Source organism: Shewanella sp. YLB-07, assembly GCF_009377275.1.
Map to the genome: position 1 here is coordinate 1 of NZ_VOQB01000018.1, position 115343 is coordinate 115343.

Annotated in this window: 96 protein-coding genes (1 of these 96 running past the window's edge); 50 read left to right on the top strand and 46 right to left on the bottom strand. The window is 44.9% G+C overall.

The annotated features are described in order from the left end of the window. Positions 1-200: 200 nt before the first annotated feature. The 3 genes from FS373_RS27350 to FS373_RS27360 form a co-directional block, all read right to left on the bottom strand. On the bottom strand, positions 201-767 hold the full coding sequence (locus tag FS373_RS27350; RefSeq protein ID WP_152831037.1) for a hypothetical protein: 567 nt from the start codon (positions 765-767) through the stop codon (positions 201-203). A gap of 98 nt (positions 768-865) precedes the next feature. Continuing rightward, complete coding sequence (locus FS373_RS27355; protein ID WP_152831038.1) at positions 866-1216, bottom strand: ribonuclease E inhibitor RraB; 351 nt, start codon at positions 1214-1216, stop codon at positions 866-868. Between the two features lie 111 nt (positions 1217-1327). Further along, positions 1328-1675 (bottom strand): hypothetical protein, encoded by a 348-nt coding sequence (locus FS373_RS27360; RefSeq protein WP_152831039.1) that lies wholly within the window; start codon positions 1673-1675, stop codon positions 1328-1330. A 599-nt stretch (positions 1676-2274) separates the two neighbouring features. Here FS373_RS27360 and ltrA point away from each other — a divergent pair. Then, positions 2275-3624: a group II intron reverse transcriptase/maturase gene (gene ltrA / locus FS373_RS27365; protein WP_152831040.1), complete on the top strand. Its 1350-nt coding sequence runs from the start codon at positions 2275-2277 to the stop codon at positions 3622-3624. An 88-nt stretch (positions 3625-3712) separates the two neighbouring features. Here the strand turns inward: ltrA and FS373_RS27370 are convergent, their stop codons facing one another. Both FS373_RS27370 and FS373_RS27375 read right to left on the bottom strand, forming a co-directional pair. Beyond that, on the bottom strand, positions 3713-4126 hold the full coding sequence (locus tag FS373_RS27370; protein WP_152831041.1) for a hypothetical protein: 414 nt from the start codon (positions 4124-4126) through the stop codon (positions 3713-3715). 109 nt (positions 4127-4235) lie between these two features. After that, a complete protein-coding gene (locus FS373_RS27375; RefSeq protein ID WP_152831042.1) occupies positions 4236-4622 on the bottom strand; it encodes a hypothetical protein in 387 nt (128 codons plus the stop codon). Positions 4623-4966: 344 nt separating this feature from the next. On the opposite strand from FS373_RS27375, the gene FS373_RS27380 reads away from it, so the two are divergent. Further along, positions 4967-5926, top strand: coding sequence for an integron integrase (locus tag FS373_RS27380; protein WP_144046990.1), 960 nt, complete (start codon positions 4967-4969; stop codon positions 5924-5926). Between the two features lie 973 nt (positions 5927-6899). Here the strand turns inward: FS373_RS27380 and FS373_RS27385 are convergent. Then, positions 6900-8201, bottom strand: coding sequence for an anaerobic C4-dicarboxylate transporter (locus FS373_RS27385; protein ID WP_144046989.1), 1302 nt, complete (start codon positions 8199-8201; stop codon positions 6900-6902). A 565-nt stretch (positions 8202-8766) separates the two neighbouring features. On the opposite strand from FS373_RS27385, the gene FS373_RS27390 reads away from it, so the two are divergent. Continuing rightward, positions 8767-11607: an ExeM/NucH family extracellular endonuclease gene (locus FS373_RS27390; RefSeq protein ID WP_152831043.1), complete on the top strand. Its 2841-nt coding sequence runs from the start codon at positions 8767-8769 to the stop codon at positions 11605-11607. Between the two features lie 166 nt (positions 11608-11773). On the opposite strand, the gene FS373_RS27395 is transcribed toward FS373_RS27390, so the two are convergent. From FS373_RS27395 to FS373_RS27410, 4 genes are all read right to left on the bottom strand, one after another. Continuing rightward, positions 11774-12094, bottom strand: a complete 321-nt coding sequence (locus FS373_RS27395; protein WP_152831044.1) for a YdbL family protein — start codon at positions 12092-12094, stop codon at positions 11774-11776. 29 nt (positions 12095-12123) lie between these two features. Then, positions 12124-12285: a YnbE family lipoprotein gene (locus FS373_RS27400; RefSeq protein ID WP_152831096.1), complete on the bottom strand. Its 162-nt coding sequence runs from the start codon at positions 12283-12285 to the stop codon at positions 12124-12126. A gap of 135 nt (positions 12286-12420) precedes the next feature. Then, entirely contained in the window at positions 12421-15936 is a 3516-nt protein-coding gene (locus FS373_RS27405; protein WP_144046985.1) for a YdbH domain-containing protein, read from the bottom strand. Between the two features lie 359 nt (positions 15937-16295). Continuing rightward, on the bottom strand, positions 16296-17144 hold the full coding sequence (locus tag FS373_RS27410) for a D-hexose-6-phosphate mutarotase (RefSeq protein ID WP_144046984.1): 849 nt from the start codon (positions 17142-17144) through the stop codon (positions 16296-16298). A gap of 391 nt (positions 17145-17535) precedes the next feature. Here FS373_RS27410 and FS373_RS27415 point away from each other — a divergent pair, with 391 nt between their 5' ends. From FS373_RS27415 to FS373_RS27430, 4 genes are all read left to right on the top strand, one after another. Next, positions 17536-19332, top strand: a complete 1797-nt coding sequence (locus FS373_RS27415) for an acyl-CoA dehydrogenase C-terminal domain-containing protein (protein ID WP_144046983.1) — start codon at positions 17536-17538, stop codon at positions 19330-19332. Between the two features lie 257 nt (positions 19333-19589). After that, entirely contained in the window at positions 19590-20120 is a 531-nt protein-coding gene (locus tag FS373_RS27420; protein ID WP_152831045.1) for a YbhB/YbcL family Raf kinase inhibitor-like protein, read from the top strand. A 49-nt stretch (positions 20121-20169) separates the two neighbouring features. Next, positions 20170-21033: an AraC family transcriptional regulator gene (locus FS373_RS27425; RefSeq protein WP_152831046.1), complete on the top strand. Its 864-nt coding sequence runs from the start codon at positions 20170-20172 to the stop codon at positions 21031-21033. Between the two features lie 188 nt (positions 21034-21221). Further along, positions 21222-23234 carry a methyl-accepting chemotaxis protein gene (locus tag FS373_RS27430; RefSeq protein ID WP_152831047.1) on the top strand — a complete coding sequence of 671 codons (2013 nt, stop codon included), beginning with the start codon at positions 21222-21224 and terminating at the stop codon, positions 23232-23234. A 183-nt stretch (positions 23235-23417) separates the two neighbouring features. Here FS373_RS27430 and FS373_RS27435 read toward each other — a convergent pair whose 3' ends face one another. From FS373_RS27435 to FS373_RS27445, 3 genes are all read right to left on the bottom strand, one after another. Beyond that, positions 23418-25358, bottom strand: coding sequence for an alpha/beta hydrolase family protein (locus FS373_RS27435; RefSeq protein ID WP_144046979.1), 1941 nt, complete (start codon positions 25356-25358; stop codon positions 23418-23420). A 248-nt stretch (positions 25359-25606) separates the two neighbouring features. After that, the gene (locus FS373_RS27440) at positions 25607-25819 is read right to left on the bottom strand and encodes a DUF2798 domain-containing protein (RefSeq protein ID WP_152831048.1); all 213 of its coding nucleotides are present in this window, start codon (positions 25817-25819) and stop codon (positions 25607-25609) included. A 25-nt stretch (positions 25820-25844) separates the two neighbouring features. Then, on the bottom strand, positions 25845-26117 hold the full coding sequence (locus FS373_RS27445) for a putative quinol monooxygenase (protein WP_227993336.1): 273 nt from the start codon (positions 26115-26117) through the stop codon (positions 25845-25847). Between the two features lie 152 nt (positions 26118-26269). Between FS373_RS27445 and FS373_RS27450 the strand changes: the two genes are divergently transcribed. The 5 genes from FS373_RS27450 to FS373_RS27470 all read left to right on the top strand — a co-directional run bounded on the left by FS373_RS27450 (position 26270) and on the right by FS373_RS27470 (position 32350). After that, positions 26270-27190, top strand: a complete 921-nt coding sequence (locus FS373_RS27450) for a LysR family transcriptional regulator (protein ID WP_227993337.1) — start codon at positions 26270-26272, stop codon at positions 27188-27190. A gap of 119 nt (positions 27191-27309) precedes the next feature. Further along, positions 27310-29910 (top strand): reprolysin-like metallopeptidase, encoded by a 2601-nt coding sequence (locus FS373_RS27455; protein ID WP_152831050.1) that lies wholly within the window; start codon positions 27310-27312, stop codon positions 29908-29910. Then, a complete protein-coding gene (locus FS373_RS27460; RefSeq protein WP_144046976.1) occupies positions 29907-30293 on the top strand; it encodes a hypothetical protein in 387 nt (128 codons plus the stop codon). The genes FS373_RS27455 and FS373_RS27460 overlap by 4 nt, the downstream gene beginning before the upstream one ends. Before the next feature lie 84 nt (positions 30294-30377). Next, a complete protein-coding gene (locus tag FS373_RS27465; RefSeq protein ID WP_144046975.1) occupies positions 30378-31076 on the top strand; it encodes a response regulator transcription factor in 699 nt (232 codons plus the stop codon). A 2-nt stretch (positions 31077-31078) separates the two neighbouring features. Next, positions 31079-32350, top strand: a complete 1272-nt coding sequence (locus FS373_RS27470; protein WP_144046974.1) for an ATP-binding protein — start codon at positions 31079-31081, stop codon at positions 32348-32350. Between the two features lie 136 nt (positions 32351-32486). Here the strand turns inward: FS373_RS27470 and FS373_RS27475 are convergent, their stop codons facing one another. The 4 genes from FS373_RS27475 to FS373_RS27490 all read right to left on the bottom strand — a co-directional run bounded on the left by FS373_RS27475 (position 32487) and on the right by FS373_RS27490 (position 37532). Then, a complete protein-coding gene (locus FS373_RS27475; protein ID WP_152831051.1) occupies positions 32487-33674 on the bottom strand; it encodes a carbohydrate porin in 1188 nt (395 codons plus the stop codon). Positions 33675-33678: 4 nt separating this feature from the next. Then, a complete protein-coding gene (locus tag FS373_RS27480; RefSeq protein ID WP_152831052.1) occupies positions 33679-34953 on the bottom strand; it encodes an aromatic amino acid transport family protein in 1275 nt (424 codons plus the stop codon). Positions 34954-35087: 134 nt separating this feature from the next. After that, positions 35088-36485: a tryptophanase gene (locus FS373_RS27485; RefSeq protein WP_152831053.1), complete on the bottom strand. Its 1398-nt coding sequence runs from the start codon at positions 36483-36485 to the stop codon at positions 35088-35090. Positions 36486-36896: 411 nt separating this feature from the next. Next, positions 36897-37532, bottom strand: a complete 636-nt coding sequence (locus FS373_RS27490) for a DUF938 domain-containing protein (RefSeq protein WP_144046970.1) — start codon at positions 37530-37532, stop codon at positions 36897-36899. Positions 37533-37763: 231 nt separating this feature from the next. Between FS373_RS27490 and FS373_RS27495 the strand changes: the two genes are divergently transcribed. The 3 genes from FS373_RS27495 to FS373_RS27505 all read left to right on the top strand — a co-directional run bounded on the left by FS373_RS27495 (position 37764) and on the right by FS373_RS27505 (position 40705). Continuing rightward, positions 37764-38261, top strand: a complete 498-nt coding sequence (locus tag FS373_RS27495) for a GNAT family N-acetyltransferase (protein ID WP_144046969.1) — start codon at positions 37764-37766, stop codon at positions 38259-38261. Positions 38262-38449: 188 nt separating this feature from the next. Beyond that, entirely contained in the window at positions 38450-39367 is a 918-nt protein-coding gene (locus FS373_RS27500) for a PhzF family phenazine biosynthesis protein (protein WP_144046968.1), read from the top strand. A 489-nt stretch (positions 39368-39856) separates the two neighbouring features. Next, entirely contained in the window at positions 39857-40705 is an 849-nt protein-coding gene (locus FS373_RS27505) for a 2',3'-cyclic-nucleotide 2'-phosphodiesterase (RefSeq protein WP_144046967.1), read from the top strand. Positions 40706-40783: 78 nt separating this feature from the next. On the opposite strand, the gene FS373_RS27510 is transcribed toward FS373_RS27505, so the two are convergent. The 4 genes from FS373_RS27510 to ggt form a co-directional block, all read right to left on the bottom strand. Then, on the bottom strand, positions 40784-42838 hold the full coding sequence (locus FS373_RS27510) for a bifunctional 2',3'-cyclic-nucleotide 2'-phosphodiesterase/3'-nucleotidase (RefSeq protein ID WP_185976844.1): 2055 nt from the start codon (positions 42836-42838) through the stop codon (positions 40784-40786). 376 nt (positions 42839-43214) lie between these two features. Next, positions 43215-45230 carry an alpha-amylase gene (locus tag FS373_RS27515; protein ID WP_416221776.1) on the bottom strand — a complete coding sequence of 672 codons (2016 nt, stop codon included), beginning with the start codon at positions 45228-45230 and terminating at the stop codon, positions 43215-43217. Between the two features lie 291 nt (positions 45231-45521). After that, complete coding sequence (locus FS373_RS27520) at positions 45522-47702, bottom strand: M3 family metallopeptidase (RefSeq protein WP_144046965.1); 2181 nt, start codon at positions 47700-47702, stop codon at positions 45522-45524. 477 nt (positions 47703-48179) lie between these two features. Beyond that, the gene (gene ggt, locus FS373_RS27525) at positions 48180-49928 is read right to left on the bottom strand and encodes a gamma-glutamyltransferase (protein WP_152831054.1); all 1749 of its coding nucleotides are present in this window, start codon (positions 49926-49928) and stop codon (positions 48180-48182) included. A 93-nt stretch (positions 49929-50021) separates the two neighbouring features. Here ggt and FS373_RS27530 point away from each other — a divergent pair, with 93 nt between their 5' ends. Further along, the gene (locus tag FS373_RS27530; protein ID WP_152831055.1) at positions 50022-51365 is read left to right on the top strand and encodes a GNAT family N-acetyltransferase; all 1344 of its coding nucleotides are present in this window, start codon (positions 50022-50024) and stop codon (positions 51363-51365) included. Between the two features lie 49 nt (positions 51366-51414). Here the strand turns inward: FS373_RS27530 and FS373_RS27535 are convergent, their stop codons facing one another. Both FS373_RS27535 and hppD read right to left on the bottom strand, forming a co-directional pair. Further along, positions 51415-52032 (bottom strand): LysE family translocator, encoded by a 618-nt coding sequence (locus FS373_RS27535; RefSeq protein ID WP_152831056.1) that lies wholly within the window; start codon positions 52030-52032, stop codon positions 51415-51417. Positions 52033-52218: 186 nt separating this feature from the next. Beyond that, the gene (gene hppD / locus FS373_RS27540; protein WP_144046961.1) at positions 52219-53259 is read right to left on the bottom strand and encodes a 4-hydroxyphenylpyruvate dioxygenase; all 1041 of its coding nucleotides are present in this window, start codon (positions 53257-53259) and stop codon (positions 52219-52221) included. Between the two features lie 222 nt (positions 53260-53481). Here hppD and FS373_RS27545 point away from each other — a divergent pair, with 222 nt between their 5' ends. Both FS373_RS27545 and FS373_RS27550 read left to right on the top strand, forming a co-directional pair. Beyond that, positions 53482-54375, top strand: a complete 894-nt coding sequence (locus FS373_RS27545) for a LysR family transcriptional regulator (protein WP_152831057.1) — start codon at positions 53482-53484, stop codon at positions 54373-54375. A gap of 375 nt (positions 54376-54750) precedes the next feature. Beyond that, positions 54751-55107, top strand: coding sequence for a DUF6508 domain-containing protein (locus FS373_RS27550; RefSeq protein WP_144046959.1), 357 nt, complete (start codon positions 54751-54753; stop codon positions 55105-55107). 150 nt (positions 55108-55257) lie between these two features. Here the strand turns inward: FS373_RS27550 and FS373_RS27555 are convergent, their stop codons facing one another. Continuing rightward, complete coding sequence (locus FS373_RS27555; protein ID WP_144046958.1) at positions 55258-56247, bottom strand: cytochrome-c peroxidase; 990 nt, start codon at positions 56245-56247, stop codon at positions 55258-55260. 247 nt (positions 56248-56494) lie between these two features. Continuing rightward, the gene (locus FS373_RS27560; RefSeq protein ID WP_152831058.1) at positions 56495-56722 is read right to left on the bottom strand and encodes a PGPGW domain-containing protein; all 228 of its coding nucleotides are present in this window, start codon (positions 56720-56722) and stop codon (positions 56495-56497) included. A 285-nt stretch (positions 56723-57007) separates the two neighbouring features. Between FS373_RS27560 and FS373_RS27565 the strand changes: the two genes are divergently transcribed. Continuing rightward, on the top strand, positions 57008-57685 hold the full coding sequence (locus tag FS373_RS27565; protein WP_227993340.1) for a substrate-binding periplasmic protein: 678 nt from the start codon (positions 57008-57010) through the stop codon (positions 57683-57685). Between the two features lie 57 nt (positions 57686-57742). On the opposite strand, the gene FS373_RS27570 is transcribed toward FS373_RS27565, so the two are convergent. Beyond that, a complete protein-coding gene (locus tag FS373_RS27570) occupies positions 57743-58150 on the bottom strand; it encodes a YccF domain-containing protein (protein ID WP_144046955.1) in 408 nt (135 codons plus the stop codon). A gap of 215 nt (positions 58151-58365) precedes the next feature. Between FS373_RS27570 and FS373_RS27575 the strand changes: the two genes are divergently transcribed. Further along, positions 58366-59286 (top strand): pyridoxal-phosphate dependent enzyme, encoded by a 921-nt coding sequence (locus FS373_RS27575; protein ID WP_152831060.1) that lies wholly within the window; start codon positions 58366-58368, stop codon positions 59284-59286. A gap of 309 nt (positions 59287-59595) precedes the next feature. Here the strand turns inward: FS373_RS27575 and FS373_RS27580 are convergent, their stop codons facing one another. Next, positions 59596-59769: a hypothetical protein gene (locus tag FS373_RS27580; protein WP_144046954.1), complete on the bottom strand. Its 174-nt coding sequence runs from the start codon at positions 59767-59769 to the stop codon at positions 59596-59598. 488 nt (positions 59770-60257) lie between these two features. On the opposite strand from FS373_RS27580, the gene FS373_RS27585 reads away from it, so the two are divergent. Together FS373_RS27585 and FS373_RS27590 are read left to right on the top strand one after the other, a co-directional pair. Then, the gene (locus FS373_RS27585; protein ID WP_144046953.1) at positions 60258-61871 is read left to right on the top strand and encodes a mechanosensitive ion channel family protein; all 1614 of its coding nucleotides are present in this window, start codon (positions 60258-60260) and stop codon (positions 61869-61871) included. A 157-nt stretch (positions 61872-62028) separates the two neighbouring features. After that, on the top strand, positions 62029-62970 hold the full coding sequence (locus FS373_RS27590; protein WP_144046952.1) for a chemotaxis protein CheV: 942 nt from the start codon (positions 62029-62031) through the stop codon (positions 62968-62970). 30 nt (positions 62971-63000) lie between these two features. Here the strand turns inward: FS373_RS27590 and FS373_RS27595 are convergent, their stop codons facing one another. Continuing rightward, complete coding sequence (locus FS373_RS27595; RefSeq protein WP_144046951.1) at positions 63001-63669, bottom strand: hypothetical protein; 669 nt, start codon at positions 63667-63669, stop codon at positions 63001-63003. A 90-nt stretch (positions 63670-63759) separates the two neighbouring features. Further along, positions 63760-64119 (bottom strand): DUF2750 domain-containing protein, encoded by a 360-nt coding sequence (locus FS373_RS27600; protein ID WP_144046950.1) that lies wholly within the window; start codon positions 64117-64119, stop codon positions 63760-63762. 262 nt (positions 64120-64381) lie between these two features. On the opposite strand from FS373_RS27600, the gene FS373_RS27605 reads away from it, so the two are divergent. The 4 genes from FS373_RS27605 to FS373_RS27620 all read left to right on the top strand — a co-directional run bounded on the left by FS373_RS27605 (position 64382) and on the right by FS373_RS27620 (position 67554). Beyond that, positions 64382-65569: a lytic murein transglycosylase gene (locus tag FS373_RS27605; RefSeq protein WP_152831061.1), complete on the top strand. Its 1188-nt coding sequence runs from the start codon at positions 64382-64384 to the stop codon at positions 65567-65569. Between the two features lie 202 nt (positions 65570-65771). Beyond that, the gene (locus FS373_RS27610; protein ID WP_144046948.1) at positions 65772-66647 is read left to right on the top strand and encodes a WYL domain-containing protein; all 876 of its coding nucleotides are present in this window, start codon (positions 65772-65774) and stop codon (positions 66645-66647) included. 81 nt (positions 66648-66728) lie between these two features. Beyond that, on the top strand, positions 66729-67211 hold the full coding sequence (locus FS373_RS27615; RefSeq protein ID WP_144046947.1) for an FKBP-type peptidyl-prolyl cis-trans isomerase: 483 nt from the start codon (positions 66729-66731) through the stop codon (positions 67209-67211). Between the two features lie 124 nt (positions 67212-67335). Continuing rightward, positions 67336-67554, top strand: a complete 219-nt coding sequence (locus FS373_RS27620; RefSeq protein ID WP_144046946.1) for a DUF3389 domain-containing protein — start codon at positions 67336-67338, stop codon at positions 67552-67554. A gap of 33 nt (positions 67555-67587) precedes the next feature. On the opposite strand, the gene FS373_RS27625 is transcribed toward FS373_RS27620, so the two are convergent. After that, on the bottom strand, positions 67588-68598 hold the full coding sequence (locus FS373_RS27625) for a glutathione S-transferase family protein (RefSeq protein WP_144046945.1): 1011 nt from the start codon (positions 68596-68598) through the stop codon (positions 67588-67590). A gap of 202 nt (positions 68599-68800) precedes the next feature. On the opposite strand from FS373_RS27625, the gene FS373_RS27630 reads away from it, so the two are divergent. The 4 genes from FS373_RS27630 to FS373_RS27645 all read left to right on the top strand — a co-directional run bounded on the left by FS373_RS27630 (position 68801) and on the right by FS373_RS27645 (position 74607). After that, the gene (locus FS373_RS27630; protein WP_152831062.1) at positions 68801-69472 is read left to right on the top strand and encodes an alpha/beta hydrolase; all 672 of its coding nucleotides are present in this window, start codon (positions 68801-68803) and stop codon (positions 69470-69472) included. A 349-nt stretch (positions 69473-69821) separates the two neighbouring features. Continuing rightward, positions 69822-71558 (top strand): bifunctional UDP-sugar hydrolase/5'-nucleotidase UshA, encoded by a 1737-nt coding sequence (gene ushA / locus FS373_RS27635; protein WP_144046943.1) that lies wholly within the window; start codon positions 69822-69824, stop codon positions 71556-71558. 593 nt (positions 71559-72151) lie between these two features. Continuing rightward, positions 72152-73864 carry a bifunctional UDP-sugar hydrolase/5'-nucleotidase UshA gene (gene ushA / locus FS373_RS27640; RefSeq protein ID WP_144046942.1) on the top strand — a complete coding sequence of 571 codons (1713 nt, stop codon included), beginning with the start codon at positions 72152-72154 and terminating at the stop codon, positions 73862-73864. Positions 73865-74166: 302 nt separating this feature from the next. Then, entirely contained in the window at positions 74167-74607 is a 441-nt protein-coding gene (locus FS373_RS27645; protein ID WP_144046941.1) for an Hsp20 family protein, read from the top strand. Between the two features lie 180 nt (positions 74608-74787). Here the strand turns inward: FS373_RS27645 and ilvN are convergent, their stop codons facing one another. The 4 genes from ilvN to FS373_RS27665 form a co-directional block, all read right to left on the bottom strand. Next, on the bottom strand, positions 74788-75282 hold the full coding sequence (gene ilvN, locus FS373_RS27650; RefSeq protein ID WP_144046940.1) for an acetolactate synthase small subunit: 495 nt from the start codon (positions 75280-75282) through the stop codon (positions 74788-74790). Beyond that, a complete protein-coding gene (locus FS373_RS27655) occupies positions 75282-77003 on the bottom strand; it encodes an acetolactate synthase 3 large subunit (protein WP_144046939.1) in 1722 nt (573 codons plus the stop codon). The genes ilvN and FS373_RS27655 overlap by 1 nt, the downstream gene beginning before the upstream one ends. Before the next feature lie 456 nt (positions 77004-77459). Next, positions 77460-78698, bottom strand: coding sequence for a multidrug effflux MFS transporter (locus FS373_RS27660; protein ID WP_144046938.1), 1239 nt, complete (start codon positions 78696-78698; stop codon positions 77460-77462). 436 nt (positions 78699-79134) lie between these two features. Next, positions 79135-80505 (bottom strand): PLP-dependent aminotransferase family protein, encoded by a 1371-nt coding sequence (locus FS373_RS27665; protein WP_144046937.1) that lies wholly within the window; start codon positions 80503-80505, stop codon positions 79135-79137. A gap of 178 nt (positions 80506-80683) precedes the next feature. Here FS373_RS27665 and FS373_RS27670 point away from each other — a divergent pair, with 178 nt between their 5' ends. Next, positions 80684-81292, top strand: a complete 609-nt coding sequence (locus FS373_RS27670) for a LysE family translocator (protein ID WP_152831063.1) — start codon at positions 80684-80686, stop codon at positions 81290-81292. A 119-nt stretch (positions 81293-81411) separates the two neighbouring features. Here FS373_RS27670 and FS373_RS27675 read toward each other — a convergent pair whose 3' ends face one another. Together FS373_RS27675 and FS373_RS27680 are read right to left on the bottom strand one after the other, a co-directional pair. Next, the gene (locus tag FS373_RS27675; RefSeq protein ID WP_152831064.1) at positions 81412-81861 is read right to left on the bottom strand and encodes a GNAT family N-acetyltransferase; all 450 of its coding nucleotides are present in this window, start codon (positions 81859-81861) and stop codon (positions 81412-81414) included. Positions 81862-81912: 51 nt separating this feature from the next. After that, positions 81913-82563: a glutathione S-transferase gene (locus tag FS373_RS27680; protein WP_152831066.1), complete on the bottom strand. Its 651-nt coding sequence runs from the start codon at positions 82561-82563 to the stop codon at positions 81913-81915. Between the two features lie 251 nt (positions 82564-82814). Here FS373_RS27680 and FS373_RS27685 point away from each other — a divergent pair, with 251 nt between their 5' ends. After that, a complete protein-coding gene (locus FS373_RS27685) occupies positions 82815-83801 on the top strand; it encodes a rhodanese-related sulfurtransferase (RefSeq protein ID WP_144046933.1) in 987 nt (328 codons plus the stop codon). A gap of 158 nt (positions 83802-83959) precedes the next feature. Here FS373_RS27685 and FS373_RS27690 read toward each other — a convergent pair whose 3' ends face one another. Both FS373_RS27690 and FS373_RS27695 read right to left on the bottom strand, forming a co-directional pair. Then, positions 83960-84763 (bottom strand): slipin family protein, encoded by an 804-nt coding sequence (locus FS373_RS27690; protein ID WP_152831068.1) that lies wholly within the window; start codon positions 84761-84763, stop codon positions 83960-83962. Beyond that, positions 84763-86205 carry an NfeD family protein gene (locus FS373_RS27695; RefSeq protein WP_144046932.1) on the bottom strand — a complete coding sequence of 481 codons (1443 nt, stop codon included), beginning with the start codon at positions 86203-86205 and terminating at the stop codon, positions 84763-84765. The genes FS373_RS27690 and FS373_RS27695 overlap by 1 nt, the downstream gene beginning before the upstream one ends. A gap of 205 nt (positions 86206-86410) precedes the next feature. Here FS373_RS27695 and FS373_RS27700 point away from each other — a divergent pair, with 205 nt between their 5' ends. The 6 genes from FS373_RS27700 to FS373_RS27725 all read left to right on the top strand — a co-directional run bounded on the left by FS373_RS27700 (position 86411) and on the right by FS373_RS27725 (position 91442). Further along, positions 86411-86947: an aminoacyl-tRNA deacylase gene (locus FS373_RS27700; protein WP_144046931.1), complete on the top strand. Its 537-nt coding sequence runs from the start codon at positions 86411-86413 to the stop codon at positions 86945-86947. A gap of 463 nt (positions 86948-87410) precedes the next feature. Next, positions 87411-88796, top strand: a complete 1386-nt coding sequence (gene yegD, locus FS373_RS27705) for a molecular chaperone (RefSeq protein WP_152831070.1) — start codon at positions 87411-87413, stop codon at positions 88794-88796. 35 nt (positions 88797-88831) lie between these two features. Continuing rightward, positions 88832-89305 carry a CreA family protein gene (locus FS373_RS27710; RefSeq protein WP_144049007.1) on the top strand — a complete coding sequence of 158 codons (474 nt, stop codon included), beginning with the start codon at positions 88832-88834 and terminating at the stop codon, positions 89303-89305. Positions 89306-89675: 370 nt separating this feature from the next. After that, positions 89676-89993 (top strand): hypothetical protein, encoded by a 318-nt coding sequence (locus tag FS373_RS27715; RefSeq protein WP_152831072.1) that lies wholly within the window; start codon positions 89676-89678, stop codon positions 89991-89993. Between the two features lie 41 nt (positions 89994-90034). Next, the gene (locus FS373_RS27720) at positions 90035-90487 is read left to right on the top strand and encodes a GNAT family N-acetyltransferase (protein WP_144046928.1); all 453 of its coding nucleotides are present in this window, start codon (positions 90035-90037) and stop codon (positions 90485-90487) included. An 85-nt stretch (positions 90488-90572) separates the two neighbouring features. Further along, positions 90573-91442, top strand: a complete 870-nt coding sequence (locus FS373_RS27725; RefSeq protein WP_322619578.1) for a sulfurtransferase — start codon at positions 90573-90575, stop codon at positions 91440-91442. An 83-nt stretch (positions 91443-91525) separates the two neighbouring features. Here the strand turns inward: FS373_RS27725 and metG are convergent, their stop codons facing one another. Then, entirely contained in the window at positions 91526-93610 is a 2085-nt protein-coding gene (metG, locus tag FS373_RS27730) for a methionine--tRNA ligase (protein ID WP_144046926.1), read from the bottom strand. 161 nt (positions 93611-93771) lie between these two features. On the opposite strand from metG, the gene apbC reads away from it, so the two are divergent. The 9 genes from apbC (at position 93772) to FS373_RS27775 (ending at position 100906) form a co-directional block, all read left to right on the top strand. Beyond that, complete coding sequence (apbC, locus tag FS373_RS27735) at positions 93772-94887, top strand: iron-sulfur cluster carrier protein ApbC (protein ID WP_144046925.1); 1116 nt, start codon at positions 93772-93774, stop codon at positions 94885-94887. A gap of 9 nt (positions 94888-94896) precedes the next feature. Continuing rightward, entirely contained in the window at positions 94897-95532 is a 636-nt protein-coding gene (udk, locus tag FS373_RS27740; RefSeq protein ID WP_144046924.1) for a uridine kinase, read from the top strand. 104 nt (positions 95533-95636) lie between these two features. Beyond that, the gene (gene dcd, locus FS373_RS27745; RefSeq protein WP_152831075.1) at positions 95637-96221 is read left to right on the top strand and encodes a dCTP deaminase; all 585 of its coding nucleotides are present in this window, start codon (positions 95637-95639) and stop codon (positions 96219-96221) included. A gap of 35 nt (positions 96222-96256) precedes the next feature. Then, positions 96257-97084 (top strand): aminodeoxychorismate lyase, encoded by an 828-nt coding sequence (pabC, locus tag FS373_RS27750; protein WP_144046922.1) that lies wholly within the window; start codon positions 96257-96259, stop codon positions 97082-97084. Continuing rightward, complete coding sequence (gene mltG, locus FS373_RS27755; RefSeq protein WP_144046921.1) at positions 97081-98088, top strand: endolytic transglycosylase MltG; 1008 nt, start codon at positions 97081-97083, stop codon at positions 98086-98088. The genes pabC and mltG overlap by 4 nt, the downstream gene beginning before the upstream one ends. Continuing rightward, on the top strand, positions 98085-98717 hold the full coding sequence (tmk, locus tag FS373_RS27760) for a dTMP kinase (RefSeq protein ID WP_144046920.1): 633 nt from the start codon (positions 98085-98087) through the stop codon (positions 98715-98717). The genes mltG and tmk overlap by 4 nt, the downstream gene beginning before the upstream one ends. Continuing rightward, positions 98717-99631 carry a DNA polymerase III subunit delta' gene (gene holB / locus FS373_RS27765; protein ID WP_144046919.1) on the top strand — a complete coding sequence of 305 codons (915 nt, stop codon included), beginning with the start codon at positions 98717-98719 and terminating at the stop codon, positions 99629-99631. The genes tmk and holB overlap by 1 nt, the downstream gene beginning before the upstream one ends. A 7-nt stretch (positions 99632-99638) precedes the next feature. Next, positions 99639-99965 (top strand): PilZ domain-containing protein, encoded by a 327-nt coding sequence (locus FS373_RS27770; RefSeq protein WP_144046918.1) that lies wholly within the window; start codon positions 99639-99641, stop codon positions 99963-99965. Positions 99966-100117: 152 nt separating this feature from the next. Further along, positions 100118-100906 carry a TatD family hydrolase gene (locus FS373_RS27775; RefSeq protein ID WP_144046917.1) on the top strand — a complete coding sequence of 263 codons (789 nt, stop codon included), beginning with the start codon at positions 100118-100120 and terminating at the stop codon, positions 100904-100906. A 227-nt stretch (positions 100907-101133) separates the two neighbouring features. Here FS373_RS27775 and rsmF read toward each other — a convergent pair whose 3' ends face one another. Further along, positions 101134-102570, bottom strand: coding sequence for a 16S rRNA (cytosine(1407)-C(5))-methyltransferase RsmF (gene rsmF, locus FS373_RS27780; protein ID WP_144046916.1), 1437 nt, complete (start codon positions 102568-102570; stop codon positions 101134-101136). 201 nt (positions 102571-102771) lie between these two features. On the opposite strand from rsmF, the gene FS373_RS27785 reads away from it, so the two are divergent. After that, positions 102772-103998 carry a nucleoside recognition domain-containing protein gene (locus FS373_RS27785; RefSeq protein ID WP_144046915.1) on the top strand — a complete coding sequence of 409 codons (1227 nt, stop codon included), beginning with the start codon at positions 102772-102774 and terminating at the stop codon, positions 103996-103998. Positions 103999-104059: 61 nt separating this feature from the next. Here the strand turns inward: FS373_RS27785 and FS373_RS27790 are convergent, their stop codons facing one another. Further along, on the bottom strand, positions 104060-104893 hold the full coding sequence (locus FS373_RS27790) for a DUF481 domain-containing protein (RefSeq protein ID WP_227993344.1): 834 nt from the start codon (positions 104891-104893) through the stop codon (positions 104060-104062). 494 nt (positions 104894-105387) lie between these two features. Continuing rightward, on the bottom strand, positions 105388-105759 hold the full coding sequence (locus tag FS373_RS27795; RefSeq protein WP_144046914.1) for a diacylglycerol kinase: 372 nt from the start codon (positions 105757-105759) through the stop codon (positions 105388-105390). 251 nt (positions 105760-106010) lie between these two features. Here FS373_RS27795 and FS373_RS27800 point away from each other — a divergent pair, with 251 nt between their 5' ends. Beyond that, on the top strand, positions 106011-106868 hold the full coding sequence (locus FS373_RS27800; protein ID WP_144046913.1) for a DNA ligase: 858 nt from the start codon (positions 106011-106013) through the stop codon (positions 106866-106868). Between the two features lie 437 nt (positions 106869-107305). On the opposite strand, the gene ylqF is transcribed toward FS373_RS27800, so the two are convergent. Further along, entirely contained in the window at positions 107306-108244 is a 939-nt protein-coding gene (gene ylqF, locus FS373_RS27805) for a ribosome biogenesis GTPase YlqF (protein ID WP_144046912.1), read from the bottom strand. A gap of 109 nt (positions 108245-108353) precedes the next feature. After that, positions 108354-109193 carry an isopenicillin N synthase family dioxygenase gene (locus FS373_RS27810; protein WP_144046911.1) on the bottom strand — a complete coding sequence of 280 codons (840 nt, stop codon included), beginning with the start codon at positions 109191-109193 and terminating at the stop codon, positions 108354-108356. 302 nt (positions 109194-109495) lie between these two features. Between FS373_RS27810 and FS373_RS27815 the strand changes: the two genes are divergently transcribed. Beyond that, positions 109496-110398, top strand: a complete 903-nt coding sequence (locus tag FS373_RS27815) for a bifunctional methionine sulfoxide reductase B/A protein (protein WP_152831080.1) — start codon at positions 109496-109498, stop codon at positions 110396-110398. Between the two features lie 75 nt (positions 110399-110473). Here the strand turns inward: FS373_RS27815 and FS373_RS27820 are convergent, their stop codons facing one another. Both FS373_RS27820 and rne read right to left on the bottom strand, forming a co-directional pair. Then, on the bottom strand, positions 110474-112030 hold the full coding sequence (locus tag FS373_RS27820; protein ID WP_152831082.1) for a SulP family inorganic anion transporter: 1557 nt from the start codon (positions 112028-112030) through the stop codon (positions 110474-110476). Positions 112031-112159: 129 nt separating this feature from the next. Beyond that, positions 112160-115343 carry the 3' portion of a ribonuclease E gene (gene rne, locus FS373_RS27825; protein WP_144046910.1) on the bottom strand. Its footprint extends 227 nt past the window's final position, so only the last 3184 of its 3411 coding nucleotides appear in the window; the start codon falls outside the window, past its right edge; it ends in the stop codon at positions 112160-112162.

A 115343-nucleotide genomic window follows, 5' to 3' on the forward strand; every position in this document is an offset into this window, starting at 1 on the left:
AACTACAAGATCACAGAGCAACATTTACACTGGGCAATGATTGAATATATTAAGAAAATTCACTGTGCTGGGATGCCTCAATTATGAGGGGATCCCCCAGCGCCCTGCTAATAAGTGAACCATGTGCTGGCGGGCGATTTTCTCAGCAAATGGCGTGACAGCCTTGGTGCATCTGAATTTAGCAGCTTGTTATGCTATTTCTAATATTCAAATGGGTTCCTTTGCTCAATCTCTTTAAAAAATTTCGCCATCAAGAGCATTGCTGCATCGGAGTCACTTGATTGAACATCAACAAAAACGGAGTTTATTTCGTCAACCAACTGAATATATTCGTATTCTTTAACAATCACCCCTTTGTAAAGAATCTGAATATAAGCTTCGTATTCATGCTTTGCTGTGGTTGGAACAACTCCAAGGGTTAAGGCCATAGCCGCTAAGGTTGCCCCACCGCTTCCCTCTACGAATCTCTTAGACACCCCTAAATTGACATCAACAATCCAATCTAGTTCTGAGTTATCTAAAAATAATCCATTGAAATTTTTGGATTTACTGAACTCTCTGGAAACATACTCTGGCGTTCTATCATGGAGGTCATAACAAGTATTTGCATAACAGCCACTATCAATATGATGCCCGCCATTAACCAACAGGCCAATAGCAGGATATTTATTATCGATATCAATTTGATATGATTCAGGGGTTAATTTTGTTGTACTAGTACATGCACTCAATAAAAAAACGAGTACTAGCATATGTATAAATTTCATGAAATATCCTTGAGTGGCATAACGCTTAAGCTAAACGACGCACATTAGTGCGTCCAGTGGAGGCCGTCTTTTTGGCCAGAACGCGTTTAAGCGTATTGTTATAAGTCTTCTGCAGTAATAATTGTGCTTCCCCAACCGGAAAACTCGCAGCGAAAAATTGCTGCTATTGAGACCATATTTGCAGATAGCGAGCTAATAATTTCTTGCGTGACAGGAGTGTTAGTTATTGTAATTACTCTAAAGTTGCCATCTGCTTCTTCGACATGTGCATTCCCATATCGATTATCATTAATAAATGAGCAAACAGTTTCTGCCTTCTCCTTGTCAGGAGCTTCTATACAAAAATCTACATCATGAAATGCAGAAAAGACATCGCCCATTTCGTCACGCTTCTTCAGTAACTCTGAATCTTGATACGCGGAATCTAATAACTTTTCTACAATGTGCATTTTACTACCTTTGACTTATAACGCCGCCAACAACCGTGGAGTAGTTGGCGCGATTTGTTGCGACCTTTGCAAGAAACGCGACAGCTGACGGAGTCGGCTTGCTTGGCCTTGTTATGTTGGCGGTTGATAACTAGGTAAAAATATCATCAAGGTAACGCTAACCACCATCACATTCACGATATATAAACCAAAAATTAGAGTAAACACTTTTGCTTTGGTTATGTCTAAATAGTACTTGATGATGAAGAAGGTTATACAAACGGCTATGATAATGGCTAATTCATTCAAATACTGCGCACCTATAGCAGCCACTACAGAAACTCCAACCATAAGGGTACTTAAAATTGAGCTTCTTTGGCCTAATGCTTGATTTACACCTAACTTGGGCAAATAAAAGTATAGGCAAGCTGTAGTAGCTAAAAAGCAGGTAACTGTGCAAACGACATATAGAGCTACCATTGGCTCCCTCCTAAAACATAACGCCTACCAGCAGGGGCGCAGTTTACTGCGTCCTTCTGGCTGGTTTTGTGTACGCCCAGCATGGGCATGAACTAATGAGGTGAAAGTCCTCTGTAGGAAGGTCACCGTTTATTAACATGCTGTTATTAAACGTTAACTACTAGCGAATGGCAAGGGCTTATCCGTGAGGATTGGTCTGGAGGAAGCCGCTAGCAAATTTGCGAGCTGATGAACAAGAATATCATATGAGGCGTAGGCTAGAGATGAGTTGGCTAGAGATGAGTTGGCACAAGACGACGAAATCACGTGATCTAATGGCCACCGTAAATGATGCAGCAGTGCAAAGAAAGTTCATGTTCTTATCTGGGGAGATCTATTTAACACGCGATCGGTCATTAACCAGTGAGGCTCTGGTTTATAAGTGCCTTGGTTTTTCAGTGTCATCGACTGAAAAGAGCGAATCAGATGAAACCGATAGCGCATGACGGGGTAACTCGGCGTGTGATTAAGCAGAAGTCAGCAGACGGCATAGTAGCCCAACGCCCATCGTAACGGATGGGACATGGTGAAGGCCTGAACATTTAGAAGAAGGAGGAGTCTTGTCACACTTGTCGATACCCACTACGTCGCCAGACGATTACTATCAGCAGCGTATTGATCTGCAACCGGCCTTCAACAGCGATTTATTCCAGCAACTACTCGAACCTGAGAATTTACACCGAGCGTGGCGGCAAGTAAAAGCCAATAAAGGCGCGGCAGGTATCGATGGCATGACCATCGACGCCTTCCCACTTTGGATGCAACAAGGCGGTTGGCAACAGTGTAAAGCTCAATTTGAGAAAAGCGAATATCAACCCTCAGCGGTCAGGCGCGTAGAGATCGACAAACCCGATGGCGGTAAATGCAAATTGGGGATCCCTAACGTTATTGATCGCGTAATACAGCAAGCGATAGCTCAAATACTCACACCACTGTTTGACCCATTCTTCTCGACTAATAGCTTTGGCTTTAGGCCGAATAGAAATGCCAAACAAGCAGTACTGCAAGTTAGGGATATCATCAAACAGAAACGCAAATTTGCCGTCGATGTTGATCTGTCCAAATTCTTCGACCGAGTTAATCATGATCTGTTGATGACTCAGTTAAAGAGCAAGGTGCTGGATAAGCGTCTGTTGGCGCTTATTGGTAAATACCTACGTGCAGGTGTGATGGTTAATGACCAATTTGAAGCAAGCTTCGAAGGTGTACCTCAAGGCGGCCCACTCTCGCCATTACTATCAAACATTATGTTGGATAGTTTAGATAAAGAGCTGGAAAGCCGAGGGCATCAGTTCGCCCGCTACGCGGACGACTTCATCATCTTGATAAAGTCACTTCGCGCGGGTGAACGGGTACTCAAGAGCATTACTCATTACCTTGCCATTAAGCTAAAACTGGTTGTTAATAAACAGAAAAGCCAAGTGGTTAAGGTAGGTCAAAGCAAGTTCCTAGGTTTCACATTTAACCGTGGCAAGATCCAGTGGCATGCTAGAACATTACACATTTTCAAGCAAAAGATGAGACGACTGACGAACCGAAATTGGGGCGTGAGTATGGGTTATCAATTGTTTAAAGTGCGGCAATATATACAAGGCTGGATCAACTACTTTGGCATAGCCAATGCTTACCAAGGAAGTGTCGATTTAGACCATTGGATCCGTCGTCGGGTACGTATGTGCTACTGGCGTCAGTGGCGAAAACCACGGACTAAGGTGCAGAATTTACTTAAGCGTGGTGTCCAGATTCAAGTGGCCGTTGGTTGTGGTATCACAAGCAAAGGTCCATGGAGAAGTTCGAAAACACCAGGGATACAGCAAGCGCTGAGTAATGATTATCTTAAGAAAGCGGGTTTATGTTCACTACGAGATGGATGGATCGCAGTTCACTACTCTAACCAGAAATCCAGTTAGGCGTTCTAAATGAACCGCCCTGTGCGGAGCCGCATGCAGGGTGGTGTGGGGGCTGGAGGCTGGAGGCTAGATACCTCCGGCTACCCGATTAGCGCAACTTGGACCATGCGCTATTTTTACCACCTTTGAAAAGTAAGAAAAATAAAATAACAGCACCTATTAAACCGGTAAGAGCTGCTTTAATACCCAGCGTATAAAAATTAATGCCAAATGCAAGCACCACTACTGCACAGACACCAAAGACGCCCCACTTTTTGTTTTTAATGATTGCAAAGACAGATACAGCACTGACAACAGAGGCAACCATTAAAGTATAAATTATTGGCATTGTCATTTTTTGAGCCTGAGCGACAATGGCATCAGACATTAAATATGAGGTGGGAATATTTATAAGGGTCATCACAAACATAAACCAAAGCCATCCAGTCAGCCACTTGGAACGTTTCCACTCCCCATCTTCCATAATAAGATCAGACGTTGGTGAGTTATATGGATTAGTCATAATTTATCCTTGTGCGCTAACGCCCCTCTAATAAGTGAACCATGTGCTGGCGGGCGATTTGCTCAGCAAATGGCATGACAGCCTTGGAGAGTCTGAATTCAGAGGCTTGTTAAGTCACGAACCTGATGCCTAACAAAGATCCGATGTATGCAACTACGTTACAAAGTAAAATAAACAAAATAATTTTGACTACCAATAACCAAGCAAAAGAGCTTTTTCTGCTTTTGAATGCGTACAATAAAACACCTACAGGAGCTAGGAAAAGGACTAATACTTTATACATCGTCGATAGCTCAAACTTACGGAACCTTGCATCAACTAATGCCCACCAAAAGATTCCAAAAGCCAGCATTATGCTAGAGAACACACCAAACGTACTCCGAAAGGAAGCATCAACATATGGATTTACTTCAATTAATCCCACAAAAAAGAACACGGTTAATAAAAATACCAGAGGTGCATTGAGTGTAGGTAAAAATACTTGTTTTAATGACATAGCCTTCCTTAGCGACTTAACATTTTAATATACGGCAAGCGTGTTTCGCCAATGCCTCTTGGGAAAGTGTGCGTTATTAACTGTCAAAATATCCCAATGCAAACATGCTTTTATCTTAATCCATGGCAAATAGTATCCAATACACTTTCGGATAAAACTTAGTTGCACACTTTGCTTTCCGGTTATCTAGGCTGTTCAAGTTTGAACACTTTCATCTTACTGAATTTACACAACTTCTTTTCATATCACAATGGCAAAGCGTGAATAGACTCTTAAAATCTATCTTGATTTTTTTAAAACTTGATAATACTGTATAAGTGTACAGTGTTTTGTGGGTGCAACAAATGAAAACTTCAAGTCCATTTTTAGAGTCGGTTCGACAAGAGCTCCGTTTGCGAGGGTATAGTCTAAGAACGGAGAAAGCCTATCTGTATTGGATTAAACGTTACATACTATTTCATAAAAAAGCTCATCCAGAGACACTCTCTTCCGGTGATGTTAAGAGCTTTCTGAGCGGGTTAGCAAACAATCAAAATGTGGCTGTTAATACTCAAAAGGTAGCTCTAAATTCATTGGCCTTTCTATACCAACAGTACCTTAGAATTGAACTGGGGGATTTAGGTTTTAGCTTAGCGACAAAGCAACGGACTTTACCTACAGTCTTATCACCTAAAGAGGTGTCTCAGATACTGTCAAATATGGATGGAACTGCAAAATTGGTCGTAGAGATGCTCTACGGTAGCGGTATGAGGGTCAACGAGTGTTTAAGGTTAAGACTGCAAGATATCAATATAGATAATCTATCGTTAACAATCCGGGATGGGAAAGGAAATAAGGACAGGCAGACATTATTGAGCCAATTATGTTGTAGCAAACTATCTGCTTATATTGATAAATCCATTAAATTACAGAAAAAAGACAACAAAAATGGCTTTGGCCCATCGCTACCTTATTCTTTAGGGAAAAAGTACCCCAATGCTTTTCGTCAATCTGCTTGGATGTTTGTGTTTCCATCAACCCATATCTGTGAACACCCAGTGACAAAAATCCCTTGCAGACATCACCGTCATGACAGTAGCATAAGAAAATCACTTCAAAACGCAGTGAAAATGACCCACATAATGAAAAAAGTTAACTGTCATACTTTTAGGCACTCATTTGCCACTCACTTATTACAAACGGGAACTGACATAAGAACCGTACAAGAGTTACTTGGTCATAATGACATTAATACCACCCAGATCTATACCCATGTATTAGGTCAACATTATGCGGGAACCGTTAGCCCATTAGATGCTTTGTAATAGGCTATTAATCCCCCTAAACAAAAAAGCCACCAGCACTCTAGATTCAATCTAGAACTGCTCGATGGCTTTTGATTTTTCAGCTCAAGGCAGTCCTAAGCCACTCTCTGAGTCAGCTTCCAGCGCAATAACTGAGTTGGTAACTTTACGCCTTGTGAAGTCATGTTGTTTACTCCTCGGTTAAGGGAACAAATGGAGTCAGTGTAAACTAAAAATATTTAGCCATACGAGAGAGAAAAGTGCATAAAAGGTCGTACCTAGGCTGTGATACTCTAGGCATACAAGACCATGCACTGCACCCGCTGCAAGTGCCCCTGCGTTAGATAACAATGAAGTTATGACCTTCAATGACATATTCCAACAGCAAAGGTCACTGGATTCAGGCTCAAAAGCTCTGCCGGAATGACGAAATGTAATGACCAAAACAAAATGAACCAAGGTAAAAATGTAATCAGCCTTCATTTGAAGGCTTGGCCACTTTAGATCCGAAAGTGATTAGAGTAGGGCTCCATCTATTAGAACCCCAAAGCTACCGAGGTCGTTAATCGATAGCCATCAAACCTAGATGGTTAAACACTAAATTTATAAAACCAGTCCACCTATTAAGAAGCCCAAAGCTACAGAGGTGGATATGGTCACTAAACCTGCAATGAAGAACAAGCATGGTTAAACACTAAATTTATAAAACCAGTCCACCTATTAAGAAGCCCAAAGCTACAGAGGTGGATATGGTCACTAAACCTGCAATGAAGAACAAAGCATGGTTAAACACTAAATTTATAAAACCAGTCCACCTATTAAGAAGCCCAAAGCTACAGAGGTGGATATGGTCACTAAACCTGCAATGGAGAACAAAGCATGGTTAAACACTAAATTTATAAAACCAGTCCACCTATTAAGAAGCCCAAAGCTACAGAGGTGGATATGGTCACTAAACCTGCAATGGAGAACAAAGCATGGTTAAACACTAAATTTATAAAACCAGTCCACCTATTAAGAAGCCCAAAGCTACAGAGGTGGATATGGTCACTAAACCTGGAATGAAGAAAGGATGGTTAAACACTAAATTTCCGATGCGGGTTGAGCCGGTATCGTCCATCTCCACGGCTGCGAGTAGAGTCGGGTAGGTTGGTAGCACGAACAGGGCGCTGACCGCTGCAAATGAAGCGATGGCGGTGAGTGGGGCTACGCCTATTGCCAGAGCGGCTGGCATCAATGCCGTTGTGGTTGCACCTTGTGAGTAGAGCAACATGGAGGCGAAGAATAGCGTTACTGCCAGCATCCAGGGGTATTGATTAAGGATATCTGCGGAAAACTCTTTTATCTGGTCGATATGACTGGATACGAACGTATCACCCAGCCAAGCCACACCGAGTACACAGATACAGGCGCTCATGCCTGACTTGAAGGTCGCGGCATTGGCTATCTTAGATGCATCTATCTTAGTGAAGGTCACTATAGCTGTCGCTGCGGTAAGCATAAACACCATGATGGCATCGTTGCGGCCCAAGGTGGGGTTTTCTATGATATTGACCGCATCGGAAATCAGTGTGGCATAAACGATCACACAAACAATAGCAGTGATGAATATTCCGGTGGCCAACTTGGCCGTAGGCAGAATCTCTCTTTGAGTTTGCCCCTTAATCTTGATCAGGCCTTTGGCCAGTCTTTCCTGATAGATTTTGTCATCTTTTAGCTCACAGCCTAAGAAGTTTGCGACGAACGCGCCCACCATACAGGCGGTAAATGTCGTCGGAATACAGATGGCGAGTAAGGTTAAGTAACCCACACCTAAGGGTTCCAATAATCCGGAGAAGAAGACGACAGCCGCCGAGATAGGTGATGCCGTGATCGCAATTTGTGAGGCGACAACAGAGATACTCAAGGGACGTGAAGGGCGAATGCCTTGCTCCTTGGCGACTTCGGCTATGACGGGCAAGGTAGAGAATGCCGTGTGTCCTGTGCCTGCTAGCAAGGTCATGAAATACGTGACAATGGGCGCGTAGAAGGTGATGCGTTTGGGGTTTTTACGCAGAAAACGCTCGGACAAGTCGACTAGCCAATCCAGGCCCCCAGCCACTTGCATGGCCGCAATTGCCGCTATTACTGACATGATGATCAAGATGACATCTACGGGGATATGTCCAGTATCGACGCCCATAAACAGGGTCAGCACTAAGACGCCAGCGCCGCCGGCCAGTCCTATTCCTATTCCACCAATTCGCGCGCCAAGATAGATAAAAGCAAGCACAACAAAAAATTCTATAGCGATCATAAGTAACCTTAATTTGAAGCCAATTAGCGAAAATCCGGATGTCGAAGATATGTTAGACAAGTTAAACAAATTAGATTTTACTCCTGTTAATCCTTAAGTAGACGGGAGTAATTCACTATTTGTTTAAGCTGTGATGGGGCTCACGTGCTGTTTTGTCATAACTTGGTCTAGCGCACAAGTGAGATGCTGACAGGATAAAGATATGGGTTGCTTTGATAACTTGATCAGGTGTTATGCGAATTAAATATGATGTTTTTAACAAGATGATGTCTGTTGAGGCTGTAGACCAGTCATTCTTGATTTTTAAAGAATCAGCTTTAAGACTGATAGCCCGCAAGCACATTGATGTTGAAGCTTACCTGTAAAGATATTTGCACGCCCCTGATGTTTTAATCGATATAAAAAGTCATGCCAGCAACCTAAATACAACTTAAGTGCAACCTATTTGAAGCAAAACTCCTTTATAGTATCGACTGGTTTTTTGGAAAAATCCGGAGCAATTTGAACAAAAGAGTCAAATGCTCGAACAATAACTAGGTTAAATGGATAATATTAAGGGGTTAATATGTTTACCAAAGCAAGTTTACTTGCCTTGGCGATAGGTGGTGTTTCCACGTTCGCTCAGGCAGCCGATCATCTAATCATTTCTGAATATGTCGAAGGCAGTAGTAACAATAAGGCCATCGAGTTCTACAATCCTACTAATACTGATATCGATCTCAGCCAATACCAAGTCGAATACTATTTTAACGGTAAAACTGATGTGGGGTCGACCATAGTTCTGACTGGAACTTTGGCCGCGGGTCAGACTTATGTTCTTGCCGATAATGATGCTAATGCCGAAATTTTGGCTCTTGCTAATCAAGTGAGTAACTCGAGCTTTTTTAACGGCGATGATGCTATCGTCCTCAGAAAGTCGGGTGCGGTAGTCGATAGCTTGGGTCAGGTTGGCGTAGATCCTGGTAGTCAGTGGGGCAGCGGTGATTTGTCGACTCAAGACAACACGCTGCGCCGCGATCCCGCTCAGCTTATCGGCGATAGAGTTATCGACGATGAGGTGACCTTAGATACCTGGCAGGGTTTTGCCAAGGATGATTTTTCAGATCTTGGACAGTTTAATGCTGAGCCCACAGATCCCACCGACCCAACTGAGCCCACAGAACCTGTGACACTTGTGTGTAATGACCCATCCACGGCTATTCATGCCATTCAAGGTCAGACCGATACCAGCCCACTCAATGGTCAGCTTGTCGAAGTCGAAGTTATAGTCACCAGTAATCAGGAAGCGGGTCTTAAGGGGTTGTTTGTGCAGATGGCCGACAATGAAGTCGACGGCGATCCCTTGACCTCAGAAGGTGTGTTCGTCTATACGGGCAGCGCGACAGGTTATCTTGCCGGTGACCGTATTCGTTTTCAGGCTAAGGTGAAGGAATACAATGGCTTGACTGAGTTGACCGATGTGGCTGCTCATATACTCTGTGAGTCGGCTCAGGCGATGCCAACAGCCGCCATAGTGACCTTGCCAATCGATGAGACAAGTGATCTAGAAGCGTTCGAAGGGATGCGCGTCAGTTTCAGCCATAACTTAACGGTCAATGAAGTCTATAACTTAGGCCGTTATGGTGAGTTACTGTTAGGTAGCCAACGTCATTATATAGGTACTCAAGTTGCCGCCCCAGGCAGTGATGCACTGGCGGTAACTGCTGCTAATGCTAAAGATGCCATAGTGTTAGACGATGGACTGACATCGCAAAACCCAGATCCTGTGCGTTATCCGGCGCCAGGGCTAAGTGCATCAAATACGGTGCGTGTCGGTGATACCATCACAGGACTCGATGCGGTAATGCATTATGGTTTTGGTAAGTATCGTCTGATGCCTATGGATACGGTTAATTTCGTCGCCGAAAATACCAGAACTCCGGCGCCAATGCTCGCCGAAGGCGGCAATCTAATCCTTGCCAGCTTCAATGTGCTTAACTATTTCAATGGTGATGGTGCAGGGGCGGGTTTCCCGACGCCACGTGGCGCGGATACCGCTACTGAATTTACCCGTCAAAGAGACAAGATCATTGCCGCTATGGTCGCCATTAATGCCGATGTATTAGGTTTGATGGAGATAGAAAATGATGGCTTTGGCAGTGAATCAGCCATTGCCGATCTCGTCTCCGGCCTTAACCAGGCAATCGGTGAGACTCGCTATGCTTATGTCAGCGCAGAAACCGCTGCTGGCATAGGGACAGATGCTATCACTGTGGGTATGATCTATCGCCTAAACAAGGTGAGCCTGGATGGCGTGGCTAAAGTGCTTTCAAGTACTAATTCACCATTGGATGAAAATAATAACCCACTGTTTAACGACGGTAAGAATCGTCCTATGTTGACTCAAGCCTTCAGACACCTTGATAGTGATGAGGTGATTGTTGTTGCAGTGAATCACTTTAAATCTAAGGGCAGTGATTGTGATAGCTTAGGCGATCCCAATATGAACGATGGTCAAGGTAACTGTAATTTGACCCGCACCAGCGCCGCCGAGGCGGTCAGTCTCTGGCTAGCAGCTGAGTACGGTGAGGCCGATGTGTTAGTGATGGGTGATCTCAATGCCTATGCTCAGGAAAATCCATTAACAGCACTTAAAAACGCAGGGTTTACTGAGTTGTTCGACCATCTTGATAAAGAGAATGCATACTCTTATGTCTATTCGGGAGAGTCGGGTCAGCTGGATCATGCCCTGGCTAATGCTAGCTTGTTGGATAAAGTCATCGACGTAACCGAGTGGCATATCAATACCGATGAGCCAAGATTACTCGACTACAACGAAGAGTTTAAGTCAGATGCGCAGCTCGCTGATTTGTACAATAATGATGCATATCGCTCGTCGGATCACGATCCTGTGGTTATCTCTGTGTTGCTTGGTGAAGATAATATTGCTCCAGTGGCCAGTTTCACTGTGTCTATTGATGGTGCCGTGGTGACGTTTAATGATACCTCAGCAGATGAAGACGGTGAGATTGTGAGTTACTCATGGGAGTTAGGCGACGGCGCTGTCGCTGAGTCTGCTATGGTCAGCCATGAATATGCACAAGATGGCGATTATCTGGTGACATTAACCGTTACCGATAATGACGGCTTAACCCATAATGTCTCGCAAACCATCACCATAGATACACAAGCTGACAAGATTAAGCCTGTTGCCGTGATAAAGCATATCGACCTCTGGTTTATCGACCTGTTTGTGTCTATGAGCTTCGATGACGATGGCTATATCACTAAGCATAAGTGGAAGTTTAACGATGGCAGTCGTGCATCGGGTCCATTGGCGATCAAGTTTGCCAGTCGTGCTAGCAAGGTTAAGTTAGTGGTTAAAGACAACGATGGCCTCAAGGGGAAAACAAGCCTCAAGTTTTGATGCTTATTCTTCGAACTGAAATGCTATTAGATTGAGCCGTTAGAGTGACTTATATCAATCAATATTAACGTCGCTCAAAGCGACATAACAGAAAGCCCGCGTTCGCGGGCTTTCTTATGGCAGTAAATAGCTCAATCGATAGAAGAGATGGCTGTTTTTGAAACCACTATTTCTTAATCCACTTACCACTCTTAGTTTGAATATATAGGCCTTTCTTAGTGGCCCTCATCGCTTTTTCAGCCGCAATTTTAGCGACCTCTGTGATTGAAATACCATTTTTCTTGGCAATATTTTCATAATGGGCCTTACGCTTAGCATTGACCTGTTTAGCTAACGCGCTGGCATCCGGGCTACTTTTTACTATGCCTAAGTAGCCATTTGTTTGCTCACCCACCAAACCTTGAGACTTAGCGTCATGTAGCGATATGGCAAATGCATTTAGGCTCAGCAATAGTCCTGCTGCGAGCACCAATAATTTGGTTTTCATTTTGTACTCCTTAAATTCTATAGCCGAGATTAAAACAGTTCATCGTTGGTCAGCAACTCATCGAGCTCTTTATCGATTTTAATTCTGATCTCATGTTCAATCTTAACATTCAGATTGATCACTATCGGCTTGTCCGGTGGCTCAATCTTGATTGTGGGCGTACAGCCTGTGAGTGCCAGGAGAGCGATCATCGCGCTAATGGTCGTGGGCAGAATAGGCAGTCTCTTCACTGAGTGTTCCTTATTTTATTAATTAAACATTGTAGTAATTAGTATCACTATATCGCTTTGAGATGACTGGAAGCTGAACGTTCAAAAACCGATGAATTAATTCATCGACTGTTCGATTTGAGTCTGCAACTTATCGCCAATCTGTAAACTCTTTAACAGCTGCAGCATGTTTTCCTCTTGAGAGTAGTTCAAGTGAATAGGGCGTTCAATCCCTTTCGCTTTTCCTTTTACACTCACTTTCAATAGTGCGTCCCCATCGGGGGCCATATCGAAGCTACTGGAGAGTTCTGAATATTCGAGATGCTCCATGGTGGAGAAGGCAAAATCTAAGTAGGGCTGGGACAGGCGCATCTGCTCCACCGCCGGATTGCCGCTGACTGATATGAGTCCGCCCGGTGCTCGAGCAGCCAGTTTACCACCGCTTATTGATATCTTGCCTTGGACTAGATCAACAGGCAATACGCCATCGAAGATCCCGTCTGCATAGAGGCCGACCTGAGGCTGGATGGCCAGTAACTGTTCAAGCTCAAGCCCCTGGAGGACCAGATACCCATGGGACTTGTCGTGTAATCTTAAGTTAAACTCGGGTAACAGTAAGTGTCCGCCGAGGAGCTCACCGCTAGCATTAATCTGGATATTTGCCGCACTTAAGGTCTCGGGGAGCATAGGTTTGGGGCGTTTGCCAACATCAGGACTCAGATCTTTCCGATTTTTTGCTTCTTGTTCTGTTACTTTTTTAGTAGCGATTTTATCGTCAAGTGAGACGCTAAAATCTGCCTGAGCCTTGATATCTGTGATCAGTATGCCGGGATTAAATGCAGCGGCAGAGAACTGGATATCCGGGCAAGACAAGGTACTGATATTTGACCCTTGAGACTCAGGGGATGAGGACTGATTTTTCTGCTCCATTTGATAGTGGCAGCTGGCCTGAATTTCGGCTTGCTCGAAGGGAAGCTCATTAATGCTGCCGCTGAGGGAAGTGAGCTCAGGTGTGAAATTGATACTCACTTGAGTCGATTTATCATTTTTATTGAGTTCGTATTTAGTCTGCAGCCTGGCATCACCTGTGATGAACAGGGATTTTGGCAGGGAGTAGTTATTGCTCACAAGGGATAAAATAGTGCCAAGATCACTGTCTAAATTTAACTTTCCAGTTAGCTGCAGCTGTGAGCCTTTAGCCTCTGTAGGTATGTGAGGCCGTAATCTGTGTTCACTGACAAATTCGAGGCCATCGAACTCCCAGTTTTCATGGGTATCTAATTTAACGCCATTCCAGTCTAAGGTTTGGGAAAGACTCGCCGTGTAGAGGCCTAACAGTTTCTCGGTACGTTTTCTGTTGTTCTTTATGTAATGATGAGTCAGCTCGGCGCCATTGAGCTCATAGTGAGCGACATTTTCCCATAGGTTTTCGGTTAATACTCGGCTCATCGCCTCTGCAGTGAGATCGGAGATCGTCAATGAACTGGTTTTTTCTAAAGAGAGATACAGGCCTGATAGCTTAGCCAGATATTCGTTTTGCTCCGTCGATGGCACAGGTTTTAGGGCCAGTTCATTGTCTAGCTGCTCAAAGTTTAATGGAGGGACGCTTATTTGAATCGGCTGTTTGTTTTTGTCTGCTGAGTCAATCATTCGCTTTATCACCAGTGGGTCAAGGCTGGTTAGACGCGTCACTGCCGTTGATACCGTGAGGCGGTCGCCTGAGCTTGTGGACTGAATGAATTGAACGTCTTCGGACTCAAGGGTGAAAGCGGATAAGGCCAATTTGCTATTGCTTGCTTGATTACTGCTGGCTAAGCTCTCATTAATCAGACTCTTCATTATGATGAAGTGGCTCATTGCTAGAGTGCTGAATTTTAGGCTGTTAGCGTCGAAGCTGAGCGCTTTAGTGACAGAGGCTAAATCAGTCTGTATGTCATGCCTGTAGCGCGTTGGGCCTATAGAGAATGTCAGTCTGGGAATATCCAGGCTCACCGGACTGGCTTCACTCGAGGTCATCACCAGTTCATCATGGCTAACTAGCTTGAGATGATTCAGCTCAAATTGAAACCTGGGGTTATCTGCAGTTTTTCTCGCCGAGTCTTGTTTTACTGACTGAGGTACTAGCTCCACACTGTCTATCTGTGCCTGCAGATTTGGATTTATACTGAGCCTGAATTGAGGTGACTCACTTGCAGTAGGAGTTTCAATATTTATTTTTCCTGCCAGAGTGAGGGATGAAGCGCCGAGTCTGATATCGGCTATGGTCTTATTGCCGGCGAAAGGGCTTGGATCGTCAGGCATTAGTGAGCTAAGCGCCAATGCTTGCTCGCGGGACGCTGCAAACTGCCAATCGCTTGTTAACTCGAATGCCTGACTCTGTGTGGGTATTTGCAGTGACAAATTAGTTGCAGATAATGAGGCATCCACCATGGCATCACGGATCATCAGCTGTGCATGGCCCAGATGAATATTTTTTGAGACAAACGAATAGTCTAAAGGTTGGGACAGAGTGAATATCACCTTAATGGCTTGTTTTTCATCTATTCGAGCCTGACTCTTATCGCCCCCCGCAGCTGTACTGGTGCTGGGCTCAAGTAAGGCCGCCACAAGAGGGATGATCCGTTTATCATGCCGTTCATTATAGAGAAGGGGTAATAAGCTGTTTATCTGATGGCGACTCGGGCTAACCTCGAGGGTGAAAGGCTGTAGTGTTAAGGTCAGATCGGCAAGGTGGCCGGCGATGTCAAATTTAACCCTGTCTTGGGCTAAAGGTTCCTCTGCCGAAGAGCTCGGTGAGTGAGGCGTCAAGGTGAGCTCATCAAACTGCATCAATGTCAGGCTTGAGTGTTTTAAGATATGGGATGACTCTAGTTGAGCCGATTTAAGGTCTAGCGTGGCGTTAGATTCAAGAGTGCCACTTAATACCAGTCCAATTCGTTCACTCTCTTGTTTCAGGGCGAGCAGCGGGGCGAGGGCACTCGTATCGAACTCTTGTGCTGCAAGCTCGGTCAGGAATGCGTATAACTCATCGAAGACGAGTCGGCTCGATACTTGCCATTGTTTATCCGTTAAATGGGCATCTAACTGAAAAATGGCATTATCGTTTCGACTGATGGCCGTGCTTAGGTTGCCATCTTCATCTAAGGTTAAATGCTCCACGGTCAAGCTCAAGGCTGAAGCAGAGATGCCCGCCAGGCTCAGCGAAGTCGTGCCAATATTTATCTGAGGGAGTTCATTGAGATCCAGTGCCAGGGTAGGACCTTGGTCGTCGACATTCTTGCCCGCATCAGTTAACACGCCTGGATTGAGCTTGGCATGGATCTCTTTGATAGATATTTGCTTTATTAAGCTCACGACTTGGTTGCTAGATAGCTGCTGAGAATAGAGACTCAAAAGGCTCATATCTGTATCTAAGGTTAACGCTAAATCTGTGATGCTGATTTCACTGTTATGAACCGTCAACTTGATAACCGGGAACTGCCAATGGTGCATCGAGGTGGGCCTGATGCTGAGTTCATTTATCTGAGTGTTATATTCAACAAGATAATCATTGGCGATACTCATAGCCAATCTCTCAAAGCTGTTGACCAAAATGACAACGAGTATGAGTAGACTGACAATCAAGGCTAGCATGAGCCGCTTTACACGGGAGAGACGACTTAACATTTAAGATTATCGGACTAGAGTGGAGAAATATGGTTTGAGTTTAGCATGGAGTGATATTCAATCGTAACAATATCACTCTAGCTTAGCTGGGGTAGGAGCATAAGTGCAACTGACTGAAAGTGTTTGGAGATTTTCTTTATGTCGATGGCTTTCATCCATGAGCCCTTGTACTGTTAATAATTATGATTTTGACCTTGCTGTTGAAAACAACAAGGTCCTATTGATGAACAATATGCCCTTTGTTGAGATGCTGGTAATTAAAAAATTCTTATTTTAAAACCTATTACTTTAAAAACTCTTAATTGAAACTCGTTACTTTAAATGGACTAATCTTTCCAGCCAATCTTAGTGGTCAGCATATGGGTCTCATCGGGTGCAAGCGTGAGCTTATCTTCCAACACATTGGCCGCCTCGAGACAGACCATGGTCTGGTAGTCATCGCTGTTGAAACGAGACAAGCGCTGAGACTTATCAATCCAAGGGTTCCAGAGCACTGCTGAGTGGCTGTTTTCGCGGCTAACTTCAATAATGCCGTCCGGGGTGTGCAGCTCTTGAACGTCAGCCAATTGGGTATATACCCGATCGGTTTCTTTGTCGAATAGCACTTCATCGCCATTTTGCTTGAATGGGCCTTCACCGAACTCTATGTATTTTGAACCTTTAAAGCCTGTGGCTTTAAGCTGATGAATATCTTTGACCGGGAAATAGCTATGTAGTGCCTGAGTCAAACTCACCGGATAACTGGCCAAATTGGTGTTCTTCAGTGATACCGTCAGGGTGTCCGTTAAGGTAAACAGCATTTCGACGCGAGTATCATGGGGCCAGTAGAGCTTGTCTGCTTCACTTATCTTAAGGGTTAGCTTAAGTTCGACGGCCTGATTCTTCATCTGCACGGATTCCAGTGCCCAGATGCGGGTGCGAGCGAATCCATGTTGGGGCCAGTCCGGGTTATCACTCTGGCCAAACCAGGGCCAACACACAGGTATACCGCCTCGGATGCCACTACCTGGCTGATAATCATCGGCGGATGAGACCCAAAGTAACGGCGCTTTACCGACTGGTTGAAACAGGTCTATCTGTGCGCCTTGCAGGAAAATTCTCGCCTTACATAATGGCGTATCGACATCGACATATTCTAAGCCATTGCTGTGCTTTTTTGTGGTGACTGAGCCCATTACTGCTTCCTCATTCCATCAATTCGTGCCGTACATTTAAGAAAGCATATTTGTCTTTTTATGTTCAAGCAGCGGAATTTATTTTAAAAACTGACAATTAGCTTACCCTGTTTCCCCGCCCTTCATAAGGGGTCGTTATGCTGAATTTATGGTAACGCTGTTCTAGCTGTGGAACAAACTTGAACTAATGCTGATTTTTCAAACCAAATTAAGTAAAGTGGTCGGATCTCTGTACTTGTAAAATGATTAAATTAAACGCATGATTGAAACTTGTGTATGAAAAGTTCATTCTAATGACACTATAGAATCTATGCACAAGATACATAAGATAGAAGACCTGATAAATAACACCTGAGCTTTACCATTTAGCATAAAAATAAAGGGAACAGGAATGCCAATATATCAAGCGCCACTTCGTGACTATCAGTTCGTACTTAACGAACTTCTCAATATATATCAGCGCACTGAGCTTAAAGGCTTCGATGAAATCGATGCCGACTTAGGTGATGCAATCTTGCAAGGAGTGGCGGACTTTACCACAGAGGTCATGTTGCCCCTCAATGGCAGTGGCGATGTTGAAGGCTGTAAGTTGGTCGATGGCAAGGTTATCGCCCCCAAAGGCTTTGCTGATGCGTATAAGCAATATGTCGACAATGGTTGGGCGACGCTGACCTGCGATCCTGAGTACGGTGGTCAAGGGCTTCCTGAGTGTATCGGTGTGTTTGCTACCGAGATGAAAACGGCCACTAATATGGCGTTTGCCATGTATCCGGGTCTGACACATGGCGCTTATGCGGCAATTCATGCCCATGGTAGCGATGCACTGAAACAGAAATATTTAGAGAAATTGGTTTCCGGTGAATGGACCGGCACCATGAACCTTACCGAGTCCCATGCGGGAACAGATCTGGCACTATTGCGAACCAAAGCCGTTGAGGCTGGCGAGGGACTGTTTGCTATTTCGGGCGAGAAGATTTTCATCTCGTCGGGAGATCATGACTTGGCGGAGAATATCATTCACCTGGTGCTTGCCAGACTACCCGATGCACCGGAAGGCGTGAAGGGCATATCACTGTTTGCCGTGCCTAAGATTATGGTTAATGCCGATGGCAGCTTAGGCGAAGCAAACAGCTTATGTGCCGCGGCGCTTGAGCATAAGATGGGCATTCACGGTAACTCAACTTGTGTGATGAATTTCGATGCTGCCATAGGCGAGCTTATCGGTGAGCCACATCAGGGCCTGAGAGCCATGTTTACCATGATGAACCAAGCCAGACTCGGTGTGGGCGTTCAAGGTTTAGGGGTATCAGAAATTGCCTACCAAAATGCCTTGGCTTATGCCAAAGACAGAATTCAGGGCCGAGGCTTAAGTGGCGTAAAAGATGCGTCACAGGCCGCCGACCCTATCTTGGTTCATGGCGATGTACGACGTATGCTGATGGCGCAGAAATCCTTCAACGAGGGAGCCAGAGCCTTAATTGGCCAGCAAGCCTTGTGGCTCGACGAAGCCGAGCGTCACCCTGATGCGGATAAGGCAAAAGCGGCTAATAAGCTCGCGGCGCTATTTACCCCGATCGTCAAAGGATTTATCACCGACCGTGGCTTCAATGCCTGTGTCGATGCTCAGCAAGTTTTCGGTGGCCATGGCTATATTCACGAGTGGGGCATGGAGCAGTTCGTGCGCGACATACGTATTGCCATGTTATATGAAGGCACCAATGGCGTGCAGGCATTAGATCTTGTCGGCCGTAAGCTGATGGGGGACAAGGGCGCCACCTTGATGGTTTGGTCAGAGATGGTTAAAACCCTTATCGGTGAAAACATGGCTAATGATGCCATGAAACCTTATCTTGCCGGGCTGATGGATGCGTCAGGGGATCTGGAGAAGGCGACTCAGTTTTTGGCTGCTAATGCTCCTAAGAACCCTGATATCCTGGGGGCGGGCTCAATGCCATATATGCAGATCCTTGGGATCACAGTACTGGCCTGGATGTGGACCCGCAGCGCAGTGACGGCGCTCGCGGCGCTTGAGTCTGGTACTGAAGATAAGGCTTTCTATGAGGGTAAGCTTAAAACGGCTCAGTTTTATATGAGTTATTGGACAGTGCAGACCCGCAGCCTGCGTAAGCAGATTGAGTCCAGCAGTGAACTTTTGACTCAACTTGAAGAGGCCGATTTCGACCTCTAATCTGTCAGGTTTAGTTTGGGTATGAGCCTTGAGTCAGTTTCTTGGTTTTGAGACTTAGCACTTGAACGCCGATGGGAGAAATAAAAGCATAAATGCTGAGGCGTTTATGCTTTTTTTATGGGCGAAAATCTACTTTTGTTATTTTATGACTCAAAGTGTCATGTTGTCGATAATTATGGTAATAAATGAACTTTATGGTTAAGTATTTTCCCGGGTAAGGGCTATTCTATAGCTTCTATTTACTTAAGGGATCAGTTATGAAAGTCATCAATCTATTACCCATCATGGCCGCATTTATCGGCATATCCGCCTCGGCCATGGAGATATCGAGTCAAGATATCAAAGAAGGCCAGCTTATGGGCAAGACGTTTGAATTTTCCGGTATGGGCTGTAATGGCGGTAATCTCTCTCCCCAGCTTTCCTGGACTAAGGTGCCGCCCGGTACTAAGAGCTTCGCTATCACGGCTTATGATCCTGATGCACCAACTGAAAGTGGTTGGTGGCACTGGACGGTATTAAATATTCCCGTGTCCACACTCAGCTTGCCACGGGGCGCATCGGGTAAGGCATCAGTGGGATTAGAGACTCGCACTGATTTTGGTAAACCCGGCTTTGGCGGTGCATGTCCGCCTAAGGGTGATGGCATGCACAGATATCAGTTCACCGTGTGGGCGTTGCCGAAAGCTAAGATAGATCTGCCTGCTGACATTTCGCCCGCGGTAGTGGGTTTCACCCTCAATAGTATGGTGATTGAGAAAGCTGTGTTGACGGCCACTTATGTGCGCTAGTTGCGGTGTTTGTTGTTAACGCCTGTATTTATACTCGAGGGCTGATGTGATGAAAAAAGTGATCTTGGTGAGTCATTATCAGGGCATAGCACCACAGGCACTGCGTAATGTACCTGTGCATAGCCCGAGTATTTTTGCGATCAAACAAGGCCGTAAACTCATGAGCTGGCATGAAGAGTCACTTCATTTTGGTGGCGGCGACTGGTTGATCGCCGCGGCGGGTAGTCAGCTCACTTTTATCAATGAGCCCCATCATCAGCAGTTCAGCTCGGTGCAGGTATCATTTTTACAGCCACCAAGCCAAGAGTTGATGGATGAGATTGAAGTTGGATATAGCAAAGGAAACAGGAAAGAAAATAAGCACAGAGGAAACAAGGGGGAGGCGAGAGCGGTCCTGTCATCGGCATATCATGAATTTTCTCAGGCTCAGTCGCCTAAGTTAAGCGCGAATAGTCAACTCTGCTTTGCCTTAGAGCTGTTATTGAGCATGCAGGGGCAGGATTTAAGCACTCAGGTACAAAGTTACTACCTAAATGGCTTCTATCAGCAACTCATGGAAGCGGGCTGCTTGGACAAGCTGTTTCCCGGCGATCCGCAATCATTGCGGCAGAGACTTAGCCGTTATCTGGCCCAGAGTCCTGGAGCCGAACATCACATTGAGCAAGTCTGTAAGCTTTTTTCCATGAGTAAGTCGACACTGACGCGTCATCTGGCACTGGAGGGCACTTCGTTCAGGGAGGTGCTGGCCGAAGTGCGTATGCTCCATGGTTTGAGTTTGATGCAGAAGAAAAATTACCGACAGGTCGACTTAGCCCTGCTCTGTGGTTATCAGTCGGAGTCGCGTTTCTCCCAACGCTTTCGCCAACAATTTGGTGTTAGCCCAAAACACTATATGAAGACGGTTAGGGGATAGCCCTGTTCCTGCTTCATGACATTGTCGTGCTTTAATTACCATGCTTAGGCCGTTGCTAAGGTAACGAATACCGTTTGGTCTTCGTCGCCTGAGTTGAGCTGAGTTAAGTTGAGTGTTACTTCTTTGTAATAAAATCTTCCCTGTTCTGGTCTAAAATATACTATCACTTTTTGAATGGATTCTTCCCAATGTCTGCACTCCTTTCTTTCGGGATGAGCTTGGCCAATAAACTGAGTTTTAAAAAGAAATTTACTCTATTAGCCATCGCAACCCTGTTACCTCTCTCCATAGGTGCCGCCTATATTGTTCAACTTCAGTTTCAAGAGGTAAAGAGGGTAGAGCGTGAGCTCACTGGCCTGGCCTTTGTTCAAGGGCTGGCGAGTGTGGATGAAAAGCTTAGCCATCTTAGAGCCGGAGGTCGTGGACAGATAAGTGGGCTAACTAGCTTAGCCGAAGGCCTCGAGCAAGTGTCCCGTCAGAGTGATATCTATGCCTCTGTGGCCCCTCAGTCTGTGGGTCTTTTATCACAAAATATACTCGCTATGGGTCAAGCCGCTGGGGAGTCTGATAAGCAACGTGTTTCTTCTACTGATATTGATTTTATTGCCGATCAGCTACAAGATCTCAAAGAGAGTATAGGCGCAGAAACGGGTCTGTCATTGGACGTAGACCCAAGGGGTTTCTATCTTGCTGAGATATATCTTTCACGACTCTCAGAGTTAAGTGATTTCAGCGCCAGAGTCGCAAGCGTATCAAAGCAGGTATTAGCTTCTGCTGGCTTTACTCAAGATACTTATACTCGGCTGGTGGCGCTCAATAACCGCTTGTCAGAGTTGTTACAGAGCAGTGAGAAGACCCTGGGCAGATTAGCCATGCAGGAAAATGATGACAGTATCGGCTCGCTTATCAGGAATATTGAGGAGATGCACCTAGGGATAGAAGAATTTATTCAATTGGTGAACGACAAGCTGATTATTCCGGATAACTTAGAGATAACTGAGCCGGCATTTAAACAGCAAACTCAGGAACAAGCACAACGAATTACCTTAGTGTTGGTGCAAAGCCACCGAGCGCTAGCAGACACCTTAACGAGTCGTGAAAGTGATAAAACGCTGGTGATGTTTTGGTTGATAGCCATAGTAGGCTTAGTGGTGATCGGCAGCCTGTATGCGCTTCTCGTTATTTACCAAGCTATCGTGGTTAATGTGCGGGAGATAGAATCTATCGTTGATCTGGTTTCGAAAGGTGATCTTAGCAAAGAGGTCAGGCTTTCACATACCAGCATATCCGGCAAAGGCGGAGATGAGTTTTCTCATATCGCCAGCGCATTTAATCGTATGCTTGTCAGTATCCGCAGTTTGATCACTGAGGTACAAACCTTGAGTGAGCAGGTGGTTGTTGCCAGTGGTACCATGCTTGAGGTGACTAAAAGTATGGAGGCTACGTTAGCCGCGCAGCAGGAAGAAACCCACCATGTTGCTAGCGCAATTGGTCAGGTATTAGTGTCGGTAAACAGCGTCGAAGCAAGCATGGGGGAGGCGACCAATATCACCGCGAATGCTCAGCAGGCGGTGACACAAGGGCAAGTTGTCATCTTAGACACCGTCGAAGGAATAGATCATATCGCCAAAGAAGTTACCACTGGATCTGAGGTGATCAATCTGTTGGCCGAACATACCAGTGAAATAGGTAATGTGGTGGATGTGATCCGTTCAATTGCCGATCAAACTAACTTGCTGGCACTCAATGCTGCGATTGAAGCAGCCAGAGCCGGAGAGCAGGGCAGGGGCTTTGCCGTGGTGGCCGATGAGGTGCGAACTTTAGCCAGTCGCACTCAAACATCGACCCAAGAGATCCAATCCATGATTGAGCAAGTACAAGCCGGGGTAAAGCAAGCGGTCAGCGCCATGGAGTCAGGCACCAGCCAGGCTGATAAAGGCGTATTACTGGCCAAGGAAGTGAGTCAAAGCATGGCTCAGCTCACCACGAATATGGAGGAAATTGTCGGGGTCACTCAAGAGATCGCCCATGCCGTCGCCGAGCAGCGCATCGCCACCATACAAATAGACACCAAGACTCTCGCTATCGGCCAAGGCGCAGACGAGGCACTCACATCGGCTCAAGGCGCATCTGAGATCTGTATCAGTCTGGCAGAAGATGCCAGAAAGCTAGCCGCGCAGATAGAGGGGTTTAAGCTTTGAAATGGTGATAAGTTAATATGATTTGTATTTCTTCGTTAACTCTATTTATGAGACAGCTCGTCATTTTAGCTGGGAAAATAGTTGGGCTTGATGGCTCTAGAAATTAGTGTCATCAAGCCCAGCGTATAATACTCTTTACTCTTAGCTAGTGATTTTGAATAAGTCAGCTTGGCGATGCTAACGTCATAAATACTTATTCAAGAATGCACTAATTTCACCGTAGGCGACCTTCCTGTTATCTGGATTATCCAGAAAATGGGTACCATTTTTTAACTCGATATATCTAACATTCAATCCCTTACTCTTTGCCTTGCTGTAAAAATCACTGGATTGTTGAAAGTTGACTCGTGTGTCCTTAGTACCATGAATAAGTAAAATAGGGGCTTTTATCTTATCTAGATGGTTGATGGCGGATACGTCGGCGAGGGCTTTCTTAGCGTCGCTGTCAGCCGGGTCGACAATATTGGCAACATAAGTGTCAGCTCTTTCTTCATCATCGATCATCTCTTCGAGGTCGCTTATCCCGGCTATGCTGACGAAGCACTTAAAGGCCTGATTGGTTTGAACGGCGGCGGTGAGGGCCACATAGCCCCCATAACTCCCTCCGACGATACAGGCATCTCCATTAACCAGGTTTTGTTTGTTAAGCCAGTCTACGCCATCCATAACATCTTGCTGCATGCGCCGGCCCCATTGATAATAGCCGGAGGTTTCAAAGTCTGTACCGAAACCGCTCGAGCCTCGAAAATTGATCTGCAGTACTGCGTAACCTTCATGGGCGATAAGTTGTACCAGAGGATCGAAATATCGGTAGTCACGGCTATGGGGGCCGCCATGGGGTAATACCACCAAAGGAGGCTTGCTATTGGGCTGCAAATTAATGGGCATGGTTAGGTATCCAGGAATTTTTTTCCCATCGGATGCCAAAAATTCTATGGCTTGAACCGAGGCCAGTGGCTTATTTTCCAATTTAGGGTATTGCGAGAACCAGATGCCGCCCTTATTAGTACTGAGATCGAACCAGAAGTATTTACCCGGTGAGTTATCTTGGATGGCGTAAGCTAATACCTTGGTATTGTCACGGCTCTTACTGGCAATAAACACCTGATAATCCTCCAGTGATGCCTTCACCGTGTCGAATACTTGCCTATCTTTATCTTTGAAGTAGTAGCGTTGCTGAAAATCATCTGACCAAGTGACGCCGATAAGCTCGCCATCTGAGTCGCTGATCCCGCTATCTAAATCGTATTTTTCATGGCCAAATATTTTCTTTTCAAATTTACCCGATGCAATATCGAATAGCCACAGACTTTGACGTCTGGTCTCACGGTCACTGAGTACGTAGGCTTTAGTGGCATTTTTTGTTAGTCCCAATACGGTAAATGTATCGCCTTTACCGTACTGTTTATGATGTAGTTTTTTAAACTTATCATCGGCAGTTTTTCTATACCAGATGGTAATAAAGTGACCCTTGTCATCAAAGAGTCCTTCTTGTTTTTTTATGCCAATACCCAAGCGAACAGTGCCGTCGTGATCGGCAAACCAGGAGTCAATGTCGTAGGTATTTGCCAAGTATTTGTCGAAACTACCATCGGTCAGATCTACCTTAAAGAGGCTATACCCCTTGTCTCTGGTATCGTATGTGCTGATAAGGATGTGTTGGTGATCATTCTTTAAAGTCGAAACTAAAGAATATGATTGCAGTTTATGCCAGGGATCTTTTCTGAGTCGCCTGTGGGTTAATTCCCTGGCTTTCTTGGTTTCTGTGTCTATGGAGTAGATCCTAGAGACCCTGCTATAGCTTCCGCGATAGTTATCCGGGTAACTGGTGCCAATAATGACATGTTTATTACCGGACCAACGTACAAAGTCGACTCTATCTTTTGCTTTTTTCAGTTGCGCCAACGCGGTGAGCTTATTGCTTGGGAACTGAGATTGCACCACCATAGGCCCCTTAGCCGTGTTGTATATTGACACCATAGATTTACCATCCGGGGAGATCTGAGGTGACTCTAGCAAGGGGAGGGAGCTAAATGACTCTATCGGTATAGAAGCGGCCATTGCAATAGTATTAAGATTTAGCGCGCATGCGAGAGTGATTAGCAGATACTTTATTTTTTTCATGTTCTTACCAAATTAAATCCCTTTATGGATAAAGTATACGATCATGTTTTTTAATGTTCAAGACATGTGAATATTTATATGCTTGGTAACCAAAAGAACCCTTATATTTGGCCTGCTAGTCTGCAATACAAACTAGGCCGTCAGACTAGGAATACTTGATGCGTTGAACATTCATATAAATTCCTTTTTGTGCTGTAAATACAGATGTTCGATTCTGTATTTACAGCCGTTTATCCGGCCGGTTTTAACTATTTTCTGACTATTTTTTCAGATAAATTATGCACCTTAGGGGCAAATAGGAAGGAGATGGTCGCGGCTGCGGGCCATGCCAATATGAAGGCCTTTGCCCATAACCAGAGAAAGTTTGGCGCTAATCCTAAGTTAATCCAGGTTATCCAGAGGGTCATCAGCAGGGACAATACAAAGGACATTAATAGTGAAAATACGATGCGTTGTTTCATCGTGCCTCCTTGTCAGTGACCATGGTTAGTTTTCGATATAGGTCACTTTAGTCAGATTACGAGCAAGATAAGCCAGCGTATGTTCGGCCTCAAAGTGTGCGCTCAGTGCATCACTGTTTACCCAGTGTTCCCAAAGGGTAAAGTGAGACGGATTGTCTTGATGCTGCAGCACTTCAAATTTTAAACAACCAACTTCTTTTGCTGTCGCTTCTGACAATGCGTGCAGTGCCTGCTTGACTTGATCTGTATCTAAGCCAGCTTCTGTAACCAGACCCGCATTTATCCATAATTGACCCATGTTGCCTCCAGATTGACTACTCATTTTTGATTATGAACTAATGACGCTTATGTGATGAGTAGATGTTTATTGAGAAAGTTAGACGAGCTTATATGGTTTCGTTTATTATAAATATACGTAACAATTCAATTATAAATTCCATTTATGAAATCATGTTAGATGACATAGTGCTCTATATCCATATCGTTCAGTCGCGAGGCTTAGCTATCGCGGCGAAGCAGTTACGACTGCCCGCCGCCACAGTGACCCGTCGCCTGCAAAAACTCGAAACTTCTATTGGATGTAAGTTGATACATAGATCCGCCCGTCAGTTTTCTCTGACGGCGGAAGGTGAGGTGTATTACCAGGCATTCTATGAGTTAGTACAGACATTTGAAGCCACACAACGTAGCCTCTCAGCAGACCTACACTTGCTCAGTGGCAAGTTGAAAGTGCTGGCACCGACCAATATATCCACCGGATTACTGCAGCCCATGTGGTCATCGTTTATCAAGTCCTATCCCGATATTCAGCTGGATCTCAGTTTGAATAATGCCAATCAAGATATTTTGGTGGTTCAGGCCGACATCGCTCTGAGGATCGGACCGCAAAAAGATTCTCAGTTGTATCAGAAGGGATTGGGTTTCATTCCAACTGTTCTTGTCGCTTCGACAGACTATCTGAACAATCATGCGGCGCCAGCTCAATTGGACGAACTTTTCAAGCATAGGATCATAGGGGTAAATAGTATTCCCGTATGGACACTGACCCATAGAGTCACCGGCAATGAGGTGGAGCTCACACCTAGTATCAATACTTTTGTTAATGATATTAAGATGGCCAGTCAGTGGGCTTGTGATGGGATAGGTATTGCCTTGTTGCCTATCAGCGAAGTGTACCAAGATTTGCATGATGGCAATTTAGTGCAGGTACTCATAGATTGGTCAGGTCCTAAGCGAGAGCTATACGCCGTCTGGCCTAGTGGCAGACTCTTGAGTGCCAAAGCCAAGTGTTTACGTGATTTTATGCAGGACTATATTGATAAAGATGAGGTGTTGCAGACTCAGGGGATGATTTTAAACAAACCGAATTAGACGGCAAACATGCTTTGTATCCGTTTGTATCTATTTGGGGGTAAACGCTACAATTTGCCAAGGAAGTTAACAAGTGTCTTACATTAAGGTGGTGGCTCTCATTGTTAAAGGGGGTCCCTATGAAAAAAATAATATCGATTTTGAGTCTATGTGCTCTAGCTTCACAATCTGTGATTGCACAAGGACTATCATCGAGCCAGTTTAATGATTGGCACAAGGTAGCAGCTAAGAGTGATGGAGGAAAGATCAATAGCCAGGCACGCTCGAGTCATCAGCTAACAACGAATATTGCTGCATTAAATCAGATTTTGCTGTCAGTGGATGAGAGTGTTGTTGTGACATTACCTCTGCCCGATGGTAGTTTTGCAGACTTTAAGTTAAAGCCTGCAGACATAGTTGCTAGCGAGCTTAGTGAGAAATACCCCAATATAAAAACCTTCAGTGGTTTTGAACTCGGAAATCCGGATAATCATGGTCGTTTCGATATTACTCCTCAGGGATTTCATGGCCTGTTTCGATTCGGAGACGAAACTGTCTATATCGACCCTCAATATCGAGGTAATGATGCCCGCTATATCAGTTACTTTAGAAAAGATGCTATCCCTTTAGATCTTAGCAATATGCCAAGAAGACAAGCGCCTAAACATAGAGGTAAGGGACAAGATACATTATTGAATCATGTTAGAAGGGAGGTGACCAATAATAGCCAAGGTCAGGCGACTCAATTAAAAACCTATCGTATTGCCATCTCGGCTACGGGTGAGTACACCCAATTTCATGGCGGAACGAAAGAGCAAGGCCTTGCCGCTGTTATCACCATGCTCAATCGAGTCAACGATGTTTATCAAGCCGATCTAGCGGTGAAGTTAGAGCTAGTCGCTAATAATGACGCACTTATTTTCGTTGATCCTGAGACCGATCCCTTCGCTAATACAGATGCAGACGGTGAAGCGAATACGGGGATCATAGATCAAGCCATAGGCAGTGGCAGTTATGATGTCGGCCACGTTGTTAATACCGGGGGAGGTGGTTTAGCTGGTTTTGGCGTGATCTGTGATGTGAATTCAAAAGGAGATGGGGTAACAGGTAGTGGTAGTCCGACAGGTGATGCATTTAATATCGATTATGTTGCCCATGAGTTAGGGCATCAATTTGGCGCCGATCATACGTTTAATGGCTTATCGGACTCTTGCGATGGCAATCGTGCCGATACCAGCGCCTATGAACCTGGCAGTGGATCGACTGTGATGGGTTATGCCGGTATTTGCGGGCAACAGAACTTACAGAATAACTCTAATGCTTATTTCCATTCACATTCAATCGATGTCATCAAAACTCATATCACGACAGGGAGTGGAGGAAGTTGTGGCCAGATCACTAGCATAACCAACTCAAGCCCCACAGTGGATGCGGGTAAAGATTATGTCATTCCGGCCAGTACCCCCTTTGTGTTGACTGGTAGTGCAAGCGATGTCGATGGTGACAACTTATCTTATGACTGGCAACAGTATGACTTAGGCCCAGCTAGTGCCAGTCTTTCAGAGCAAATCGATGACGGTAAGCGCCCACTATTTAGGGTATGGAGTCCAAGTAGCCAGCCGAGTCGCACGTTTCCAAGACTCGAAGATATATTGCTCAATAAACTCACCATAGGTGAAACGTATCCCAAGACCACTCGTGAACTTAATTTTCGTTTAGTCGTGAGAGATGGCAAAAAAGGTTTATCGCGAGACTCGATGAAAGTCAGCGTTATCGATACCAATCAGGCATTTTCTGTTATTGAGCCCGCGTCAGGATCCTCTTGGTCTAATAATACCCAAGTAGTCACTTGGAATGTTGCTAACACTCAGGTTGCGCCAATTTCCTGTACTAAAGTGAATATCCAGTTGTCGACCGATGCGGGTATCAGTTTCGAGACCGACCTGGCGCTTGGGGTCGATAATAACGGTAGTTATGAGGTCAAGCTGTCACAAATCAGTTCGGATAAAGCCCGCATAAGACTGAGTTGTGCAGATAACATCTTCTTTGCTATTAACAGCGGAAATTTTTCAATTTCCTCAGGTGCAGCCGATGAAAAAATTACCATCTCTGGACTGAAAGCGCCGCTTTCTATCGATGAAGATGAAAAATTGAAGGTAACGGCGGATATGTTCAATTACCAAGGGCTTGTAGCAAGTAGCATTAGCTTGCAAACGGGGAGTAACTATCAGGTTAACGGCGATACTATCACGCCTAAGGCTGATTTTAATGGTGAGATATCTGTACTTGTGACTGGTCATAAAGGTGATATTAAGAGCGAGGCCTTCTCTGTCATCATCAGTGTCACAGCTGTAAATGATGCCCCCGAAGCCGTGAACGATGTAGCCAGTGTAGCGCAAGATTCGAGCAAAAATATTATCGACCCTTTGAGTAATGATTTAGATGTAGATAAAAACAAGCAACTGAGTCTTGTCAGCGTTAATTATACCGGCAAGGGAAGCGTCACTATTATCAACAACAAGTTAAGTTACACGCCTGCCGCCGGATTCTCTGGGAGCGACACCATAACCTATACAGTGCAAGACTCGGAGAAAGCTTCCGCCGATGGGATTGTGACAATCACAGTAAAGGCCATCGGAGGCGAGAGTGATAAGAAATCATCTGGTGGCAGCCTGGACTTCTGGTTATTGATATTAATGCCCTTATTGGCAGGGCGTAGAATGAAAAGGTGGCTTGGATGAATAAGATAAAGCCTCTTATGTCTATGGTGATATCTTTGATGGCCATGATTCAACTCTGTGGTTGTGAGAACCAGTCTCAGTTGGAGATGGACCCAGTGCAGATTAAGGTGGCTGAGGCTGTCAAGGAAGCTGAGCTTCTCGGTGACTATAGACTCTATGCGACGACAGGGAGAAGAATGACTCTGCCTGGGATTTCAATGAATGATAATCAGCAGGCTAAGGCATTATGTGGAGTTCAGTATATGATCGAAACCGGAGACGTTATTTCCACTGAGGAGCAGAGGGATAAACGTAAATATCTCATAGACTTTATGACATCTTATAATCAGGTTATATTCGAAAAGTGTAAAAAGTTACTGATTGAACAAGACCATAATCAATAACAAGTATTAAGCTTGGTATATTAGCCAATGGCATAAGTCCCGTAGCCGTATAGGACTTATGTCAATATGAGACAAAGTTCTGAAATGAAACAAAAACTATCCGTACTCGTTATCGACGATGATATCGAACTATGCAACCTTATCCGTGATTATCTTGTTCAAAATGGATATAGAGTCAATGTCCTTAATGACGGCCTCAACGCCGCCGCGCAGATACTCGAACAAGCGCCTCATATAGTCATACTGGATCTTATGCTTCCTCATGTTGATGGACTCACCATATGTAAACAGATAAGAGATGACTACCATGGCTCGATTATCATGTTGACTGCACTGGATGATGATATCGATGAAGTGACAGGTCTCGAAGTCGGGGCAGATGACTATCTGGCAAAACCGGTTAAACCTAGAGTCTTGCTGGCACATATTAGAGCTCAACTCAGGCATCTTGAGAAGCATAAGAAACGGCAGGAATTAGAAAGTATCCCGTTTGGTAATCAAAGTTTTGTGCTCAACCCCGGCCACAGAACACTCATGGTTGATAATCAAGTGATCGAGCTTACTGGCGCCGAATACGATGTCTTGCTGCAGCTTGCGATTCATTGCGGAGAGATCGTCAGTCGAGAAGCCTTACATAAGACCATTTTTAATTTTGAATATGACGGTATTGAGCGCTCTATCGATCTACGCATCTCCAGGTTGAGAAATAAGTTAAAACTACATAGTGGAGCCGGAAATATTATCCAGACGATTAGAAATAAAGGGTACTTACTTGCGAGATAAAAATGACTAGAATACTGCGATCGGCGACAGCTTTATTCATCAGTTTCATTATTGCTGCCTTGCTGAGTCAGGCTTTTATTTATGATGCAGTAGATAGACTAGCCCTGAGAACATTTAATAATGATCTGTTGCAATATCGGACTCAGATCAAAAACAGTGTCGATAATACCAAGCCTAAACTATGGCATCACCAAGTGGCGTCTCTTTCTGATGATCTTGGTGTTCCGGTATTTATTGATAAACTAAATGCAGATAATTTCAACGAAGAAACCTTAGAGCAACTTGTTTCTCCTATAGGCACTAACGGCATTATCGATCTTGAGATGGGGCTTGTCTATTACCCTGTGTCGAAACAATATGGGATAACAGCGGGTCCATTTTATGACGTGACTCTGGCCTATGCACCAGAGATATTCACCTGGTTATTTGCCTTATTTATGGCCATCATTACCGTCAGTTTACTTCATTATCAAGATATCAAGGCACTGAGACGTCTCAGTGAATCACTCTTTGGAGATACTTGCCCTTCCAATGAGCCGATTAATATCGACTCATTGATCTCTCAAGCTGAATTGATGTCGAGAACTAATCGGCAAAAATCCAATGAACTCGATCAGCTGCTTATCACACAAAGAGATCTCCTCCATGGGATAGCCCATGAATTCAGAAGCCCGCTAGCTCGAATGGAGTTCGCCTTAGAGTTGCTCGAAGAGGCTGATGTGGATAAGCGCTTGCAACTAAATGGACAACTTGAGCGTTCGATTAAAGAGCTCGATGAGCTGGTCAAACAGGTACTGAGATATTCTCGGCTTCAGCATGATGGGGCCGAAATTGAATTGAGCCTAACGAGTGTTAAAGAGTTAGTGGAAATTTCAATCGATAAAGTACAGAGTTTCTATCCCAACATTCAGTTTATCTTCGATGATGAAACCCATTACCCTGTTAAATGTGACATAAAATTAATGGTTATCGCGCTATCCAATATTCTGAGAAATGCGGGACGCTTCGCTTACTCTAAGTGCCTCATTTCAGTCAAAAGCGACAATACTTATCTTCTGATAAGCATTCAAGATGACGGAACCGGGCTAGCTCCGGGTAAGAAAAATCAAATATTTGAGCCTTTTACCCGTTTAGACCCGAGTCGCTCCAGAGATTCCGGAGGATATGGGCTAGGTCTTGCCATAGTGCAGTCGATTATCCATAAACATAAGGGCAGTATTTCGGTCGAGGATGCGGTGATCGGTGGCGCTGATTTTATTATCAAGTTAGGCTAAATATTGAAAATGTATCCAAATTTATTGATTAATTGTATGGCTGTGATCTCTGTGGTAGTGCTCCATTGATCTCATTGTTACTCTGCCATTTTAAAGGGCAGAATAACAATGAGGGGCTGTAAAATAATACCTGTTTTTATAACGTGAAATGAACTCTTAACCCCCATACCCATGAATTATCTGCCTCAGGGGTCAACGGTAAAGTATGGAGGTATTGAATATTAGGGCTGAACTTGAGGTGAGCATTAAGGCGGTATTTGTAAAAAAGTTCGCCCGTGTATTGGTCATCAAATTGCGTACCGAACAAGGCTTTATTGGGCTTGCCCCAACCAAGGGCAAGATTAAGGGAGTCTTGTCCTGTGCCTAATCCAACGAAACCTACCCCAGCGGTTACAGAGCTTGAGAGCAAACTGGCATCTCCCTCAGCGTAGCCTGCGCGTAAGAAAGGGATCCATCGTTCAATCATATAGGTGGCTGATAAATTGATGCCTTGACTGTCCTGTGTGCTGTGGCGGGTGCCGCCATCGAGTTGCCAAGCAATAAGATGAAGATTACGGGTATAAAATTGATCTAATGATTCAATCCAACCCAGTTCCAGTGAACTAAAAAGCGCCTGCTCATCAAAAATTTTGCTAAAAGCTTCAAAAGGGTGACTGGAATCGGCATTACCATCGGAGAGACTGGCTAAGCCATATAATTCCTCGTTAAACATGTGCCTAACCGATATCCCAAATGTAGCTTCATCGGGCATTGCAATCGTGCCTGCACCTGTGCTGAAGATGAAATTGGAAAATCCATTCCAGGGGTTGCCTAATGCATAGGTGTCAATGTAGTCGGTGGTATCAAGAAAACCGATTAATAACTCGGTATCATTCTGGTTAAACTGCTGCTTCCAATACAGGTTGGTTAAACGCAAGCCTTGATCACTAAGGATGGGCTGTATGAGTCCAACGGCTCCGACATTGTCGATGACAAATGCTTTAGGGCTAGTGTCTGTGTATCTATGACGATGTTCTACTTTTAAGACATATTTACCAGTGTCGTTTTGCTTGTTTTCAATCAGCGTCCAGTCAACCATCAGCCTTATGATGCCTCCGGCAGCATTGGAATTTTTATTTGATTGGGTTTCGGTTGCTCCAGTGACATAAGTCAGGTAATCGGCATCGATATCGACGACAGAATTAGCTTGTGGCGTTACAGGTGTAATGGGCAACTCAATGTCAGGATATTCTTTTGCAATAGGCTGACTTGTTGGAGGAATAATGGCGACAAGTATGGTCAGCCAAGCAAAACAAAAATGTACGGGGATATTAGTACGCTTCATGATATTAATCCTTTAATGTCATCGATTCTTGAAGTTGTGGCATGGTGGGTAACAGCTCAAAAGAGGACAGCAGCATAGAGCAGATGATTAACATGCTGTAGGCCAATGTGAACCAAGGGGTCATCTTGCCGCCGAAGGTGACATATCCATTGCTAGCGTGTTTTTTTCGACTGATCTGCGCGAGTATTGCTGGAAAGATCCCTCCCCAAATCGCCCCAGCTAATCCGGCAAAGCCGATGGCGATAAGAAATCCGTTAGGGAACATTAATGAACATAAAAGTGGGGGCGCCAGCACTAATAATCGTGGATAGCGATCGGATAAGCCCCATTGATTAATCATGATGTCTGACAGGTAATCAAGTAAGCCTTTTGCCACACCGATAAAAGAGGTGATCACCGCCACTTGTACAAAGAAAAACAGCAGGGCATTAAGCTCACCACTGTTATGACCTATCAGCGAAACAATGCCTTCAATATTGGTATTACCAGCATTCACTTTAGCAATCATGTCATTTTGGCTTTGGTTTCCCATAATGACGAACATCCATAAAATATAGAAAACACTCACAATTGATAGTCCAAGAAAAATGCTTTTCATGACACGTTCTGGCTTGTTTTTATATAAGTTTCTTAGCATGGGGATTATTTGTTGGTAACCTGCTGCCGCCATAAAGAAGGGGAGGGTTAATATGACATAGGGCAAGAGTGGGATAGTGCTATCGAATAGTGATTGCTCCTTATCGATAATATTGCTTAATTCTACTGTATTACCAAGGTCTATAAGAAGATAAGCAAAAGTACATAACATAATAAATATTAATGAACATGAAATCTTGCTGATAATAATGGGTTTGCAACAGATTATAACGCCTAAAACAGCAGTGAATAACAAGGCTGATAATGTTGAGTTTATTTCAAACCCAACTAGAGTTTCACTGTAAACTTTGATTGTGTCTGTTCCGGCGGTAATATAAGCATATAATAAAATGAAGCCATTAAATATCATCATGGCATCATTGAAATATGTGGGTTTGTTCCCCATGCAATCTTTTATCATTGAATGAAACCCAGTCCCAACGGGGTAGTTCATATTCACTTCTAGTAACAATGAGCCAGCGGCGAGCATATATATTGCAGTCAGCACCACGACCGCGACACTGAGGAGAAACCACATGCCGATACTGACAATTGGTAGGCTCATCATACCTACACCGACAGCTGTGCTGACGACTACGGCTGCACCGTATATAAGCGAGAGTTTATTATTAGAATATTCCATAACTAAGTAACCTATATTAATTAGTTTATGATGATGACCTCATATTGCGCCGAGATAGACCCGGGTAAACATCATCAATTAAATAGCCATGCCATTCATTATTTAATGAATGGCATGGCTGGTCTTGATAATGTTTAAACGGGAGTGAATTGTGCGAGGAAGTGCCTCAGAACAGGCGGCTCAACAGTGAATGTATAGCCTGAGATCTCTGATTTTTTCTCTATCAACTTAGCGAAGACATTGACCACATACTCTATGTGTTCATTGGTGTAAACTCGCCTAGGGATAGCGAGTCTGAGAAGTTCGGTTGGTGAGTCTTTTTGCTTACCAGTTTCAGGATCTCTTCCAAGTAGTAAGGAGCCGATTTCAGCGCTGCGGATACCCCCTTCCAGATATAGGGCAATAGCGAGTGCGTGCCCAGGAAACTGATGAGCGGGAATGTGAGGCAGGAAGGCTTTGGCATCAATGAACACAGCATGCCCGCCATTGGGGCTTTGAACTGGGATGCCCGCTTCAGCTAGTCTTTCACTGAGTAAGGAGACCTGACTTATCCGCGCTGTTAGGTAGGAATAATCTATTGCTTCATAGAGTCCTACCGCCATGGCTTCCATGTCTCTGCCTGCTAAACCACCATAAGTGGCAAATCCTTCCATCGGAATACAAAGCACCTGAGTTTGCTGGTAGAGATCTATACTATTTTTGAAGCAGCATAGCCCGCCAATGTTGACCATGGCATCTTTCTTGGCAGACATGGTAAACATGTCTCCGTAGCGGAACATGGTTTTAACAATCTCATCGATATCGATATTAAAATATTCTGGATCACGTTCTTTGATAAACCATGCATTTTCAGCAAAGCGTGCAGCATCAATAACAACCGGAATGTTGTTTAATTTGGCTATGGCATAGACTTCGGCCATATTATCCATAGAGACTGGTTGTCCACCCATACTATTGCAAGTGATTGTCATGATGATCGCCGCTATGTTTTCGGCCCCATAATGTTCAATATTATTCTGTAATAAATCGACATCAAAGTTGCCTTTCCATCGGTGAAAAGCACTGGCGTTGTACGCATCTTCGATGACGACATTGATGGCTTTTGCTCCATTAAGTTCAACATGGGCCGCGGTGGTATCAAAGTGGTAATTAGAGATAAACACTGGCTCTTTACCGCCTCGTTTTTCTTTCATTTCTTTGATTAAAACCGGAAAAAGTATTTGTTCGGCGCCTCGTCCCTGGTGCGTTGGAATAGTATATTGATAGTCAAAAATATCCGTGACAGCTGCTTCCAATGCATAATAACTTGAGCTGCCAGCATAGGATTCATCTCCACGCATGATGGCTGCCCATTGCTGGTTGCTCATGGAGCCTGTGCCGGAGTCAGTTAGCAGATCGATAAAAACCTGCTCGCTTCTCAATAGAAAAGGGTTAAAACCTATATCAGTCAGTGCTTGAAATCGCTCTTTTTCAGTGAGCAAACGAATAGGCTCTACAGCCTTAATTTTATAAGGTTGGGGTAAATTAAACATAGTATTAACTCTCTAATTTAATAAAGTAAATATATGGAAAATATTTTTTAAAAATCAGAGAGTGTGTGGGCTGCTGACAAAGTTAAGTTTTATCTTTGGATCTTGGGTAAACCAACAGAATAGAATGGCCGCAGAGATGGGAACGAATATATTTAAATCTTGAGGAGTGAATAATGGTGAATTGAGTATTGTCATATTATCCTCTCCAAATGATTCGGGTGGTCATTAATTATACACATCGTGGTATTTAAGTAAAGGATGTCGTTCTTTGTAAGGTAACCTTATAATATTAAAAATATTTTATTTTTAAACTGTCGTTAAAAAACTGCTAATTTAAATTTCGATTGAATGGAAATTATCTTTAATGTAAAAATAAATACCTCTGAAATGAACCTAGAGATAAGCTATTAGTCATTTATTTTTTTCAAAATGCAGTAATCGATTATTAGCAGGCATTGTATGATCTTCAATTAAGCGTAGTCCTTGAGTTTCTGCAAGTTGAACTATCCATTCAATGTCTCGTATGGCGCTTCTCGGATCCTGCTGCGCTAGCCAGGTATCGAATCTGGCATTACTCTCGCTGGTGTAGTTATCGGCGTAATTGAACGGGCCATAAATACACAGATTACCTTGGGTACGCAGATGTTTACCTACGCCAATAAAGAAGGCTTCGACCATATCCTTTGCCATGATATGCAAGGTGTTAGCGGTAAAAATACCATCAATTTCTGTTTGATGACTCGCAAGTGGCCAGGGCTGAGTCACGTCAAGTATTAACGGACTTTGGATATTTGCGATGGGATCTGTGTTTTGATCGCCTAGCGAGCGTGCCTGCTTAAGTTGTGCGTTAATGCCGTCGAGATAGCAAACCTGATCGCTGGTTTGCCAAGTCAGATGGGGCAGAGCTTGAGCAAAATGCACAGCATGCTGGCCGGTACCTGTGCCTATCTCTAGTACGCACTTAGATGTTGAGAAAACTTGACTTATGACTTCGAGTATCGGGGCCTTGTTATTTTCGCATGCTTGAGAAAATGGTACTAAAGACATAGATATAAACCTTACACAGATAGAGTATTTAGTTACAACTAATTCGTAAATAAATGAAATGTAAACAGAGAAATAGTTTACTTAAATATTAGAGAATACTGTATCTTGGAATGCTAGTTTCGCAAACACTTTTGTGTCTGTTATTTTGTGATAGTGGTTTACGTTTTGGCATTAATACCAATCGGTATAAAGGTGTCAAAGAAGTGTCCAAATGGGTTAAAGGGATTAAAGATGAAGCTGTTCAATGTTGACAGAGATCAGGTGCAGCAGATGATGACCTGGTTTACCGATGAGGCAGCACTGAAAAATTGGGCTGGACCTGGTTTTCGTTTTCCTTTCACCGATGCAAGCTTTATCGAAGATCTTAAGCTAGACGATTTAATCTCATATTCTCTAATCACTCATGATGGTCAGTTAGCCGGGTTTGGCCAGTGTTACCGCCGTAATGACAAATGTCATCTGGGCCGCCTGGTCATAGCGCCAGCCTTTCGCGGTAAGAGATGTTTGTCGGGAAGGTTTGAAAATCAGAAAATCAGCCATATCTTAATAGCGCTCTTGAGTGAGTTAGCTTGCCAGCACTTAGGGATTGCAGCTAAGCCCGGCAACCTATCCTTGTTTGTCCTAAGTCATAACTTACCTGCTCTAAACCTTTATCTGAGCCTTGGCTTTGAGGAAACGCAATATCCAGAGTCGATAGGGCTGGAAGATTGCCTCTATCTGGTTAAATAAAGAGTCGCTAAATAAAGAGGAACAAGATGTCTGAATATTTTGCAAGACACTGAGATAGTGCTTACATAAGTAGTGATGAGAGGTTCTAGCAAGCGTTAGATCTCGTGAGTCTTTAGATAATGAAAAGAGTAATGGCGGCTTATTGTTAGCCTTAGATAAGTCAATGAATAACTAAGGAAAAGTGTTCGATGAAGTCTTACCCCTATTATATTTGTGATGTATTTACCGATAAACGCTTTGGTGGTAACCAATTAGCCGTATTGCCGGATGCACAAGGGTTAACCTCTGAGCAGATGCAACAGATCGCTCGTGAGTTTAACTTTCCTGAGAGCACCTTCGTGTTTCCTGCTGAGCAAGGAAATACGAGGAAAGTGCGCATTTTCACCCCATCTATAGAGGTGCCCTTTGCCGGACATCCCAATGTGGGTACCGCATTTTTATTGGCTAAGACCGGTTTGCTCGATAGGCAAGAGCTGCAAACAATCATCTTCGAGGAGAAGGCTGGGCTGGTGCCCATCTCCATAGCACAGCAAGACGATGGCGCTATCTTCTGTGAACTCAAAGCGCCAGAGGTTGTCTCCTTGGGGCAAAGTATCGATGCGTCTCTCGTTGCCGAGGCTCTGTCGCTCAATCTTGATGATATCCAGCTTAGCACTCATCAGCCTATTGTGGCTTCGGTTGGGTTGCCATTCCTCATGGTTGAGCTTATGAGTTTAGATGCATTAGCAAGCGCGAGAGCTAAGTTGGACGCGTTCGAGAAGATACAAGCCATAGGCGTAACCCCGGATATTCATCTCTATGTAAAACGAGAAGAATCGTCAAAAGCAGAGCAGCAGTTTGATATTCAGGCTCGTATGTTTGCCCCATTCGATGGTGTACCAGAAGATCCGGCTACCGGCAGTGCAAATTGTGCATTAGCCGGCTTGCTAGCACATTATTCTAGTTTGCAAGAGGGCATGCTGTGTTGGACCATAGCCCAAGGCGTCGAAATGGACCGTCCTAGCGTGCTTAAGGCTAGAGCGCTTAAAAAGGCAGGGCAAGTTATTGATACCTGGATTGGCGGTAACAGTGTGCTGGTGAGTAAAGGCGAGATATATCTGGACTGACATTAATAATCATTGATTAACTTTAAGCATAATTTTGTGTCATCGAAATCGAGCTGGAAAGAGCTAGATGTCGCGCTACCCAGATATGATGGTTTCGAGCCTAGCTGTAAGTTATATAGAAGGGCATGGAAGTGACAATGACTGTTTTTGAAAAAGATGAGCTTATAGCCCTTAGCTGGAAAATGCATAACCTAATAGAGTAAGCCTATCTGGATAATCCTGGGGTGCAGGGAGATTAAGCAGGGCTCAAAGAGGCAAAAGATAGAATAGTTTCAGCGCCGTATCCCTTAATATGAATGAGTGAAAAACTTCAATTTACGGTGCTATATTGGTTTTTACTGCTATATTGTTAGTGACAGATAAATTATTAATTGTGAGTTTTCGCTCCAGGAAGGGAGCGGGCAGACGTTATAAGTTTACAGTGTTATATCAGCTAAATTGGTGAATGTAATTCAGTAAAGTTTATGTCGTAATATACAGGGAAGTAGCATGATTAAATATCGTTCTCCAAGCCAACAAAGCCAACATGTTATTTGGGCTCTCACCTTCGCGATTTTCATTTTTACTACTTTTTGGTCGGTATTGATTGTTGAATACTTTGACCCTGGGTCCTATTTGTGGCAACAGTTAGATCAAGCCGCATTTGTAGATACTAATTTGGCTGCCGAAGGGGTGGTAGAGCACTTCTTTAATGCCGTGTTATTCAGCGTGTTTGTGAGTGTTATTGCCTATCTTTTACTAAAATATCTGAGTATTAAAGTCTCACAAGGGAGTCTACCAGAGGGGTTTTACACGCAAAACTCTTGGTTAGATATCGATGATAAATACTTAGTGCTAATACAAGCCGACGAGCTGGTTTTTTTCGAGTTTGAACGTCGGATGGCTAAACGGTTACAAATCAAATATCAGCATGATGCGTCAGTTGATGAGCTCATTGCGTTAGCCGAACCCCAAAAAGTGCGGCGAATTCCCTTTGATGAGATCTCTGAGCTGGTGAGTGATCACAATTCTGATATTTTCTATGTAAAGCATAAAGATAAACGACATAGGGTGGTTTTCATTAACCAGACGGTTAAAGCTCATGCGTTGGAGTTGGTGCAACTGTTATTGCCAGAAGAGTTGGAATATCATAGGAATGAACGGACTAGGTTCAAAGCAACGTTTCCCTTTCTTGCCGTGTTTATTGGCCTCGGCTTATTAGCAATGGCTGTTGATATTATTGTTATTCGTTATATTGTCAGCTTACTCGTCTTATTGTTGGTTATCCCTAAATTGTGCACCAATTACCTGGACCCTAAAATCACTGAAACCTGGCGGGTGAATGAGATAAGAGCCTGATAAAATTTGGGTTGTCATTAAGGTTAAATTGAAAAGGCTCCGTTGGGAGCCTTTGGTTAGTTAAGAACAGCTTAAGTCTTACTTAGCGGTAGCTTCGGTTGTTAAGTCTATATTGTAAATGGCGAAACCAAACTCATCAGTTAAGTCAGCACGTTTGGTTAACGGACGTACTTGATTCTCAAGAATAAACTTGTCAGCGAGCTCACTATCTTGAGTTTCGAAGCGAATATCCAAATTAGTACTTGTGTTGATCGTCACGAAGTCCCAGTTATTATCAGCGCTTGGATTTACTTCACCATTCGCCTCAGTCTCTTCAGTGATGTACTGAGCGAGAGCTTCACGGTTGCTATCCGGTAGCTCCATGATGACGTAATCTGAACCTGTACCCGCAAATTTACCACCGAATGCGCGGTAGTTGTTTGTCGCTATAATGAACTCTTTGTTAGCAAATTCATCGCCAGTGATTAATATTCCGTCCTCGGTATAAGCTAGATCGACGATACGGTTGGCATCGGCATCAAGCAGTTTACAATCACCATCAAACTTAGTCGGTTGAGTCACATCAATCTTGTAGGTGACACCATCGATGACATCGAAGTTGTAGGTTCTGTGTGTGTCCCAATTGATTAAATACTGCGGCTCTGTTGAGGTTGCTGATATTTGGTTAAATTGGTTTGCACTGCACTCTAGCCAATCTTTCACTTCTGCACCTGTGACTTTTACTACAACCATGGTATTTGGATATAGATAAAGATCTGCTGCATTTTTGTAGGTCAAGTCGCCGGCTGGAACTTGCACATAAGAGTCTGCATCGGCGGTAGTGCTGTGACGTCCACCTGCTTTAAAAGGTGCTGCGGCAGACAATACCGGAATATCTTTTAACGCGTCAGTAAGGTTAGCCTTTACTTTGGCTATCTGGGCATCGGAGACAATCTGCACCGATGGATCATCTTGCACTAAGGTAAGGAAGCTGTACATGTCGGCGGATGCTTTACCAATCGGCTGGTTGACATAGTTAAGTGTACCTTGGTGTTCGATTGCAACGGCGTCTCGAATACCATTATCTGCACTGACTAATTCAGGTTCATCAGCATTTTTGTCATAGATAGGAGCAGCTTTTGCAGTGCGATCGATAATGACCCAATTACCGTCTTGCATCTCAAGTTTTAGATCGACAATACCTAAGTTATCACCCCAACGGCCAGGCATGACGGCAGCCACACCATTGATAGTCCCTTTCTCCAGATCGGCATTTTCCAGACCTTCAAATGTTGCCGACGGAAATACTGAATGGCTGTGACCAAAGGTTATCACATCGATACCTTCTACCAGAGATAGCGCGTAAGTGGCATTTTCGTCGTTGACATCGATTGGATTTGAAGGTGTGCCCACGCCTGAGTGTGGGATTGCGACGATAACATCGGCGCCCTCAGCTTTCATTAATGGAACGAATTTTTCAGCAGCTTCGACAATACCCATAACTGAAACTTTGCCGGATAGGTTTTGCTTATCCCAGAGTAATATCTGAGGGGGCACGAAGCCGATATAGCCAATTTTAACCGTTTGCTGATCACCCTTGCTGTCGATGACCGTTTTTTCTTCGATGATGTAAGGGGTGAATAAGTTATCACCCTTTTCTTTGCCTTCCCAGCAATCGGCTTCACATAAGACGTTAGCATTGATGTAAGGGAAGTTTGCGCCTGCTATGGCTTCGCTTAAGAAATCCAGGCCATAGTTAAACTCATGGTTGCCTAAGTTGCCCACAGAGTAGCCGAGTGTATTCATGGCCTTATATGCTGGATGAGTGCCGCCTATGGTGCTGTCGCGTTTAAAGTTATCGGCAACGTAGTCGCCCATTGGGCTGCCTTGCAATAAGTCACCGTTGTCGACTAATACGAAGTTGCTGACTTCAGCGCCTCGCTGTTTAATCAGGCTAGCCGTTCGTGCAAGGCCTATGCTCGGGTCATACTTGGTTTTGTAATAATCATAATCCATGATGTTGGTATGAAGATCACTGGTTTCAAGAATACGAAGATCCACTTGAATGGCCGCGACATCATTATCATCAGATCCACAAGCCGCAAGGCCAAGTGTTGAAGCGATAACTACTGCTAAAACTTTTTTATTAAACATATCCATCATTCTCATTTATTTAAGACCCCGAGGCATGACTCTTGTTGTTAAGTTATGCCTCATGTAACCAACGTGATATTTCTTGTGATATCACTGAGGGCGTGAGGTTATTATATGCTGGATAAGTTTCAATAATGTGATTTAGAGTAAGGGTTTAACGCTTTATATGAGACTTAGATGTCGTTTGGTTTAAATTTGAGCAGAAGTGTATCGTTCGCTTGATACCTTGGTAGTTTAATGTATTTGATGTGTATATTTCGTTGATGGTCAGGGCCCTAGATAAACGTTTATCTAGGGAGGGAAAGAGCCCTCTAAAGGGCTCTTATGCAATGCTGGAAACCGCTAAGCTACAATGAATTAGCTCGGTTGGAAGGGGTTAAAAGTCACGAACGTCAACACTATTAGCGTTGAAGTCAAATTTGTTGATTTTTCCACATTGGGCAAAATGGTTATTAGAGCCATAAGGCGCATCAACTTGTGAGATGTTAGACTCCCAGCCTTGACCATTTTTAATGAAAGCCTTTATTTCAAATTGTCCGTTGACGGCTTTACTACAGTCCATATCGACATCCAGCATCCAGTAATGTTGGCCCCAAATGTTGAATGGATCTTCACCATATCCATCGACTGCAGTGGTTCGTTTGGTGCCCCAGCTATTTGGCCAGATATTGGTTGTCCAATCCAGTGGTGTTCCTTCAGATTCCATGCTTTGGCTAGCTTCACTTCCGTACCAGTCTAGATAGCTTTCATTGGCTTTCCACTGCGTTGTGGTGACATTAAGCATGTTGTTATGCTTGATGGGCATAGCACAATCTAAGTTAGTCGTTTGACAGTTTCTTCCTAAAATATTGTTAGCATAATTATGGTCGATACCACCGCGAATAAACATATTTTGACCGCTCAGAGTTTGAGCTCGAATGAATATCAGGGTACGTTGCCAATCACTTTCCGGTGGAATCGTAACGCCGGTGACTTTGGCACCACGGTGAATGGCAAAGGCGTCCCAAGAGCCGATATTTGCATTGATACTGCCATCGGTATTGACCCTAATTGTTTCACCACTACAAGATAATCCATCGGCTGACAATTGACCTTTGAGCACGTTGCAGTAAGTACCTGCTGTCATGTCCGTATTTAGGATAGAGGTTAAATTAATGTCTTCTTTATTGATAGCAACAAATCCTGAGCTACCACGGCCAAAAGCTATTTGGTTATTGTCATTATCCCACCAATTAGTCATGCTGAGGTTGTCAGCGGTATTGTTTCTGAAATCGACAGCGCCAGAGATATAAGACCATCTGTGCTCACACTTCCAGTTACTGGCAAAACATTCTAAGTTGCCTTGGTTATGAACGGGAATATGCGGCTTTCCTGCATCAAAATCACCATGATACTCGTAGCTCGACATTACTTTTGGGTAGCCATAGGGGTAAGCTAACATAAATACATTGGCTAAATCGTATAAGCGCCCATCTTCAAAGGTGATAACATTCCCGCCTCCACCATGACCACGTTGATTGTCATGATTATCGACAAAGACGACGGCTGAGTTGCTGGGCATAAAACCCCAAGCTTCGCCGAAATTATTTAGCCAAGCGAGTTTACCGTTTCTAAAAGTGTCACCTAATTTGGTGGTGTATTTAAATTCAGTCACTAAGCCAGCACTTGTATATTCAGAGGAGCCGATGGCTTCCCCCCCTTGATCGATCACTTCCTGAAAGATTAAGGGCGTGCCATTCACGTTCGATAATACTCCCTGAATGTCTTCAATTGACATGTGTTTGGAAGCATCGAAACGAAAACCTGTGACACCAATACTGATTAAATCATTTAAATAACCCGCTAATGTAGCTTGCACATAAGCTGAACCAGTATTTAAATCAGGCAAACCGACTAGCTCACAGTTTTGAACTTGCCAACGATCACCATAATCATTAATAGCGCAGGTGTTATGAAAATCTTGAGGGTCATACATTGGATAGTGTTTATTCCCATAAACACTGCCAGCAGAGCCTGTACCACTGCCATGAGCCATATGATTGATGACGGCATCTACGTAAATATCTACACCAACATTTTTACAGCGGTTAACCATATCAATGAACTGTTCACGTGTTCCACTGCGACTTTCTAATTGATAACTCACTGGTTGGTAGCGTGTCCACCACGGTGAACCTTGAATATGCTCATTGGGCGGCGATACTTGTACAGCCCGATAGCCTTTAGGGCCTAAATAGTCTTCACATTCTTGTGCGACATCTTGCCAACTCCATTCAAATAAATGAACGAAGGTGGTTGGCTGAGTTTGGGCTTGAATTTGCGTTGTACTCAGTAGAGATAAAGTCATGGCTAAACTTTTTGCGATTAAATTATGATTTTTTTTATTGTTCATTTTAAATTCCATTTCTGATTTTTATATTTACACCTCGAGAACTGAGTCATCATTGCTTAAAAATAATACTGGGTCATTGCAGGGATAGTTGAATACGTATGCATTGAAGTAAGGCTGCATAGAAACAAGAATAAGTATTTAAAAGAGGACTAAGAGCGTTTAAGAGAGTCGCAAGCGAAAAGTATTATTCCGGGGCTGCATTACTGACGAAGAACAATAAATAAGAGCCCTAAAAAGGGCTCTTATTATTTTAATCTATGCATGGACAAACTTTATGTTTGTGACCCTGTGTTATTTTGCAAGTAGACCCCGGCTGCGAAGTAGTGGGTCTATGCCCGCTTCTTTGCCACGGAACTGCTTGTAAAGTTGCATAGGATCTTCACTGCCACCTTGAGACAAGATGTTGTTTCTGAAGGCTTCAGCTGTTGTTTGGTCGAAGATACCGTTCTCTTTGAAGGCTTCGAATGCATCGGCACCTAAGATATCAGACCAAAGGTAGCTGTAGTAACCTGCAGAATATCCACCCGAGAAAATGTGCGAGAAGTAAGTACTGCGGTATCTTGGAGTGATCTCATTGATAAGCCCCATCTTGTTGAGTGACTCAGCTTCAAATTTTGCCGCATCTTTCGGGGTAAAGTCGGTCACTGTGTGCCAATCAAGATCTAACTTAGTCGCGGCCATATATTCAACGGTGGCAAAACCTTGGTTGAACTTGCTCGCAGCCTGTATCTTCTTCACTAGCTCCTGAGGGATCACTTCACCGGTCTTATAATGCTTAGCGAACTGAGCCAATACTTCGGGTTGAGTCATCCAGTTTTCCATCACCTGTGATGGGAACTCGACGTAATCACGTGGAACAGAAGTTCCTGCTTGAGAGCGATACTGAACATCTGACAGCATGCCATGAAGGGCGTGACCAAATTCATGGAACAGGGTACTGGCTTCATCAAACGTCAGTAGTGAAGGCTCACCTGCTGCAGGGCGAGGGTAGTTAAGTACGTTGACTATGATAGGCTTAGAGTCGACGCCATTCATATTGTACTGCTGACGGTAAGAGTTCATCCATGCACCACCACGCTTGCTGTCGCGTACATAGTAGTCACCCATGAAGATGGCCATCAAAGAGCCGTCTTTGTCATACACTTCCCAGGTACGAACTTCATCGTTGTACTTAGGTAAGTCGGTACGTTCCTTGACTGTGATGCCAAATAAACGGTTAGCCGTATAGAACACACCTTTAAGGGTATTTTCCAGTGAGAAGTAGGGGCGAGTCTGTTGCTCGTTAAAGCTGTACTTAGCCACACGGATCTTGTCTGAGTAATACCACCAATCCCAACCTGCAAGTTTGAAATTACCGCCTTCAGAGTCGATAAGCTCTTGCATAACATCAACTTCAGCTTCTGCCTGGGCAAGGGCTGCAGGCCAAACCTTATTAAGTAACTCATAGACATTTTCAGGTGTCTTAGCGGTGCGTTCTTCTAGTACGAAATGCGCATGGGTCTTGTAACCCATCAGCTGCGCACGCTCTGCACGTAGGGCAGCCATCTTAGCCAAGATCTGCTTGTTATCATTAGCGTTGTCGTTATTACCGCGCATGATATAGCCGTTGTAGATCTTTTCGCGTAGCTCGCGACTGTCGGCATAGGTCAAAAATGGTGTGATAGAGGGGCGTGAGGTGGTGAACACCCACTTACCTTCGTGGCCACGCTTTGCCGCGGTATCCGCTGCTGTGTTAATCACATCTTTTGGTAGACCAGAAAGATCGGCCTTGTTATCGATAACGAGCTCAAATGCGTTAGTTTCGGCCAGTAGGTTGTCACCAAACTCCAGGCTGAGTTTGCCAATCTGATCATTAAGACCACGAAGCTTGGTCTTGTCTGTTTCGTTTAGGTTAGCGCCGCCACGAGTGAAAGACTTATAAGTGTCATCGAGTAGCTTAGACTGAGCGGTATTCAGGCCCAGAGTATCTCGTGAGTCATAAACCGCTTTTACTTTTTGGAACAATTTGTCGTTTAGCAATACATCATCGCTGGCCGATGAAAGCATAGGCGAGACCTCTTTTGAGATAGTCTGCAGCGCATCATTAGTGTCGGCACCCGTTAGGTTGTAGAACACGCTGGCGACTTTTGAGGTTAGCTCACCTGAAAATTCCATCGCTTCTATTGTATTAGCGAAGTTGGGTGCTTCCGGGTTATCTATGATGGCTTGCATTTCGGCTTGATGCTGAGCAATTCCCGCTTTGAATGCCGGTAGGTAGTGTTCTGGTTTGATCTTATCGAAATCAGGAATACCAAGGTAAGTATCGTATGGCTTAAAAAAAGGGTTACCCGCATTGTTTTCGATTATCTGCTGCGCTACGACGTTAGGTGCCAGATTGGTGTCGCCGCTTCCTGTCGTTGATGAGCTACATGCACCTAATGCAAAGGTGAGTGCCATAGCGGTTACCAGTGGTTTGAGGGTTAATCCCTTCATTATTTATATCCCCGATTTGTTTTTATTTGCTTGTGTTGAAATATTATCGCCAAGCCCATAGCGGGCAAAAGCGTGCAGTTTAAGCTAGACAAAAAATCATCATGACAATTTATACGTCAAAAGGCTTAAACTGACGTTAAGAGCTTTTAAATATCATGGTTAAAGGTGTTAAAGCTATCAAAATAATGTTTTGTTTGTAACAAATGTTTTGAATGCCTTGTTTTTATACATTATCTGGCACTTTTTGATAAATTATTAACCACAAACTTGATCATAAGTGAGTTCACATATAGGCCGCAATGGTACCTGTAGAGCTTAAGTTGTTGAAAGTTTGTTAAATTTTTTTTGGGGCGGATTTTAGCATCTTTCGGGTAGGTTTGAGCTGGGATAAGAGCAGTTTGTCTGAGCTTTATAGATATTTAAAAAGGGAAGCCAATGGCTTCCCTTTTTAACTGTGCAAAGTGGATTTTATCTGGATTAATACCCTAAGGTCAGCGATCCGGCGCGGCGAGGGTCTGATGAGCCAAATACGCCTTGCTCTGTGACCATTATCGATTGAGTCGAGCCGATGGCATTACCCACACTGACCTTATGGCCCTTAGCTTCGAGTAGCTCAATGGTGTCACTATTGAGACTCTGTTCGACACGTAGCACATCGGGCAACCACTGATGGTGTATGCGAGGGGCGGCAGTGGCTTCGGCGATATTAAGGTCATGGTCGATGACATTCATGATGATCTGCATCGTTGTAGTGATGATGCGTGAACCTCCAGGGCTGCCGGTGATGATAAAGGGTTTACCATCTTTCATCACTATGGTTGGGCTCATCGAGCTTAGCGGCCGTTTGTTGCCTTCGACTGAGTTTGCTTCACCGCCGACCAGGCCATAACCATTTGGAGTGCCGGGTTTTGCGGAAAAATCATCCATCTCATTGTTGAGTAAGATGCCTGTGCCTTTAGCCACTAATCCTGAGCCATAGCTGAAGTTTAGGGTGTAGGTATTGGATACTGCGTTGCCCCATTTGTCGACCACAGAATAGTGTGTGGTTTGATTACTCTCATAGGGCGCGAGTTTACCGGGTTTGATTTCGCTGCTCGGTGTGGCCTTATTGATAGCGATTTGACTGGCTAACTTCTTGGCGTAGTCTTTACTGGTCAAGGCCTCTACGGGCACCTTATAGAAGTCTGGATCGCCAAGGTATTCACTGCGATCGGCATAAGCGCGTCTCATGGCTTCTGTCATCAGGTGAAGAGTTGCGGCGGTATTATGACCCAGTTTATCGATGGGGAAAGTCTCTAATATGTTGAGCATTTCGACGATGTGGACACCGCCGGATGAAGGTGGCGGCATAGACACGACTTTATAGCCACGATAGTCGCCTGTCACCGGTTTTCGCTCGACGACTTTATACTGCTTTAGATCATCGAGTGTCATGATCCCACCAGCGTCTTGAATGGCTGCAACTAATTTTTGAGCCGTTTCCCCTTGATAGAAGCCCTTACTGCCTTGCTTGGCGATTAAGGATAAAGAGTGGGCCAGTTCAGGTTGCTTAAGCACGTCACCGACCTGATAATTACTGCCGTCTGCTTTATAAAATATTTCGGCAGAGCTTGGCCATTGGGCGATACGTCTTTTTAGCCCAATTAAAGAGGTAGAGAGATCTGGTGTAACAGTAATGCCTTCACCCGCCATTTTTATCGCCGCAGCCATCACTTGCTTCATGGTCATGGTGCCGTATTTCTCTAAGGCCAGTTCCATGCCCATCACGGTACCCGGTACGCCGACGGCCAGGCCGTGTTCGCGGCTCAGCTTAGCAACGGCGTCGCCATGCTCATTGAGGTACATGTCTCTGTGGGCTTTCGATGGCGCCATTTCACGGTAATCGATAGCGATAGTTTTGTTGGGCTCGGCGAGATGAACCAACATGAAGCCACCGCCACCTATGTTGCCAGCACGAGGCAAAGTCACGGCCAGTGCAAAGCCAACCGCCACGGCAGCATCGACGGCATTACCGCCTTGCTTTAAAATCTCTACGCCTGCTCGAGTCGCTAATGTCTCTTGAGTCGATACCATGCCATGCTTAGCCCAAACGGGTTGCGCGGTTGCCATGTGGCTGTATATTGAAGATTCTGCGGCTTGTACGGGGGCGACATGAAATGCCGAGGATAAGCCCAGTAAAGGCACGGCCACAGATATGGCAACGAATAATCGTGTTAGCGAGCGCATTGAGATCCCTTTTTATATTAGAAAGTTATAGTTATTTCAGCAATGTGACGTTAATCATACAAAATAGCAAGACAAAAAAAGTAGGAGAAGTACTTGTTCGGATCAGACTTGAAGCTTGAGTTCTCGGAGTCAATCTCCACTATTCCTGCCGATGAATGGAATGCCTTGATGCAGGGAGATGTTGAGGAGAGCGGTAAGGGAGTTAACCCCTTTACTTGTCATGCCTATCTTCTGGCGTTGGAAGACAGTCGCTGTGTGTGCCCGAAATCCGGTTGGACTCCCATGCATTTGTCTGTGCTGAGCCAAGGTAAGCGAATTGCTGTGATGCCCCTTTACAGTAAGAGTCATTCCTATGGAGAATACGTGTTCGATTGGGCCTGGGCCGAGGCCTATGAAAGGAATCACATCGACTATTACCCTAAGCTATTGAGCGCGGTTCCTTTTACGCCAGTCACGGGCAACAGGTTAGGCATAGGCAAGCAATTAAGTGAGCAAGAGTCTCAGTCTGTTGTCTCCTTGATGATTCAAGCGCTCAGCCATGAGATGAGACGCGGAAGCTATTCAAGCTGGCATTGCCTGTTTATGCCTGAGGCGCAACATAAGCTTATCTCACTCTCACAATCACAACCAATGTCCCAGTTAGAACCAGAGCTAGAGTCAGGTTTATCTTCACCTTCAGCTTCACCCTTAACGCCCCTTAAGCGTAGGGGCACTCAGTTTCATTGGCGTAACCAAGGTTACCGGGTATTTGATGATTTCTTGTCTGCCATGAGTTCACGCAAACGAAAAAACATCATCAAAGAGAGAAATAAGGCCCAAGGACAAGGTTATACATTCAGGTTTATTCCGGGTATTGAGGTGACTGAGGCTCAGTGGCAATCCTTCTATTACTGTTACCAGATAACCTATGCGAAACGCTCCGGCCATTACGGCTATCTCAATCTAGACTTTTTCAAGCTAATTGGAGCAACGATGCCGGAGCAAGTGCAATTGCTTGTTGTCGAGAAGCCATTGCCGCAATTCTATGGATCAGATAGTTCGGATACTCCTGAGGGCTTAGATGAGCATATCGGCTCACCAGAGGAACTTGGCGATGCCTGTATCGTCGCTGCGGCGCTCTATTTCACCAGTGATACGCATCTCTATGGTCGGTATTGGGGCTGTCTGGAAGAGGCCGATGCCTTACATTTCGAGGCGTGTTATTACCAGGGGATCGAATACTGCATCAAACATGGTTTGCAGGCCTTAGATGCGGGGGCTCAGGGAGAGCATAAGATTTCTAGAGGGTTTGAGCCAATGGAGACCTACTCAAACCATGAGATTGCTCACCCAGGTTTCAGAGACGCCATCGAGAGTTTTACTCTACAGGAAGCCGAACAAAATAGACGTTACATGATAGAGGCTGCTAAGTCACTGCCGTTCAAGAATAAAGAGTAAGGAATAAATAAGGCTACAGGCTCTAAGCTGTAGCCTGTTCTTATCGGCTTTAACCTAACGCCAACCAGAAACCGACACCTATCATCAAAGAGCCAGCGATACGATTCATCAGCTTGATATTATCACCCTTAGATAAAAACACTCTTAAGCTCTTACCACCAGAGGCATAGGCGAGCATAGCAACTGCCTCAGAGACTAAGATGATAGACAATAGCCAGAAAAGCTGAGGAGCCACTGCTTTATCTGCGCTGATGAAAGGCGGTAGCAGGGATACCATAAAGGCCCACCCCTTAGGGTTTGAAATCGCAGTCATCAGCCCTTGATTGAATAGAGTTGTGCGGCTCACTTCTGTTTGCTGCTCATTGGTTATGGTCATCTTGCCTTTAGATAACCACATCTGGATACCAATATAGGCGAGGTAAGCACCGCCGGCATACTTGATGATTGAGAAGGCTTGAGGGTAGTTAAGCATGATACTTGCGACGCCCATGACAGCTGCTATAGCAACGATAGCCACACCAATCAACTCACCACCCATCATCCACAGGGTTCGACGCACACCGATACTCATGCCTAAGGTCATGGCGAGTGTCATACACATGCCGGGTGTGATTGATACGAAGAAAAAGGTCGGTAGAAAAACAGCGAGTAGGGCGATATCTGGCATCTGTAATAAGCTTCTTTGTTTTTGTTATAAGAGACTCAGTCTAGAGAATATTTTGCTCACTGAAAACAAAAAACCAGCCACTAAGGCTGGTTTTACATCTGGATAACCTAAATTTGCACTATGTGTAACGTATCGTGCTAACTAGTATTAACTCACAGCTTGTTCATATGACTGAATTTAGCTTATTTAGAGCACGCCACGACGTTGTTGATCACGCTCTATTGACTCAAACAGGGCGGTAAAGTTACCTTCGCCGAATCCCTGATTGTTCTTGCGCTGGATGATCTCGATGAATATAGGGCCGAACAGATTCTTAGTGAAGATCTGCAGCAGATAACCATCGTCATCGCCGTCGATCAATATCTGATGATGCTTGATGCGATCTCTGTCTTCAGTGACCTGAGGCAGCTTATCGAAGATGGTCTCGTAATATTCAGGGATAATATCTAACGTCTGAATTGATGAGCCTTCCATCGCATCGAGAGAGGCGACGATATCACGACTTCTAAAGGCCAGATGCTGTACGCCAGGGCCATCATACTCTTTCAGATATTCATCGATCTGGTTCTTCTCGCTGCCTTTACCTTCGTTGATTGGAATACAGAAGCTGCCATCTGGTGAGCGCAGGGCGTAAGAGATCAAAGCGGTTTTAGCCCCCTTAATATCGAAATAACGTACTTCGGTGAAACCGAAGATATCTTTATAGAAGTTAGACCAAAACTCCATGGTGCCCTGGTAGACATTGTTGGTGAGATGATCGACTTCGATAAAGCCTTTTTCTTGAGTGATGACTTGCTCTTCGAGATCGACGAAATCATTTTGGTAGATATTCTTCTCTTCACCAAAGATGTCGATAAAGTAAATTAAGCTGTCACCTATGCCATAAATAGCCGGATAAGGATGATCTTTGTTAGCATCATCGGCAGGCTTAGCACCGCGTGCTACCGCACCTTCGAAGGCGAATTGTGCATCTTCTACGCGCCAGCCCATAGAACAGATCGCAGGACCGTGACTCTTAGCGAACTCGGCCGAGAAACCGCTTCGCTCGTTGTTGAGCAGGAAATGGATGTCATTTTGCTTGTAGTAACTGATATCTTTGTTCTTGCTCTTTTTCAGTTTAGAGAAACCGAAATCGATAAATACTTTATGCATGAATTCAAGATCTGGGGTGGAAAATTCAGTGAATTCTATGCCCAATAAGCCCAGTGGATTTTTTTCGCTTGCCATTGTTCTATCCTCGTTCAATTTTTCATGCACCTTGATGCGTGCTTTTTATGTTTTATGTTGGGCTAAATGATGTCTTTCAGTTTGAGGCAGACGCCAGTTTCACCTAAATTGTGATCTTAATATCAATTTAGTTGCTCAGATGAACAAAAAAAAGAATAATAATTGGCGTGAGTTAATCTATAAAGTAGATGGTATGTTTAGGTTTACACTAATGAGGCGTGTATGCGTATAGATGTTGATGCATTTAAAGTACTTGAGGTTTTGGTCGAAGAAGGCAGCTTTGCTAAGGCTGCAGAGCGTTTGCATAAGGCTCAGTCTGCGGTGAGTTATCAGATTAAGAAGCTAGAGCAACACTTAGGTGTAAATCTTTTTTGTCGGGATCAGTACCGAGCCGAATTAACGCCGGAAGGTAAAGTTATACTCGCCGAAGGCCAGAGACTGTTGCAGTACCTTGCAAACATTGAACATTTAGCGAGCAGATTCAGTGAGGGGTGGGAGCCTAAATTGGAACTAGTTATCGACGGAGCCTTGCCGATGGAGCCAATCATGAAGGCATTGAAACGTATGGCTGCCCACCAGATCCCGACAAAAATTCAATTGAATATGGAGTTTCTCGGTGGAGTACAAGACAGGTTTGAGCGGGATAATGCCGATCTGATGTTAGTGAAAGACTATCGTACCGGTCCCAATTATCGACCTCAGTCTCTGCCGGATATTACCAGCATACTCGTCGTGGCGGCAAGCCATCCGTTGGCTGTGGAAGAGAATATCTCGTTATTTGAGCTGCAAAGGCATGTTGAGCTCACCATCGAAGATTCATCCCCCGAAATAAGCTATCAAGATGAGCTTCAATTCGGTGGGGATAAGGTGTTTTATCTGTCTGGTTTCATCATGAAGAAGAATGCATTGGAGATGGGGTTGGGTTTTGGCTGGATGCCAGACTTCCTCATCCATGATGAGCTCAAACGTGGGGAGCTGATTGAGGTGGATTTTAGTGGCGGCAGCCGCCACAGTTTCACTCCTAAACTAGTGTCGACCATGGAGCGGCCATTGGGTAAGGCGGGGCGTCTGTTTACTGAGCTTATTATGGAAGAGTTCGATCGTGCAGAGCTCTAGACTGGTGGGAGCGACTCTCTGCTCTCTAGCAGATTAGTCTGTGATGATATCGAGTATTTTATCTGTCTAGTTTCAATTGAAATTTTACTCAGTTATAGCACATCCAGTAGCGGCGTTATGCAAGCGGCTTAGTAGCACTAAGGTTAAAGCAAATAGGCTTAACGGCCGATATTTATAATATACCGTACCGTTAAGCCTAGGTTCAGTTCCCATCGAGTATATTGGCGACATATGGTCAGTGGTACGACATATGCAGATATTTTAGTTGTAGAAGGTTATATAAGAACCTTGAATGTTGAAAGCTGAGTAAAAGTGTTCAACGAGCATGTGTATTGAGTATTTATACAGGCCATTCTCGTTGATAGGAGGTATAAGATGAAGCCATTAGTATCGAATCATACATCGAACCTTTATGCTAAGTATGTGAATATATTAGCCTGCGGAGACAAACCCATTTCGGTTTGTAAGCTGCATGAGTTTACCGAAGACTTGGCCAAGAGCCATTTGCTACTGAACGATTTTAAATGGGATGATTGGTATCAAAATAGCCATTTAGTTGACAGGCCTGAGTACATTGCCGATGCCAGCCTGCATGATTGCCAACTATTGCTAACCGCCATGACGCGTCTCGAACGCTTTAGTCCGGGTGTGATAGATAATATGAGGCGTCAAGGTGTCTTGATTGCAATCCTTGAACGCTATAATAATTTTTCAATGAAACTTGCTTGCTAGAAGGCTAAAAGAGTTAGGTTATAGGCTAGGTTTTATCTATCCATGACCTCCTTATAGTAAAGAGTACATACTCTCTATTTAAGAGAAGCCAGACATAAAAACGCCAGCATTTAGCTGGCGTTTGCGTATCTATAGCTTATACAGATTGGTCTAGTCACCAAATGGCACTGGTCTTGGTGTGTTAGCATTCGATGGCGGTAGGATAGGTAACACTATCTGCGGCTGCTCACCGGTTAGAGACTTAAGGAAAGTCACCATCTCTTTGGTTTCTACCTCAGTTAACTCCTGTCCTAATTGGATCTCTGCCATGGTATTCACCGCTTCTTCCAGTGTCCAAGTCGCACCGTCGTGGAAGTAGGGATAGGTCAACTCGATATTTCTGAGTGTTGGTACCTTAAATACGAATTTATCGGCTTCTTTGCCGGTTACTGCAATACGCCCTTCAGCGGGATTTGTAGTATGGAAAGGTTTGACTAGCCCCATCTTCATATACATGGTGCCACCAACAGCTGGTCCGTTGTGACAACTAGTACAGCCTTTATCTTTAAACAGTTGATAACCAGATTTCGCTTCTGCACTGATTGCTGACATATCGCCTTTAAGATATAGATCGAATGGGCTATTTGGCGTCACTAAGGTCTTTTCAAATTCAGCAATTGCATCGGTAATGTTGTCAATACTGACAGCGTCTTTACCATATATCGCCTCAAATCTTAGCTGATATGCTGGCATAGACTTCACCGTTGATACTGCGAGCTCATGGGTATAGCCCATCTCACCGGGGTTAGCGATAGGGCCACCTGCTTGCTCTTGCAGATCTTTGGCTCGTCCATCCCAGAATTGGGCTAAACCGTATTCGGCGTTGAGCACGGTTGGGGAATTTATGGGGCCTTGTTGCCAGTTGTGACCTATGGATGTGGGCAGTGCATCGACGCCACCTAATGACAGGTTGTGGCATGAGTTACATGAAATGAAGCCCGATTTTGAGAGCCTTGGTTCGAAAAAGAGCATCTTACCTAATTCGACCTTTTCTGGTGCAGTGATTTTTGCCGGTTCAATTATCTCGATAGGTTCCTGAGCCATGGCGGCAGTGCTGATAGCCGCGAGAATGGCGAGAGAAACTGAAGTAAGTCGCTTCATACTAGACCTCATTTAATACTTGTTTTTTGTGTGGGTATTTTATAAGGCTATCTTATTCCTTCACAATTAAAGGTGGTAACGCTTTGTTTAGATAGGGGCTATCGTATGTTTGGATTAAGTAATCGTGAAGCAGATCTCAGACTCTATGTGGGGATTAAGGCAGGAAGAGACATGCAGATCACTATCTGAACATGTTTGTGATCTAGAGGGTCTTGTCTCTGAGGCTTTGGGAGGTTAAGCACGGCTATTAGCGGTTCATTTTCCACAATAGAATTTTTCTATCTAGCCAAGCGGCGGAAGCATAAAACTGGCGCTGGCTCTTACGAAGCCAGATCTTTGCCCAAGAGTATTCAAGACTTAATATGGCAAGCCCTATTGGCAATAGAAGCCAAGCTGGTCCGGGCAGGGCCAACAGAGCGATTCCGGCGAGTGTCAGTAATCCACCGATAATGGAGATAAGCGCCTTACGAATCATACCTGCTCCTGTCTAATCATGTCTATTTTAGACAATGTCTCATTATAAAGGCCTCTTATGCCAGTCGACAATTGTAACAAAGGTTAATTACTATGCGGATAACCGTTAAGTATAAACTGTCTATACTTATGTAAAATCGATGCCAAGTAGGATATTTCCATTAACCGAATAAGAATTATTTTTGCGTTTACTGGGTTCAGTACTTCATCAGGGAAGTGCGGACTTAGGCTTGTACTAGTTTTAGCCCTATTGCTAATAGGGCCTGCTAAATCGGATACCCTCAAGTTGACTTCGTTACACTGGCCACCTTATTCCGGAAAAAAACTGGTGGATCAAGGCGCATTGATTGCTATCACCCGCGCCGCTCTCAATGCCATGGGTCATGAGCTCTCGGTCGACTTTTATCCCTGGAGCCGGGCGGTGAGATTGGCTAGCCGGGATGATTCTATGTATCTGGGATATCTACCCGAATACTCGTATCCGACACAGGCCTTTATTTTTTCTGAATCTCTCGGCGTAAGCCCATTGGGTCTTGTAGAGAGACAAATTAATCCTATCCGTTGGCCAAAACTTATCGATCTGAATGATTATACATTAGGCGTAGTTAGAGACTATGTGAATACTGCCGATCTCGATATCATGATTAAGCAGGGGACTCAGCCTGTTGAAGTTGTCAGCTCTGATGAACATAATATCAAGAAGGTGGCGACTGGTCGTGTGGATGGCGCCGTGATCGATGTACATGTACTTAGGTTTATATTGACAAGAGATGACTTGAAGCCATTAGCCGATAAGTTACAGATGAATCAAAAGTTGCTCGAAGAAAAACAATTATACGTTGCCTTTAAAAACAGTCCTGATGGCCATAAGTGGCGGAGTATTGTTAATCATGGACTCACTAGAATAGATGCTAAATCTATTTTGGATGATTATATGGCTTCTGTTACGGCGTCTGATAAATAATTGGAAAACTGCTAGCGGTGGCCCATAGGTTTGATTAGGCCACCGTTAGCCGTTATTTTAGGCTTTCGCCACCACAGTTTGGCCGATTGGCGTTAGGCTTAACATGGCAAGTTTGAGATGTTGAATACCAAAAGGTATGCCTATAATGGTTACAAAACAAGCCAAGGCATGTGTGATATGTCCGATTGCGAGCCAGATCCCAAATAACAGAAACCAGATAATATTCCCTACTGTGCCAAAAGCGCCAGTACCCAAATCTTCTTGTCCCGTTAGATGTTTTCTATTCATCTGTTCTTGACCGAAGGGCCAAAATGTCATTTCACCTATGACAAAACAGGCGCGTCCGAATGGGATACCTATGATACTGATAAAGCAAAGTAGGCCAGCTAGCCACCATGCTAATCCCATGATGAAGCCGCCAAGGACAAACCAAGCTATGTTAAAAACTAACCGTAATACTGCCATTTAGGCCTCCAGTGAAACATCGTTTCTTATTTTCATTCTTAATCTTATTAAGCAGAAGACGTGCCAAGTATTTAAATTGTTTAGTTTCAATTGCTTATTGTTCTTATTGGGAAGGGTACTAGTGAGATTTATCAGCTTTTAGTACTTTTAGTCGATTGTAAGGCGTACCCAGTGGTAAAATCACTCCTTGTCTATCCCAGCTATAATGCCTTGAAATGAAGTTAAGCCGCACCCCAGTCGATACCATAGAGATGTTTAACAGAGACATTTTTGTCAAGAGAGATGATCTGCTCCACCCTGAATTCTCGGGTAACAAGGCACGAAAATTTGCCTATTTCATCGAGCATGATTTTCCAGGAGTGATTAAGCTCATCGGCTATGGCTCCCCCCAGGCTAATTCCCTCTATTCTATGTCGGCGCTAGCAAAAATTAAGGGGTGGAGTTTAGATTTCTATGTGGATCACATTGCCTCTCACATCAAACTCAAGCCAAGTGGTAACTATGGTGCGGCATTAGCTAATGGCGCCCATATCATATCACTCGATACTCTGGATGACAGAGGTGGTCGGGACACTCACACTTATATACAAGAGGTTGTACTGCCGCTTGAGGAAAATGCTGTTTTTGTTCCTGAAGGAGGTCGCTGCGAGTATGCCGAGTTTGGAGTGTCTAAACTGGCTGAAGAGATCGTGCAGTGGGCTGATGAGAATGAATTACATAATCTTGTCGTTTTTTTGCCGTCCGGTACAGGTACTACCGCTCTGTATGTTAATAAGTATTTTGTTGAACAGGGGATAAACATTCGCGTGCTTACCTGCGCCGCGGTTGGGGGGAGTGCTTACTTAACTCAGCAATTTACCGAGCTGTCTGACAATCCAAAACATCACCCCGAGATTGTGACTCTGGCAAAAAAGTATCATTTCGGGAAATTGTATCCTGAGTTTTATGAGATGTGGAAAACGCTCTCACTCAGTGGCATCGCTTTCGAGTTACTTTATGACCCTCTGGGCTGGCTGGCACTGGAATACTATCTAAACACGAGCTCAGAAGATGTGCCTATCTTGTATCTTCACCAAGGGGGATTATTGGGTAATGAAACCATGCTGCCGAGATACATGAGGAAGTACGGTGATTGAAATTATGATGTTAATCGGTAGTATTTGTTCGAACCAAGAGTGACGTTTGGATGTATGAGATGCGTTCTGGGGAGTATTTACCGTTTGGTCAGGCTAAGTATCTGTGAAAGTGATACAGCCTGAACCAAAGGTAGGAGTTGCTTTATTGCTTAATAGCCGACTTATGGTGCCGGTCCTATCTGTTTCCTGTCTATTAGCGGGGAAACATTCGATACCAGTGAGAGGAGTGTATCGATTAGCATCTGTTGATTGTGTTAACTAACTCTAACTAGCAGCCTAGTGAGAGGTTTGACAAGAACTAACTTAAACTTATTTACTGCCAGATAATAGCCAGTTCATAAATTTCAACGCTTCGGTGCGCTTTGAGAAAGTCTGTCGGTTTTTTCCTTGGCTATCGGTGAAAGCGATAGAAGATTTATTTACTGAAATAGAATCTACTGGAAAATTAACTGTGATCTGGTGACCATTTACATTGTACGACATAGGTCATACTCCTTATGTGTTACTGCTAGTATTAATCAATAGCAGTTTGTATTTAATAATAAAATCCTTAGCTATTAGCAAAAGATGAGCATTAAGTTCGTTTTGAGGCTACCCATCTTCGACGGTTTAATCAAGTAAACTAGTTATCAATAAATGTTAATATTTGTAATTTGTGAGATAACCACTAAACCGATTGGATTCGAGTTAAACACAGATGTATGACAGCTAGATGACTAAAGTTGAGTAGTTGAACCGGAGTTATAATATTTTTGCGAGGCAGTGACGATATGGAGTCGGACTAACAAAGAAAATTAAATAAAGGTGTCTCAAAACTAGTGGTTATTATATCGACGAGAATGGGCTTGTCAATACCCTTGTAGCATTATTATGCGCTTTTTCGTTGCCAATATAATTAAGCTGTAAAACTGTCGTTTATGGTAATAAATGATAGAATTTGTGGGTGTTTTGTTAATTGGCGGTCGATAAGTATGCGTTTGAATCATTGGTTTCTCCCTCTTTTCTGGTGTTCACTCCTTTTATTCTCACATGCCAGTGCCGCAGTCGTGCCGAACATGGTGGGAGTGCTCAAAGGTGCGTCAAATGAGCAATCAGTCACGACTGAACTCTCTGTGCATCAAAAGTATGAGTATAAGGATGAATTCAAACGCGATACTCCCAGGGGGACACTGGAAGGGTTTACCCAAGCGGCCTATGAACAAGATTATGTCTTGGCGGCTAAATACTTAGACCTGCGTTATCTTCCAGATGGGATGGCTAAAGGTAAGGGAGCAGAATACGCCTCAAAACTTCAAGCGATTATCGACAGAAATATCTGGGTTGATCTGGATCAGATCAATGACTCTCCCCGGGGCAAAGATAACGATATGTTGCCGGCCTATAGGGATGCTTTTGGGCGAATAAAGCTGGAAAGCAGTGAAGTTTCATTACTACTGCAGCGTGTTCCAGGTAAACAGGGATCGATTTGGAAGATATCTAATGCTACCGTAGCCAAAATCCCAACGCTCTATGATCAGCTAGGCTACGGGCCTGTGGTGGAGTGGTTTGTTGACAACATACCTGAAGGTCGTTTGTTCAAAGTGAATCTTTGGGAGTTAACTTTACTCGTAGTGTATCTGGCTGCCGCTTTTTTAGTTGTGATCCCAATAACCTGGGTCATTAAATTCATCATTTTGAAAAGTAATTATGCGCTTAAAGAGGAGTTGGGCTATATCGTTGCCGGGCCATTACGTTTCTTTATCGCCGTGGTATTAGACAGAGCCTGGATGGCTCACAGTAGCATTTCGGCCATGGCATTGGAGATGGTTAACACAGGTTTTTTGTTGTTTATCGCTGTCGTATGGTTGGTCTGGTCTTCTTTAGGTATTTTTCAAGCGGGTCTTAAACGGCGTTGGCTTGCACAAAACAACCAACAGGGGGCTTCTCTGTTAGGACCCTTGACTAATTTTGTTCGGGTTATTTTTGTTGCCCTTGCTGGCCTTGTATGGCTGGAACATCTGGGATTCAGTGCCAGTGCTATTTTGGCGGGGATGGGAATAGGTGGAGTTGCCATAGCCTTGGCTTCTAAACAATCGATAGAAAACTTTATCGGTACTATTACCTTATATTCAGCGGCTCCGATTAAGGTGGGTCAGCTTTGTCAGTTTGGTGCTATTAGGGGGACAGTCGAGCAGATTGGTTTAAGGTGTACTCAAATAAGAACCTTAGACAGAACCTTGATCCATGTGCCCAATGCAAAATTAGCTGAGATGGAGATAGAGAATATCTCAGAGCGTGAGAAAATCCGTTTCAAGGCCGATATCAGGCTCGATTATGAGACCTCTTCCGAGCAATTGAAGGGCATTATTGCCGATATAACGGCAATGCTTGAGCAGCATAAAGAGGTGGATGAGAGCCCTCTACGGGTCACTTTTCAAGGATTTGGCTTGCACGGCTTGCAGGTTAACGTATTCGCTTATGTTGGAACTACTAGTTTTCCGACTTATCAGTTGGTGGCCGAAGCGCTACATCTTGGCATCATGGATATTGTAGTGAGTCATGGTTCTCGTATCATTCCAGTGGCACCCATAGCGGCAAGAATATAGGCATTTAAAATCTTGAACATTAGTTATCATTTTGAGATTAACTTGATTTCTATCAGCTCAATGCTAGTGATAAAGTCTATAATCACTAAGAGCTTTATCGGGATAGCCTTTATGTTTGTCCCCTTATTTTTAGACCTTTTATTTTGAGAGCAACATAATGGCAAAAGTACTCGACTCGGTTGACCAACGAACCAAGCTTGTAGGAGAAAACCGGCTTGAACTCTTACTGTTTCGAATCAATGCCACTCAGCTTTTTGCAATCAATGTATTTAAAGTAAAAGAGGTGGTTAAATTGCCTCAATTGAGTGCCGTTCCTGGTAGCCATCCACATATCAGCGGTGTGGCTAATATTCGTGGAACCTCCATCCCGGTTATCGATCTTCGTAGCGCCATCGGCTATAAACCTATCACAGGCGAGCATGATGCCAACATGATCATCACTGAGTATAATCGCAGTGTTCAGGGTTTTAAGGTGGGTAAAGTCGAGCATATTGTCAATATGACCTGGGGAGATATCTTACCTCCCCCCAAAACGGCTGGCAGGCATAATTATTTAACGGCGATCACTCGCATCGAAATTGATGGTGTTAGTCAAATCGTTTCTATTATCGACGTGGAAAAGGTGTTGGCGGAGATCATTCATTATGACATCACCTTGTCTGAAGGGGTACTCGATGAGGACTTGGTTGGCGAGATGCAGGGCCGTAAGATTTTAATCGCCGATGACTCCTCGACGGCGCGAAGACAGATAAAGGAGACACTCGAGCCATTAGGCATAGAGATCCTCGAAGTCTCAGACGGTTTACAGGCTCTAAGGACGCTACAGCGTTGGTGTGATGAAGGTAAGTCTGTGCAGGATGAGATCTTAATGTTGATCACCGACGCTGAAATGCCCGAGATGGATGGTTATAAGTTAACCCGCGAAATCCGCAGCGATAAGCGCATGAATGACCTCTATATCACATTGAACACCTCATTAAGTGGTAACTTTAATAAGGCCATGGTGGAGAAGGTAGGCTGTGATCGTTTCATCTCTAAGTTTCAGCCGGACTTATTAGTCGATGTAGTGCAGCAAAGGCTAAGAGAGATAGTTAGATAGTTAGATAGTTAGATAGGGTAACTAGTGGGCTTAGAACCAAGTTTTTTCGGCTAAAGGCGTGCCTTGCTCAATGGCTATGTCTTTTACCACCTCTTGTTTCACCCTTTTTGGGGAGGCTATGTTGATACGGGCTATTCTGACGGCATAACTAAATCTTTGGCGTCCAACCTGGGATAAAATAGCTTCGAAAAAAAGTCTATCTAAGCCCAAGGTTTGACTGTAATGAGACACAGCTTTCGACAATGAGCTATATTTCACCCCGTCAAATTCAAACCCCACGACAAAATCGCTATCATCTATGTCGACGCCATCTAAACTCAGAGGCCAACCAGTGGCATTGACTCTGTCTCTGGCAATTAGGTACATCATCCAGGCGCTTTTCTTGAAGCCCTCAAACACTTTACAGGAAAACTCAGAGTCGATTAATTCCTGCTCAGTCCAATTAACCCCTATGGCAAGGTGTTTGGCATAGATACGCATTAATCCATCTTTGACTGCTAGCTGGCAATCCCAAATAGACGTTAGCGGACTTTTTTTAGCCAGTTTGAGACACTCTTTACATGCCGGAACAGCTAAACTGGAATGAGGCGTATGCACGCTTGCATGATATTCAAATACGCAGTTGGAAGGCTCATTACAGAACCAACAAATATGGCGAAATTCGAAGGGGACATCGATGAGGGGAACAGATTGCGTCATAATCTATCCAAGACAGATATGACGCAATAGTGATGACTGAAATCTAACAAAGCCTTTAATTTCAGTATAAGAGTATGCTGAAAGGCTCAATTACTCTTCTTCAACCTGTACTAATGATTTAGCCAGTTCGATAGGGTCGGTTTCTAAACATTCTTGATCGGCTAGCCAATCGGTACCAACAAGTACGCCATCGTCGTTTAGGTCCGATACCCAAAACTCAAGGAACTCGACTAAGGTGATCGACACAGGTTGATAGTCTGACCACTCTTCGCTGCAGTGAACCTTGGCATTTGCTTCAGAAGACCAAAGCGGCATTACGTCAGTATGTTCGTATTCCGATGAATCGCATACAACCCAACCTTCACCGGTTTCATCTTGTAGTCCCCAGACAACTTGATGTTGTTTTACATTCTCGATAAAGCTGGCTAGTTCAGTGGTAATTTCGCTCATGATAGATCTCTTAAGTGTGTAATTAAAACCGTGTCATTATACGCCAGGCGGCGTATTCTCCAAGGGAATCTTGCTGATTAACGCCTGTTAGATAAAACATTAAGTAAAAATAACCTTATTTCTGTCGAAAAATGAGATTAATACTTAAACTATCTTGTTCCTATAGTTATTATGGCTCAGATCTATGTCGTTTTGCGACCTTGAGAATTTTCTTTTTATCATTCTGGTCAAAATATTTTTTTGCATTCTTGGAGTTGTCATTTTGATTAAAAATGTCCCATTAGCATCAGTACTCTTCGTATCCTCCCTCTGGGCGTTGCCGGCTAGCGCCGATGATTTCGCAGCTTGTGTCGTTAATCTGCAGGAGAAAGCCCAGCAAGAGGGTCTTTCGAAGGAGACAATCGATAACGCGTTAGCCAATGTTAAATATGTCCCCAGAGTGATTGAACTCGATAAGAAACAGCCAGAGTTTAGTCAGACCTTCGATAATTATTTTAGTAAACGGGTGACAGACTGGCGCGTAAACCAAGGTCGGAAGATGTTGCGTGAGCACAAGGTGTTATTAGAGAAATTACAAGAAACCTATGGTATTCCACCGCAATACCTGATGGCATTTTGGGGGCTCGAAACCAACTTTGGTTCATATAAGGGTAAAATGCCGGTGTTAGATTCACTGGCGACCTTGGCCTGTGACCCTCGTCGTAGTAAGTATTTTACCGGCGAGTTGATGAAAGCACTAAAGCTTAAAGAGAAGTATAATTTTGATGCCTCTACCATGGTGGGGTCTTGGGCCGGTGCCATGGGACATACTCAATTTATGCCGAGCGCTTACACTCACTACGCCGTCGATGGTGACGGTGATGGCAAAGCCGACCTATGGAATAGCACTGCCGACGCATTGGCATCTGCAGCGAACTTTCTCAATCAACTCGGTTGGCAGCGAGACGAGCGTTGGGGCAGGGAAGTGAGATTACCTGCTAATTTCAATTATGATTATCTTGGTAATTCTCAGGCTCAAGATTTGGCCGAGTGGAAAAAGCTGGGACTGACCCAGAGTAATGGAGCAGCCTTGTCGACCCCCGACATGACTGCCAAGCTTTACCTTCCTGCCGGGCATACGGGTCCGGCGTTCTTAGGGTATAAGAATTTTGATGTGATCATGCGCTGGAACCGTTCTGAATTTTATGCCATTGCAGTTGGCCATTTAGCCGATAGAATTAACGGGGGAGTGGGATTAGTCATAGCGCCGCCTAAGCAAGATAATTTAAGCCGTGCTCGTGTTAAGGCGTTGCAAGCTAAGCTAAATGATAAGGGCTTCGATGTGGGTAAACCCGACGGTGTGATGGGAAGAAATTCTAAGGCCGGTTTACGTGCCTATCAGCAAAGTGCTGGCCTAGTTGCCGATGGATTCCCCGATGAGGCGACGTTTAAGGCCATCGGAGTCAACTAGTCAGTTTGCTCATCAAGTTAAGGGTCATTCAAGATGACCCTTAACACTGCTCAGCCTCATTCATTTCCCTTTATAAGGTGTAATCACATTGATTGCACCTTTTGTTTTTATCCTTTACCTTATATTAGATTACCTATTCCTGAAACTCGGTGTGAGTCCGATAGTTTCTACATGCTGCATTAATAAAAAGAGATAAAAGTGTATGAATATTATGGATAACCTTTCACATGCTCAAAAGCAGCGACTCGCTTTTATCGATTTCAGCCTACAATATTTTGGCCAGATATCTCGTCAGGATCTAATTAAGAAATTTGCTACTGGCTTAGCGGCTGCGACCCGTGATTTCGCCAGTTACCGTGGTTTAGCACCAGATAACATGACACTGGTGCATCAGACTAAGAGTTATCATAGAAACCCCGAATTCAGAGCCCTGTTCCAGCACGAGCCGGAAGGAATATTACACGGCCTAGCGAAAGGCTTCGGTGATGGGTTGTCTCATCCCATCTCACCGAGTGAAATTTGTATCGATGCGGTGCAGCTCATTCATCCGGATACAGAGATCATTGCCGCTTTGATGCGTGCAATACAAAACAAGCAGGCGATTAACATAAAATATGTGTCTGTTTCATCCGGAGAGAAGGAGCGTGAAATCGTGCCCCATGCCTTGGTCAATAACGGCCAGCGTTGGCATGTGCGAGCCTTCGATCGTGCTCATCAAGTGTTTACCGATTTTGTCGTCACCCGAATTAAGATGATCTCAGGTGCCAGTAGCGGGCCGACGTTTAATGAGACACAGGCTAAAGACAGCCACTGGGATCAAATGATCACCTTATGCTTAATCCCACACCCTAGTCTTAAACACCCTGAGGCTATCGCTCTGGATTACCAGATGCTGGACAATAAAATAGAGATTCAAACCCGAGCCGCCTTAGCCGGATATCTGTTAAGACAGTGGAGTGTCGATTGTTCTGCGAAGCACAGGATCACCACAGGTGTGTGTCAGCTAGCCTTAGCCAATCATGAGATACTCAAACATATAGAACAACTCGCTATTATCCCTGGTGGTGCGAGCCGTTGATATTTAACACTAGAGTGCGTAGGGGACTTTTGTTAAACTTCGTCACCAAAATAGAGTCAGGTATAGAGTTAAGGACATTTAATGAGCATTAAAAATGATATGGTTGTTCAGTTTAAATACACACTGCGCGATGAAAAGGGTGAAGTTTTAGAGACGAATAAAGATCTGGATCCTATCGCGTATCTGCACGGCCATAACAACATGATGCCTGGTGTTGAAGATTCAATTGAAGGTAAAGAGGTTGGCGAAAGCTTCTCTGTCACACTGGCGCCGGAAACCACCTATGGTGTTAGAAATGAAGATGCGATTCAACGTGTCTCTGTTAAGCATCTACAAGGCGCTAAAAAATGGAAAGCTGGCATGCGCGCATTGATCGATACGGATCAAGGCCAACGTCAGGTGACAATAGTCAAGATGGGTAAGTTTATGGCAACGGTTGATGTTAATCATCCATTGGCGGGTCGTGAGCTCACATTCGATATCGAGATTGTTGAAGCGCGTGATGCGACCGATGAAGAAGTTGCCCACGGACATGCCCACGGTAAAGGTGGTCATCACCACTAATCGCTATACAGTATTAGCGACAGGCATATCAAAACCAGCATCGTTGCTGGTTTTTTTATTTTTATCTCTTATCTGGCTTCCGCCAAATTTAATTGAATTGATATTAGGAATAGTTAGCAATCATATGGTTATCAATTTTTCACAGGGGAAGGTGATCCTGTCTCAGTTTGAGGTGCAAGTGCGATTCAATACCTCTGGTATCACCATGTATGCCATGGTTGAAGATATTAAGTTCATCGATGATGCACTCATCATGCACGCCGACGCTGGGGCCGTAAGGTGGAGCCTAAAATTAGATTCTTCGGAACAAATAGCTATGATTCGAGAAGAGTTAGGCGTCTAGAAGACGCCTCTACTGACTTACTACCAATTGGTATTATAAGCCTTCTCTGTTATGGGGCGCTAAATAATCCAGCTCTGGGCCATCGGGTACAATCCTGCTTGGATTGATATTGGCATGGCTAAAGTAATAGTGCTGCTTAATGTGGTCAAAATTCACCGTGGATGCAATACCTTCGACCTGATACAGCTCTCTTAGATAGCCTGATATTGCCGGGTAGTCTTGGATACGTTGCTTATTGGTCTTGAAATGGCCGACATAGACGGCATCGAAACGAATTAAGGTGGTAAACAGCCTCCAATCGGCTTCTGTTATCTTGCTTCCCGTGAGATATCGCTTCTGGCTTAGTGTCGACTCCAGCTTATCTAATGCCGTAAAAATTTCATCAAAGGCTTCATTATAGGCGGCTTGGGAAGTGGCGAATCCAGCGCGATAGACACCATTATTTATGCTCGAATAGATATATTCATTGAGCGTATCGATCTCTTCTCGTAAGGCTTCTGGATAAAAGTCCAGCTGATTATCGGTCAGGTGATTGAAGGCTGAGTTAAACATACGAATTATTTCAGCAGATTCATTACTGACTATGGTTTGAGTGTGTTTATCCCATAACACAGGTACTGTGACGCGTCCGCTGTAGTCGGGCGCTGCCAGCTGATATATCTGATACAGGAATGCCTTATTGTTGAGTGCGTCTTCATCAGCACCTGTTATATGGACAGCATCTTGGCTTTGGCTGGCTCCCGCAAACTCCCAGCCGTTTTGCAACATGTGAGGCTCGACGACTGTGATATTTATGATATTTTGCAATGACTTAAGCTCGCGAAAAATTAAAGTCCTGTGTGCCCAAGGGCAGGCAAGGGAGACGTAAAGATGATACCTGTTCGCTTCGGCCTTGAAGCCCTGTGTATTCGGCATTTCGGAGTGAGCTTGCCCATCGGTGGTGATCCAATTTCTGAAACGTGCATCCTCACGTACAAATTTTCCGCCATTCTCTTTAGTCGAGTACCATTGGTCGACCCATTTTCCATCTTGAAGTAAGCCCATGTTATTCCTCTGCACTGTTTTTGTACTATGAATGTCTATGATCCAATTTAACTCTCAATTAAATGGATTAAAAGACCATAATTTTGCCCTTAACGTCCGATTTTATCGAATGTTTTACTCGTATATATGCCTGGTAGCTTAGGTTATGGTGATCCTGATATGATATCGGCGATAAAGTTTCATTAAAAATAAAGGGAAATAGATGTCAGTAACAGCATTAGAGCGGATAACCATAGAGCCAAACACCAGCGCAAAAGCATGCGTGATCTGGTTACACGGCTTAGGTGATTCAGGTGCCGGCTTTGCCCCCGTAGTACCGGTACTGGGTTTGCCAGATGATCACAGCATTCGTTTTATATTCCCTCACGCTCCCGAGCAGGCGGTGACGATCAACCAAGGTTATGTGATGCGAAGCTGGTATGACATTAAGAGCATGGATCTGCATAATCGCGCCGATATGCCCGGGGTCCTGGACTCAGAGCAATTTGTGATAGCACTGATACAGGAGCAGATCGATGTCGGAATACCTGCGGATAAAATCGTACTGGCAGGTTTTAGCCAAGGTGGTGTGATGAGCCTGTTTAGCGGATTAAGATATCCACAAACGTTAGCCGGCATAATGGCGCTGTCTTGTTACTTACCCACGGCCGATGAATTACCGGTTCAACTAAGTGCAGCAAATAAGCTGACGAGCATACTTCAGCATCACGGTGAGCAAGATGATGTGGTGCCACTCTTCGCGGGCAAGATGGCTAATGATCTGTTGAATCAAGCCGATTATCAAACCGAATGGAAAACTTATGCCATGGGACACAGTGTGTTACCACATCAACTGCAAGATATAGGGAAATGGCTAGTCAGCAGATTGATCTAGATGAATTTTTTGTGAATTAATTCACAAAAATACAAGTTGTAACCTCTGAGGTTTGTTTTGTATTTCGCAAGATCAGAGGTTGCAGCGAGTAAGCTTAAGCTGTTGAAAAATAAGTTTATACACCCACCCCTTAAGTCTATAAATGAAATGCTGGTTCGATTCCTCCCCTACCAGTCGTTTATCTTTCCTTCATAGCGAACAGAATTGATCAATAAGTCACTGTAAGTGCTGACGATTGCCAACAATTTGGCTGTAAGGCTAACACATGTATCACTCCCGCTTTGGTATCATTGCAGCCTCTGGACCAAAGAGTCCGAGTATTAATAACTAACACCTAGGGGTTGATGTAATGACAAATAAGCTAATAAAAGGTCTTGTCGCAACAGCAGTTTTAGCGGCATTGGCAGGTTGTAATTCCAGTGATGACGATACACCACTGACGGCATGCGAAGCAGCCGGTGATGCCTGTACCACATTCACAGTGATCCATACCAATGATAACCATGGTCGTTTCTGGCAAAACAGTGACGGCGAGTATGGTATGGCGGCGCGTAAGACAGTGATCGATCAGATCCGCTCTGAAGTTGAGCGAAGTGGTGGTGAAACGATTCTGTTATCTGGTGGTGATATCAACACTGGTGTGCCGGAATCAGATATGCAGAATGCTGTACCTGACTTTTTGGGAATGAACATTTTACGTTACGACGCCATGGCGGTGGGTAATCATGAGTTTGATAACGAGTTAACAGTACTCGATATGCAGGCCAATATTGCTCAGTTCCCTATGTTAGCGGCTAACATTTACCATAAGGGCAGTGAAGATCGTTATTTTGAGCCTTATCGTGTATTTGATATCAATGGCTTGAAAGTGGCTATCATCGGCTTCACTACCGTCGATACACCTAAAGTGGTTAGCCCGGATAATGTTGCCAGCCTGCATTTCACCGACCCTCAAGATGAGATCCAGAAAGTGCTTGTTGAGATTGAAGCAAATGAAACTGTCGATATGGTGTTTGCTTTGACCCATATGGGGCATTACGCCGATGGTAAGCACGGCACTGAAGCCCCTGGTGATGTGAAGTTAGCGCGTTCATTAGATCAAGGTCAGCTGCAGGCCATTATCGGCGGTCATTCACAGAATCCTGTGTGTATGGAAGGTGATGAGTACGCCGACTTTGCCCCCGGTGATGCGTGTAAGCCTGACATTCAAAACGGCACCTTTATCATGCAAGCTCACGAGTGGGGCAAGTATGTGGGTCGCGCCGATTTTGAATATATGGATGGTGAGTTAACACTCGTTAGCTATAGCTTGATCCCTATTAATCTTAAAGATGATGAGGGTAACTTCTATACTCAAGAAGTTGAGCAGGACCAAATTGTTATCGATGCATTGCAGCATTATCAGGAAGCTGGCCAAGAATTACTGGACGTGGTTATCTCCAGTACAGACGGTAAGCTAGAAGGTGACCGTGATATGGTACGTTCAGAGCAGACAAACTTGGGTCAATTGTTAACCCGTGCTTATGGCGACTGGGTGACAGCTAATTTCGAGCCAACAGTCGACTTCGGTGTGATGAACTCAGGGGGTATTCGTGCTTCTATCGCGCCAGGTGATGTTTCTTACCGCGACGTACTAACTGTGCAGCCATTTGGTAACGATGTTGCTTATGTGACTATGTCTGGTACAGAAGTACAAGCATATCTTGCGAACGTAGCTCAGAAGACTGGCGGTGGCATGCCACAGCTTTATCCTATGGATATGACGGTGCGGTGTGATGCAGTTGAAATAAACCCAGAAGCAACACCTGCTGATATAGTTCAGATCACTTCACTTGGTGATCGTCAGTTTAACTTGGAAAGTGAATACACTTTCTCTTTAATCAACTTCAGTGCTTCAGGTGGCGATGATTACCCGGTGATCACTGGACATGATAATTATATCGATACTCAACGCAGCGATGCATCTGTCCTTCGCGAATACTTTGAAAAAAACCCAAGTATTAAGGTTGCCGATTATGCTCCTGCTAATGGTGGACATCCGGTCTTTATGCGTGGTGGCGATATAGTTAAGAGCTGCGCTAAATAAACGGCTTCTAAACCACTAAAATCAATTAGAGAAAAGCAGCCTAGTGGCTGCTTTTTTGTATCTAGCGATTGTATAGCTTTTATGTGCAGTAAACCCATTTCTCTTTGTTAAATTACTAAAGACTAATTTAACAAGCGGCACCTGCCCCCTGTTTAAAGTGAATGTTTATCATCCACAGCACAAAAAACATTCATCGTTAACGATCTTGAACGTAACATTGATGTAAATACACATATTTATTTTTCGAAAAACATCATTGTTGCGTATTACCACTGTTCTTATTTTTGTTTGGTTAGCTGATTTTGTCTTGTCTGGCTAACTCTTTGAAAAATTAAGGTGCAAGACGTTCCTCTGGTTATCTGAAAAATAATTTGATATTAGCTGCCTTAATATTGATTTATGTTTGTTCTTATTTATGGACAATCTTCAAAGTAAATCACTGTATTTAAGAACATTAATGTCACATAAATTCATTAAAGTGACACATTAGCCAAATATTCTTTGCTATGATGTTGCCAACGAGTCCAGAGAGTCTCACATTGTAAGAATGATGGTAACAAATAGATATCTAATAAAAAATGGGGTTGATAGTAATGACAAATAAGCTAATTAAAGGTTTAGTTGCAACTGCAGTGCTGGCGGCATTAGCGGGTTGTGGAAGTGATAATGATGACAACAAAGAAGTTGTTCTGCCTGCTACATGTGCTGAAGCTGGCGAAGCTTGTACAATTTTCACTGTACTTCACACTAATGATAACCATGGTCGTTTCTTCGAAAACAAATACGGCGAGTATGGTATGGCGGCTCGTAAGACGCTGATCGACCAGATCCGTGCCGAAGTTGAGTCAAACGGTGGCGAAACCATCTTACTTTCCGGTGGTGACATCAACACGGGTGTACCTGAGTCAGACTTGCAAGATGCACGTCCGGATTTCGTCGGTATGAACCTGATTGGTTATGACGCTATGGCAGTCGGTAATCACGAGTTTGATAACCCATTGTCAGTTGTTGATATGCAACGTGAACTGGCTAATTTCCCGATGTTAGCGGCTAACATTTATGACAAAGTTTCTGGTGCTCGTTATTTTGAACCGTACAAGGTATTCGATGTTAACGGTCTTCGTATTGCCGTTGTCGGTCTGACAACTGAAGATACGGCCAAAATTGGTAACCCTGAATTCATCAGTGGTCTTGAGTTTACCGACCCACAAGAAGAGCTTAAGAAAGTCATCAAGGACATCAAAGATGCCGATGCGGCTGACTTGATTTTTGCCACCACTCATATGGGTCATTATGCCGATGGTGCCAGCGGTAGCAACGCGCCAGGTGATGTTGCTCTGGCTCGTGCTATGACTGAAGGCGATCTACAGGCTGTTATCGGTGGACACTCTCAGAACCCAGTTTGTATGGAAGGTGATGCATATGATCCTGAGTTCACCGCTGGTGGCGAATGTAAGCCAGACGTGCAGAACGGTACGTTCATCATGCAAGCTCACGAGTGGGGCAAGTATGTTGGTCAAGCCAATTTTGAATACTTCAATGATGAGCTACATTTGGCCAGCTACAAGTTGATCCCTGTTAACTTGAAGAAGAAGAACGAAGAGGGCGAGCGTGTCCTTATCGGTGAAGCTATCACGCCCGATGCTACCGTGCTTGAAATTATGCAGCAGTACCAAAATTCGGGTCAGGAAGAGCTTCTTGAAGTTATCGGTACTACCGATGGCAAACTGGAGGGTGAACGTGCCGTTGTTCGTACACAACAGACTAATTTAGGTCGTCTGATTGCTGAAGCCCAGCGTACTAAAGTGGGTGCCGACTTTGCGGTAATGAACTCAGGTGGTGTACGTGCTTCTATCGAAGCCGGTGAAATCACATACAAAGATGTTTTGACTGTGCAGCCCTTTGGCAACTCAATTACTAAGAGCACAATGACTGGCGCCGAAATCACTGAGTACTTAAATACAGTTGCAACTGTAGATATCGGTGAAACGGGTTCTGGCGCATACCCTCAGCTTGTAGGGATTAAGATGGATGTTGATTGTGAAGCAAAAACAGTTGCTATCAACGACATTAATGGCAAAGGCTATGCTGCTGACGCAAGTTACAGCTTCACAGTTCCTAGCTTCAATGCGGCAGGTGGTGATGGCTACCCAGTACTGACTCCGGTTATGACGGGCTATGTTGATGCAGAGGTTATGTACACCTTCATCAAAGACATTGGCGATATACTGGTTGCTGATTTCGCTCCAGTAGCCAGTGACATCCAGTTCTTGAACAGTAATAGTACTTTGGCTTGTCAGCGATAATTTAGTATTTCACTTCTTTAGAAAGCAGCCTTCGGGCTGCTTTTTTATGTTTATTCTTACTTTCAAAGACCTTTCAATATAAATATATATTTTAATAAATTTAAAATATTGCCTTGAAAACTCAAAATACGCCTACATATATAGTTTAAGGAACGCTCGATGAGGTTCCTGAGTTAACGTAAATCGTGATGCCTTCGGGGTCATAAAGTTAACGATTAACAAATAGGTGCGACAAGTTACTGCAGAAGCAGTCGAGTCGGCCAATTTAAATTAAATATATTGCTTAAGACAAGGATATAACTATGCGAAATTATGATCTTACTCCCCTATACCGCAGTGCCATTGGTTTCGACCGTTTAGCCCAGCTTGCAGAGCATGCGGCTTCGAACAAAGGCAATTCAGGTTATCCTCCCTATAATATCGAATCGCTTAAAGAAAACCGTTATCGTATCACCATGGCTGTTGCAGGTTTTACTATGGATGAACTCGATATTACCAGCGAAGGTGAGAAGTTATTAGTGAAGGGAACGAAAGCGGCTGAAGATAAGAGTCGAAAATATCTCTATCAAGGGATTGCCGAACGTGGATTCGAGCGTACTTTTCAGCTGGCCGATTATGTCACTGTGACAGGTGCAGAGCTTGAGAACGGCCTGCTCAATATCGAGTTGCAAAGAGAGATTCCCGAAGCATTAAAGCCGAGGAAAATCGAGATAGGTACGTCACGCATTCTGGAATCTGAATAACTGACTCAAGCTTATTTTATTTAAGGTGAGCAGCAGAGTTAAGCGTGTTTAATGCTCTTTCATTGATCAACTGCCTGGACTCAGTACTCGTTTATCGCTCGACGCAATCACCATAATAAAAGGGAGCAGATGCTCCCTTTTTAGTGTCTGACTTTTAAACCAAGTCTATTATGTTTCTTATTAGGCTCGCATCGCCTTCTCACCGCGTGACAAGCCAACAACACCGGAGCGAGACACTTCAACGACCTTAGTTACTTCACCTACTGCGCAGATAAAGGCATCCAGCTTGTCGGATGTACCCGTTAATTGAATGGTATAAAGCTCGGCCGTGATATCGACAATCTGACCGCGGAAAATGTCAGAAGTACGCTTTATTTCATCACGAATATTCCCTTTGGCTTTTACTTTTATCAAGGCTATCTCACGTTCAATATGATCAGACTCGGTCACATTTGAGACTTTAAGAACATCGATAAGCTTATGTAATTGCTTCTCTATCTGTTCCAGAACGGCCTCATCGGCCACCACACAGATGTTAAGACGAGACAGGGTAATATCATCGGTGGGCGCTACGGTTAAGCTCTCGATGTTGTAGCCGCGTTGAGAGAATAGGCCGACGACGCGAGACAGAGCGCCGGGTTGGTTTTCCAGTAATACAGATATAATACGACGCATTAGCTTTTCTCCGTTTTGCTCAGCCACATCTCGTTCATCGCGCCGCCGCGGATCAACATGGGATATACATGCTCGGTCTGATCGATATGTATGTCGACAAATACCAGCTTGTCTGTCATCGCCAGTGCCTTCTTCAGTCCTGATTCGAGCTCAGCTGGATCGCTGATGCTGATGCCTACATGGCCATAAGCTTCCGCAATTTTGGCAAAGTCGGGCACCGAATCCATATAGGAGTGCGAGTGACGACCGGAATAGATCATATCTTGCCACTGTTTCACCATGCCGAGGAAGCGGTTGTTCAGGTTGATGATCTTGACCGGGATACCGTATTGTAGTGCCGTCGATAGCTCTTGAATATTCATCTGGATGGAACCGTCACCTGTGACGCACAGCACGGTAGCATCGGGGTGGGCAAATTTAACGCCCATAGCGGCGGGGAGTCCAAAGCCCATAGTGCCCAGTCCGCCGGAGTTTATCCAACGACGTGGCTTGTCAAATGGGTAATAGAGAGCGGCAAACATCTGGTGCTGACCCACATCTGATGCCACATAGGCATCGCCATTGGTGAGCTTATGCAGTGTTTCGATCACTTGCTGGGGTTTAATCTTATCTGAGCTGGTGTCATAGGCCAGACTCTTACGCGAACGCCATTGATTTATCTCGCTCCACCAAAAATCGATGGCGCCTTCATCGGCATTGGTATCACCACTGGTCGCGAGTTGCGCTAACATCTCATCGAGTATGCTATCGGCTGAACCTACGATGGGGATATCGACTCTGATTGTCTTAGAGATAGATGATGGATCGATATCTATGTGTAAGATGGTGGCGTTAGGACAATATTTTTCGACATTGTTGGTGGTGCGGTCATCGAACCTCACGCCGATACCGAAGATAAGATCGGTATTGTGCATCGCCATATTGGCTTCATAACAGCCATGCATGCCTAGCATGCCCAAGCTGTTATCGTGGCTGGCCGGGAAGGCACCGAGTCCCATCAGGGTACTGACTACCGGTATATTGAGCTTTTCTGAGAGTGCTAGAATTTGCTTGTCACACTCTGAGATGATGGCGCCGCCACCGACATAGAGTACGGGCTTCTTGGCTTTTAGAAGGGCTTGTAAACCGCGACGGATTTGTCCCTTATGACCCGAAGTCGTTGGGTTATAAGAGCGCATGCTGATATCTTTAGGATATTCATAATCATACAAGATCTCGGGGTTCATACAGTCTTTAGGCACATCGACGACAACTGGCCCCGGACGACCACTGGCCGCGATAAAGAAAGCCTTCTTGATGATAGTCGGAATGTCTTTGGCATCGGTCACCAGGAAGCTGTGTTTAACCACAGGGCGTGAGATGCCGATCATGTCGCATTCCTGGAATGCGTCATTACCAATCAAGTTACTGGGAACCTGACCCGATATAATCACCAGTGGGATAGAATCTGTATAGGCGGTGGCGATACCTGTGATGGTGTTGGTTGCACCTGGACCTGATGTCACTAGTACTACACCAACTTCGCCGGTTGAACGAGCGTAACCATCGGCCATATGCACGGCAGCTTGCTCGTGACGGACAAGAATATGTTCAATTTTTGATTTTTCGTGAAGGGCATCATAGATATCCAGCACAGATCCGCCAGGATAGCCAAATATATGTTTTACGCCTTCGTCGATAAGAGATCGAACGACCATGCTGGCGCCGGATAACTTCTCCATTTGTAAACCCTCATAAGTTACCGCTACGGTATGCAGTATCTTGCAACAGCGACGGTAATCGCTTGAATAATATGAGCGTGGATGGTGATCCTCACTCTCGAAATGTCGAATAACTTTTGGTTTAAAGTTGATTTCACCCTGTAAGGCGCGACACCTGTTTCAAATGAACAGAATTTCATCATATAAAAAAAGCAGATCTATTCAAGTATTATTTTTAAATAACGTCGTTTATGAGAAAAAATAGCGTTAAAGATGCAGATAATGCTAATAAAGTGAATTTTAGTGAGTAAATCAAGAGTATCTTGATGAGTAATTATCGAATGGAGTGAGCAAGCTTGATTATTGTGCATATGGGATTGGTTGTATTTTCAGGTGCTTGCATATAAATAAATGATAAAAATGGCCCCTTATGCTGAGGTTGAGCATAAGAAGCCTATTTCTACAGTATAACCAAGATTAACTCTCAGGTGTTAAATCGCTCAGGCAGCGCCGGTGAGCAAAGAACTGACAAATAGCGACCAAGATAACCGCACTTAGCATTAAGGCGGAGAAAGGCACTGCAGTACCTGTGTAAAACAGGGCTAATAGAGGACCAGCTACCGCGCCGAAACCAAACCTCAAGGTGCCAACGACTGCGGTGGCCGTCCCCGTCTCTTGTTGGAACTGCATCAAGACAATAGCATCTGCATTGACAGACATTACTCCGAGGCATGCCATAAATGGCAGTAGAGTGATCACGGTAAAGTGATAACTCATTCCCAGCCAATTCACCGTGAAGAGGGCTGAGCCAGCGAAGATAGCCAGCAAGGTGGCCACCTTGAGCATTCTGCGTGAACCATAACGAACGACAATGCGGCTATTGACGATATTGGCCAGCATCAGAGCGCCGACATTGGTGCTAAACAAGATGGCAAACAGGGATTTATCTAAGCCGAAGACCTCCATATAGACAAATGGAGAAGCCGTCAGGTAACAGAAGAATGCAAAGGAAGTCAGTACGCCACTGGCGATGTGAAGTTTGACTCCCGGTTTAGTAAAGACCACGGCATAGGCCCCGAAAAAAGATTTTTGGCTACGCTGGCTTAAATCTGTATCGCTGGGCATTTTCAACTTCCAAAATACCAAAATCAGCATGATCATTGCATAGAAACCTAAGATGAAAAAGATGAGATGCCATTCACCAAACTCCAAAATCAAGCTGCCTATGCTAGGGGCAATTAATGGAGCCAACATCATGATAAGGCTGACATAAGACATACCCTTAGCCGTATTTTTCCCATATACCTCTTTGATATAACCCGGAACGACGACAGTAGCGGCAGCGCCGATGAACGCCTGACCGAATCTGAGGGCTAAAAATGACTCGATACTGGTGACAAAGGCAAGTAGAAAGCTCATTAAGGCAAAGCCTGTGAGGCCTACAATGACCAGGGGTCGGCGGCCAACTCGATCGGCCAGAGGACCAAAACAGAGCATGCCTAATGCGTATCCTGCTAAATAGATACTGAGTGATTGCTGTACCATAGTGATATCGGTATGGAAACTCGCGGCAATTGTTGCCATGGCGGGCAGATAAAGATCAATAGCTAACGGTGTGATTGCGATTATCGCTGACAACATGGGGATCAAGATGACAAGGTTTAAATTGGCTGCAGGATTTGTTGTCGGGCTTGCTTGATTGGATGCCGTTTTCACTAATACCTCTTTATTCAGTGAGAATGAGCCCTAAATAGGCACAGATGATTACTATCAAGTTAGATGGCTAAATGTAGACGACGAAATCGGGTTACTCTTCTTGCGAATTTTGCACAATAACAGCAAGTTACTCGACGGCAATCCATCGGTGAGCCTACTGCTATAGCAAAATGCTTTGAAAAAGTATGATGAAACAGTTCAGTGTAGAGACTGTTTATCAGAACGTTAACTGCATAGATTTAGTTGGATATTCTTGATATCGATAACGAGTTTGATAACCGCTATCTGAGAGAAGAATTATTGTACGACTAATTGCTAAAATTAGCCACGACTAACCTAAGTTTAAGTTTATTTTAAGCATAGATAATTGTAACTAAATGCAGTCTGGCATTTGTATCTATCTAGTATCTCTCATTGTTTCCATTGAAAGAGGGCTTCACATGACGGAGTAGGCATTTTGAGTCAAGTTTACGATACAAGACTCAATTTCGAGTAAGGAGGCTTCGAATTCGGCGCTGCTACTGGCTCCGCCAATACTCAATCGAATGTAGTTATCATGATTGTCAAAATCGTCGCCGTTGCGGATCAAGATCCCACTGGACGCTAAGGAGGTCACTACATGGTGGGCCTTGACCGGTGACTTGAGCTGTAACCAGCCTGTGAGTCCTCGCCATCTGTGCTTAAGTCCCAGTCTTTCACTCATCTCGATACCCATTTTTTGCCTATGAGCGATGAGATTTTCTCTGTCACCCATCAGAGATTTGGATGAGATAAGCCGAGTCGCCAACTCTATGTTGAGTGGTGAGATCATCCAACATTGACTATGGAGTGCACGCTTTATTTGTGGCCTGAGGGGCTCAGGGAGCAACAAGAAACCTTGTCTCAATCCTCCAGAGAATAATTTAGACAGGCTGGAGAGGTAGATCACCCTCAGGGGGGAATCCTTGCTCTTTCTGCTCAGAGCAAGGTTCCAGAGAGGCGCCTTCCACTCCTCAGGTAAACAGTAATTCACATCATCTTCGATAATATAAAAATCATGTTGCTGAGCCAGATCGAGTAGGGTTTCTCTCTGGGCATCGCTGTATTGAATGCAGGTCGGGTTTTGATTGTTTAGCGTCAGGTATAACATCTTAGGCTTGTGTTCGAGCACTAACTGAGTCAGAGCATCCAGATCCAGCCCATCATGAGTTAAGGGCACACCTAAGCTATTAAGCCCTAGTTGCTGAGCGGCGAGTTTGATTCCCGGATAACAGTTCGCTTCGTGAAGCAGAGTATCACCGGGTTTAAGTAAGCCGTTAAGAGTGACATATATGCCTTGCTGCGCGCCATGGGTAAAGAGTAGATCTTCGCTGGATTGAATTATCCCGCGTGTAGATAACCATTGATGGAATGCAAACTGCTGCTCAGGTAGTGGATTGGGGTGATAGCCCAATAAGACACTGAGCTTGTGTGGGTCTTTGGCAAGCTGAGACAGGGCGTCACTGAGGGCGGAGATCTGATTGGTCAAAGGTTGCTGACAGGTGGCGAAGTTAGCCTGTTGCTGTGACCTTTGTGGCTTAAATTGTGGTTTAACATAGGTGCCAGCGCCGACTCTGGCTTCGACCAATCCCTTCTGCTCAGCCAGGGCATAGGCGCGTGTCACTGTGCCTATGGTAAACCCCACATTATCCGCCAGCCTTCGCTGAGGGGGAAGCTTTACTCCCGATTCGAGTTCACCTCGATTAATCGCCGCTTCGATCGCTTCGAACAACCTTAAATACTTAGGTCCGGTGTAGGCATCTAAGTCTGGATTCCACATTGTACCCATGACAATAAAACCATTGATCCATTTTTAGTTGTGGTTATTATGCGTTCCTAAGCTGATTGTGTCAACTATTGTATGTGTACAATCGGTTTGGGGAAAATAGTTATTTTCTAAATGAATCGTAATTGACTCAGATGACTTACCTGAACGGTGAGTTATCTGAGTCTTATAGGAGAGGTATATGGATCAATCTTTGTGGGCATTAATGATATCGGCGGCGTTTTTCTGTGCCACCATGACGATGACACCCGGACCTAATAATATTTTGCTGGCTCAATCGGGAGCGAACTTTGGTGTGAGAGCGACACTCCCCCATATCTTAGGCATACGTATGGGCCAGAGCATATTGCATCTCTCGATACTCTTAGGTTTAGGCGCATTATTTGAAAGTTGGCCCGTGCTGCATCAAATATTGAAATACCTGTCCATCGCTTATCTGCTGTATCTGGCCTATCGAGTCGCAAGCTCATCGGTGGCAGGTGATGAGGACAAAAAAGATTCCCGACCCATGAGCCTCAAAGAGGCGGCACTGTTTCAATGGGTCAATCCTAAATCATGGATGGCGACCATCACCTTGTGCAGTGCATTTACCGTTACGGGGGAGGGATACTGGTTGAGTGCCATATTGGGCATGCTGGTGTTTAATCTGGTTGGTTTCCCGGCTTCCTTTACCTGGGTGTTTATCGGTGCCGCTATACGAAATAAACTCAATACCGCCAAGCGTCGGATGCATTTCAATTGGGGAATGGGCTTTTTATTGATCGCCTCGATCCCTATGGTGGTGCACTAGTCTCGATGGGACAGAGACCAAAGAGGGACACTGGCAGAACTGGTGTCTCGATGTCCTACATGGAGTGTCAGAAATAAACGCAGAAAATCACACTAATGGCGTATTTATGCCAATCGGCATTAGGTGCTTAAACTATAGGAGAAGAATTGCGTGTCCCTGATAAACCCCAATTTTTTATATAAGGCTTGGGCACTATAGTTATCTTGAGCTGTGCCCAGATCCACCTTTATAGCGTTTATTTCCAGGGCTAAACCTATGGAGCAATGGATTAGTTGATTGGCAATGCCCTTCTTTCTATGACTCTCTATGACGAATAGGTCGTTGAGTATCACTACTTTTCCTAGAGACACAGAGGAGAAGGAAAGATAATTTAACACGAAACCCAGGGGGCGATTGTCTGGGTCATAAGCGATATAGACATGGGCTTCATTTTGACTCAACCTCTGCTGCAGGTAATCACGATACTTCTGCGGCTGTGACTCTTTGCCGTAAAATACCATGTATTGATCGAATAAATGGACTAAGTCGTCCAATTGCTCGATAGAAATCCCTCGGGTTGTCCATGTCATGTGTATCTCCTTGTTATATTGATATTATTTTAACTTTAACTTATTGCCTTATTAATCGCCAAAGATAAATTCTTCATTGCTGTCGAGCCAGGTTGGGTATTTTTCCATAATACTGGCAAATATTGGGCTCTCGAGGTGACAGGCTAACCAGCGCTGCACGTTTGGGTAGGGAGCCTGGTTGAACCAAGTTCTGTCGACCCCGGCAAATTGGCGAATAAAAGGGAAGATGGCAAAATCGGCGATACTGGCAGAATCACTTAACAGCTGCTGATGTTTCCCCAACAAATGTTCAAGTTGGGCGATAAACTTTTCACCTTCTGCGCGGTAAAAAATTTCACTCTGCTCAGGGTGTCTGTCGGCATATTTATACTTATCCAGCCAAGATTTGAACTCATTGTCATTGTTGTCAATTAAGGTTTTAGCTTGTTCTTGTCGCTGAGGATTATTGGTAAGTAAGAGGTTGTGAGGGTCGTTCAGCCCCAGCGCCCAGCCCATGATGTCCAGGCTCTCATCTATGATGCTACCATCTTGTAAGATAAGTACGGGAACCGTGCCTTTAGGTGAAGCCGCTAACATGGGCTCGGGTTTATGTTTAAGGAGTATTTCACGTAAAGAGACAGAAGTCCCCGAAAGTAAAATACCTAAACGAGCGCGCATCGCATAAGGGCAACGTCTGAAGGAATAGAGGGTGGGTAAGGACATAGGTGTGATTTCATTTATACATGATTATGGTCGTTATTCTTAACCGACTGAAGAAAAATGACAACGAATAAAAACCGGGAGAGTGGACGAAAATTAGCATTTTATGAGTAAGCTTACTTTTTATCTGTTTATTGGGGTGTGACTCAGGTAAAATTCCTCGCGATTTTGTTACCTGGCTCAAATGTGGGCCGGATTGTTACTATTTTTTAAGATGCGCTGGAGATTAAGCTCCTGCCAGCATTGAGGTTGATATGTCCCAAGTTGTCGTTTGTGCCCTATATAAGTTTGTTTCTCTGCCACATTTTGAATCTATTCAGAAGCCATTGCTTAATGCCATGATTGATACAGGTATCAAGGGCACCTTGTTACTCGCCAGTGAAGGCATCAATGGCACGGTTGCCGGTTCCCAAGACGCTATCGATAATCTGCTCAGTTGGTTGAATATTCAGCCGGGCTTAGACAATATTGTGCATAAGCTGTCTTTCGATGATGATATGCCGTTTTACCGCACCAAAGTCAAATTAAAGAAAGAGATAGTGACCATGGGCGTCGAGGGCATAGATCCCCTCAAAGTGGTTGGCACTTATGTGAAGCCTCAAGACTGGAACAAGTTGATCTCAGATCCCGACGTTATTTTAGTCGATACCCGCAACGAGTATGAGGTGCAGATTGGCACCTTCAAGAATGCGGTCGATCCGAAGACAAATACATTCAGAGAATTTCCTGCGTACGTAAAAGAGAATTTAGATCCGGCCAAACATAAGAAAGTCGCCATGTTCTGTACCGGCGGGATCCGTTGTGAGAAGTCGACGGCTTACCTCAAGGAGCAAGGCTTCGATGAGGTATATCACCTAGAAGGCGGTGTGCTTAAATACCTGGAAGAAGTTGAGCCAGAAGAGAGTCTTTGGCAAGGTGAGTGCTTCGTGTTCGATAATCGAGTCGCGGTTAACCATGACTTAGAGAAAGGTCAGTACGACCAGTGTAATGCTTGTCGCATGCCAATTACAGCCAGTGAGAAAGCCAGTGAGGCTTATGTTCAGGGGGTGAGTTGTCCACATTGCATAGCGTCAATCTCAGACAAGCAACGTCAGCGCTTCGAAGAGCGAGAACGTCAGATGCAGCTCGCCGAAAAGCGCGGTGAAGCCCATATAGGCAGTGATGTAAAAGCCGTTATCCAGTCTCGCCGCAGTGAGAAAGAGAGCTTGAAGCAAGCTCAGCTGGAACTGAATAAAAAATAAATCGGTTAACACTGCAGAGTATAAATTACTTGCTATAGTTAATTAGCATTATGAGATTATTAACCCTGTATCGGGCGACTAATACCTCTGTATATGCTGCAAAAAGCCGTCTCAGACGGCTTTTTTATTGGCTGGTTTTTTTATAAGGCTTGATATTATCAATCGCTGCTCTTATCGGTTTTCTTTTTGACCTCTTTGCTATTTTTGTTCAGTACTCCCTGCAATAGCTCCATGGGCAGGGGAAACAGTATGGTTGAATTTTTTTCGCTGGCTATTTCTGTTAGCGTTTGCAGGTACCTGAGTAAGATGGCGTTAGGTTCTTGTGCCAGTTTAGCGGCTGCTTCAACTAGCTTGGCTGAGGCTTCCATCTCACCCGAGGCATGAATCACCTTAGCTCGTCGGGTACGCTCGGCCTCTGCCTGTTTGGCTATGGCCCTGACCATGGTTTCATTAAGATCAACATGCTTTATCTCAACATTAGACACCTTGATCCCCCAGCCATCGGTACGGGAGTCTAGAATGCTCTGAATGTCGGTATTGAGCATATCTCTATTGGCTAACATCTCATCGAGCTCGTGTTGTCCAAGTACAGATCTAAGCGTAGTTTGAGCCAGTTGAGACGTAGCTTGTAGATAGTCTTCAACATTGATAATGGCTTTTTGGGAGTCCAGTACTCGAAAATAGATAACGGCGTTGACTCTAACAGAGACATTATCTCTGCTGATCACATCTTGGGTGGGTACATCCATCACTATGGTTCTCAGATCGACTCTGACCATCTGTTGGATGATGGGAATGACTATGATTAGCCCTGGGCCCTTGACCCGATAGAATCGTCCGAGCAGGAAGATAACCCCGCGTTCATATTCCCTTAGAATTCGAAAGGCGCTGAGTATTATTGCTAATATCAACACCAGTACGGCTAGGCCAAACATGGCGCCGCTGGGCAAGATGGGATCCATTATTTTTCTCCTTCTGCTTCGATATTGTTATTAGGACCTGGATTAAGGTCAGTTTTTTTGTCGATGGCTTGCCCTAGAATTAGGGTCAAGTCGTCGACCTGCTCGACTTGAACCAGTTGATCTTTTTGTAAGGGGGTATCAGATATGGCCGCCCAACGTTCACCGCCGAGTAATACAAAACCGTGATCGATAAAGTCTTCCAGCACCTTGGCTTCGGCGCCCACGATGGCTTCCTGGCCACTGACAATTTTGTTATGCCGTGAGCGCCAGAGGTACCCTAAGCAGAAGATCATAAATGCCGCACTCACCGCTGTGACGGCGGCGATAACGGGCAAGGAAACTTGAAATTGGGCATGTTTGGTATCGATAAGAAACACAGAGCCCAGTGCAAACGCGATTACGCCGCCTATGCCGAAGATGCCAAAACTAGGCACCATGGCTTCGGCGATCATCAAGCCTATGCCTAACATCAGCAGGAGTAAGCCCGCATAATTAACCGGTAACATCTGAAAGGCGTACATGGCGATAACCAGAGCGATGGCACCTGTGACACCTGCCACGCCTATGCCTGGGCTGTAAAACTCCAGAATGAGGCCGTAGACACCAATTAACATGAGTATGTAGGCGATATTAGGGTTAGTGATAGTCGCTATAAATTGGTTGCGCCAGTCCGGCTTTATTGGAGTCAATTTGGCCTGTGAGAGATCAAGTAAATAAGGCTCCTGATTGATGCTCACCTCCCATCCATCGAGCTGCTTGATTAAGTCTGCTGTAGAGTTTGACATAAGATCGATGACATTTTTCTCTAACGCTTCTTGTGCGGTTAAGGTTGCGGCCTCTTTGACTGCTAGTTCGGCCCACTCCTCGTTGCGGCCACGCAATTGGGCGAGAGAGCGAATATAGGCGATGGAGTCATTGAGGATCTTCTTTTCCATGGCTGAGGGCGAACTTGTCTTATTATCATCCTTGTCTTGAGGGGCTTTGGGAGAGCCCCCAATACTGACGGGAGTTGCCGCCCCTAAGGTGGTTGCCTGTGCCATGGCTGCAATATGACAAGCGTACAAGATATAGGTACCCGCACTGGCGGCTCTGGCCCCTGCGGGATGAACGAGGCAGGCGATGGGTACTTGAGAGTTGAGTATGGCCTGATTGATGTCACGTAGACTAGAGACTAAGCCTCCTGGAGTATCTATGATGATGATCACCAGAGGTGCACCATCCTGATTGGCTATAGTCATCTCACTGGTTAAGTAGTCGCTTATGGCGGGACCTATGGCGCCTTTAATGGTGAGTACCGGGATTTCAGTTGAGTTGCCGGTTTGTGTCTGTGATGAAGCCTCGATGCTGGCGAGGGATGAAGTTGAAAAAAATAATAGAAGAAACAATGCAATAGAGAGCATTGCATTGAAAGGATCTGTTATCGTTCGAAAGCGAATCATCATAGGAGAACTTCACAGCCATTATTGTAAAGTCTAGCCAAAATAATTCGTGTCTGCTTAATGAAATTGGTTTGAGTGAACCGACGCTGACTTAACTATACTAAAAGAATGGATTCATCTTCTATTTTGATCCGGAAGTAACGCTAACAGATGTTGTCTTAAGTGCATATCAGCGGCTTAGCGTTTCGACTCGGTCAAGGAGGTATATATGGGTATCGCGATCACTTTGGCATCATTTCTTAACCACAATAGGGTCGACTATTCCATCGTCAAGCATCGTAAGACTCTCTCTTCTCTGGACTCTTCTGCATCGGCTCATCTTCCTAGTGCCCAGGTCATAAAAGCTGTGTTGTTGGTCAATGGTGAGGGCGATTATATGTTGGCCGGTATTGGCTCGGGACATAGGTTATCGATATTGAAGGTGAGTGAAGTGATGGGTGAAGTGTATCAATTAGCCAATGAGCAAGATCTACAGGCATTATTTCATGACTGTGATGAGGGGGCCATTCCAGGATTGGCCGAGGCATATGGCATCAAGATGATGCTGGATAAACGTTTAATTGATGAAGATATGGTCTATATCGAAGCCGGCGATCACTGCCACCTGATTAAGATTAATCATCTGCAATATACGCCCTTACTCTCGGGGACGCTACTGGCCGATCTTATCGGTGAGCCTATAGGGACACCTAAGTTTGGCGATTATGATAACTGTTATGACAAAAGTTACCTCAGTCACTTTTAGATCACATGTGGATGATACCCTAAGTGTCCATCTTTGCTGACATCAGCTGTTAAGGAATACAGAAGTGTGTCAGCAAACGAGTCTATAGATATAATACCAATCGGTATAAAGGTGTGGTCACTCAGCGAGAGTTTAGCGCTTCAGAAGCAAGGCAACGAGTGAGGAACATAGTTATTCTACGTTTAAGCTCGTTAACGCCGATCGGAAGTGCTAAAACTCGCCTTTCAGGAGTGTTTTTGGCAGCCTACTTCTGTGTTGAATGAGTTCAAAAGGGATACCATTCCCTCACTCATCCGCCTTGAATTATACAGCCAAAAATAACTCTGAGTTGGCCACTTTCTTATACCGATTGGTATGATTCCGCTTTTTACTCCTCACAATCTGTGGTATTTTTCACGGCTTTTTATCTTTATCTGTTAATTTTTTCTGTTTAACCGATTATTTAAATTTTTGGGGCGAGTGAATGTTTGTTGGTTTTGATTATGGTAGTGCCAACTGTGCCATAGGTGTCATGGATGAGAACGATGTACGATTATTACCCTTGTCGGCGGATTCGAAATATCTGACCTCGACGCTTTATGCCCTAGACAGGGAGCTTATAGCCGAAGCTGTGTACCAACAGATGCCGCAGCATTTAAGAGCCAACTTCGCTAAATTACGTGGTGCTCAACTTAGCCGAGCACAGCAAGCACGTCGTGAACTAGATCTCGATAGTGATGAACAAGCGGTATTTGTCGGCGAACAAGCAGTCAAGGCCTACTTAGATATGCCCGAAGAGGGATTTTATGTCCGCTCGCCAAAATCGTTTCTGGGTGCCAGTGGACTCAGAGTCGATCAAATCGCCTTATTTGAAGATATCGTCACCATGATGATGCTACATGTAAAGTCGATTGCCGAGTCTGATTCCGGGCTCAATAATAAAGGCGTGATAACCCATGCAGTTATTGGCAGACCCGTTAATTTTCAGGCCATAGGTGGTGAAGAAAGTAATCAACAGGCCGAGTCGATATTGAGGTTAGCGGCGAAACGAGCCGGATTTACCGATGTAGACTTTCTGTTTGAACCCCTAGCAGCGGGCATGGATTATGAGGCGAGCCTGACTGAAGATAAGGTGGTGCTGGTGGTCGATGTTGGCGGCGGTACCACAGATTGCTCAGTGGTGCGAATGGGACCGTCACATATAAATACCAGTCAACGCAGTCAGGACTTCTTAGGTCATAGCGGGCAACGAGTGGGCGGCAATGATTTGGATATTGCCCTATCGATGAAAGCCTTTATGAGCCATCTCGGATTGGGCTGCCACATGGTTAACGGCCTGCCTGTGCCGAGCAAGCCATTTTGGAATGCCGTTGCAGTTAATGATATCAGTGCACAACGAGACTTCGTGTCACTGAGTTCACGTAAATTGATAGAAGACTTGATTCATGATGCCGAAAAACCTGAGTTACTTAAAAGGTTACTCAAGGTTCAGCAAGAGCAGTTAGGTTACCGTATCGTTCGCAGTGCTGAGCAGGCTAAGATAGGGTTAACAGATGCAGATTCGGTCACATCTAAATTAGATTATATCTGCCCACAGCTTAACGCCGAGGTGAGCCGAAAATTGTTTAGTGAGGCCATTGCCGTACCCAGCGCCAAAATACAGTCCTTGATGCAGCAAGCACTTAACGTGGCAGGTGTGTCGCCGGATGTAATCTATGTGACAGGCGGTACTGCAAGAAGTCCGGCTATCTACGATAAAATTGCCGGTTTACATCCGGATATCCCGATTGTTGTCGGCGACCATTTCGGCAGTGTCACGGCAGGCTTAACCCGCTGGGCACAGAGAGTATTTAAAGAGGAGAAAAAATGAAAATTGGAAACCAGTTTGGAGCTATGCCTGGAATAATGTCTGGGAAAGTCATCGCAGCAGGGTTTATCTTGTTTTGCCTCACAGCCTGTGGCGGCGACGATGTGGCCAAGGTTAGCCTGGGCTTGTTTACCACTAAAGATGTGATAATAGATGCACGTCATGATCCAAAACTCCCGGGCGTCACTTGTCATATTAGCCGTATAGAAGCGAACCTGAGTCTAGCCGATCCATCGGATATGAGCATCTCGTGTCGTCAGACCGGTCCGATATCGGCGCAAGAAATTGCGGCTATCGATAAGAGTAAGAATGGTGAAGTCATCTTTAAGCAATCATTGAGTATCTTGTTTAAATCGCTGAAAGTGCGCCGCATCTATGATGCAGAAAACCAAACACTACTGTATCTTTCATATTCTACCAAAGAGACTCAAGGTAGCCATAAACACGCCTTATCGACCGTGCCGCTTTATAACACAGGTGCATGGCAGGCCTCCGGAGTACCTGTTCAATAGGGAATTAACGCTGTGACAGGTTTTGGCGTCATGTTTTTTTAGTTTAGAGTGTCAAATCTGTACAGCTTTCTGCAGTGGTTGTCTTTCTATTCACCGATATTTTTAGGGTTCCCCTTCGTAGACTCCATGAAGGGAGCTGCTTACTTGGTCGCTCTCTTTTTCATCGGTCTGACTGATTATTTACTGATGCTTTGGTGGAGCCCTATACATTTTGCAACCACTATCAATCGAAGAACCAGTTTGAAGACTTGTGTTTGGCCTCGGTGTATTTAAGTGCTTTTAGATTGTGAAATGAGTGGTGATGGCAAGCTTTTGATTTGATGCTTTTTATACTAGAGTGGATAGTTAACGCTCAAGGAAGGATCCCCTTATGCCTCAATATATGATCACCTACCTTGGTGGTAATCCACCTTCGACCCCTGAAGAGGGCAAGCAGCACTTTGCAAAATATAAGACTTGGTTAGCCTCACTGGGAAGTGCGGCGCTGAGTCCTGCCAATCCTTTGAAACAGTTTCATACCGTTAATTCTGATGGTTCGGTGACCAGTGGTGGTACGACAAATATGTCTGGATTTACCCTTATCCAGGTTGAGTCCATGGAAGAGGCGCTGGGCCATGCGAAAGCTTGTCCCTTCCTTGATATTGGTGGTTCCCTGGAAGTATCGGAACTGGTGCAGATGAAGATGTAATGATACGAATTATTTGAATGCCTAATGAGTCCAATCACGATATGAAAATTGAACCAGCCATAAAAACAGACCATGAAGTTCTCCTTAAGGTCTGGGAGACTTCAGTGCGCCAGAGTCATGACTTCTTGAGTGAGCAAGATATTGCTGCTTTGAAGCCATTAATTTTGGCTCACTACTTCGATGCTGTCGATTTGCGATGCGTCAAGGATACAGCCGGGAACATCCTGGGATTTTGTGGTGTTGCTGATGGTAATATTGAGATGCTGTTTATTGCGCCTCAAAGTATGGGCTGTGGCATAGGCGCAGCATTAGTGACTTATGCGGTTAAATATCAGGGCGCAACTAAGGTGGATGTAAACGAGCAAAACCCTCAAGCCTTAGGGTTTTATGAGCATGTTGGGTTTAAACTTGTGGGACGTTCACCAACGGATAGCCAAGGTAAGCCGTTCCCCCTGTTGCATATGGCCCTTGCTCAAGTCGATGCGTTTATCTAAAGGCGCACATTATCGCTCAGATATTCCACTTAAGTATCTGTTTACTCATTAGATTAGATAAAAGAAGAATTGAATGAAACAAACGATAACGTCTCCTCTGGTCACGGCGCAGTGGCTCGAACAACACTTGGATAATGATAATCTCATCGTGCTGGATGCGAGCATGGAAAAGGTCGTAGGAAAATCACCGATCCTCTATGATACATTCAGCTGTATTCCTGGTACCAAGAAACTCGATCTCGAAAATGAACTTTGCGATCTGACATCAAACCAGACTCATGCATTTCCAACGACAGCGCAGTTTATTGAAATTACCTCTGAACTAGGAATTACTCAGACTAGTCAGGTGGTGATTTATGACAATCAAGGTATTTACTCATCTCCCAGGGCCTGGTGGATCTTCAAGGTGATGGGGTTTGATCATGTTTATGTGCTCGATGGCGGCTTACCTCAATGGTTAGCCGATAACAGAGTGACTGCTGAACGTTTTTCATCTTCAACGCTAGTCGATTCAGCGTCAGTCGATTCAATTATAAAGAGTGGCTGTGAGCTTAAGGTGAATGTGCAGGATGCTTGGGTATGCGATTCAACTTACCTGCTGGATAAGCTGTCGGATAAAGAGACGAGTATTTTCGATGCACGCGGAGCGGGGCGTTTTTCAGGCCAGGCACCGGAGCCCAGAGAAGGCGTACGCAGCGGTCATATCCCAAACTCTGTCAATCTTCCTTTCTCTCAAGTCTTAGCTGGCCATGGTCTAAAAACCGCAGAAGAACTACAACAGATTTTTGCTGGACTTGCAAATGAGCAAGACACTCAGCGTGTTTTCAGCTGCGGATCAGGGATCACCGCCTGCATTTTGATCTTGGCATCGGTAGAGGCGGGTTATCATCACAATGTCCTTTACGATGGTTCTTGGGCACAGTGGGGCAGGGATCATAAACTGCCGATAGAGTAAGATCTATCCATATAAGTCTCTAACGCAGAAATAAAAAAAGGCCGCACTGAGTGCGGCCTGATTTTTGAGACATAGCGTTAAGTTTACTTAACGCGCATACCCGGTTGTGCGCCTTCATGAGGCTCTAAGATCCACAAGTCTTTACCACCTGGCCCCGCCGCAACTACCATGCCTTCCGAGATGCCAAAACGCATCTTACGTGGTGCAAGGTTGGCTACCATCACAGTAAGCTTGCCTTCGAGCTCTTCAGGAGAGTAGGCCGACTTTATACCAGCAAACACTTGTTTAGTCTCGCCGCCAAGGTCTAGCTGCAGCTTCAACAGCTTGTTCGCTTCGGGGACGTGCTCGGCTTTTGCGATACGGGCGATACGCAGGTCGATTTTGGCGAAGTCTTCGAAGCTTATCTCTGCCGAGATAGGATCGTCTTCTAAGTGGTTGCCACTCGCTGGAGCATCATTAGAGTCTGCTTTACTTGCTGTTGCTGCACTATCCGCTGTTTTTGGCGTATCGGTAGTCACGAGCAAATTCTCTTTCGAGGCTTCTATGATAGCTTCGATGCTTTTCATCTCTACCCTTTGCATTAGGGCCTTAAATTTAGCTATCTCATGTCCTGCCAGGTCGGCATTCAAGTTATCCCAAGTGATAGGGAATTGCAGGAAGGCTTCAACATCGTCTGCCAATTTTGGCAGTACAGGTTTGAGGTAAGTCACCAGGATGCGGAACAAGTTAAGTGCGTTAGAACAAACCTGATGGGCTTCCTCTTGCTTATCTTCTTGCTTGATCAACTGCCAAGGCGCTGCATCGGCAACGTAAGCATTAGCCAAATCGGCCAGTGCCATGATTTCACGCATGGCCTTACCGAATTCACGGCCCTCATAGAGGTCGGCTATGACGTCTTGTTTACTTAGAAACACTTGCTCTAGCGTGGTGTCGGCAACGTTCGCCAGCTTGCCATCGAAGCGTTTAGTGATAAAACCAGCGGTACGTGATGCTAAGTTGACCAGTTTACCCACGAGATCTGAGTTGACTCGCTGCGCGAAATCTTCGAGGTTAAGATCGAGATCGTCGATGCGGTGGCTCAGCTTAGCGGCGTAGTAGTAACGCAAGTATTCAGGGTCTAAGTTATCCAGATAGGTACGGGCCTTGATGAAGGTGCCTTTCGACTTTGACATCTTAGCGCCATTGACCGTCACATAACCATGAGCATAAACATGGGTCGGCTTACGGTAGCCTGCGCCTTCAAGCATGGCTGGCCAGAATAAGCTGTGGAAGTTGATGATATCTTTACCTATGAAGTGATAAACTTCGGCGGTTGAGTCCTTCGCCCAGAAATCATCGAAGTTTAAGTCTTCACGTCTATCACACAGATTTTTAAATGAGCCCATGTAGCCGATAGGTGCATCTAGCCAGACGTAAAAATACTTACCTGGAGCATCGGGTATTTCGAAACCGAAATAAGGCGCATCCCGGCTGATATCCCACTGTTGCAGGCCTTGTTCGAACCATTCGTTTAGCTTATTGGCCACTTCATCTTGCAAGGCTCCAGAACGGGTCCACTCCTTGAGCATGCCTTCAAAAGCCGGCAGGTCGAAGAAGAAATGCTCCGAGTCTTTCATGATTGGGGTAGCACCTGAGACGGCAGACTTGGGATTAATCATGTCTGTTGGGCTGTAGGTTGCGCCGCAGTTGTCGCAGTTATCACCGTACTGGTCTTCGCTCTTACACTTAGGGCAAGTGCCTTTTACGAAACGGTCTGGCAAGAACATAGACTTTTCAGGGTCGAATAACTGAGAGATAGTGCGCGTCTCAATGTAACCTGAGTCGCGCAGTTTGAGGTATATCTCACTGGCTAATTCACGGTTCTCAACGCTGTGGGTACTGTGGAAGTTGTCGAACTGAATATTGAAGTCAGCAAAATCCTGTTGATGCTCTTTATTCACCTGAGCAATCATCTCTTCCGGCTCTATGCCTAGCTGTTGAGCCTTAAGCATAATTGGTGTGCCATGGGCATCATCTGCACATATATAGTGACATTCGTGGCCACGAAGTTTTTGGAATCGTGACCAGATATCAGTCTGGATATATTCGAGCATATGGCCTAAATGAATAGGTCCATTGGCGTAGGGAAGTGCACTGGTGACTAGGATTTTACGTTGTGAATTTGCCATCTTGTCTCAAAATCAGTTAGGGGCCCATAAAGAATGGCATAGATACTAACCGATCCTTCTGAGAGTTTCATCAAAAGTGAGTTTAAGTGGGTTAAAACTACCCGAATATTTACCCCGATTTCTGGTACACTTGGGCAAATTATTTATAGGGGGTAGCACTTTTGTCTTCAGCTTCTCAGCACTATCGTCTCAGTGACGATCTTCTTGGGCCTGTTTTGGCCATCTTAGACGCTTATCAAGATCCATATTTAGCACAAGGTTTAGTCAGTGCCGGATGTGTTCACAAACTCGACATCGAGGGGAAGCGATTGCTTCTCGGGCTTGTCTACCCTTACCCATGTATGACTCAATACCGCGACACTGTGATGGCCATCACCAAGAAGTTGGCCGTGTTAGATGCTATCGATGAAGTCGAATGTGAAATCGATTTTCAACCGGCTGCTATCTCTGCCATCGGCGCCGTCGAACCTCTTGCTAATGTGAAGCAAGTGATTGCGGTAGCGTCGGGTAAAGGTGGGGTGGGTAAATCGACCACAGCGGTTAACTTAGCCTTAGCGCTAGTCGCCGAAGGCGCCAAGGTGGGCATCTTAGATGCCGACATCTATGGGCCTTCTATTCCCTTGATGTTGGGAGTTAGCGATTTTAAACCTGTGTCTCCCGATGGCAAGATGATGACTGCTGCAGAGGCTCACGGCCTTGTGGCGCAATCGATTGGATTTATGCTTGGTCAAGAAGAGGCCGCTGTGTGGCGTGGTCCTATGGCGGCAGGCGCACTCGCTCAACTTCTCAATGAGACACAGTGGCCTGAACTCGATTATTTAATTATCGATATGCCACCGGGAACCGGCGATATTCAGCTCACCTTGTCACAGAAGGTGCCCGTCACAGGGGCCATCATAGTGACGACTCCCCAGGATATTGCCTTAGCCGATGCTAAGAAAGGCATCAACATGTTTCAGAAGGTGAATATTCCTGTACTGGGTATCGTCGAGAACATGAGCTTTCATGTCTGCAGTGAGTGTGGCCATAAAGAACATCCATTTGGCAGCCATGGCGGCAGCAAGATGGCCGAGCGTTACCATGTCCCCCTATTAGGTGAATTGCCACTTAAGCTCAACATACGTGAAGATGTTGATAAGGGCGTGCCAACGGTCGTTGCCGATCCCGACAGTGATGTGTCGGCAATCTATCGTGAGGTTGCTCGTAAAGTAGGCGCGCAACTGGCGCTCACCAAAGCTACATCTAGTTTATCAATCAGTATTTCAGAAGACGAATAAGGTTTTAGCATGAATTCTCAGTGTGTCATCATAGCTATCGCGGGGGCTTCGGCCTCGGGTAAAAGTTTAATTGCTAAAACTATCTATGAGGAGCTGTGCCGGGATCTAGGCACAGATCAGATTGGAGTCATCGCCGAAGATGCTTACTATAACGATCAGAGTCACTTATCCATGGATGAGCGGGTAAAGACCAATTACGATCATCCCAAAGCGTTAGATCATGAGCATTTGTGTCGTCATCTCATAGCATTGAAGTCGGGTGAAGCGGTTGAGATCCCTAAGTACAGCTATAGCGAGCACACGCGTATGGCTGAAACGATTAAGATGACACCGAAGAAGGTGATCATCTTAGAGGGGATCTTACTACTGACCGATCCTAATTTGCGCGACTTGATGGATGCCAGCGTGTTTATGGATACGCCGCTGGACATCTGTTTTATGCGTCGTTTGAAACGTGACGTTGCCGAGCGTGGTCGCACCATGGAATCTGTGATGTCACAATATACTGAAACCGTTCGTCCTATGTTTCTGCAGTTTATTGAGCCGTCTAAACAATATGCCGATATTATCGTGCCTCGTGGCGGTAAGAATCGTATCGCGACCGATATTTTGAAGACCAGAATTCAGCACCTTTTAGATATTTAACTCGATTAAAAGAGTTGCCCTACATCTTGTTTACCTCTACTAAGTTTAAATATGTAAACGTCAGAGGTCATGCATAACAGACAATAGTCAGGAGTAAGATCGAAATGCGTTTAACCGATTCAGAGATTGAAGCTTGTTTAGATGACGGCACGATTATGATTGAACCCCGCCCATCGGAAGAGGCGATAAGTGGTGTTAGTATCGACGTTAAACTTGGCGATCAGTTCCGCGTATTTAAGGGCCATACCGCGCCTTTTATCGATCTCAGTGGTCCTACGGCAGACGTACAGGAATCTCTGGATCGCGTCATGAGTGACATGATAGTCATACCTCCTGGGGAAGCCTTCTTCCTGCACCCCGGGGAGCTTGCCCTAGCTGTGACTCATGAATATGTCACCTTGCCTGCTGATATCGTGGGCTGGCTCGACGGTCGTTCGTCCCTCGCGCGTCTGGGCTTAATGGTTCATGCCACGGCTCATCGTATCGATCCCGGTTGGCATGGCAAGATAGTGCTGGAATTTTTTAATAGCGGTAAATTACCCTTGGCCTTACGCCCAGAAATGACCATAGGAGCACTCAATTTCGAGCGCTTAAATCAGCCTGTTTCCCGTCCTTATAATAAGCGTAAAAATGCTAAATATAAGAATCAGCAAGCCGCCGTTGCCAGTCTTATTAGCCAAGATAAATAACCACTGCGGGCTGGATAGTTAACTGATGAAAAACGATGACTGAGCAAGTGACAAAAGTTTGGGTTAATGGCGAGCTTAATGGTCATATAGAACCACTGGATCGCGGCCTGGCTTATGGTGATGGACTCTTCGCGACCATGCGAATAGTACAAGGTCAGCTTGCTTTCTTATCGGCGCACCTCGACAGACTAACTCAAGGTGCGACACGCTTAGGTTTCTCTTGGTCTCCTTCTTTGGCGTTAGTGACACAGGTTAAGCACCTGGCCAAAAGCCAAGTGACTGGCTGCTTAAAGCTGTTATTGAGCCGCGGCGCCGGAGGCCGAGGCTATGGGGCTCCCGTAACATGTGAGATAACTGAGGTTATTTCGCTCCATGCTATTCCCACTCACTATGCAAGCTGGCAAAAAACCGGGATATCCTTAACCCGTTCACCGATTAAACTGTCTCAGCAGCCGAGACTCGCGGGTATAAAGCATCTCAACCGTCTCGAGCAAGTGTTGATCAAGTCGGAAACCTTACCTGCTGGTTATCAAGATTGGTTAGTGCTCGATGGCTTGGATAATATCGTCGAGTCTTCGATGGCCAACCTGTTTTTTGTCACGGGTAAGCATATTGTGACCCCTTCAATATCACGCTCAGGTGTTGCCGGTGTGATGCGTGAGCAAATCATCTATGCGTTGCTCGAGGCTGGGTATGATGTTGAAGCTCGTCCTATCCCCTATTTACACTTGCGCCATTATCAACATGTATTTATGACTAACAGCTTAGTCGGTATACTTGATATCAATAACGTCGATGATGTTCACTTCACTCATGCCGACTTTACTCACCAGCTAAGGCAAATACTGCAACTTACATTATGAAAAAAATAATAATTACACTGACTGTTAGCTGTTTTGCCTTGCTCACTCTCGCCGCTGGCTTGGGTGTTTGGGGTTATAAAACGATCATGGATTATAGCCTTTCTCCCTTAAATGTGACTGAGCCACAAGAGCTAGTGTTGAAGAGGGGAACCTCCTTCTCACACTTAGTCTCAACATTAGAGCAAAGAGAGTTCATTGCCGAAGGTTGGAAATTAAAGGCACTGGTTAAGTTAAAACCTGAGCTAGCCAAGATCCGCTCTGGCTTCTATGAGCTGCAGCCTGGTGAATCAGTTGCTGACTTGTTGACCAAATTAGTCAAAGGCGAAGAGAAGGTATTTAGCGTTACCTTGATTGAAGGGCAAAATATCAAGGAGTGGACCCAAATACTCCAAGCCTTACCTCACAGCCAATATGATGAGGGTGTTTTTACCCAGGTCTTGAGTGACAACGGCGATGAATCAGGTTTACCAGAAGGTAAATTTTATCCCGATACCTATCATTATGTTGCGGGTGACAATATAAACTCAATTGTGCTGCAAAGTTATCACAAAATGCAGCAGGAGCTAGATAAAGCTTGGGCTCAGCGGGCCGAAGACTTGCCACTCAAATCATCATATGAACTCTTGATCATGGCGTCAATCATAGAAAAAGAAACGGGTAAAGCCAGTGAGCGCCCATGGATCTCCGCCGTGTTTGCCAATCGACTCAACAAGGGCATGCGGCTACAAACGGATCCTACTGTGATATATGGCATGGGGGACAGTTATCAGGGAGATATCACCCGTAAAGCATTACGAGAGCAGACGCCTTTCAACACTTACAGAATTAAAGGTTTGACGCCGACTCCCATAGCCGCGCCTAGTGGGGCATCTCTTATTGCTGCGGCGCAGCCTGCCGACGTTAATTACCTTTATTTTGTGTCTAAAAATGATGGCAGTCATGTGTTTTCCAAAACACTATCTGAGCACAATCGTGCCGTAAATAAATATCAGAGAAACCGATGAACAGAGAGAACAACAGCAAATTTATTGTTATCGAAGGATTAGAAGGCGCGGGTAAATCTAGCGCGATATCTCTTGTTCGTGATTTTATCGAGAAGCACACGGGTCAAGTGCCTGTATGTACCCGTGAACCGGGTGGAACGCCGCTGGCCGAGCGCATGAGAGATTTGGTCAAGATTGCCGATGAAACCGATCCCTTGTGTGATGAAGCCGAGTGCCTCTTGCTCTATGCTGCCAGAGCACAATTGGTTGCTAATGTGATAAAGCCTGCATTACATCGTGGAGCCTGGGTGTTGGGTGACAGACACAACCTTTCATCGCTGGCCTACCAAGGTGGAGGCCGTGGACTCATGCCCTTAGTTCAAGTCGTGAGTAAGGCGACATTAGGCGATTTTAAACCAGATTTAACCATCTATCTAGATATCGATCCGGCGCAAGGATTGCAGCGTGCGGCTAAACGGGGCGAGTTAGATCGGATAGAGAAGCAGGCGCTGGATTTCTTCGAACGTGCACGGGCAACTTTCTTATCTTTTGCCGCAGAAGACGACACTATAGCCGTCATCGATGCCGGGCAGACTATGGCCGAAGTGCATAAAGATATTCTAGCCTTGTTACAGACTCAGGATTGGTAATGCAAAATATCTCCTGGCTCGCGGCCCCGATAAGTGACTTTACTCAACAGATAAAGAACGGGTTGTTAGGCCATGCCTACTTAGTGGGCGTGCATAAAGGTTATGGCGGGGAGGAGTTAACACTTGAAATAGCGAAAGCTGCCCTGTGCCAGAGTCCGGGTGAGCTGGGAGCCTGTGGTTTTTGCAAGGCCTGTCAGTTACTGGATGGCAACACGCACCCGGATCTCTATCGAATCACTGCTGACGGTAATCAGATTAAGGTCGATCAGATACGCGAACTGTGTCAAAAGCTGACGATGACATCGCAGCAAGGTGGACGCAGAGTCGCTGTGATCTACCATAGTGAACAGCTCAATCAGGCATCGGCCAATGCATTATTGAAAACATTGGAAGAACCTGGGAAAGATACCTTACTCCTGTTGCAGTCTGATACCCCAAGCAGACTGATGGCAACGATTAAGAGCCGTTGTCAGCAGGTTCACTTCGAGCCGCCTTCCATGGAGGAGATCAAGCTCTGGTTATCGACAGAGTCCGGGTCTGCAACTGATGTGACTTGGTGTTTGCCAGTGATGGGAGGCCCGCTGGAGCTGGCTCTCGCGCTAGAAAGCGAACGATACGCGCAACTGCTACAATTTAGGAAAGGCTGGGCTCAAAGTTTGTCCTCCGGTCACCTCTGTGCTAGTTTAATTAGTGTTAATGAAAAGCAAGCATCTGATGCACTTAAGGTTTTGTATTTAATCTTGAGGCAGAAATTGATAAGACAGGCAGATTTAGACGCATTGTTGAGAGTCAAAGTAACCGAATTTGGAATGAAGGTCATGGATACCTACCATAAGTTGAGTGTCATGCCGAATGTAAACTACTTAGCTCTTTTTAATGGTTTTATCTTAGAATATAATAAGTTAACGAGATAGCCGTTTTATGATAGACCTAGTTGTTAATTTTGATACCTTACATCAGCTTTATCGCGCATATATGCCGTTTATTCAGCCGGCGGGTCTATTCATTGCGACCAGTGAAAGCCACTATCTGGGCCAAGAGTTAACTATAGCTTACCAACTTCCTGGCTCGCTCAACAGACATGAGTTTCAGGGCATGGTGGTTTGGATTAATCCTCTAGGTGCATCTGGCGGCCGCCCGGCGGGAATTGGTATCAAGATCCTGTCCGATGCAGAATTACATAAGCAGCATATAGAAACCCTCTTAGCCCGTGAACTTGCCTCCGGAGACTTGACCTGTACCATGTGATCTCTTCGTCTTTACCTTTAAATCTCCAGAATTCCTCCCTAAAGCCTCTTTATACCGATTGGTATTAGAACTGGCATCTTAATTTGACCCTTGCCTTATAGCTCTGTATTCTTTGACTCCTTTTTAGATCTATCACTCTGCTGGAAATTCACGTGCTCATTGATTCTCATTGTCATCTCGACCGTTTAAAAGCCGCGCCCGATCACCAATCACTCAAACAGATCATCAGTGATGCAAAAGCCAGGGATGTTGACTATTTCCTGTGCGTGAATGTGCGTCAACAAGGTTTTATTTCCATGCGAGATAAGATGGCGGAGTTTGATCAAGTGTTCCTCTCTGCCGGCGTACATCCCTTGGATGTGCAGGAGGGGCTGGATACCACTGAGCTCAATGTGTTTGTTAAAGAGCCTAAGGTTGTCGCTATCGGAGAGACTGGTCTGGATTACTTTTATGCCAATGAAACCAAAGCACTGCAACAGCAATGTTTCGAGCAGCAGATCGAACTCGCGGTGCAAGTTAATAAACCGCTAATCATACATACCCGAGATGCCAGGGAAGACACGCTAAATTTCTTAAGAAACGGTCATGCCGATAAGGTCGGCGGCGTGTTGCATTGCTTCACTGAAAACTGGGAGATGGCCAAAGCGGCGATTGATCTGGGTTTTTATATTTCAGTCTCTGGCATTGCAACCTTCAAGAATGCGGGCGATTTACGCACTGTGATGAGAAAGGTACCTAAAGATAGGTTGTTGGTTGAAACTGATTCTCCGTATCTAGCTCCTGTGCCGCATAGAGGTAAAGAGAATCAACCAGCGTTTGTCCGTGATGTCGCCGAGTTTATCGCAGAGCTGAGAGGGGAGTCTTATGAAGAGTTGGCCCAATATACTACAGATAACTTCTTCAACTTGTTCACCGATGCGGCTAAGTTAGCCGGACGTTAATATTATACCGATTGGTATTAGCCGAGATAAGTTCGAATTTTAGGCAAAAAAAGACCCAAAACTATTCCGATTGTTCTGGGTCCAGGGGAATGGCTCTAACTAAAGAGCCGTGCGCTACTGTTGAGATCCTCATTAGGAATTAACTCTCTGGCTAATAGTGTAGTCGACATAACCGGCTTGCAGCGCTTATATGCAATATTATTAATGCATGTTTGTAAGTAAATATGTCATTGAGCTTTGCTTGCATCAGAATTGACGATCTTGTCTCTGACTAACTCTCTGGGTAAGCTGTTCTTCAATCGTTTACCAAGATGTTTCGCCAGGCCTAACGGACTGTTATGGTAGCTAACAATCACTTCTCCGCGTGGCTTAAGGCCTGCTTCCAAGGGAATATCCCGTCCCATTAGATATTCTTTTGCCTGAGCTTGTGACAGCTCAACCATGCTGGCTCCCGCACCAAATGCCAGTATTGCCTGGTGTTGTGCCTTAAGACCATGCTTAAGGGCGTCGGCGATTTTCATGCCTATACGCTGAAATCGCATCCGACCAATCAAGTTCTGCATTTTTTCAGGAAACAACCAAAATTCTTGCTCCCTCACCATTATCTGGCTCTGGCTTGGCAGTTTAATGGCGAAGGTATCCTGAAAATATGCCCTTAACTCAGTGTCTGTTTTAGTGGATATCTGAGTGAAGGGGAAGTTTTTCTGTTTTCTTGGCTCGGCAACTTGCCTGTTAATGTCTGCTGTTTTTCTTATTTTTGCGACGAAGAAGCCTTCACTGTCATAGATCTGTGGCCAGACATGCAAGAAACCTTCTTCCGTGCAGGCCTTATCTGCATCGATAAACAGATCACTGAGGGATTCAAACTCGACTGCATCGGGGTACATAGCCTTTAAATGTTGACACACTTCCTGGTTTTCAAATCGACTGAGTGCACAGGTCGAATACACCAGAATTCCACCGGTTTTTAAGGCCAGAAAAGCAGATTCGATCAAGGCCTTCTGCGTCGCAACAATCGACTGGCTCGACTCCAGGCTCCAATTTTTTAACGCTGAAGGGTCTTTTCGTATGGTGCCTTCACCGCTACAGGGGGCGTCGAGCAAGATAGCATCGAATGTGGCATAGAGATATTCACCGAAGACCCGAGCATCGAAATGGGTGAGGGCGGTATTACTGACCCCCATGCGCTGAACGTTAGCATGTAACACTTTTACCCGGCTCGAAGAATATTCGTTGGCGATAAGCAAGCCAGAGTTGTTCATTAAGGCAGCTATCTGTGTTGTTTTGGACCCAGGGGCCGAAGCCATATCGAGAATTGTGGCATTATCTGTTTCATTTAGCTGGGAAAATAGTGCCGTTGGTGGCAACATTGAGCTGGCTTCTTGAATGTAAAATAGACCCTGAAGATGTTCTATGGTGTTGCCTAATTGGACTTCTCTGTCGAGGGATATCCAGAAGCCATCCGAGCACCATGGAATTGGTTCGAGTGTCCAGCCCTTAGGCTGCATGAGTTCGATAAAATTGGCCGACGATATTTTTAGCGTGTTAACGCGGATCGAGGCTCTCAATGGACGGCTACTGTATTGAACAAAGTCATCCATAGAGAGATGAGCAGGCATGTCTTGAGTTATGCTATCGATAAAATCTTGATTTATAAGGGCCATCTTTTGAACCATGTACTGAGCCAGATGCTAATAAAAAGCATGGTGACGAGCTGAAATTTGCGTGATTATACCATAGAGCAGCCTAGCTTGAGTCCGGGTTAAGCTCAAGATTTCAGGATCTGTAGCTTAATAATCTCGATTATTCAGTGAGCCCTGTAGATGATGTTTGGTTATTTTGTTTCGCCCTATTAAGGAAGTTCTGTGTTAAATCGAATTTGGTATTTCTTTTTTGTCACCGCCTTGTTTGCCATCTGTATTCAGTTATTCAATGGTAATCTTGAGGTGTTATCGGCATCGGTGACGGCGTTATTTAGCAGCGCTAAACTAGCGGCTGAAATTGCGCTTGGTCTCATCGGCGTACTCTCTTTATGGATGGGGCTGATGCGTGTGGGGGAGAAAGCCGGGGTTGTCAGTGTGTTTTCCAGGATATTTGAACCTCTTCTATCTAGGTTGATGCCAGAAGTGCCGAGGGGCCATCCCGCCTATGGGAGTGTGACCATGAATCTCACCGCCAATGTGCTCGGGTTAGATAATGCGGCAACGCCCCTGGGCTTGAAGGCGATGCAGGATTTACAAACCTTAAACCCGAATAAAACGGTGGCGACAAACGCCCAGATCTTGTTTTTGGTATTGAATACCTCGTCAGTGACCTTAGTGCCTGTTACCGTTTTTCTCTATCGAGCCCAGCAAGGGGCTGAGGCGCCAGCCGATATCTTTTTGCCAATCTTACTGGCGACATCGGCTTCCACGATTGTCGGAGTGCTTGTGGTGGCGCTGTTTCAGCGCTTATCCTTACTCAATGCCGTTGTTATGGGCTATGGAGCCTTGATTTTTGGCTCAATCACGGCACTGGTGTTCTATTTAGGCACCTTGACGACAACGGCGATAGGCACCTTATCCACGGCCATGGGCAATGGTATCTTATTGATATTGGTGTTTAGTTTTATCTTGGTCGCAGGCATGCGTAAGGTCGCGGTTTATGATGAATTTATCGAAGGCGCCAAAGAAGGCTTTGCTCAATCGATAAAACTCATTCCTTACCTGTTGGCCATGTTATTGGCGATTGGCCTACTTCGCGCCTCTGGAGCCTTGGATTACCTGCTACACCTCATCTCCGTCATCGTCTCTGTGGTAGGCGGAGACACACGTTTTGTCGATGCCTTGCCTACCGCGATAATGAAGCCTTTTAGTGGCTCAGGTGCAAGGGCCATGATGTTAGAAACCATGGAACATCATGGCGCAGATTCCTTCGCTGGCCGTTTGGCGGCAGTATTTCAAGGCAGCACCGAAACCACCTTTTATGTATTGGCCGTGTATTTTGGTGCCGTAGGCATACGCAATGGACGCCATGCCTTGTTCTGTGGTTTAACGGCCGATTTGGCGGGGATTATCGCGGCGATTCTGGTGTGTTATCAGTTTTATGGTTAAGGGCTGACGAGGGGAGCTTGAGTCGGAGTGAGTCGTTTCTCGATTCACTCCGATGTATTATTTAGAAACGATAGCTAACAGATAGCATAGGCCCTATGAAGCTATAGTAGAGGTTGTAATCGGCCACATGAATATCACCGACATTTGTCCTTTGCGTATAATCGACATCAACTTCATAATAATTAAATGCCGCTGTCATGTGCCAGTTTTCTGTGATCTCGGCTTCTACACCTGCACGTATGTCTACTAGGCTACCCTTGAGATCATCAAGCTTGATATAAAAATATTGCACGTGAGCAGTGAATCTGAATCCCGGGCTAAATTCATAGTCACCGTAAAGGCCAATATCGGGAAGGGGAGCGGTGACACTCTCATCAATGGCTCTGTCGAGAGGTTGTTGATCACATTTGAGCACAAGGTCTTGTTCGATGCAGGCACCAATATCACCCTCAAACCCCGTTTTGATAAACATGGTATGTAAGCCCACAGACAGGCCTAGATTGTAGTTATTCCCTTGGTAGAAGTTATAGCCGTAACCTAATCTGGCGATATCCATATTTAAGGTGGTTTTAAGCTTAGCGCCCGCTTTTATGTCGTAGACTTTATCTTCGAAGTTTACCTGGAATGGTGTGGTGATCGCCTGAATTTCAGCTGTTCGATGCAACTGCTTCCAGTCGATATACAGGCTGTGTCGCTCATTGAAGTGGTAAAACATTTCAAAGAAAGGTAAAAATTGAGATTCTTCAAGCTTAAGATCTTCTTCGAAATCGATCTTAAAGTCCTGACCTAATATGGGATTCGTTACATCCATGCTTGAATTGGAGTTGGAGTAAAATCCACCTATTCTGAGCACAACTTGGTTATCTAGATCATTTATAGATGCAAAATCTTGCAAAGCCTGATCATTATCAGCTGCGTATGTTTGGCAAGCGGCCAAAAGACATGAAAATGAGATGCCTAATCTTTTGAGCAAAGGCGACTCCGTCAAAATTTATTATAACTACAAGTACTTGATTCTATTGGATTCGAATCATTTAGTAATACTATAGTAGCAGATTGCGTCTATTTGTGAATGACTTGTATCAATAAATGTCTAAAAAGAGTGTGGATTCTGTTTTCTTTATGTGGGATTTACCCCTGTTCAGATTCAGCTAAATCTTCTATATCCTTGGAGTCATTGCTATTTCTCGTGTAAGAGAAAGGCGGTATTTTCTGTAATATTAAGGCTTAGACTGGAAGTGTCTGACAGATACAGAAGACTATATTCTGCAATATTAAGTGTATAGATTGGGAGTGTCTGACAGATGCTGAAGGTAAGTCTGCACTCCAACTGGCTACATATTGCAATAGAACTGTTGGAGTGAAACTTGTTACTGAGATAGCTGATAATTAAAGGTATCTGCTGCCCAATATTACCGCCCAAGTGATTCCACACAGAGCCAGGCTCATAAATACCGCCGCAGAGGCGATATCTTTGGCTTGTCCGCTTAAGGTATGGATCTCATCGCCTATTCTATCGACGACCGCTTCGATGGCAGAATTTAACAATTCAACGATAAGTACGATAAAGAGGCTAAAGATAAGCAATAGCTTCTCAAGAGTCGCGATATCCACTAATACTGCGATTGGCAACATGACGATGGCTAACATGAGTTCTTGCCTGAATGCTGCTTCGTGAACCCAGGCAGCCCTAAGCCCCTTCATTGAGAAGCCTGTAGCCCTAATAATTCGCTTTATACCATGATTGTTTTCTGGTTTCATAATTTTCCGTCTAAGACTTTACCCGCTCTTGTAGAGGTAAAAGTCTGTATTGTTATCAAATTGATAAACTGATTGCTAAAGATGTTAGCTAAATTTGCGCAGAGTATATCACTTGGAATATTTGAGACCTATTTCAATTAAATTGGTTCATGTTCTACACTGATATTTATTGTAATACCAATCTGTATAAATAAAGTCGTTACCACAGGTTAAAGGATTTAACCTGCTCAAACCAGACGAAGGAGCGCTCCATGTATAGACACATTTTAACGTATTCAGTACTGATTTTTATCCTCTGTGGCACTGCTATATACCCACCACTTAGCCTATCCAACCCCATGCCTGCTAATATCCAACTGGCAGTACACACAGATATGGAAGGTCCCGTATCAGGTTATCTGGTCAGTGAAAAACTTGATGGGGTCAGAGGCTATTGGAATGGACGTCAGATGAACTCTAGATCCGGTCGATTAATTGCTGTACCTGACTGGTTTGTCGACGGTTTTCCTACTTACCCTTTAGACGGTGAACTGTGGATGGGAAGAGGAACCTTCGAGCAGATGTCATCTCTGGCGAGAAGAAAAGAGCCTATCGATGCACAGTGGCGAATGGTTAAGTTTATGGTGTTCGATCTGCCATCTCATTCGGGGTCTTTTGTCGAAAGATATGCCACGGCAAACAAAGATTTGAACTTTGGAACTGAGTATCTAGAGCTGATAGAGCAGAAGAGATTTGATAATCAGCATCAGCTTGATACCTGGTTCACTGAAGTAGTAGCCGACGGCGGCGAAGGCTTGATGTTGCATAAGCTTAGTTCATTGTATGTCGCCGGTCGGAACTTGAACCTGATTAAACTTAAACCTTATTATGATGCAGAAGCAAGAGTCATTGCTTATCAGGCGGGTAAGGGGAAGCTGCAAGGTGTGATGGGGTCTTTGCTTGTTGAAAATCAGCAAGGAGTCAGATTCAAACTCGGTACAGGCTTTAGTATGAAAGAGAGAAGATATCCACCTGAGATTGGCTCGACTGTCACCTATCAGTACTCTGGGTTTACCCAGAAAGGAACGCCTAGGTTTGCTCGATTTCTTAGGGTAAGGTCCATTGAATAAATATAACTAAAAGGCCATTTACATTAAATGAATATTGAAAGTGTCTTGTTTGTCTGTATGGGTAATACCAACCTCATTAAATATTTACTCATTTCAGAGCCACTCAGGCTTTTCAATTCAAGGCGCATTGATGTAGAAATGGTTATTCCCTTTTAAGTCAGTGCAACACAGAAGTGGAATGTCTGAGTGGCTCACGTAGTGCGGGTTTCAAAGCACTTTATGCTGCGTTACATGTTCTCGATATAGAATAACTATTAGCTTCAAACATCCGCCTTGCCTACAGCACTTTGAACTCCCGCTGAACGATCACATATTTAATCGGGTTGGTATAGCATATGTCGCTCGCCCAGTGCCGAAGCCGTGTTTGTTGGCTTGATACAAGATATATGTGCTTGGGAGGCTGTTCCCAAGCACATCAAAGAGGAGGCTGTTATGGATTATCTATGACGCTTTCCTGCAAGCTTAAGTCTTTCCTTTTCTTTCCTCTTTTCATCTTTAGCGGCTTTTTCTGCCATTATCACCGCGACTTCAGCTTTTTCTTGTTCAGCCATTTCGGGGGTTTCTAATGAAAGTTGGCCAATTTTTCCTGAACGGAATTCATGAAGGACTAATTCAGATACCTTATGCAAGTCGATACGTCCACCTGGGCGCAGTGCCCCTCTTTTTCGGCCTATGGCCTCTAATAACTCGATGTCGGTATCGGGTAGCTCTTTAAGTTTATAACGCTCGGCAATCGCTTCAGGGTAGGCCTTTAAAAAGTACTCGGCAGCAAACATGGCGACATCTTCATATTCCATGGCGGTATCTTTAATTGCACCTGTGATGGCCAGACGATAACTGCTCTTTTCATTGTCGACTTTAGGCCAGAGAATGCCGGGTGTGTCAGACAAGACGATGCCATTTCTTAAATTGATACGCTGCTGAACTTTTGTCACTGCGGGTTCGTTGCCTGTCTTGGCAATCATACGGCCTGCGAGAGTATTGATGATGGTGGATTTACCCACATTTGGGATCCCCATGATCATGGTACGAATATCTTTTTCGAGTTTATCCCGACTAGGGACAAATTTACGGCATAGGTCGGGGATTTTCTTCACTTGAGCGGCTTGCAAAGTAGTGATAGCCATGGCTTTAACGCCTTGCTCCCGCTCAAGATACTCTATCCATCTTTGAGTGGTTTCAGGATCGGCCAAGTCTGACTTGTTTAATAGCTTAATACAGGGCTTGTCACCACGAAGTGTTGAAACGACAGGATTCTCACTGCTGTATGGGATCCTCGCATCGAGCACCTCGATCACAAGATCGACCTGAGGCATGACCTCTTCGATCTCTTTACGCGCCTTATGCATATGTCCGGGATACCACTGAATAGCCATTTTATTGCTCTGTATTAGTTTTGATGTAGGGATTTTACCTTGTTAGGGGAAAATTTCATTAAAAAAGCGCCCTTAGGCGCTTTTTTATGGAAAGTCACTGGAGTAGCGCTTAGATCACACCTAATTCTCTCAATCGCTCCATAAGATAACTGTCTGCCGTGTAACGGCTAGAGAGCACAACCTCTGGGTTAGGATGCAAGAATAACGGCAATGATACCCTAGGCTTGGACATATCTGTGCCCACTGGATTGATCACCCTATGAGTGGTAGATGGGAAGTAACCGCCGGAAGCTTCTTGCAACATGTCACCGATATTGATGATTAGGCTGCCAAAATCACAAGGTACGTCAATCCATTCGCCGTCTTGGCCTTTCACCTGAAGACCTGGTTCATTCGCCGCGGGTAGCAGGGTGATTAGGTTTATGTCTTCATGAGCCGCGGCGCGGATAGCCCCAACTTCTTCATCACCTGTCATTCCCGGGTAATGTAATATGCGTAGCAAGGTCTTATGACTGCCTTCAATCATCTTAGGTAAGGCAATGGAGTAGTTTACCGCAACATCTGCAGGTGAATGCTCTTCTATCCACTGAAGCAACTCTTCAGCAAGCTCATTGGCGAGCTGATAGTAAGCTAAGATGTTCTCTTTCAAGGATTCAGGAATACGTCCCCAAGGATAGACATGGTAATACTCCTTGATATCTTTAACCGTGTGGCCCTTAGCCGTTTCGGATACTTCAGCTGGAAAGAAGCCATCTTGGGTTTCAGGTTTAAACAGAAAGTCATGTTTCTCTTCACTGTTGAAGAAGGTTTGCCACTCTGTGTATATTTTTTCTACTAAGGCCTTATCAATTGGATGATTAGCCAGTACGCCAAAGCCAGTATCTCTTAATGATTGGACGAACTTTACTGCACTATCGGGTGCTTGATAATCGATTGTTTCTAATTTCATCTCAGTCTTCTTAACTTTTTATAATTGATAAACCCAAGCCTAGTTTATCTAGGCTAGGGCTAAGGGGCAATTAAGTGTGATGGAAATCACCTCATCATTGTTTTTTAAAGAGATAAGCACCGAACATTATAGGAAATAATAATTTAAGAATAAAGGCATAAGCAAGAACAGCTAAGATAAAAATAGTTTCAAAAAATTCGCAGAACAGACAATAAATTGCGGTTTGTCTTGCGTCGTTTATATTTGAAAGAGAAGATGAAGATCTCAGGTCTAATCTACACAGCGAATTAAGAGTAACAAGTATGCGTGAACTCACCGATTTTGAACGACATGTGATTGAAGAAAAGGGCACCGAACGGCCTTTTAGCGGGGAGTACCACCTGCATGATGTTCAGGGGAGTTATGTGTGCAAACGTTGTGAAGCGCCCCTGTATTTATCTGAACATAAGTTTAATGCCCATTGTGGCTGGCCCGCCTTCGATGACGAGATCCAAGGGGCCGTCAAACGAATTGCCGATGCCGATGGTCAGAGAGTCGAAATAGTCTGCGCTCAGTGTGATGCCCATCTGGGCCATGTGTTTGAAGGGGAGTATTTAACCGAGAACAATATTCGTCACTGCGTTAATTCCGTTTCTATGGTGTTCAAGGCTCATTCTGCAGCCGATGAGCTAAACAAATATCAGTTTGCGACGCTTGGAGGGGGATGCTTCTGGTGCTTCGAAGCTATGTTCACCCAACTTCGAGGGGTTATCTCAGTTCAGTCTGGATATTGCGGCGGTGATGAGGCGAGCGCAAATTATAAAGCCGTCTGCTCGGGTATGACAACCCATGCAGAAGTCGTTCATATCGAGTTTGACCCAAGAGTCATCAGCTTTAAGGAATTGCTCGCTGTGTTTTGGCAGGGTCATGATCCAACTACCTTGAATCAACAAGGTCATGATGTGGGTCCACAATATCGCTCGGTTGTTTTCGCCCATGATGAAGTGCAGAGTCAGCTTGCTAATCAGATGATAGAAGAGCTAACTCAAGCTAAAGTCTGGTCTAAGCCGATAGTCACAGAGATCTCTGGTTTTAATACCTTCTATAGTGCAGAGAATATCCATAATGATTATTTCGAGCAAAACGGTGAGCAAGCATATTGTCAGATGGTTGTGAGGCCTAAAGTAGAGAAATTTAGGGCTGCTTTTGCTGATAAGTTGAAATGACATTGCTCCAGACATGAAAAAGGCGAGCTAAGCTCGCCTTTTTCATGTCTGGAGTTCAGACTTGGCTGACGAAAATTAATCTAGCTTATCGTCGCCAATCTTGTAGTGAGGATCTTCGATGAGATTAACTTCGACAAGATCTCCCGCCTTATGCAATAACTGTTTACAGTCATTACTCAAGTGACGTAGGTGTAATTTCTTACCCGAAGCTACATATCTATCTGCCAGAGTATCTATGGCATCTAGCGCCGAGTGATCACATACGCGTGAATTTTGGAAGTCGACTATCACGTCATCAGGATCGGTATTGTTGTGGAATAGCTCTAAGAAATCAGCCACAGAACCGAAGAACAGAGGACCGTTAAGTTTATAAACTTTCCAACCATTAGCATCTTCAGTTATCTCAACATTGATATGCTTAGCGTGTTCCCAGGCAAAGACCAGTGCAGAGACTATGACACCAACGAACACGGCAAATGCCAAGTCGGTAAACACAGTGACAACAGTCACCAAGATGATGACGAAGGCATCATGTTTAGGGACTTTACCCATCACCTTAAAGCTGGCCCATTCGAAGGTACCCAGCACAACCATAAACATCACACCAACTAGAGCTGCCAGTGGGATAATCTCTATCATAGCCGAACCGAACAGGATGAAACCAAGCAACGTCAGGGCCGCAGTAACACCCGATAGGCGACCGCGTCCACCTGAGTTGATGTTGATCATAGACTGACCAATCATGGCACAACCACCCATGGCGCCGAAGAAGCCACTGGTGATGTTACCAACGCCTTGGCCGATACATTCCTTGTTACCTTTACCGCGGGTGTTGGTCATCTCATCGATCACCGTGAGTGTCAGCAGAGACTCGATTAAGCCGACGGCGGCAAGAATGAGAGAGTAGGGCAGAATGATATACAGGGTCTCTAAATTGAATGCTACAGCAGGGATAGAGAAGCTTGGTAAACTTCCGGCTATGGTTGCATTCTCATCACCACTCATGGATTTTAAGAAATCTAATACGGTGCGGGTATCTAGCTCTAAGAAAACCACCATCAGGGTAACAGTGACGATAGCAACGAGAGAGGAGGGGATGGCTGTGGTTAGCTTAGGCAAGAAATGTATGATGCCCATGGTGAGTGCCACCAGTCCAATCATCAGAGCCAGTTGGTCTTGGGGTAACCAAGCCATAACACCATTAATATCCGGCGATTTAAACTGACCCAATTGGGCTAAGAAGATGACGATGGCTAAGCCATTGACGAAACCTATCATCACAGGATAGGGCACGATGCGGATAAATTTACCTAGCTTGAGCAGGCCAAACGAGACCTGGATAATACCGGCTAACACCACCGCGGCGAAGAGGTAGGCTACTCCGTGCTCGGCGACCAAGGCGACCATGACGACGGCCATAGCGCCGGTAGCACCTGAGATCATGCCCGGACGTCCACCTATGAGTGCGGTGATCAGACCCATGATGAAAGCGGCATAGAGGCCCACCATAGGCTCAACACCGGCGACAAAAGCAAATGCGACAGCTTCAGGGACCAGTGCGAGTGCGACAGTTATGCCCGATAATAGATCGGCCCTATGACTGGCAGTTTTGTGACGAATAAGATCGAACATTTAGCCTCTGTTGTAATTATGTTGTTTTAGATTGAATTTCGGTCGCGAATACTAACAAATATTCCGCCTTAAGAGAATAAAAAAGCCATGCTCGAAGGCATGGCTTTTCTTTTATCGACTAATTATAGCTTATGGTCTGGCCATGTCCGAATTAGCTGAATTTGCCGTTTTCGGCTTAGCATCGGCTGGTGAAGATTCAGATGCTTCGTATTGACGCCCTTTAGGGACATCTACGTTTTCTCTCGTTTCCACCACAGGTGCGATCATGTCTGAACTCACCATAGTGCCAAAGCGACTAGCACCTCTAGGCTTAGCTAGAGTCTTCACTGGTGTTTCCACTTTAGCTTTGACTTCGGCTGTTGCTTCTGGGGCTATCTGCTGAGTCTCTACTTTAACCGGTGTCGCAGGTCTGGCTGCTGCAGCGGTTACCGTGTTAACTTCAGGCTTGGCTACGGCTTGTACAGGAGCTTCTGGTTTAGTCGGTGCCGATGCAGCCAGAGCTTCTACCTTGACTTCGACTTTAACCGGAGCCGCAGGCTTAGTTGGCACTGCTGATGCCGATTGAGCTTCAGCTTTAACTTCGACTTCCACTGGAGTCTCAGCTTTAACCGGAGCCGCAGGCTTAGTTGGCACTGCCGATGCCGATTGAGCTTCAGCCTTAACTTCGACTTTCACTTGAGTCTCAGCTTGAACCGGAGCCGCAGGCTTAGTTGGAGCTGCCGATGCCGATTGAGCTTCAGCTTTAACTTCGACCTTCACTGGAGTCTCGGCTTGAACTGGCGCTACAGGCTTAATCGGAGCTGCCGGTGCCGATTGAGCTTCAGCTTTAGCTTCGACGTGTACTGGAGCTTCAGCTTGAACTGGCGCTACTGGCTTAGTCGGTGCTGTAACAGGCGCTTCAGTTGTAGACTGGGCGCTAGCTGCAGAGACTGCTGCTTGATTCGCTTGAAATTCAACTTCAGTTTCATTAGGGATGAAGGCTGGAGTTGCATCAGCATTAGTCTCACCGTCATCTTCATCACGGCGACGACGCTGACCCGCAGCGCGAAGATGACGTGGGCTACGACGACTGCGACGCTGACCTTCACGTGGCTTATCATCAGTGGCATCAGCGTTAGCTTCAACTTCAACAGCACTAGTTTCAGTAGCACTGGCTTCGACTGAGCTTGTTTCAACTGTCACGCTATCTTGAGAAACAGTATCAAGTTTGTCGTCTTGCTGAGTTTCTGGCGTTGTAGTCTCTACTTCTGCCGTAGTGTTTTCAGCTGCTTTAGTAACTTGAACGTCATCCTTAGCTTTTATATCAGTCTTAGGCTTAGCCTTACGAGGCTGACGCTTAGGACGAGCCTGTTTATCTTCTTTAACCGAAATCGGAGCTGTTTCTACAACCACTTCAGCAGAAACTGCTTCTGTGTGTTGCTCATCAAGCTGCTGTGACTTTTCAGTTTCTATACGTACTTTCCTACGCATATTTCTACGTTGACGACGCTCTCTGGCAACTTCCTGTTTAGGAGTCGCATCAGCCGCATCAGCTGCATCAGTAGTATCAGTAACATCTGCTTGTTGACGAGTTCGAGTCGGCTTGCTGTCATGACGAGATTGACGCTTGCCTTGCTCGCCCTGATCGCCTTTATCTCTGCTTGAGCGCTCTTCATTTGAATCAGCACGCTTATTACGGCTGTGACGTGAAGTACGCTCATTCTTATCGCCTGATTGCTCCTTATCATCACGATTACGACGACTGTCGTTACGACGTGAATCATTCTTGCGAGCAGGACGACGATTGTTACGGTTCTGGCTGGGTGATTCGCTTTGCTTCTTGGGCTCTTCAGCCTTTGGTTCAGCTTTGAACAGTCCACCAATAGCGGTGAAAAACTTAGCGATTAGACCAGGTTCTTCAGTTGCCTTAGGGGCTGTTGCTGCCTTGGCTTTAGGTTCAGGCGCTTTTACTGGCGCAGTGAATCCTTTTATTGCGGGCTCAGGAGTCGCTGCACGCTCAAGCTTACGGGGCTCATACAAATTGGATACAGGCTGCTCCAGCAGTTTATAACTGGCTTCGCTTATCTGATCGTCTTTGCGATGACGTGAGACTCGGTAATCTGGCGTAGACATATTTGGATCTGGGATCACATAGACTTCTACATCATGACGTTGCTCAGTGATGCGAATGGCTTTTCGTTTCTCGTTGAGTAGGAAAGCGGCGACATCGACTGGCACAACGGCTTCGATTTGAGAGGTATTCTCTTTTATCGCTTCCTCTTCCATCAGACGCAGAATTGACAGTGCTAATGACTCAGTGCCACGAATGGTGCCTTGGCCGTGACAACGAGGACATAGATGTGCAGCAGACTCTTCCAGAGAGGGTCTAAGGCGTTGTCGTGACATTTCCATCAGACCGAAGCGAGAGATGCGTCCGAGTTGAACACGGGCTCTATCTAAGTGAACAGCATCACGCATTCTGTTCTCTACTTCACGCTGATGACGTACGGGAGTCATGTCGATGAAGTCAATAACCACGAGTCCGCCCAAGTCGCGAAGACGTAATTGACGGGCAATTTCATCTGCAGCTTCCAGGTTGGTGTTTAACGCAGTCTCTTCGATATCGCTGCCCTTAGTGGCGCGGGCTGAGTTGATATCGATTGATGTTAATGCCTCAGTGGGGTCGATAACAATCGATCCGCCAGAGGGTAAACGCACTTCACGTTGGAATGCCGATTCGATCTGTGTCTCAATCTGGAAATGAGTGAACAGAGGCACTTCTGCATCATAGTGTTTGATTCTGTCTGCAAAATCGGGGCGTACCAAAGCAACATGCTGTTTTGCTTCTTCGAAGATGCGAGGATGATCGATAAGTACTTCACCCACATCACGACGTAAATAGTCACGAATAGCACGAACGATGACGTTACTTTCTTGGTGAATGAGGAAAGGCGCGGGGCGACCAACAGACGCTTCTTTAATCGCAGTCCAATGATGCTCAAGTACTTTTAGATCCCATGCAAGTTCTGCAGAGTCTTTACCAACACCGGCTGTGCGTACAATTAAGCCCATGCCATTAGGCACGTCTAATTCAGACAAGGCCGCCTTTAGCTCAGTGCGTTCATCACCTTCGATACGGCGAGAGATGCCACCGGCGCGAGGGTTATTTGGCATTAAGACAAGGTATGAACCCGCTAAACTGATAAAAGTCGTGAGTGCGGCGCCTTTATTGCCACGCTCCTCTTTATCAATTTGAACTATGACCTCTTGGCCCTCTTTAATCACCTCTTTAATATTGGGGCGACCTTGGAAAGAGTAACCTTTAGGGAAGTAT

Coding starts and splice junctions, on each gene's coding strand:
- FS373_RS27350 (WP_152831037.1), bottom strand. CDS start 767: ATGAAATTTATACATATGCTAGTACTCGTTTTTTTATTGAGTGCATGT.
- FS373_RS27355 (WP_152831038.1), bottom strand. CDS start 1,216: ATGCACATTGTAGAAAAGTTATTAGATTCCGCGTATCAAGATTCAGAG.
- FS373_RS27360 (WP_152831039.1), bottom strand. CDS start 1,675: ATGGTAGCTCTATATGTCGTTTGCACAGTTACCTGCTTTTTAGCTACT.
- FS373_RS27370 (WP_152831041.1), bottom strand. CDS start 4,126: ATGACTAATCCATATAACTCACCAACGTCTGATCTTATTATGGAAGAT.
- FS373_RS27375 (WP_152831042.1), bottom strand. CDS start 4,622: ATGTCATTAAAACAAGTATTTTTACCTACACTCAATGCACCTCTGGTA.
- FS373_RS27380 (WP_144046990.1), top strand. CDS start 4,967: ATGAAAACTTCAAGTCCATTTTTAGAGTCGGTTCGACAAGAGCTCCGT.
- FS373_RS27385 (WP_144046989.1), bottom strand. CDS start 8,201: ATGATCGCTATAGAATTTTTTGTTGTGCTTGCTTTTATCTATCTTGGC.
- FS373_RS27390 (WP_152831043.1), top strand. CDS start 8,767: ATGTTTACCAAAGCAAGTTTACTTGCCTTGGCGATAGGTGGTGTTTCC.
- FS373_RS27395 (WP_152831044.1), bottom strand. CDS start 12,094: ATGAAAACCAAATTATTGGTGCTCGCAGCAGGACTATTGCTGAGCCTA.
- FS373_RS27400 (WP_152831096.1), bottom strand. CDS start 12,285: ATGATCGCTCTCCTGGCACTCACAGGCTGTACGCCCACAATCAAGATT.
- FS373_RS27405 (WP_144046985.1), bottom strand. CDS start 15,936: ATGCTAGCCTTGATTGTCAGTCTACTCATACTCGTTGTCATTTTGGTC.
- FS373_RS27410 (WP_144046984.1), bottom strand. CDS start 17,144: ATGGGCTCAGTCACCACAAAAAAGCACAGCAATGGCTTAGAATATGTC.
- FS373_RS27415 (WP_144046983.1), top strand. CDS start 17,536: ATGCCAATATATCAAGCGCCACTTCGTGACTATCAGTTCGTACTTAAC.
- FS373_RS27420 (WP_152831045.1), top strand. CDS start 19,590: ATGAAAGTCATCAATCTATTACCCATCATGGCCGCATTTATCGGCATA.
- FS373_RS27425 (WP_152831046.1), top strand. CDS start 20,170: ATGAAAAAAGTGATCTTGGTGAGTCATTATCAGGGCATAGCACCACAG.
- FS373_RS27430 (WP_152831047.1), top strand. CDS start 21,222: ATGTCTGCACTCCTTTCTTTCGGGATGAGCTTGGCCAATAAACTGAGT.
- FS373_RS27435 (WP_144046979.1), bottom strand. CDS start 25,358: ATGAAAAAAATAAAGTATCTGCTAATCACTCTCGCATGCGCGCTAAAT.
- FS373_RS27440 (WP_152831048.1), bottom strand. CDS start 25,819: ATGAAACAACGCATCGTATTTTCACTATTAATGTCCTTTGTATTGTCC.
- FS373_RS27445 (WP_227993336.1), bottom strand. CDS start 26,117: ATGGGTCAATTATGGATAAATGCGGGTCTGGTTACAGAAGCTGGCTTA.
- FS373_RS27450 (WP_227993337.1), top strand. CDS start 26,270: ATGTTAGATGACATAGTGCTCTATATCCATATCGTTCAGTCGCGAGGC.
- FS373_RS27455 (WP_152831050.1), top strand. CDS start 27,310: ATGAAAAAAATAATATCGATTTTGAGTCTATGTGCTCTAGCTTCACAA.
- FS373_RS27460 (WP_144046976.1), top strand. CDS start 29,907: ATGAATAAGATAAAGCCTCTTATGTCTATGGTGATATCTTTGATGGCC.
- FS373_RS27465 (WP_144046975.1), top strand. CDS start 30,378: ATGAAACAAAAACTATCCGTACTCGTTATCGACGATGATATCGAACTA.
- FS373_RS27470 (WP_144046974.1), top strand. CDS start 31,079: ATGACTAGAATACTGCGATCGGCGACAGCTTTATTCATCAGTTTCATT.
- FS373_RS27475 (WP_152831051.1), bottom strand. CDS start 33,674: ATGAAGCGTACTAATATCCCCGTACATTTTTGTTTTGCTTGGCTGACC.
- FS373_RS27480 (WP_152831052.1), bottom strand. CDS start 34,953: ATGGAATATTCTAATAATAAACTCTCGCTTATATACGGTGCAGCCGTA.
- FS373_RS27485 (WP_152831053.1), bottom strand. CDS start 36,485: ATGTTTAATTTACCCCAACCTTATAAAATTAAGGCTGTAGAGCCTATT.
- FS373_RS27490 (WP_144046970.1), bottom strand. CDS start 37,532: ATGTCTTTAGTACCATTTTCTCAAGCATGCGAAAATAACAAGGCCCCG.
- FS373_RS27495 (WP_144046969.1), top strand. CDS start 37,764: ATGAAGCTGTTCAATGTTGACAGAGATCAGGTGCAGCAGATGATGACC.
- FS373_RS27500 (WP_144046968.1), top strand. CDS start 38,450: ATGAAGTCTTACCCCTATTATATTTGTGATGTATTTACCGATAAACGC.
- FS373_RS27505 (WP_144046967.1), top strand. CDS start 39,857: ATGATTAAATATCGTTCTCCAAGCCAACAAAGCCAACATGTTATTTGG.
- FS373_RS27510 (WP_185976844.1), bottom strand. CDS start 42,838: ATGTTTAATAAAAAAGTTTTAGCAGTAGTTATCGCTTCAACACTTGGC.
- FS373_RS27515 (WP_416221776.1), bottom strand. CDS start 45,230: ATGAACAATAAAAAAAATCATAATTTAATCGCAAAAAGTTTAGCCATG.
- FS373_RS27520 (WP_144046965.1), bottom strand. CDS start 47,702: ATGAAGGGATTAACCCTCAAACCACTGGTAACCGCTATGGCACTCACC.
- ggt (WP_152831054.1), bottom strand. CDS start 49,928: ATGCGCTCGCTAACACGATTATTCGTTGCCATATCTGTGGCCGTGCCT.
- FS373_RS27535 (WP_152831056.1), bottom strand. CDS start 52,032: ATGCCAGATATCGCCCTACTCGCTGTTTTTCTACCGACCTTTTTCTTC.
- hppD (WP_144046961.1), bottom strand. CDS start 53,259: ATGGCAAGCGAAAAAAATCCACTGGGCTTATTGGGCATAGAATTCACT.
- FS373_RS27545 (WP_152831057.1), top strand. CDS start 53,482: ATGCGTATAGATGTTGATGCATTTAAAGTACTTGAGGTTTTGGTCGAA.
- FS373_RS27550 (WP_144046959.1), top strand. CDS start 54,751: ATGAAGCCATTAGTATCGAATCATACATCGAACCTTTATGCTAAGTAT.
- FS373_RS27555 (WP_144046958.1), bottom strand. CDS start 56,247: ATGAAGCGACTTACTTCAGTTTCTCTCGCCATTCTCGCGGCTATCAGC.
- FS373_RS27560 (WP_152831058.1), bottom strand. CDS start 56,722: ATGATTCGTAAGGCGCTTATCTCCATTATCGGTGGATTACTGACACTC.
- FS373_RS27570 (WP_144046955.1), bottom strand. CDS start 58,150: ATGGCAGTATTACGGTTAGTTTTTAACATAGCTTGGTTTGTCCTTGGC.
- FS373_RS27575 (WP_152831060.1), top strand. CDS start 58,366: ATGAAGTTAAGCCGCACCCCAGTCGATACCATAGAGATGTTTAACAGA.
- FS373_RS27580 (WP_144046954.1), bottom strand. CDS start 59,769: ATGTCGTACAATGTAAATGGTCACCAGATCACAGTTAATTTTCCAGTA.
- FS373_RS27585 (WP_144046953.1), top strand. CDS start 60,258: ATGCGTTTGAATCATTGGTTTCTCCCTCTTTTCTGGTGTTCACTCCTT.
- FS373_RS27590 (WP_144046952.1), top strand. CDS start 62,029: ATGGCAAAAGTACTCGACTCGGTTGACCAACGAACCAAGCTTGTAGGA.
- FS373_RS27595 (WP_144046951.1), bottom strand. CDS start 63,669: ATGACGCAATCTGTTCCCCTCATCGATGTCCCCTTCGAATTTCGCCAT.
- FS373_RS27600 (WP_144046950.1), bottom strand. CDS start 64,119: ATGAGCGAAATTACCACTGAACTAGCCAGCTTTATCGAGAATGTAAAA.
- FS373_RS27610 (WP_144046948.1), top strand. CDS start 65,772: ATGAATATTATGGATAACCTTTCACATGCTCAAAAGCAGCGACTCGCT.
- FS373_RS27615 (WP_144046947.1), top strand. CDS start 66,729: ATGAGCATTAAAAATGATATGGTTGTTCAGTTTAAATACACACTGCGC.
- FS373_RS27620 (WP_144046946.1), top strand. CDS start 67,336: ATGGTTATCAATTTTTCACAGGGGAAGGTGATCCTGTCTCAGTTTGAG.
- FS373_RS27625 (WP_144046945.1), bottom strand. CDS start 68,598: ATGGGCTTACTTCAAGATGGAAAATGGGTCGACCAATGGTACTCGACT.
- FS373_RS27630 (WP_152831062.1), top strand. CDS start 68,801: ATGTCAGTAACAGCATTAGAGCGGATAACCATAGAGCCAAACACCAGC.
- ushA (WP_144046943.1), top strand. CDS start 69,822: ATGACAAATAAGCTAATAAAAGGTCTTGTCGCAACAGCAGTTTTAGCG.
- ushA (WP_144046942.1), top strand. CDS start 72,152: ATGACAAATAAGCTAATTAAAGGTTTAGTTGCAACTGCAGTGCTGGCG.
- FS373_RS27645 (WP_144046941.1), top strand. CDS start 74,167: ATGCGAAATTATGATCTTACTCCCCTATACCGCAGTGCCATTGGTTTC.
- ilvN (WP_144046940.1), bottom strand. CDS start 75,282: ATGCGTCGTATTATATCTGTATTACTGGAAAACCAACCCGGCGCTCTG.
- FS373_RS27655 (WP_144046939.1), bottom strand. CDS start 77,003: ATGGAGAAGTTATCCGGCGCCAGCATGGTCGTTCGATCTCTTATCGAC.
- FS373_RS27665 (WP_144046937.1), bottom strand. CDS start 80,505: ATGGGTACAATGTGGAATCCAGACTTAGATGCCTACACCGGACCTAAG.
- FS373_RS27670 (WP_152831063.1), top strand. CDS start 80,684: ATGGATCAATCTTTGTGGGCATTAATGATATCGGCGGCGTTTTTCTGT.
- FS373_RS27675 (WP_152831064.1), bottom strand. CDS start 81,861: ATGACATGGACAACCCGAGGGATTTCTATCGAGCAATTGGACGACTTA.
- FS373_RS27680 (WP_152831066.1), bottom strand. CDS start 82,563: ATGTCCTTACCCACCCTCTATTCCTTCAGACGTTGCCCTTATGCGATG.
- FS373_RS27685 (WP_144046933.1), top strand. CDS start 82,815: ATGTCCCAAGTTGTCGTTTGTGCCCTATATAAGTTTGTTTCTCTGCCA.
- FS373_RS27690 (WP_152831068.1), bottom strand. CDS start 84,763: ATGGATCCCATCTTGCCCAGCGGCGCCATGTTTGGCCTAGCCGTACTG.
- FS373_RS27695 (WP_144046932.1), bottom strand. CDS start 86,205: ATGATGATTCGCTTTCGAACGATAACAGATCCTTTCAATGCAATGCTC.
- FS373_RS27700 (WP_144046931.1), top strand. CDS start 86,411: ATGGGTATCGCGATCACTTTGGCATCATTTCTTAACCACAATAGGGTC.
- yegD (WP_152831070.1), top strand. CDS start 87,411: ATGTTTGTTGGTTTTGATTATGGTAGTGCCAACTGTGCCATAGGTGTC.
- FS373_RS27710 (WP_144049007.1), top strand. CDS start 88,832: ATGTCTGGGAAAGTCATCGCAGCAGGGTTTATCTTGTTTTGCCTCACA.
- FS373_RS27715 (WP_152831072.1), top strand. CDS start 89,676: ATGCCTCAATATATGATCACCTACCTTGGTGGTAATCCACCTTCGACC.
- FS373_RS27720 (WP_144046928.1), top strand. CDS start 90,035: ATGAAAATTGAACCAGCCATAAAAACAGACCATGAAGTTCTCCTTAAG.
- metG (WP_144046926.1), bottom strand. CDS start 93,610: ATGGCAAATTCACAACGTAAAATCCTAGTCACCAGTGCACTTCCCTAC.
- udk (WP_144046924.1), top strand. CDS start 94,897: ATGAATTCTCAGTGTGTCATCATAGCTATCGCGGGGGCTTCGGCCTCG.
- dcd (WP_152831075.1), top strand. CDS start 95,637: ATGCGTTTAACCGATTCAGAGATTGAAGCTTGTTTAGATGACGGCACG.
- pabC (WP_144046922.1), top strand. CDS start 96,257: ATGACTGAGCAAGTGACAAAAGTTTGGGTTAATGGCGAGCTTAATGGT.
- mltG (WP_144046921.1), top strand. CDS start 97,081: ATGAAAAAAATAATAATTACACTGACTGTTAGCTGTTTTGCCTTGCTC.
- tmk (WP_144046920.1), top strand. CDS start 98,085: ATGAACAGAGAGAACAACAGCAAATTTATTGTTATCGAAGGATTAGAA.
- holB (WP_144046919.1), top strand. CDS start 98,717: ATGCAAAATATCTCCTGGCTCGCGGCCCCGATAAGTGACTTTACTCAA.
- FS373_RS27770 (WP_144046918.1), top strand. CDS start 99,639: ATGATAGACCTAGTTGTTAATTTTGATACCTTACATCAGCTTTATCGC.
- rsmF (WP_144046916.1), bottom strand. CDS start 102,570: ATGGCCCTTATAAATCAAGATTTTATCGATAGCATAACTCAAGACATG.
- FS373_RS27795 (WP_144046914.1), bottom strand. CDS start 105,759: ATGAAACCAGAAAACAATCATGGTATAAAGCGAATTATTAGGGCTACA.
- FS373_RS27800 (WP_144046913.1), top strand. CDS start 106,011: ATGTATAGACACATTTTAACGTATTCAGTACTGATTTTTATCCTCTGT.
- ylqF (WP_144046912.1), bottom strand. CDS start 108,244: ATGGCTATTCAGTGGTATCCCGGACATATGCATAAGGCGCGTAAAGAG.
- FS373_RS27810 (WP_144046911.1), bottom strand. CDS start 109,193: ATGAAATTAGAAACAATCGATTATCAAGCACCCGATAGTGCAGTAAAG.
- FS373_RS27815 (WP_152831080.1), top strand. CDS start 109,496: ATGCGTGAACTCACCGATTTTGAACGACATGTGATTGAAGAAAAGGGC.
- FS373_RS27820 (WP_152831082.1), bottom strand. CDS start 112,030: ATGTTCGATCTTATTCGTCACAAAACTGCCAGTCATAGGGCCGATCTA.